This window comes from Mycobacterium genavense ATCC 51234 (assembly GCF_000526915.1).
In the GTDB taxonomy this organism is placed as follows: Bacteria; Actinomycetota; Actinomycetes; order Mycobacteriales; family Mycobacteriaceae; genus Mycobacterium; species Mycobacterium genavense.
The window spans coordinates 344,954-460,296 of the sequence record NZ_JAGZ01000002.1; the positions used below are offsets into that span (position 1 = coordinate 344,954).

94 protein-coding genes and 17 pseudogenes (2 of these 111 running past the window's edge) are annotated in these 115,343 nt (G+C 66.5%); 35 read left to right on the plus strand and 76 right to left on the minus strand.

Features of this window, described 5'->3' with window-relative positions:
- Together T428_RS0106260 and T428_RS0106265 are read left to right on the plus strand one after the other, a co-directional pair.
- Positions 1–668, plus strand: partial view of an ABC transporter permease gene (locus T428_RS0106260; protein WP_025735791.1) — the 3' portion only. The gene continues 127 nt to the left of window position 1, outside the view; the window shows 668 of its 795 coding nt (coding positions 128–795); its start codon lies beyond the left edge, outside the window; its stop codon occupies positions 666–668.
- The gene (locus T428_RS0106265; RefSeq protein ID WP_084298645.1) at positions 665–1,768 is read left to right on the plus strand and encodes a glycosyltransferase; all 1,104 of its coding nucleotides are present in this window, start codon (positions 665–667) and stop codon (positions 1,766–1,768) included. The genes T428_RS0106260 and T428_RS0106265 overlap by 4 nt, the downstream gene beginning before the upstream one ends.
- Positions 1,769–1,799: 31 nt before the next feature.
- Here T428_RS0106265 and T428_RS0106270 read toward each other — a convergent pair whose 3' ends face one another.
- Complete coding sequence (locus tag T428_RS0106270; protein ID WP_036467247.1) at positions 1,800–2,498, minus strand: class I SAM-dependent methyltransferase; 699 nt, start codon at positions 2,496–2,498, stop codon at positions 1,800–1,802.
- Positions 2,499–2,886: 388 nt separating this feature from the next.
- On the opposite strand from T428_RS0106270, the gene T428_RS0106275 reads away from it, so the two are divergent.
- The gene (locus tag T428_RS0106275) at positions 2,887–3,672 is read left to right on the plus strand and encodes a glycosyltransferase family 2 protein (protein ID WP_025735794.1); all 786 of its coding nucleotides are present in this window, start codon (positions 2,887–2,889) and stop codon (positions 3,670–3,672) included.
- 61 nt (positions 3,673–3,733) lie between these two features.
- On the opposite strand, the gene T428_RS0106280 is transcribed toward T428_RS0106275, so the two are convergent.
- From T428_RS0106280 to gmd, 4 genes are all read right to left on the minus strand, one after another.
- A complete protein-coding gene (locus tag T428_RS0106280) occupies positions 3,734–4,465 on the minus strand; it encodes an FkbM family methyltransferase (RefSeq protein ID WP_025735795.1) in 732 nt (243 codons plus the stop codon).
- 195 nt (positions 4,466–4,660) lie between these two features.
- On the minus strand, positions 4,661–5,317 hold the full coding sequence (locus T428_RS0106285; RefSeq protein WP_156942870.1) for a class I SAM-dependent methyltransferase: 657 nt from the start codon (positions 5,315–5,317) through the stop codon (positions 4,661–4,663).
- 89 nt (positions 5,318–5,406) lie between these two features.
- Positions 5,407–6,369: a GDP-L-fucose synthase family protein gene (locus T428_RS0106290; RefSeq protein WP_025735797.1), complete on the minus strand. Its 963-nt coding sequence runs from the start codon at positions 6,367–6,369 to the stop codon at positions 5,407–5,409.
- Positions 6,370–6,377: 8 nt separating this feature from the next.
- On the minus strand, positions 6,378–7,400 hold the full coding sequence (gmd, locus tag T428_RS0106295; RefSeq protein ID WP_025735798.1) for a GDP-mannose 4,6-dehydratase: 1,023 nt from the start codon (positions 7,398–7,400) through the stop codon (positions 6,378–6,380).
- 536 nt (positions 7,401–7,936) lie between these two features.
- On the opposite strand from gmd, the gene T428_RS31765 reads away from it, so the two are divergent.
- The 4 genes from T428_RS31765 (at position 7,937) to T428_RS0106310 (ending at position 12,659) form a co-directional block, all read left to right on the plus strand.
- The gene (locus T428_RS31765) at positions 7,937–8,845 is read left to right on the plus strand and encodes a class I SAM-dependent methyltransferase (protein WP_245604814.1); all 909 of its coding nucleotides are present in this window, start codon (positions 7,937–7,939) and stop codon (positions 8,843–8,845) included.
- Between the two features lie 182 nt (positions 8,846–9,027).
- Complete coding sequence (locus T428_RS26115) at positions 9,028–9,990, plus strand: methyltransferase type 11 (protein ID WP_211243896.1); 963 nt, start codon at positions 9,028–9,030, stop codon at positions 9,988–9,990.
- A 135-nt stretch (positions 9,991–10,125) separates the two neighbouring features.
- Complete coding sequence (locus tag T428_RS0106305; protein ID WP_025735800.1) at positions 10,126–11,382, plus strand: glycosyltransferase; 1,257 nt, start codon at positions 10,126–10,128, stop codon at positions 11,380–11,382.
- Positions 11,383–11,384: 2 nt separating this feature from the next.
- Positions 11,385–12,659 carry a glycosyltransferase gene (locus tag T428_RS0106310; protein ID WP_025735801.1) on the plus strand — a complete coding sequence of 425 codons (1,275 nt, stop codon included), beginning with the start codon at positions 11,385–11,387 and terminating at the stop codon, positions 12,657–12,659.
- 5 nt (positions 12,660–12,664) lie between these two features.
- Here the strand turns inward: T428_RS0106310 and T428_RS0106315 are convergent, their stop codons facing one another.
- From T428_RS0106315 to mutA, 12 genes and pseudogenes are all read right to left on the minus strand, one after another.
- Entirely contained in the window at positions 12,665–13,465 is an 801-nt protein-coding gene (locus T428_RS0106315) for a TylF/MycF/NovP-related O-methyltransferase (protein WP_025735802.1), read from the minus strand.
- A 171-nt stretch (positions 13,466–13,636) separates the two neighbouring features.
- Positions 13,637–14,443, minus strand: a pseudogene (locus tag T428_RS26120) (TylF/MycF/NovP-related O-methyltransferase).
- A gap of 246 nt (positions 14,444–14,689) precedes the next feature.
- A complete protein-coding gene (locus T428_RS0106325; protein WP_084298647.1) occupies positions 14,690–15,967 on the minus strand; it encodes a glycosyltransferase in 1,278 nt (425 codons plus the stop codon).
- Positions 15,968–16,296: 329 nt separating this feature from the next.
- Entirely contained in the window at positions 16,297–17,565 is a 1,269-nt protein-coding gene (locus T428_RS0106330) for a glycosyltransferase (RefSeq protein ID WP_025735804.1), read from the minus strand.
- A 30-nt stretch (positions 17,566–17,595) separates the two neighbouring features.
- Positions 17,596–18,402 (minus strand): TylF/MycF/NovP-related O-methyltransferase, encoded by an 807-nt coding sequence (locus T428_RS0106335; protein ID WP_036467250.1) that lies wholly within the window; start codon positions 18,400–18,402, stop codon positions 17,596–17,598.
- A gap of 203 nt (positions 18,403–18,605) precedes the next feature.
- Positions 18,606–19,706 (minus strand): class I SAM-dependent methyltransferase, encoded by a 1,101-nt coding sequence (locus tag T428_RS0106340; protein WP_025735806.1) that lies wholly within the window; start codon positions 19,704–19,706, stop codon positions 18,606–18,608.
- A gap of 150 nt (positions 19,707–19,856) precedes the next feature.
- Positions 19,857–20,978, minus strand: coding sequence for an NAD-dependent epimerase/dehydratase family protein (locus tag T428_RS0106345; RefSeq protein WP_025735807.1), 1,122 nt, complete (start codon positions 20,976–20,978; stop codon positions 19,857–19,859).
- 117 nt (positions 20,979–21,095) lie between these two features.
- Positions 21,096–22,072: pseudogene (locus tag T428_RS26125) on the minus strand (sulfotransferase family protein).
- A gap of 248 nt (positions 22,073–22,320) precedes the next feature.
- Positions 22,321–23,607, minus strand: a complete 1,287-nt coding sequence (gene lipL, locus T428_RS0106360) for an esterase/beta-lactamase LipL (protein ID WP_025735808.1) — start codon at positions 23,605–23,607, stop codon at positions 22,321–22,323.
- A 63-nt stretch (positions 23,608–23,670) separates the two neighbouring features.
- Positions 23,671–24,642 carry a methylmalonyl Co-A mutase-associated GTPase MeaB gene (gene meaB / locus T428_RS0106365; RefSeq protein ID WP_025735809.1) on the minus strand — a complete coding sequence of 324 codons (972 nt, stop codon included), beginning with the start codon at positions 24,640–24,642 and terminating at the stop codon, positions 23,671–23,673.
- An 85-nt stretch (positions 24,643–24,727) separates the two neighbouring features.
- A complete protein-coding gene (scpA, locus tag T428_RS0106370) occupies positions 24,728–26,992 on the minus strand; it encodes a methylmalonyl-CoA mutase (protein ID WP_025735810.1) in 2,265 nt (754 codons plus the stop codon).
- A gap of 4 nt (positions 26,993–26,996) precedes the next feature.
- A complete protein-coding gene (gene mutA / locus T428_RS0106375) occupies positions 26,997–28,868 on the minus strand; it encodes a methylmalonyl-CoA mutase small subunit (RefSeq protein WP_025735811.1) in 1,872 nt (623 codons plus the stop codon).
- Between the two features lie 191 nt (positions 28,869–29,059).
- Between mutA and T428_RS0106380 the strand changes: the two genes are divergently transcribed.
- Genes T428_RS0106380 through T428_RS0106390 form a run of 3 tightly spaced genes read left to right on the plus strand, consistent with a single transcriptional unit; the run spans position 29,060 to position 31,203 of the window.
- Positions 29,060–29,815 (plus strand): TVP38/TMEM64 family protein, encoded by a 756-nt coding sequence (locus tag T428_RS0106380; RefSeq protein WP_025735812.1) that lies wholly within the window; start codon positions 29,060–29,062, stop codon positions 29,813–29,815.
- Between the two features lie 49 nt (positions 29,816–29,864).
- Positions 29,865–30,863 carry a S1 family peptidase gene (locus T428_RS0106385; RefSeq protein WP_025735813.1) on the plus strand — a complete coding sequence of 333 codons (999 nt, stop codon included), beginning with the start codon at positions 29,865–29,867 and terminating at the stop codon, positions 30,861–30,863.
- Between the two features lie 10 nt (positions 30,864–30,873).
- Positions 30,874–31,203: a hypothetical protein gene (locus tag T428_RS0106390; RefSeq protein ID WP_025735814.1), complete on the plus strand. Its 330-nt coding sequence runs from the start codon at positions 30,874–30,876 to the stop codon at positions 31,201–31,203.
- A gap of 161 nt (positions 31,204–31,364) precedes the next feature.
- Here T428_RS0106390 and T428_RS0106395 read toward each other — a convergent pair whose 3' ends face one another.
- The gene (locus T428_RS0106395; RefSeq protein ID WP_025735815.1) at positions 31,365–32,501 is read right to left on the minus strand and encodes an SPFH domain-containing protein; all 1,137 of its coding nucleotides are present in this window, start codon (positions 32,499–32,501) and stop codon (positions 31,365–31,367) included.
- A 27-nt stretch (positions 32,502–32,528) separates the two neighbouring features.
- Complete coding sequence (locus T428_RS0106400) at positions 32,529–32,957, minus strand: NfeD family protein (protein WP_025735816.1); 429 nt, start codon at positions 32,955–32,957, stop codon at positions 32,529–32,531.
- 58 nt (positions 32,958–33,015) lie between these two features.
- Between T428_RS0106400 and T428_RS0106405 the strand changes: the two genes are divergently transcribed.
- Entirely contained in the window at positions 33,016–33,930 is a 915-nt protein-coding gene (locus T428_RS0106405) for a hypothetical protein (protein ID WP_025735817.1), read from the plus strand.
- Here the strand turns inward: T428_RS0106405 and T428_RS0106410 are convergent.
- From T428_RS0106410 to T428_RS26135, 10 genes and pseudogenes are all read right to left on the minus strand, one after another.
- A pseudogene (locus T428_RS0106410) lies at positions 33,860–34,949 on the minus strand (ferrochelatase). The gene T428_RS0106405 and the pseudogene T428_RS0106410 overlap by 71 nt on opposite strands.
- Before the next feature lie 7 nt (positions 34,950–34,956).
- Positions 34,957–35,766 carry an NADH-dependent enoyl-ACP reductase InhA gene (inhA, locus tag T428_RS0106415; RefSeq protein ID WP_025735819.1) on the minus strand — a complete coding sequence of 270 codons (810 nt, stop codon included), beginning with the start codon at positions 35,764–35,766 and terminating at the stop codon, positions 34,957–34,959.
- A 13-nt stretch (positions 35,767–35,779) separates the two neighbouring features.
- The gene (fabG1, locus tag T428_RS0106420; protein WP_036467253.1) at positions 35,780–36,538 is read right to left on the minus strand and encodes a 3-oxoacyl-ACP reductase FabG1; all 759 of its coding nucleotides are present in this window, start codon (positions 36,536–36,538) and stop codon (positions 35,780–35,782) included.
- Positions 36,539–36,677: 139 nt separating this feature from the next.
- Positions 36,678–37,537, minus strand: a pseudogene (locus tag T428_RS26130) (hypothetical protein).
- A 177-nt stretch (positions 37,538–37,714) separates the two neighbouring features.
- Positions 37,715–38,722, minus strand: a complete 1,008-nt coding sequence (locus T428_RS0106430) for a VWA domain-containing protein (protein WP_025735821.1) — start codon at positions 38,720–38,722, stop codon at positions 37,715–37,717.
- 34 nt (positions 38,723–38,756) lie between these two features.
- Positions 38,757–39,716 carry a DUF58 domain-containing protein gene (locus T428_RS0106435; RefSeq protein ID WP_025735822.1) on the minus strand — a complete coding sequence of 320 codons (960 nt, stop codon included), beginning with the start codon at positions 39,714–39,716 and terminating at the stop codon, positions 38,757–38,759.
- Entirely contained in the window at positions 39,713–40,855 is a 1,143-nt protein-coding gene (moxR1, locus tag T428_RS0106440; protein ID WP_025735823.1) for a chaperone MoxR1, read from the minus strand. Before moxR1 ends, T428_RS0106435 begins: the two co-directional genes overlap by 4 nt.
- A 121-nt stretch (positions 40,856–40,976) precedes the next feature.
- Positions 40,977–41,702 carry an NlpC/P60 family peptidoglycan endopeptidase RipB gene (gene ripB, locus T428_RS0106445; protein WP_025735824.1) on the minus strand — a complete coding sequence of 242 codons (726 nt, stop codon included), beginning with the start codon at positions 41,700–41,702 and terminating at the stop codon, positions 40,977–40,979.
- A gap of 9 nt (positions 41,703–41,711) precedes the next feature.
- A complete protein-coding gene (gene ripA / locus T428_RS0106450) occupies positions 41,712–43,142 on the minus strand; it encodes an NlpC/P60 family peptidoglycan endopeptidase RipA (RefSeq protein WP_025735825.1) in 1,431 nt (476 codons plus the stop codon).
- 268 nt (positions 43,143–43,410) lie between these two features.
- A pseudogene (locus tag T428_RS26135) lies at positions 43,411–43,908 on the minus strand (Rv1476 family membrane protein); the annotation flags it as partial.
- A gap of 249 nt (positions 43,909–44,157) precedes the next feature.
- Between T428_RS26135 and T428_RS0106460 the strand changes: the two are divergent.
- A complete protein-coding gene (locus T428_RS0106460) occupies positions 44,158–46,992 on the plus strand; it encodes an aconitate hydratase (RefSeq protein ID WP_156942872.1) in 2,835 nt (944 codons plus the stop codon).
- A 12-nt stretch (positions 46,993–47,004) separates the two neighbouring features.
- The gene (locus T428_RS0106465) at positions 47,005–47,601 is read left to right on the plus strand and encodes a TetR/AcrR family transcriptional regulator (protein ID WP_025735828.1); all 597 of its coding nucleotides are present in this window, start codon (positions 47,005–47,007) and stop codon (positions 47,599–47,601) included.
- On the opposite strand, the gene T428_RS0106470 is transcribed toward T428_RS0106465, so the two are convergent.
- The 4 genes and pseudogenes from T428_RS0106470 to trxA all read right to left on the minus strand — a co-directional run bounded on the left by T428_RS0106470 (position 47,598) and on the right by trxA (position 50,592).
- Entirely contained in the window at positions 47,598–47,789 is a 192-nt protein-coding gene (locus tag T428_RS0106470; RefSeq protein WP_025735829.1) for a helix-turn-helix domain-containing protein, read from the minus strand. The genes T428_RS0106465 and T428_RS0106470 overlap by 4 nt on opposite strands.
- A gap of 104 nt (positions 47,790–47,893) precedes the next feature.
- Entirely contained in the window at positions 47,894–49,522 is a 1,629-nt protein-coding gene (locus T428_RS0106475) for an ABC-F family ATP-binding cassette domain-containing protein (protein ID WP_025735830.1), read from the minus strand.
- Positions 49,523–49,530: 8 nt separating this feature from the next.
- Positions 49,531–50,229, minus strand: a pseudogene (locus T428_RS0106480) (enoyl-CoA hydratase); the annotation flags it as partial.
- A gap of 13 nt (positions 50,230–50,242) precedes the next feature.
- Positions 50,243–50,592 (minus strand): annotated as a pseudogene (gene trxA / locus T428_RS26140) (thioredoxin).
- Between the two features lie 225 nt (positions 50,593–50,817).
- Here trxA and T428_RS26145 point away from each other — a divergent pair.
- Positions 50,818–52,640, plus strand: a pseudogene (locus T428_RS26145) (acyl-CoA dehydrogenase).
- Here T428_RS26145 and T428_RS0106495 read toward each other — a convergent pair.
- The 8 genes and pseudogenes from T428_RS0106495 to T428_RS0106530 all read right to left on the minus strand — a co-directional run bounded on the left by T428_RS0106495 (position 52,588) and on the right by T428_RS0106530 (position 61,185).
- On the minus strand, positions 52,588–53,616 hold the full coding sequence (locus T428_RS0106495; protein ID WP_025735832.1) for a YihY/virulence factor BrkB family protein: 1,029 nt from the start codon (positions 53,614–53,616) through the stop codon (positions 52,588–52,590). The pseudogene T428_RS26145 and the gene T428_RS0106495 overlap by 53 nt on opposite strands.
- A gap of 91 nt (positions 53,617–53,707) precedes the next feature.
- Positions 53,708–54,055, minus strand: coding sequence for a metal-sulfur cluster assembly factor (locus T428_RS0106500; protein WP_025735833.1), 348 nt, complete (start codon positions 54,053–54,055; stop codon positions 53,708–53,710).
- Positions 54,036–54,498, minus strand: a pseudogene (gene sufU / locus T428_RS0106505) (Fe-S cluster assembly sulfur transfer protein SufU); the annotation flags it as partial. The gene T428_RS0106500 and the pseudogene sufU, both read right to left, overlap by 20 nt.
- Before the next feature lie 18 nt (positions 54,499–54,516).
- Entirely contained in the window at positions 54,517–55,770 is a 1,254-nt protein-coding gene (locus T428_RS0106510; protein ID WP_025735835.1) for a cysteine desulfurase, read from the minus strand.
- Positions 55,771–55,772: 2 nt separating this feature from the next.
- Positions 55,773–56,543 (minus strand): Fe-S cluster assembly ATPase SufC, encoded by a 771-nt coding sequence (gene sufC / locus T428_RS0106515; RefSeq protein ID WP_025735836.1) that lies wholly within the window; start codon positions 56,541–56,543, stop codon positions 55,773–55,775.
- A complete protein-coding gene (gene sufD / locus T428_RS0106520) occupies positions 56,543–57,727 on the minus strand; it encodes a Fe-S cluster assembly protein SufD (RefSeq protein ID WP_025735837.1) in 1,185 nt (394 codons plus the stop codon). The genes sufC and sufD overlap by 1 nt, the downstream gene beginning before the upstream one ends.
- On the minus strand, positions 57,727–60,315 hold the full coding sequence (gene sufB / locus T428_RS31770) for a Fe-S cluster assembly protein SufB (protein WP_156942873.1): 2,589 nt from the start codon (positions 60,313–60,315) through the stop codon (positions 57,727–57,729). Before sufB ends, sufD begins: the two co-directional genes overlap by 1 nt.
- Before the next feature lie 51 nt (positions 60,316–60,366).
- Complete coding sequence (locus tag T428_RS0106530) at positions 60,367–61,185, minus strand: helix-turn-helix transcriptional regulator (RefSeq protein WP_156942874.1); 819 nt, start codon at positions 61,183–61,185, stop codon at positions 60,367–60,369.
- A 42-nt stretch (positions 61,186–61,227) separates the two neighbouring features.
- Here T428_RS0106530 and mptB point away from each other — a divergent pair, with 42 nt between their 5' ends.
- From mptB to T428_RS0106560, 4 genes are all read left to right on the plus strand, one after another.
- On the plus strand, positions 61,228–62,925 hold the full coding sequence (gene mptB / locus T428_RS0106535) for a polyprenol phosphomannose-dependent alpha 1,6 mannosyltransferase MptB (protein WP_025735840.1): 1,698 nt from the start codon (positions 61,228–61,230) through the stop codon (positions 62,923–62,925).
- On the plus strand, positions 62,922–63,872 hold the full coding sequence (locus tag T428_RS26155) for an ABC transporter ATP-binding protein (protein ID WP_156942875.1): 951 nt from the start codon (positions 62,922–62,924) through the stop codon (positions 63,870–63,872). Before mptB ends, T428_RS26155 begins: the two co-directional genes overlap by 4 nt.
- Positions 63,869–64,654, plus strand: a complete 786-nt coding sequence (locus tag T428_RS0106555) for an ABC transporter permease (protein ID WP_025735843.1) — start codon at positions 63,869–63,871, stop codon at positions 64,652–64,654. Before T428_RS26155 ends, T428_RS0106555 begins: the two co-directional genes overlap by 4 nt.
- Before the next feature lie 95 nt (positions 64,655–64,749).
- Complete coding sequence (locus T428_RS0106560; RefSeq protein ID WP_425412000.1) at positions 64,750–65,721, plus strand: COX15/CtaA family protein; 972 nt, start codon at positions 64,750–64,752, stop codon at positions 65,719–65,721.
- Here the strand turns inward: T428_RS0106560 and T428_RS26160 are convergent.
- Positions 65,671–66,316: pseudogene (locus tag T428_RS26160) on the minus strand (hypothetical protein). The gene T428_RS0106560 and the pseudogene T428_RS26160 sit on opposite strands and share 51 nt — an antisense overlap.
- 19 nt (positions 66,317–66,335) lie before the next feature.
- On the opposite strand from T428_RS26160, the gene T428_RS0106575 reads away from it, so the two are divergent.
- Positions 66,336–67,310 carry a quinone oxidoreductase family protein gene (locus T428_RS0106575; RefSeq protein WP_025735847.1) on the plus strand — a complete coding sequence of 325 codons (975 nt, stop codon included), beginning with the start codon at positions 66,336–66,338 and terminating at the stop codon, positions 67,308–67,310.
- 21 nt (positions 67,311–67,331) lie between these two features.
- Here the strand turns inward: T428_RS0106575 and T428_RS26165 are convergent, their stop codons facing one another.
- A complete protein-coding gene (locus T428_RS26165; RefSeq protein WP_025735848.1) occupies positions 67,332–67,730 on the minus strand; it encodes a hypothetical protein in 399 nt (132 codons plus the stop codon).
- A 280-nt stretch (positions 67,731–68,010) separates the two neighbouring features.
- The gene (locus T428_RS0106585) at positions 68,011–68,937 is read right to left on the minus strand and encodes a heme o synthase (protein ID WP_036467259.1); all 927 of its coding nucleotides are present in this window, start codon (positions 68,935–68,937) and stop codon (positions 68,011–68,013) included.
- A 274-nt stretch (positions 68,938–69,211) separates the two neighbouring features.
- Here T428_RS0106585 and tkt point away from each other — a divergent pair, with 274 nt between their 5' ends.
- The 5 genes from tkt to pgl are packed head-to-tail and all read left to right on the plus strand — an operon-like array spanning position 69,212 to position 75,681.
- Positions 69,212–71,305 carry a transketolase gene (tkt, locus tag T428_RS0106590; RefSeq protein ID WP_025735850.1) on the plus strand — a complete coding sequence of 698 codons (2,094 nt, stop codon included), beginning with the start codon at positions 69,212–69,214 and terminating at the stop codon, positions 71,303–71,305.
- 15 nt (positions 71,306–71,320) lie between these two features.
- Positions 71,321–72,439, plus strand: coding sequence for a transaldolase (gene tal / locus T428_RS0106595; RefSeq protein ID WP_036467261.1), 1,119 nt, complete (start codon positions 71,321–71,323; stop codon positions 72,437–72,439).
- Complete coding sequence (zwf, locus tag T428_RS0106600) at positions 72,436–73,977, plus strand: glucose-6-phosphate dehydrogenase (protein WP_025735852.1); 1,542 nt, start codon at positions 72,436–72,438, stop codon at positions 73,975–73,977. Before tal ends, zwf begins: the two co-directional genes overlap by 4 nt.
- A 49-nt stretch (positions 73,978–74,026) precedes the next feature.
- Positions 74,027–74,938: a glucose-6-phosphate dehydrogenase assembly protein OpcA gene (gene opcA, locus T428_RS0106605; RefSeq protein ID WP_025735853.1), complete on the plus strand. Its 912-nt coding sequence runs from the start codon at positions 74,027–74,029 to the stop codon at positions 74,936–74,938.
- Positions 74,935–75,681 carry a 6-phosphogluconolactonase gene (pgl, locus tag T428_RS0106610; RefSeq protein ID WP_025735854.1) on the plus strand — a complete coding sequence of 249 codons (747 nt, stop codon included), beginning with the start codon at positions 74,935–74,937 and terminating at the stop codon, positions 75,679–75,681. The genes opcA and pgl overlap by 4 nt, the downstream gene beginning before the upstream one ends.
- Before the next feature lie 18 nt (positions 75,682–75,699).
- On the opposite strand, the gene T428_RS0106615 is transcribed toward pgl, so the two are convergent.
- Together T428_RS0106615 and T428_RS33160 are read right to left on the minus strand one after the other, a co-directional pair.
- Positions 75,700–76,413 (minus strand): hypothetical protein, encoded by a 714-nt coding sequence (locus T428_RS0106615; RefSeq protein ID WP_025735855.1) that lies wholly within the window; start codon positions 76,411–76,413, stop codon positions 75,700–75,702.
- Positions 76,371–76,517 carry a hypothetical protein gene (locus T428_RS33160; protein WP_169733621.1) on the minus strand — a complete coding sequence of 49 codons (147 nt, stop codon included), beginning with the start codon at positions 76,515–76,517 and terminating at the stop codon, positions 76,371–76,373. The genes T428_RS0106615 and T428_RS33160 overlap by 43 nt, the downstream gene beginning before the upstream one ends.
- Positions 76,518–76,583: 66 nt before the next feature.
- On the opposite strand from T428_RS33160, the gene T428_RS33165 reads away from it, so the two are divergent.
- On the plus strand, positions 76,584–76,751 hold the full coding sequence (locus T428_RS33165; protein WP_169733622.1) for a hypothetical protein: 168 nt from the start codon (positions 76,584–76,586) through the stop codon (positions 76,749–76,751).
- Between the two features lie 22 nt (positions 76,752–76,773).
- Here the strand turns inward: T428_RS33165 and T428_RS26170 are convergent, their stop codons facing one another.
- Both T428_RS26170 and T428_RS26175 read right to left on the minus strand, forming a co-directional pair.
- Positions 76,774–77,268, minus strand: a complete 495-nt coding sequence (locus T428_RS26170) for a hypothetical protein (protein WP_036467264.1) — start codon at positions 77,266–77,268, stop codon at positions 76,774–76,776.
- Between the two features lie 87 nt (positions 77,269–77,355).
- Positions 77,356–77,868, minus strand: a pseudogene (locus T428_RS26175) (PPE family protein); the annotation flags it as partial.
- On the opposite strand from T428_RS26175, the gene T428_RS0106630 reads away from it, so the two are divergent.
- Both T428_RS0106630 and T428_RS0106635 read left to right on the plus strand, forming a co-directional pair.
- A complete protein-coding gene (locus tag T428_RS0106630) occupies positions 77,867–78,070 on the plus strand; it encodes a hypothetical protein (protein WP_025735856.1) in 204 nt (67 codons plus the stop codon). The pseudogene T428_RS26175 and the gene T428_RS0106630 sit on opposite strands and share 2 nt — an antisense overlap.
- 218 nt (positions 78,071–78,288) lie before the next feature.
- Entirely contained in the window at positions 78,289–78,687 is a 399-nt protein-coding gene (locus T428_RS0106635; protein WP_025735857.1) for an ATPase, read from the plus strand.
- 33 nt (positions 78,688–78,720) lie between these two features.
- On the opposite strand, the gene T428_RS0106640 is transcribed toward T428_RS0106635, so the two are convergent.
- From T428_RS0106640 to T428_RS36280, 9 genes and pseudogenes are all read right to left on the minus strand, one after another.
- On the minus strand, positions 78,721–79,503 hold the full coding sequence (locus tag T428_RS0106640) for a bestrophin-like domain (RefSeq protein WP_025735858.1): 783 nt from the start codon (positions 79,501–79,503) through the stop codon (positions 78,721–78,723).
- A 126-nt stretch (positions 79,504–79,629) separates the two neighbouring features.
- A pseudogene (gene ppc / locus T428_RS26180) lies at positions 79,630–82,466 on the minus strand (phosphoenolpyruvate carboxylase).
- A gap of 47 nt (positions 82,467–82,513) precedes the next feature.
- A complete protein-coding gene (gene secG / locus T428_RS0106650) occupies positions 82,514–82,747 on the minus strand; it encodes a preprotein translocase subunit SecG (protein WP_025735859.1) in 234 nt (77 codons plus the stop codon).
- Positions 82,748–82,801: 54 nt separating this feature from the next.
- Positions 82,802–83,587: a triose-phosphate isomerase gene (gene tpiA / locus T428_RS0106655; RefSeq protein ID WP_025735860.1), complete on the minus strand. Its 786-nt coding sequence runs from the start codon at positions 83,585–83,587 to the stop codon at positions 82,802–82,804.
- A complete protein-coding gene (locus T428_RS0106660) occupies positions 83,584–84,837 on the minus strand; it encodes a phosphoglycerate kinase (protein WP_025735861.1) in 1,254 nt (417 codons plus the stop codon). The genes tpiA and T428_RS0106660 overlap by 4 nt, the downstream gene beginning before the upstream one ends.
- 3 nt (positions 84,838–84,840) lie before the next feature.
- The gene (gap, locus tag T428_RS0106665; RefSeq protein WP_025735862.1) at positions 84,841–85,860 is read right to left on the minus strand and encodes a type I glyceraldehyde-3-phosphate dehydrogenase; all 1,020 of its coding nucleotides are present in this window, start codon (positions 85,858–85,860) and stop codon (positions 84,841–84,843) included.
- 166 nt (positions 85,861–86,026) lie between these two features.
- Positions 86,027–86,305: a hypothetical protein gene (locus T428_RS34145; RefSeq protein WP_245604815.1), complete on the minus strand. Its 279-nt coding sequence runs from the start codon at positions 86,303–86,305 to the stop codon at positions 86,027–86,029.
- A 354-nt stretch (positions 86,306–86,659) separates the two neighbouring features.
- Complete coding sequence (locus T428_RS34150) at positions 86,660–86,971, minus strand: helix-turn-helix domain-containing protein (RefSeq protein WP_245604834.1); 312 nt, start codon at positions 86,969–86,971, stop codon at positions 86,660–86,662.
- A gap of 535 nt (positions 86,972–87,506) precedes the next feature.
- Positions 87,507–87,929 (minus strand): annotated as a pseudogene (locus T428_RS36280) (RsbRD N-terminal domain-containing protein); the annotation flags it as partial.
- A 240-nt stretch (positions 87,930–88,169) separates the two neighbouring features.
- Here T428_RS36280 and T428_RS26190 point away from each other — a divergent pair.
- The 3 genes and pseudogenes from T428_RS26190 to T428_RS0106690 all read left to right on the plus strand — a co-directional run bounded on the left by T428_RS26190 (position 88,170) and on the right by T428_RS0106690 (position 91,804).
- A pseudogene (locus T428_RS26190) lies at positions 88,170–88,924 on the plus strand (1-acyl-sn-glycerol-3-phosphate acyltransferase).
- Between the two features lie 3 nt (positions 88,925–88,927).
- Positions 88,928–90,554 (plus strand): annotated as a pseudogene (gene fadD12, locus T428_RS26195) (acyl-CoA ligase FadD12).
- Complete coding sequence (locus tag T428_RS0106690) at positions 90,554–91,804, plus strand: alpha/beta hydrolase (protein WP_036467268.1); 1,251 nt, start codon at positions 90,554–90,556, stop codon at positions 91,802–91,804. The pseudogene fadD12 and the gene T428_RS0106690 overlap by 1 nt, the downstream one beginning before the upstream one ends.
- On the opposite strand, the pseudogene T428_RS26200 reads toward T428_RS0106690, so the two are convergent.
- The 5 genes and pseudogenes from T428_RS26200 to uvrC all read right to left on the minus strand — a co-directional run bounded on the left by T428_RS26200 (position 91,801) and on the right by uvrC (position 98,759).
- Positions 91,801–93,083 (minus strand): annotated as a pseudogene (locus T428_RS26200) (WS/DGAT/MGAT family O-acyltransferase). The gene T428_RS0106690 and the pseudogene T428_RS26200 overlap by 4 nt on opposite strands.
- Before the next feature lie 732 nt (positions 93,084–93,815).
- A complete protein-coding gene (gene whiA / locus T428_RS0106710) occupies positions 93,816–94,793 on the minus strand; it encodes a DNA-binding protein WhiA (protein ID WP_025735868.1) in 978 nt (325 codons plus the stop codon).
- Entirely contained in the window at positions 94,790–95,866 is a 1,077-nt protein-coding gene (locus T428_RS0106715) for a YvcK family protein (RefSeq protein WP_025735869.1), read from the minus strand. Before T428_RS0106715 ends, whiA begins: the two co-directional genes overlap by 4 nt.
- On the minus strand, positions 95,863–96,798 hold the full coding sequence (gene rapZ, locus T428_RS0106720; RefSeq protein WP_025735870.1) for an RNase adapter RapZ: 936 nt from the start codon (positions 96,796–96,798) through the stop codon (positions 95,863–95,865). Before rapZ ends, T428_RS0106715 begins: the two co-directional genes overlap by 4 nt.
- A complete protein-coding gene (gene uvrC / locus T428_RS0106725; RefSeq protein WP_025735871.1) occupies positions 96,795–98,759 on the minus strand; it encodes an excinuclease ABC subunit UvrC in 1,965 nt (654 codons plus the stop codon). The genes rapZ and uvrC overlap by 4 nt, the downstream gene beginning before the upstream one ends.
- Positions 98,760–98,935: 176 nt before the next feature.
- On the opposite strand from uvrC, the gene T428_RS0106730 reads away from it, so the two are divergent.
- Positions 98,936–99,271, plus strand: coding sequence for a hemophore-related protein (locus T428_RS0106730; protein ID WP_025735872.1), 336 nt, complete (start codon positions 98,936–98,938; stop codon positions 99,269–99,271).
- 7 nt (positions 99,272–99,278) lie between these two features.
- Here the strand turns inward: T428_RS0106730 and T428_RS0106735 are convergent, their stop codons facing one another.
- From T428_RS0106735 to T428_RS0106765, 7 genes are all read right to left on the minus strand, one after another.
- Positions 99,279–99,956, minus strand: coding sequence for a sensor domain-containing protein (locus T428_RS0106735; RefSeq protein WP_036467271.1), 678 nt, complete (start codon positions 99,954–99,956; stop codon positions 99,279–99,281).
- 36 nt (positions 99,957–99,992) lie between these two features.
- Positions 99,993–100,463, minus strand: coding sequence for a PH domain-containing protein (locus tag T428_RS0106740; protein ID WP_025735874.1), 471 nt, complete (start codon positions 100,461–100,463; stop codon positions 99,993–99,995).
- On the minus strand, positions 100,460–100,939 hold the full coding sequence (gene ribH, locus T428_RS0106745) for a 6,7-dimethyl-8-ribityllumazine synthase (RefSeq protein ID WP_025735875.1): 480 nt from the start codon (positions 100,937–100,939) through the stop codon (positions 100,460–100,462). Before ribH ends, T428_RS0106740 begins: the two co-directional genes overlap by 4 nt.
- A gap of 49 nt (positions 100,940–100,988) precedes the next feature.
- Entirely contained in the window at positions 100,989–102,266 is a 1,278-nt protein-coding gene (locus T428_RS0106750; protein WP_025735876.1) for a bifunctional 3,4-dihydroxy-2-butanone-4-phosphate synthase/GTP cyclohydrolase II, read from the minus strand.
- 337 nt (positions 102,267–102,603) lie between these two features.
- Positions 102,604–102,966 (minus strand): hypothetical protein, encoded by a 363-nt coding sequence (locus tag T428_RS0106755; RefSeq protein WP_156942877.1) that lies wholly within the window; start codon positions 102,964–102,966, stop codon positions 102,604–102,606.
- Between the two features lie 281 nt (positions 102,967–103,247).
- Positions 103,248–103,412, minus strand: a complete 165-nt coding sequence (locus tag T428_RS34155; RefSeq protein WP_245604816.1) for a hypothetical protein — start codon at positions 103,410–103,412, stop codon at positions 103,248–103,250.
- Positions 103,413–103,513: 101 nt separating this feature from the next.
- A complete protein-coding gene (locus T428_RS0106765) occupies positions 103,514–104,122 on the minus strand; it encodes a riboflavin synthase (RefSeq protein ID WP_025735879.1) in 609 nt (202 codons plus the stop codon).
- A gap of 131 nt (positions 104,123–104,253) precedes the next feature.
- Here T428_RS0106765 and T428_RS0106770 point away from each other — a divergent pair, with 131 nt between their 5' ends.
- Both T428_RS0106770 and T428_RS0106775 read left to right on the plus strand, forming a co-directional pair.
- Positions 104,254–104,955, plus strand: a complete 702-nt coding sequence (locus tag T428_RS0106770; RefSeq protein ID WP_025735880.1) for an LppX_LprAFG lipoprotein — start codon at positions 104,254–104,256, stop codon at positions 104,953–104,955.
- A 5-nt stretch (positions 104,956–104,960) separates the two neighbouring features.
- Positions 104,961–106,508: an MFS transporter gene (locus T428_RS0106775; RefSeq protein WP_025735881.1), complete on the plus strand. Its 1,548-nt coding sequence runs from the start codon at positions 104,961–104,963 to the stop codon at positions 106,506–106,508.
- On the opposite strand, the gene ribD is transcribed toward T428_RS0106775, so the two are convergent.
- The 4 genes from ribD to fmt form a co-directional block, all read right to left on the minus strand.
- Positions 106,505–107,530, minus strand: a complete 1,026-nt coding sequence (gene ribD / locus T428_RS0106780) for a bifunctional diaminohydroxyphosphoribosylaminopyrimidine deaminase/5-amino-6-(5-phosphoribosylamino)uracil reductase RibD (protein WP_025735882.1) — start codon at positions 107,528–107,530, stop codon at positions 106,505–106,507. The genes T428_RS0106775 and ribD overlap by 4 nt on opposite strands.
- Positions 107,527–108,216, minus strand: a complete 690-nt coding sequence (gene rpe, locus T428_RS0106785; RefSeq protein ID WP_036467278.1) for a ribulose-phosphate 3-epimerase — start codon at positions 108,214–108,216, stop codon at positions 107,527–107,529. Before rpe ends, ribD begins: the two co-directional genes overlap by 4 nt.
- Positions 108,217–108,289: 73 nt before the next feature.
- Positions 108,290–109,672, minus strand: a complete 1,383-nt coding sequence (locus tag T428_RS0106790) for an RsmB/NOP family class I SAM-dependent RNA methyltransferase (protein ID WP_025735884.1) — start codon at positions 109,670–109,672, stop codon at positions 108,290–108,292.
- Positions 109,669–110,601: a methionyl-tRNA formyltransferase gene (gene fmt / locus T428_RS0106795; RefSeq protein WP_025735885.1), complete on the minus strand. Its 933-nt coding sequence runs from the start codon at positions 110,599–110,601 to the stop codon at positions 109,669–109,671. The genes T428_RS0106790 and fmt overlap by 4 nt, the downstream gene beginning before the upstream one ends.
- 152 nt (positions 110,602–110,753) lie before the next feature.
- Between fmt and T428_RS0106800 the strand changes: the two genes are divergently transcribed.
- Complete coding sequence (locus T428_RS0106800) at positions 110,754–111,572, plus strand: class I SAM-dependent methyltransferase (protein WP_025735886.1); 819 nt, start codon at positions 110,754–110,756, stop codon at positions 111,570–111,572.
- Positions 111,573–111,580: 8 nt separating this feature from the next.
- Here T428_RS0106800 and T428_RS0106805 read toward each other — a convergent pair whose 3' ends face one another.
- The 3 genes and pseudogenes from T428_RS0106805 to T428_RS26205 all read right to left on the minus strand — a co-directional run bounded on the left by T428_RS0106805 (position 111,581) and on the right by T428_RS26205 (position 115,186).
- Positions 111,581–112,063: a MarR family transcriptional regulator gene (locus T428_RS0106805; protein ID WP_025735887.1), complete on the minus strand. Its 483-nt coding sequence runs from the start codon at positions 112,061–112,063 to the stop codon at positions 111,581–111,583.
- A 298-nt stretch (positions 112,064–112,361) separates the two neighbouring features.
- Complete coding sequence (locus T428_RS0106810) at positions 112,362–114,317, minus strand: primosomal protein N' (protein WP_025735888.1); 1,956 nt, start codon at positions 114,315–114,317, stop codon at positions 112,362–112,364.
- A gap of 128 nt (positions 114,318–114,445) precedes the next feature.
- Positions 114,446–115,186 (minus strand): annotated as a pseudogene (locus tag T428_RS26205) (lysoplasmalogenase).
- Between T428_RS26205 and T428_RS0106825 the strand changes: the two are divergent.
- On the plus strand, positions 115,185–115,343 hold the beginning of the coding sequence (locus T428_RS0106825) for an alpha/beta hydrolase (RefSeq protein WP_025735890.1). The gene runs 801 nt beyond the window's last position; 159 of the gene's 960 nt are visible here — the first part of the coding sequence; the start codon lies at positions 115,185–115,187; the stop codon falls past the right edge of the window. The pseudogene T428_RS26205 and the gene T428_RS0106825 sit on opposite strands and share 2 nt — an antisense overlap.

The window sequence follows — 115,343 nt, forward strand, 5'->3', positions numbered from 1 at the left end:
GTCTGCTGCTCGCCTACTACGTGGTGCTGGACGAGCGGGTGCATAAAGTCACCGGTGTTGAGAGCGTTTACGGCTTGGTTCCGCTGTGCGCGGTGCTGTCCGCACTGTTCGGCGCTTTCAACACCGCGATCGGCATACAAATGGAGCGCGAGTCCGGGCTATTCACGCGTCTGTGGGTGCTGCCACTGCACCGGATCAGCACGCTCACGGGACGTATGGCCGCCGAGGCCGTGCGCGCGCTGGTCGGCACGGTTCTGATCACCGGCATCGGGGTGGCATTGGGGCTGCGCTTTACGCACGGGTGGGCGACGGCCCTGGCCTACATCCTGATCCCGTCGATTGTGGTCATCGGCTTCACGGCGCTGGTAATGGCGTTGGCGATCCGCACCAATGGCCGCAGCATCATGAGCTGGCTGGTCGCCGCGACGGTTTCGCTGGCATTTATCAATCCCGGCACAACTCCGATCGATCAGTTCCCGGGTTGGCTTCGGCTGTTTGCCCGCATGCAGCCGATGTCACCACCCATCGAGGTGATGTATGCGCTGGCTCACAATGGCCCCCTCTTGTGGCCTGCGGCGATGACTTTCTTCTGGACGGTCGCGCTGCTCGCGATGTTCACGCCCATGGCAATGCGCGGCTACCGGTCCGCCGCCGAATCCCCCGCATGAGGAGCGGCGGGGCGCCCGAATCACCCAAAGTGAGCATCGTGGCGACTACGCACAACCAGGAAGACTACGCACGGCAGGCCTTCGACAGCTTTCTAGCCCAGCGGACCGATTTCCCCGTCGAGATCATCGTCGCCGACGACGCGTCGACCGATGCCACACCGTCGATCATCCAGCAGTATGCCGACCGGCACCCGCAGCTGTTTCGCCCAATCTTCAGGCCGGAAAACCTTGGGCTCAACCGGAATATGACCGGCGCCCTCTCCGCCGCCCGCGGCGAATATGTCGCTCTGTGTGAGGCGGACGACTACTGGAGCGACCCGTTGAAACTGAGCAGGCAAGTCGCGTACCTCGACCGCCATCCGGAGGCGATGGTGTGTTTCCATCCCGTACGCGTGGTGTGGGAGGACGGTTTCGCGAAGAATTCAAAATTTCCGCCGGTTCATCTACGAGGCAATCTGAGCGTCGACGCCCTGCTCTTGATGAACTTTATTCAGACCAACTCCGTTGTCTATCGTCGCCTCGAACGCTATGACGACATACCGACAGACGTCATGCCGTTGGACTGGTACCTGCATGTGCGGCACGCGGCGCACGGCGATATCGGGATGCTGCCCGACGTCATGTCCGTCTACCGTCGTCACTCTCAGGGGATGTGGCACAACCAGGTTGTGGATCCTCCGAAGTTTTGGCTGACACTCGGCCCAGGGCATGTGGCGACCTTTGACGCGATGCTCGACCTGTTCCCCGATGATCCTCAGCGTGAGAAGCTCATCGCAGCCATGGCCGACTGGATCCTGCACCAGATCGCCAATGTCCCGGGCCGCGAGGGGAGGGAAGCGCTCGCGGAAGCAATCGCGGCCCACCCTCGAATGGCGGAGCTGGCAATGAAGCACCACTGGGCCCCGCGCTCGCAGCGGCTCAAGGAGTCATGGCGTAGGTTAACCATTCTTGCGCCGAGCCGTGGAGGGCTGGTGGACGTCTGGCCCTTTGTCCGCCGGCAGACCGAGGCAATGTCAAGTTCCGCGCAGCCGCTCGGCAATCTGGACGCGTCGAACACCCACAACGAACCGCATGGCCCGCTGGTCCACGGTGATTCTTAGGCCGCGCAGCGGCTCATCGCCCACCCGCTCACTACGGACGCGTGAAGATAAAGGCGTGGTTCTCGAAATTTGGAAGCCGACCGAACCGACCGCAATTCTTCTTGTGCAGCAATTTGAATCCTAGTTCGTCGACCTTCGCCTCGAGGTCGGCGTCGGTGATGCCCCACTGCCAAATGTGGTGTACATCGCGCCAGGGCCTATCGTGCTCCGGATGAATCTCGTTCAGTCGTCCGAAGAGATCCTTATAGTTCTCTTGACGCGGGTTATGCGGAATATTACGGAAGTATTCTTCCTCACCTAAATCGAGCAGTCGTATATTATTCCCCGGCCCTGTCCATTGCTGATTGTAAATGATTAAGGCGCGCACATTTTTCGCATACATTTCCAAGATCGCATCCCAATCGGGCGACACTTGGTGCAGCAGCACGTCAAACAGTAGGACGGCATCAACGGAGCCCACTTCATCAGCAATCTTTTGATCGCCGAAATTACCTTTGATCAGCCGAAGCTGGGGATACAACTTCGCCTTTTTGAGCACTTTCTGCGTCGGGTGCGTATCAACTAAAGCGGCGTTTATTATTTTATGCTTGTCGAGCGCGTGGAACGTGTACCCGCCTTCCACCCGCCAAACACCCCCAAGATCGGCGAACGAATCGATGTTCAGAGATGAGAATGCTTGATCTATAATCTCGATTTTATCTTGGAGAATTTTCCGGAAGACACCGAACATCGTTAGCTCTCTACCTCCTGCTAGCCTGATTAGCCGTGGGCCAAATCGCTTTGCGTATCGCTCTACCGCCATGCAATCCAAGGCCCAGGCGATCACCCTACATGCCGGTCAGCCCATCGTTTGATTTCGGGCCGGTCTAGAAACAGGCCTTTTTCGTCAGCAACTCGCAGATATCGCACAAACCAGGGTCTAAGGTGATCGCTACGGGATTGCTAGGTGCACCCTCCTACAACGCTGTCGTTGCGGACGTCGGGCCTACGATCGACGGGGTTCTTCGGGGGTTTAGCGGGCTTAGGGAGGCTGAAATCATGGTGTCCGATGCCGCCGAGACCATGAGCTGCGCGGTTGGACCGCATAGAGTGTCCATGAACACGCGAGGGGGAAACCGGTGATATCAGCACCGACAGTCTCGGTGATAACTATTACCTTCAAAGATCTCGACGGCCTGAAACGCACTGCCGACAGCGTGCGATTGCAGCGCTACGCGGGGTCCATCGAGCACATCGTGATCGACGGTGGATCCGGTGACGACGTTGTCGAATATCTTTCTGGGACCGAGCCAGGATTTACGTACTGGCATTCCGAGCCAGACGGCGGTCGGTACGACGCAATGAATCAGGGCATTGCGCATGCATCTGGGGATTTGTTGTGGTTCATGCACTCCAGCGATTGCTTTCCCGACCCCGGCGCTGTGGCCGCCGCCGTGGAGGCGATCTCGGGCCTAGGGCCGGTCCGTGACCTTTGGGGCTACGGCATGGATAACCTCGTCGGGCTCGGGCGCGTGCGCAGCCCCATACCCTTTAACCTCCGCAAGTTCCTCGCCGGTTGGCAGGTGGTCCCCCATCAAGCCTCGTTTTATGGAGCGTCGCTGGTAAGCGAATTGGCCGGATACGACCTAGATTTCGGGATCGCCGCTGATCAAGAGTTCATATTGCGGGCCGCGTTGCTGCGCGAGCCGATCACACTCCGGCGCGTGCTCTGCGATTTCGACACCAGCGGAGTTGGAACGAATCGGCCCCCGAGCGAGGTCTTCAACGACCTGCGTCGCATGTGGGATATGCACGGCCGCTACCCGATCGGTGGACGGCGAATGTCACGGGCCTACCTACGGGGTTGCGAATACTACTTCGACTTTTTGGCCTTCTTATACGGACGATTCCGTCGCACGGGCTAGCGGCTAGGCGCTTCGCAGCCCGGAGCATGGCGCAACCGCAGCATTGGGAACGCTGTACTTTTCAAGTGTCCTCACGAAAGAAGACGCCATCGGCCTGCAACATTCGACCGTTGCGCGGATCCGTAAACCCTGGCTGCAAACCCGTCAATGTGAAGCCCAACGAGTCCATAAGGTCGAGCGCCTCCCGGACTAACATGCCACCTTCATACAGCGGCAGGAAGGATAATTCGAGCTCCACGCCTACCACACGGTCGTTGATGGTCGATGCGCCGCCGGCGAGCACCTGCTTTTCAAAGCCTTGAACGTCGATCTTGAGGAAAGTGACATCGCCGGGTCGCAAAAATTCTGGTGTCAAAGAGTCGAGTCTGCGTATCGATGCCTTTTCGGTGCCGATGTAATTTGCTGGCGGAAATGCATCCTGATGGCTTTTCAACATCGGCAGCACAGAGCTACTCGCGCCGGCATTGCCTGCTACATTTATCACGATTTCGCCATCAACGTCACCGAGTGCATACTGTCGGCACTCCCAACGCGAATCCTTTGCCACACATCTCTCGAGAATTTGAAATGGGCCCGATAAGGGTTCGAACGAAATAATGCGACCTGCATATCCCGCTTTGCGAAGGTCAGTCGCATATTGACCAGAATTGGCGCCAACATCTAACACGGTGTTTACTCCCCGCGATTCGAGTTGCCTCACAAACTGGCGTTTCCAACCTCTCTCCAAGTACGGGAAGGACACCTCAACAGTGGCACTACGCGCGATCAAACCACCACGGCGGAACAAATCCATCGCGTCACATTAACATGCGGCAGTAGCTTGCGAGCTGCCCGGCTGTTCGGTGTCCCAGCGAAATGGAGCGACCGCGCGGGCGAACATCGCGTTGTGCTGACGTTTGGTACGCTACCGACAGGTTTTAAGGTCCCAGGTCGTCGCGGCCGGGTCCCACGGAGTGCTTACGTGCGGCGTTTTGCGGCGGGGCGGCTTCTACCCGTGGTCGTCAGGTACCTCGACAACGATCGAGTCTAGGCCAGTGCGAATAATGGCGCGCGGAAAGGCCGCTCGCGCGGCAGTGGTAATTGCGTCGAGCTGAGGAAACCCAGCGAGCCCGGAACCGAACAGCCGCAGATCGTCAATCACAATGGTAGCGCCGGCCGGAGTTACGTCGGCGAGTCGCCGTAGCGTCGGCTCTGCTGGTTCCATCTCCTCCCCCTGTGCCGTTCCGTCGCCGGAGAAGTGGCCGTCAAGAAACACTAGGGGCGGGGTCGCGCAGTCCGCCACGATCTTCGGTATCTCGACAAGCGAGTCGCCGCGGACGAGCTTTACGTTGGGGCAGTCCGCAAACCGTTGCCTGGCTGCGGCGTAAAGGCCTTTGTGAAGCTCAACTGAGATCACCTGATCTGCATGCTGCGCGAAGAACGCCGTGGTTGCACCCTTGTAAGTGCCAGCTTCGACGAAGATACGGTGCCCACGGGATTTCAGCGTGTTAAGTAGATGTCGTCGCTTCGCGATCGCGGGCGGGGAAACGAGGTGTTCGCCATGGAACCAACCATAGACGGCAGCTCGACGTGTCGGCTCCAGCGAATCCTTGCTGTGGAACGTGTTAAGCGCGATCCCGAACAGCCCGCGCAAGATCCTCGACATAACGGTGACCCTAACGGGCCACACGTGGTTGATCCAGCGGCCCTCTGGCGTCAATCTGATTGGGAAGCTCAAGGACCTGGACCCGTACGTCAGTCTCGTGCCGTGTCGGCATTTGCCCGATACCAGGCCACCGTGGCCTCGATGCCGTCCCGCAGCGAGATCTCAGACTGCCATCCAGATTCTCGCAACGCCGAAACATCCAGCAGTTTGCGGGGTGTGCCGTCCGGTTTGGTTGGGTCCCAGCGCGTTTCGCCGCAATACCCGACCGCCGCGGCAACCATGTCGGCAATCTCCCTGATGGTGTGGTCAATCCCGGTCCCGACATTCACGTGATTGGGACCGTCAAAGTGCTCCAGCAGATGGAGGCATGCGCTGGCCAAGTCGTCGACATGCAACAGTTCCCGCTGCGGCGTGCCGGTCCCCCAGTTTGTCACTGCCGGCGCACCACTGGCCTTGGCCTCCTCATACCGCCGGATGAGCGCCGGCAGCAAATGCGAGCCTGACGGGGAAAAGTTGTCACCGGGGCCGTAGAGATTGGTCGGCATCGCCGAAATCCAAGCCAGGCCGTATTGGCGCCGGACCGCCTGCACCTGCAGGATGCCGGCGATCTTCGCGATCGCATAGGCGTCGTTAGTGGGCTCCAGCGGACCCGTGAGCAGCGCGGTCTCCTCGATCGGCTGAGGCGCGAATTTGGGGTAAATGCACGAGCTGCCCAGGAACAGCAACCGCGGTACTCGCGCGGCCACCGCCGCGTCGAGCAGGTTGACCTGAATCTGCAGATTCTCCGACAGGAAATCGGCGGGATAGGTGTTGTTGGCCATGATCCCACCGACGCGTGCTGCGGCATCGACAATCACTTGCGGCCTGGCCCCTAGGATGAAGTCGAACGTCGCAGCGCGGTCGGTCAGGTCCAGTTGATCATGTGATCGCACAATAAGATTGGTGAAGCCCTCGGCCTCAAACATGCGCAACAGAGCGGATCCGACCAGGCCACGGTGCCCGGCTACATATACCGGCAACGCGCGGTCAAGGACGCCGACTGGCTTATCCATGCTTGTGTTCAGCTCCAGCCAGACAGGGCCGGCTTGTCGATCCACGGCCTGCCATCGCACTCCAATGCCGCAATGTCGGCATCCACCATGATCCTCGCCAGTTCGGCGGTATGAACCGAAGCCTTCCAACCCAACGACTTGGCCGCCTTCGTCGCATCGCCTATCAGCGAATCCACCTCGGTCGGCCGCAGATAGCGGTCGTCGAATTTCACGTGCTTCTGCCAGTCAAGTCCGGCATGGTCGAAAGCCGTCTGGGCGAAGTCGCGCACCGAGTAGCCGCGCCCCGTCGACAGGACGAAGTCTTGGGGTTCGTCGGCCTGCAGCATCCGCCACATTCCTTCGACATATTCCGGCGCATAGCCCCAGTCCCGGACGGCATCGAGGTTTCCCAGGTAAACCTCGGACTGTACGCCGGCCTTGATCCGGGCCACGGCCCGCGTGATCTTTCTGGTCACGAATGTCTCACCGCGCCTTGGTGATTCGTGGTTGAACAAGATCCCGTTCACCGCGAATAGTCCGTACGCTTCTCGATAATTGCGAGTAACCCAGTAGGAGTAAACTTTCGCCGCACCGTAGGGCGACCGCGGGTAGAACAACGTCTGCTCATTCTGGGGCGGCGGCGAAGCCCCGAACATTTCCGACGAGGACGCCTGATAGAAGCGGCATTCAACCCGAGACAGGCGGACGGCTTCGAGGAGTCGTATTGATCCCATGCCGGTGGTGTCGCCGGTGTGCACAGGTTCGTCGAAGCTCACCCGCACATGGGACTGCGCGGCAAGATTATACACCTCGTCGGGATCGATGGTGCTCAGCAGGGTCACCAATCGCGTCCCGTCAGTAAGGTCACCATAGTGTAGGAACAGCCGAGCGTCCGGCTGGTGTGGATCCACGTAAAGGTGATCGATCCGCGATGTGTTGAAGGTCGAGGCCCGACGAATGAGCCCGTGAACCTCATACCCCTTGCTCAAGAGCAGTTCGGCGAGATACGACCCATCCTGACCAGTGATTCCGGTTATCAACGCTCGTTTCACTTAGGTTCCTCGTCCATGCATTCTGGCCCCCACACGTCGGGGATTACGTCGCGGCAAGGTACTCCTAGATCGCTTTCGCGTCGGGATCGCTGTCACCCCATGTTAGTTGCCAAAGCGATGCCGTCCCGAACTGGACTCCTTCCAGAACAGGGCAAACGTGGGACGACCACCGCTGAGGCGCGGATCCCTCGCTCTCCCTAGGCCACGTATCAACGCTGCACCCGACTTTCCGAACTCACTCGTATCCCCTGAAGTTGGCACTTCGGTGTTGCTGGAAGGGTAGGCTCTCCATTGGAAATTCGGACGGAGGCTGAAATGCCGGAGGGGGCGGTTGTGACCGATCGCGAAGTCCGGTTTAATTGCTTCGCCTCGGTCCTGGACCATGACAGCTGCAAGCTGAACTGGCTGATACAAGCCGAACGGCTAATGCCCGTTACTCTGCTCAGCACAGAATGTTCAACGCCTCCATGTTTCACTCAGGTCGGAAACTTTCGTCAACAACAGGTCCACGCGGTGCAGCCTACGAACCTTAAAGGATGACAGTTTTGGATATGTCTCACTCCGTCCAGAAGTATTGGCAGCAGCGGAATACAGTTGTAGGAGCGTTTTGGGACATCGACTTTCTCTTGTTCGATCGAATTTTGCGGACGCAACTCGAACGTGGCGTTCGTGGAGATCTGCTTGAAATCGGAGCACTATACGGCAAGAGCGCGATCGTGTTGGGTTGCAACGCCAGGCCCGAAGAAAAAGTAATTGTTTGCGACATTTTCAATGACACCGAGGGAGGCGCCGAGAACGCCGCGGAAAATGCGCAATCTTACGCGGGGCTCAACCGCAGCAAATTCGAGGAGAACTACCTGCGATGGGTCGATCAGCCGCCCGTCGTGATTCAGGAACTATCCCAGCAACTTGTCCAGAGGGTCGAGCCTCGGTCGCTGCGTTTTGCTCATATCGACGGAAGCCATTTATATAACGTCGTCCGCTCGGATATCGCCAACAGCCAGACTTTTGTGAATGACGACGGCGTGGTCGTGATGGATGATTTTCGTGCGCTCCACACACCGGGCGTGGCGGCCGCCGTGTGGGAGGCTGTAGCCAATGACGGTTTAATACCTATATGCATTTCGGAACAGAAATTTTATGGCACTTGGAATAGGGAAACAGCGCGAGAAACGCGTGAGAATTTGGTTCAGTGGGCCGCCGCGCAAGGCGATGCCATAAATTGTGGTATCCAAGAGGTAGCCGGCACCGAGGTGCTTCTCATACAGAATCCCGCCCCATGGAAGAAATATCAGATAGTCATTGATATTCCCACTCCGTGGGCAAAATTAAGATTCGTCATCGTGATCCCAGCGCTGTGGAAAAAACATCCTGCAGCGGTCAGGTTACGACAAATCTTAAATCAAGCTTGGATGCACCATTATCTGGGAACTCGGCCGATTTAAACGATTGAAGCCGTCGTGCGCTCGTCGACGACTTAAACGTCGGCGCGCAGCAGGTTTGTGCGAACCGCATTGAAGAAACCTGCGCCGACGTTCATACAGGTGCCCCCTGGATCAATCAGCCACAACCGAATTAAACTCCTGCGAGTGGTGCAAGAATAGGAATTGTGACTACGACACCTCCTGTGATCTTCATCATCTTCGACCAACCGGAGCGCAGTAAGCAGGTCTTCGAGGCTATAAGGGCCGCGAGGCCGAGGACGCTTCTCGTGATCGCGGACGGGCCACGCAGAGACAGGCCTGGAGAGGCTGAGAAGTGCGCGGCAACACGTAAGATTATCGACAAAGTGGACTGGAATTGCGACGTCCACAAGAATTTCTCTGATGCCAATATAGGCCCGCGCCTGCGCATCTCCTCGGGCATAACCTGGGCCTTCGAACTCGTCGATAAGGCCATAATACTCGAGCATGACTGCGTACCGTCCCGCTCATTCTTTCCCTATTGCGCCGAGTTGCTTGATCGCTACGAACACGACGAGCGCATTATGATGATTAATGGCCAGAACCGCCTCTTTGGGCGCACAGCAACCGAGGACAGTTACTACTTCTCACGATATCCGCATATATGGGGCTGGGCTACCTGGCGGCGCGCCTGGGATAAGTATGATCTTGAGATGAAACAATGGCCAGCGATCAGGGATAAAAAGCTTTTTGACCAATACTTTCCGAGGACGATTGACCGTTATTATTGGGAATGCATATTCCAATACACTTACGAAGGCAAGATTGGCACATGGGACTACCAGTGGTTCTTGGGCATCTGGGCAAGCTCAGGCCTGTGCGTCACTCCCGCTCGTAACTTGGTATCCAATATCGGCATCCATCCCGATGCGCTGCACACGAAGGCAAGCATTTATGCTTGCCTGGACGCCGAGGAGCTGGAATTACCCCTGACACATCCGACCGCCCTCGTGGTGAGCTCTGATAAAGACGAGCTCGAGGCGAGACTCGGGGTACCCCAGACTAAAGGCCGTCAGGCCGTACTTTACGCCGTGAGCAAATACGCTGCCGTGATGAAGATGGTAGTCAGGAGGGCGACCGGGCGTGGCCCATGGCCTCATCCGGGATTGTTAATCCGCAACGCGTAATGTTGCAGCCCGCCTGGACCGAACGGGCAGTCACCACGCGGTCGGTCGCAACAGCGAAACCGGGCCGCGCACCGAGACGGCTGGGATAATTGCTGCTGACTTCGCCTAGCACCCGACGTCGGAAAGGCAGGATCCGTGAAATTTGCCCTGGCGAGCTACGGAACCCGGGGCGACATCGAGCCAAGCACCGCCGTCGGCCGTGAACTGCAACGCCGAGGGCACGACGTCCGGCTGGCCGTGCCGCCCAACCTGGTGGGCCTCGTCGAGTCTGCCGGACTGGAAGCCGTCGCGTACGGACCCGATCAACAAGACGGCTTCTGGGACGTGGATTTCCTCGGCAAGTTCTGGAAGGTCAACGAGGTGATCGAGTCCTGGCGCAAAACCCAGGAACTCTTGAAGGTTTCGCTGGCCGAGATGAGTGCGACGCTGGTTGAGCTGGCAGACGGAGCCGATCTGCTGTTCACCGGCCCCGGATTCCCTCAGGTCCCAGCCAACGTCGCCGAGTACTACGGGATTCCACTGGCCACGATGCACTACTTCCCGATGCTGCCCAACGGCCAGGTCTCCCCGGGTCTGCCGGCGCCGCTGGTGCGCACGGCGATGAAGCTGCTGGACTGGCCGCAGCGTTTCGTCACGAAAAATGCCGAGGACGCCCAACGTCGTGATCTGGGTTTGCCGAAGGCCACTGGACCGGCGCCTCGACGAATTACCGCACGCGGGTCACTGGAAATCCAGGCCTACGACAAGGCCTGTTTCCCGGAGCTGGCAGGCGAATGGTCCAAATGGGGCAACCAACGGCCGTTCGTCGGCACCTTGACGATCGAGCAGTCCACCGATGCCGACGCGGAGGTCGCCTCGTGGATCGCGGCCGGCACTCCCCCGATTTTCTTCGGCTTTGGCAGCACCACGATCAAGTCGCCCGCCGAGACGGTCGAGATGATCGCCGCAGCGTGCGCGCAGCTGGGAGAGCGGGCATTAATGTGCACCGGAAGGAGCGACTTCAGCAACGTCCCGCAGTTCGACCACGTCAATGTGGTGGGCCCGGTGAATTACGCGACGGTCTTCCCCGCCTGTCGCGCCGTCGTACACCACAGCGGCGCCGGCACCACCGCCGCCGGATTGCGCGCCGGGGTCCCCACGCTCAGCCTGTGGAGCCTGGGTGATCAGCGGATCTGGGCCGGCCAGGTCAAACGACTGAAAGTTGGTACTGCCCGGCCTTTTTCGGCGACCACCCAAGAAACCCTGGTCTGCGACCTGCGCGAGATTCTTGCGCCGGATTGCGTCGCACGCGCCCGTGAGATCGCCACCCGGATGACGACACCCGCCGAAAGTGCCACGAAGACAGCCGATTTGCTGGAAAATTTTGCCCGAGTACCGGTAGCGAAAAAGTAGCCATGAAATTCGTCCTGGCAAGCTATGGAACGCGCGGCGATATCGAGCCGTCGGCCGCCGTCGGGCGCGAACTGCACCGCCGGGGCCACGAAGTCGCCCTGGCGGTGCCTCCCGGGCTGCTAGACTTCACCGAGGCGGTGGGGCTTAAGGCCGTGTCTTACGGTCCACCGATCGAGCAATTCCTGGACGAAGACTTCCTGCGCAACATGTGGACGGATTTTTTCCGCAGCGCCTGGACGATCACCGGTCCGATCAAGGTGGTGCGCAAGGTGTGGGAACCCATCATCGTGCACTGGGACCAGGTTAACGCGACGTTGATGTCGATGGCGGACGGCGCAGACCTGCTATCCACCGGCATCAATTTCGAACAGGCCGCGGCCAACGTTGCGGAATATTACGACATCCCGTTGGTCACCTTGCACCACTTTCCCATGCGGGCCAACGGAGAGCTGGTGCCGACCGTGCCGGCGCCACTGGTTCGTTCGTCGATGACCGCGATCGAGTGGTTGTTTTGGCGCACGACGAAAAAGGTCGAGGACACCCAGCGCCGCGAACTCGGCCTGCCGAAAGCCAGATGCCGCTCGCAGCGACGGATCGCCCAGCGCGGATCGCTGGAAATCCAGGGCTACGACGAGGTGTGCTTTCCCGGCTTAGCTGCCGAGTGGGCGAAATGGGACGGTCGCAGACCATTTGTCGGTGCGCTGACAATGGAGTTGACCACCGATGCCGACGACGAAGTCACCACGTGGATCGCGGCCGGCACTCCCCCGATCTGCTTCAGTTCGGGCAGCATCCCGGTCGAATCTCCGACCGAGTTGGTCGACATGATTGGCACCACCTGTGCCGAGTTGGGCGAGCGTGCATTGGTCTGCTTCGGCGGGACCGACTTCGCCGACGTACCGCATCCGGACCACGTCAGGCTGGTGAGTCCGGTGAACTACGCGACGGTTTTCCCCGCCTGCCGCGCGGTGGTGCACCATGGTGGCTCGGGCACCACCGCGGCGAGTATGCGTGCGGGGATTCCCACCCTGATCCTGTGGAGTTCGGCCGATCAGCCCTATTGGGGAGCGCAGGTGAACCGCCTGAAAGTCGGTGCGGCCCGGCGCTTTTCAACAGTCACACAGGAGACGCTGCTGGAGGATCTGCGCGAAATTCTCGCGCCGCAATACGCGACTCGAGCCCGCGAACTTGCGACCCAAATGACCAAACCCGCCCAAAGTATCGGGCGCGCTGCCGATCTCCTAGAAGACGCCGTCCGCAGGAATGCGCCTGGCTGAGCGAGTCATTTTGCCGGCTTGATCAGCAGACCCTGCCCGGTGGGCAGTGCGCACACCGGCACGCCCAATTCGGCCCCCAGGGTGTCCATGGCCACGCGCTGCTCCTCGCGTCCGCGATTCGCGTAGTCGTCCAGGAGCACGAAGGCGCCCGGCGTAAGCCGCGGCCAAAAGTAGCGCAGCGCAGCGACTTCGGGTGGCGCACAGTTCATGTCGAGATGCAGGTAGGCCACCGACTGGGCGTCGACTTGATCGAGTGTTTCCGGGACAGCACCAACGATGATTCGGTGATTTTTCCACTCCGCGAAATTCGCCCGGACACCCTCGACTCCGCTGACATACATCCCATTGCGCAACTTGAGCTGGCTGCGCTCAACCTCTCCCCCTTCGCGTTCCGAGTCGGTTACGAAACGGGGATCGATTCCTGCGAAGGTGTCGAGTAGATAGAAAGTCTTGCCTAGCCGATCCCAGTCGAGGTGCTCCATGATGGCGCTGCTCAGAAACCCATAGCTAACACCGCATTCGACAAAATCGCCATCCAGCCTGCTCGCGTTCTCTGCCGCCCACAGCCCAACGTGCACTCGCCACTGCCACTGGTACCAGTCTTGGTTGGGGAGGGCACGAGCGCCGCGTTTGTAGGCACGTTGGAACGCGGGGTCGTCCAGGAACGCATCGTTGTGAAAGCTGATCAACCCGTCGCTTGCGTAGACGTCCGGCAGCAGTTTGCGTGCGAGCCAGTACTCGGCGCGCACCCACCACATCAGCAGGTTTGTCTTAGCATCTAGACCGGTTGCCACGGCGGCAACCATAGCATTAGCAAGCCCCGCGCCTCCGGCGATCGCATGGGTTTGCCGCCGATTTGTTTGACCTATTGCGCAGCATTCGGCGCAGCAAACACGTTCGTAGACACAGGTTTACCGCGACAGGGATTCTCGCCGCCCGGTGCTTCGGGAGCCTGGTTTACGCCTGCGGCTGTGCGGTCAAGGCTTGCGCCACAGCACGCCGGTGCCGTCGATTTCCACGATTTCTGCGGATATCCCATGTTGCTGCCGGTAGTCGGTCACAGCCTGCTCACACGCTTTCAGGGCGTAGTAGTCGTCAATGATGCAAAACCCGCCGGATGACAACCACGGGTAGAGCGCATCGAGGGCCTGGATCGTCGATTCGTAGAGATCACCGTCAAGCCGCAACACGGCGATGCGCTCGATCGGAGCGTCCTGCAACGTGTCTTTGAACCACCCCGGCAAAAACCGGACCTGCTCATTGAGCAAACCGTAGCGCTCGAAATTCGCCCTGACCTCTGCCTCGGGAATCCCTAAGACGTTCGCATGCCGGTGTAGCCTAATCCCCTTGTCCGCCTTGTAATTCGCGGTATCCGGCGGAGGCACACCCGCAAACGAATCAGCCAGCCAATCCTGCCGTGTCTAGTCCCCATAAACCGCTAAAACGGCGCGCATCAATATCGAAGCGCCGCCTCGCCACACGCCACACTCGACCAGATCACCGGGAATGCTGTCGGCCAGCACCGTCTCCACACACTGCTGCAGGCTGGTCAGCCGTTGCATACCGATCATCGTCAACGCATCGGCCGGCCAGTCCAGGCCCCGATCCCGCGCATATTGACTGAATGGGCGCTTGCGCACCAGCATGAAATTCCGGGCATTGAACAGCGGTCGTCCCAGCCGATACCACCCGACCGGCACCAACTCGTCCTGACCGTATCGAGTGAGGTCACGACGGAGCAGGTCGAGGTATGCAGACCGCGCGTCGGTATCAGTCACGGTCAAAACGGCCTTCTCCTCGCATTTCCACTACTTCCAGTCATGGAGCCTAGACGCCCCCCGGCGCCACCAACGCCTTGCACTGCTTTCGTCAACTCCCCCCGCTCGAGCCATCTCGATCCCGCATAACAACCCAGGGTTCATATGCCGTCCATGCCGGCCCCCAAAGCATGTTAGCTGAGTACCAGGCGCATAACTTCCGATTCGCGGTGCTGAAGTGCGACATCCACCCGATTCACCCGGACCCGCCCTTCACGCAAAACGTCCGTTGTGAGCAAACCTTTCCAGCAGGTCAGCAGAGCGGGTGACACTGTCGGCCGCCGGCGTCATTCGAGCGGCGATTGCCCGCGCTTTGGCGGTGCACTCGGGGGTAAGGATCTGCCGCAGATCTTCGATCAGCGTTTCCTTGGTGGTGGCCGAAAACTTGCGGGCCGCACCGACTTTCAATCGTTTGAGGTGAGCGCCCCAGAACGGCTGATCGCCCGCCGTCCAGAGAATCAAAGTGGGGATACCGGCGCGCAGCCCGGCGGCCGTGGTCCCCGAACCGCCGTGGTGGACCACCGCACGGCAGCTGGGGAAGACCTTCGCGTAGTTCACCGCACCAACAACCCGGACGTGATCGAAATGCGGCACCTCGCTGAAGTCCGCCCAGCCGGCGCAAATCAACGCCCGCTCGCTCAACTGCTCGCACGCCGCGGCGATCATCTCGACAGTGTCGGCCGGGGTTTCGCTGACCGGCATGCTGCCAAAGCCAAAGACAATTGGCGGTGTTCCGGCGTTCGCCCACGCCGCGACGTCGTCGTCGATATCCGTCGTCAATCCCATCGTCAGCGCGCCGACAAACGGCCGACGTTCGCCCCATTTCGCCCATTCGGCTGCCAGGCCGGGAAAGCACACCTCGTCGTAGGCCTGCAGTTCCAAAGACCCCCGTTTGGCGATCCGCTGCGGAGAGGCACAGGTCGTCTTAGGTAAGCCGAGCTTGCGACGCTGGGCGTCCTCGGCCTTCTTGTTCATCCGCCAAACCATCCAGTCGTATGCCGCCATACCGGTGCGCACTAGTGGCGCTGGCAGGTTCGGAATGAGCTGCCCATTGGGCCGCATCGGGATGTAATGCAGCACGGCCAGGGGGATGTCGTAGTACTCGGCGACGTTCGTCGCGAGGTCCTGGTACAGCTGGCCGGTGAAGAGCACGTCGGCTCCCGCGGTCAGCGCCGTCAAAGTCTCGCTCATATCCGTCCAGGACCGCAGTACAGGCTCCCAGGCCTCCTGGACCAGCTTGATCGGCCCCTTGATGGTCCAGAATGTGCGGCGAAACCTCGACCAGAAGTTGCGCAGGAATTCGTCGTCCCAGAACGCCTGCATCTCCGGCCCATAGGCGACGGCATCGAGCCCGGCCGTCTCGGCCAGGCCGATCAAGTTGGGTGGGACTGCCATACGGACTTCGTGGCCCCTCCGCCGCAGTTCGCGCCCCGCAGCAAGAGAGGGCTCGACATCCCCCCGGGTTCCATAACATGCCAGAGCAAATTTCATCGCGAGGCTAGACCTATCACTTCGCGGCGGCCTGAGCAAGCCGGAGCTTGCGCGTTTACCCCCGGTTCACAACGTTCTTTCGTGGTGCGGATCTGCCCGAAATTCGCCGACGCCACGCGTACATCGTAGCCGCACTCGCCTGCCGTCAGAGGACTAATGAGATGACCAAAGGCGGTCTGCGGATTTGATATTCGATCAGAACTCCGCGTCGGTGATGGGTATGCGCCCCAGCCGCACATACGAAATCGAGCGTTGCGGTCGGGCCAGGATTCATCCCGGCGCCATAAGGGGCAATGCCGCAGGAATTGACGTCCAACCGTGTTTGCCAATTAAACCGAATGCTTCGCGCGAGCGAAGTTTTCTACCAAATTGGCGGCTTTGCTGACGCTGTCGGCGGGCTTGGTCAGTCGGGTCGCCAGGGCCCGAGCTCTCGTGGCGTATTCCGGTGCCAGGATCAGGCGCAGGTCCGCGATCAGCGTCTTGCGGGTCGTGCTCGAAAAGCGCCGGGTGGTCCCGACTTTCAGCTTTTTGAGCTGCGCTCCCCAAATCGTCTGGTTGGGGTCCATCGAAAGGATCAACGTGGGTACGCCCGCACGCATGCTCGCGGCCGTGGTTCCGGACCCGCCGTGGTGCACGACCGCGCGGCACGCGGGAAAGACCTTTGCGTAACTCACCGCGCCGACCACCTTGATGTGGTCGAAGTGCGGGACGCCGCTGAAGTCGCTCCACCCGGCGCATACCAGTCCGCGCTCACCCAATTCCGCGCAGGCCGCACTGATCATCTCGATCATCTCGGCCGGGGATTCGACGGGCATGCTGCCAAAGCCGAAGCAGATAGGCGGGGTGCCCGCGGCGATCCACGATGCGACCTCGTCGTCGACCTCGGTGGTCAGCTCCATCGTCAACGTGCCGACGAACGGACGCTGCCCGTCCCATCTCGCCCATTCGGCCGCCAGCCCAGGAAAGCACGCCTCGTCGTAGCCCTGGATTTCCAGCGATCCGCGCCGCCTGATCCGTCCCGGGGACGGGCCAGCCGCCTTCGGCAAGCCAAGTTCGCGGCGCTGCGCATCCTCGACCTTCTTGTTCAGTCGCCAGCAGAACCAGTCGAACACCCTCATCGCGTAGCGGGCCAGCGGCGGCGGCAGGAACGAAACGACCTGGCCGTTGGGCCGCATCGGGACGTGGTGCAGCGTGACCAGCGGAAGGTCGTAATACTCGGCGACGTTGGCGGCGGGTTCCTGATAACTCAGGCCGGCGAACAACAGGTCGGCACCCTCGGCCAGCGACACCAGCGTCGTGTTCATCTGAGTCCAACACTGGTCGCTGAGCTCCCACATCTCACGCCACAGCCTTCTCAGCTGGCGGACCCTCCAAAATCTGCTGAAGAACGTCGTCCAGAGATTGCGGTACACGTCCAGCCAAGTCCGGGTGTCCAACCCGTAGGAAACGGCGGGGAGACCGGCCGCCTCGACGAAATCCATCATGTCGGGCGCGACGGCCATCTGCACGTCGTGGCCCCGGCGCTGCAGTTCGCGTGCCACGACCAGGGACGGCTCGACATCGCCGCGAGTTCCGTAATTTGCCAGCACGAATTTCATTGCGAACTCAGGCCTCAGGTCGGGCGCCCGCTATGGCTTCCGCCATAACACGCCGGTGCCGTCGATTTCTTCGATCTTGACGGTTATTCCATGCGTCTCGCGGTAGTCGGCCACCGCCTGCTCACATGGTTTCAGCGCGTGATAGTCGTCGATAATGCAAAAGCCCCCGGACGACAAGCGCGGGTAAAGGGCATCAAGGGCCTGAATCGTCGACTCGTACAGATCGCCGTCCAGCCTCAGCACCGCAATCTGCTTAACCGGCGCATCGGCCAGCGTGTCTTTGAACCAGCCGGGTATAAAGCGGACCTGCTCGTCGAGCAAACCGTAGCGCTCAAAATTAGCCCTGACTTCCGCCTCCGGAACCCCCAGAATTTTCGCGTGACGGTGCAGCTTTACCCCTTTGTCTGCCTTGTAATTCGCGGTATCGGGGGGCGGCACACCGGCGAACGAATCGGCCAGCCAGACCGTGCGGGTCCGATCCCCGTACGCCGAAAGCACCGCACGCATCAGAATCGAGGCGCCACCGCGCCACACGCCGCATTCGACCAGATCGCCAGGAACCCCGTCGGCCAGCACCGTCTCGACGCAATGCTGCAGGCTGGTCAGCCGTTGCATACCGATCATCGTCAGCGCATCCGTCGGCCAATCCAGACCCAAGTCCCGGGCATGCTGGTTGAACGGATATTTACGCACCAGCATAAAATTGCGGCTACTGAGAACGGGCCGCCCCAGGCGATACCACCCGACGGGCACCAGCTGATCCTGGCCGTATCTGGTGAGGTCGCGACGGAGCAGGTCGAGATACGCCGATCGCGAGTCGCATTCAGTCGCGGTCAAATCTGCCCCTTACTTGCCATACCTTTAACTCCCACGTGTCGGCCGGTTGTTCAGCCTAGACGCCGACCAGCGCCGCGAGCGGGTTTCGCGGATTTCCCCCATGTCACCAGCGTGCCGGCCTCACCGTGCCGCATGACCGCAAGAATCTACGCCTTCCCCGGATCCCCCAGCGTGTGGCAGTCTACCGCCATTCGCCCACCGAGCTAGCGCATACGCTCGAGCTTACCCAGCCCGGTGATTTCGAGGCTGACCGACTTCCGCGATCCGGCGGCACCGAGCAGGAAAAGCATGTCGCTTATGGGAGCGCCCAACCAAAATCGCCAGAACGGCTTTTTCAAGAACTTCACGGCGAAGCTACCCTCCCCGATCAGCCAGTACACCGGGATCGCGATCATGCGGTAGAAGATGCGTTTCCAACGGGCAGAAACCATCTCGAGATTCATTTCCATCATCTCGAGACCCCAGGCCCGGTATTGCCATTCCAGTTCGTAGCGTGACTGGAACTCGAAGAAAGCTCGCATTTCGCCATTGGTGACGAGGTACTCGTCGAAAACGAGAATCGATCCCGGAACGAAGTGTTTCTTGCACGTTTCCAGGGCGTGCAGGCAACTCTCATAGGTATCCAAATCCATGTGGAAAAGCCGAATCGGCGCATTGGGCCGCTCGGCCAGAAATGGGGCCAGCGTGTCGTACGTGCTTCCCTTAATGAACTGGACTTTACGACCAAGGGCGTCGGGTAGGCCGTCGTGGAAACTGACACCGGTATCTTGCATAAACCGTTGTGCGAACGGATCTGTCAGTGAAAACGTTCCTCGCTTGACGACATGGTCCTCGAGTTTCCAGTCCTCAACCAGACCCTCGAAGCTGTCGAAACCGTAAACCATCCGGCCACTCGCGTCGGATATCAGCCGTGTCGACCATCCGATCCAGACGCCGAGGTCGAGGATCAGTTCGTCGGAGTCTCCCAAAGACAGCCCGGCCAAACTCGACGCTTCGGACAGCAGTGTGTGATTGCGAATTCGGCGCCGCCGCAAATCTGACATCGTCTGGCGGATGAACTCGCCGTAGGCGCCGTCATAAATCCTGGTGTCCCGCGCATACAAATTGGGAATGTAACGATCGCGACTCGGAGCAATGATGCGAGCCCCCGCCAGCAACAGCAGGATCGCGCCGATCGGGATAAGGAGAACGGGTACGAAGAAACAGGCCGCAGCGACAACGAGCGCAATGCCGACCAGGATCGCTTTCCAGAGGCGATGAACGGCCGCGCGCTCCACTGCCCGCCTGTCGACCACCACGCCCAACCGATTCACCTCCCAGTCCTAGCTAGCCTAAGGCGAAGCACTCCAAGTTGGTGAATGAACCACACGATTGCTCGTAAGTCATCACGAGCCCCACCAGCAACCCGACTTCACCACGTCCCGCCCGCCGGGCCGCCTGCTCCTCGAACGCCGCTACTGCCGCCCGGCGTGTTCGGCTATCGAGTGGTTTGGCTCACGCGCGTGATCGGTTGCGGCGGAAGAGGATTCACGCTGCTGCGCGATCCACTCGAGCAGTTTTTGCAAACCGTCGGCAAGTGTCCATTTCGGGCGCCAGGCCAACGCTTCTGTCGCGGGTTCGATGTCGCAGCTGGCCGCACGTACATCGCCGTCGCGGAATTTCGATACGACGACCGGTTCGGGAGCCCCGCAAACCGCGCTGATCGTCTGCGCCAGCTCGTGAATCGTGGTCGGGGTGCCCGAACCGATGTCCAGGCAGCGATGCTCGACCGCCGGTTGCTGCACCGACGCGAACAACGCGTCGACCACGTCGTCGATATACACGAAATCCCGCATGATCTGACCGTCTTCGTAGACCTCCAGCGAATGCAGCTCACGCGCCAGCCGAGCGAAGAGAGCCACTATTCCGGTGTAGGAATTGGTCAACGACTGGCCCGGCCCGTAGACGTTCTGCAGGCGCAACACGCTGACATTCGTGTCGTGCGCGGCCGTCCAGGCTGCCAGCGTGTGCTCCTGGGCGAGCTTGGTCGCCGCGTACACGTTGGTGGGCCGAGGCTCGGTTCGGTCCGCGCGGCTCGGCAGTGGCACCGCGGGTTCACCCGTGGGGCTTTGCGGGTCCCAGATGCCCGCCACCAGCTGCGCGTGGCTGCGCGGCCGCGGGTAGAAGACCTGTGCGCCGCTGCGCCAGGCGCCCTCGCCGTAGACGGCCCTTGACGACGCCAGCACCAGCTGCTCGGGCACAAGTCCCGAGCGGCTCAAGGCATCGAGAAGCTGCGTGGTCCCGACCACGTTGACCGAGCCGTGCCGCGTCGCATCGGACAGCGACTGTGCCGTGCCCGTCTCCGCGGCCAAATGCACGATCTGCGACGGGCGGAACAACCAAAGCACCGCATCCCAGTCCGGTGCGTGGGTGACGTCGCCGGTGAATAGCCGCACGGATGCCGGCAAGTCGATCAGCTGACCCACGGAGTGCACTTGGGGATGCAGGACATCCATCACGGCGACGTCATAACCGGCCCTGACCAGGCGGCGCGCCAACGCAGACCCGATGAATCCAGCTCCCCCAGTGATCAGCACGGATTGTGACAAGAGCCGGAATCTCCGTTCGTCAATAGGTCTGACCGATCATATCGATGACCACCCGCATTCGGGTGATAGCTCGGCTGTCGCCCGGTTCGTTTGGGTCGGCGGGCGTCAGGCCCAGGTCCCGCGGCACCCGTGTGCCATCGCGACGAGTTCCATCATCGGCATCGCGATCGATGGCCGCAGGAACCGGTACAGGGCTCTCCTGGAGAGCGCCTGGAAATCCTCGAAGGCCGAGCGCAACTGGGGTTCGCTCGCGCCGTACGACTCGTAAATCCGATCGAGGGTGGCCTCGTCCAGTGGCTCGTCGCGCGCGGCCGCACCGAGCGTGTTGTGGACGGTGGAAATCCAGTCCTCACCGCCGGGCCCGTCCACACATCCGGAGTGTCGCTGACGCCGGAGATCGTGGGTGAGGAACTCCTCGATTGCGTCGTCTTCTTGCGTGTTCAGTTCGATGTCGAGAGTCGTCGCTATCCGCTTTACTTCCCGACGCCAGTCGTCGAAAAGTCGGCGTAGTCAACAAACACGCGCGGTATGCCGCGCGTGTATCGCTCTGCCAACAGGCTGTACTTCACCCACAGCGCACCCGAGAGCTCCCGCAAGACTTGCCAGGTCGCGGCGACGGAGAAGATGACCTCCATCGGGTGGCGTAGGGCGATCACCGCCGCAACGTCGAACCCGGCCCGTCGCGCCGCTTCGAACCACAGGTATGACAACGTCGTGATTCGGGGTTCCTTGATCACCAGCACGGGGGCGTCGGGCATCTTCTTGAGATAGGCCTCGATTGATCGGATGCAGGCGGCCTTCGCCCTGGTGTCGAGGGTGTCGTCGTCCATTACGCGCAGCGATGGGTCGAACCAGGCGGTCCGGTGGCGATGCAGGATGGTCTCGTTGATGGCGATGGCCTTGCGCGGTTCCCAATAGCCGCGCGGATTGCCCGGATCGGCGCCCAACATCCCGGCCGGCAGGGCACCGCCGGAGAGGGAGCGCACGCGGGTAATTGCCGACGTTCCGGATCGTTGCGGCCCCAATACGAACAGGACGACCCTGCGATTCGCGCCTTTGGCCCGGCCAACCGTCCCCGTCACGGATACCGCTCCATGCAAGGGCCCCCAGCGTGTGCGTCGATGCGCTGCATCGACTTTTAATCATTACCCAAGGTAATTTAGGCCCCGGCAGGGAAATTGGCACGGAAACGTCGGTTGCGTATTGGCATTTGCGCACCGGCAAGCCTTTCACTCGGCCCTCTACCTCGCGGTTCGTGGGCCGGTAACCGGTCGTTCACCAACGAGGTTGGCTGGTCTTACCCACCGGATTTCGCTCGAGAGCGACCGGATCAGCCGGCGACGGCACCCGGCTCGCGATATGGCGACTCGGATTCGGCGACCGGGCGGAAACCGCGCTTGCGGGCCTTGGCGACGCCCACCCGAAGCAGATTGCCCAGCGTGGCCACGCCGGAGTGATCGAGCACCAGAAACGGCGACAACAACCGGTTGTGCACGAACGCGAAGGCGAGCCCCGACGCGGGGTCGGCCCAGCCGAACGACCCGCCCATCCCGACGTGTCCGAACCCCGGCATCACATTGCCGAACGGCACGCTGTGATATCCGAGGTGGAATGACAAGGGCACCATGATGTTTCGGTCCCGCTTCAGGCTGCGTCGCCCGGTCAGCCCGGCGACGATCTGCGGCGACAGGAATCGGGTGCCGTCGATTTCACCACCGTTGGCGATCGCGCCGTACATCCGCGCCAACCCGCGGGCGGTCGCCACCCCGTTGGCCGCCGGCATCTCGGCGTCCAGCAGCGGAATGTCGCCCTGCACCGCCGCCATGACGCCTTGGAAGTACAGCGACCGGAAACCACCGGACAGCTCCATGGCGATCTTGCGGGCCGCGTAGCTGATAACCGGATTGCCGATGATGTTCTGCGGCATGATGATTTCCGCGACCCGGGTCGGGGCGTCGGCCGGCGGGCGGCCCAGGTGCATGCCATCGGTGCCCAGCGGCTCGGCCAGTTCTTCGCGAATCAGCGTGCGCATCCCCTTGCCGGTCACGGCCCGGGCCAGCCCGGACATCAGCCAGCCGAAGGTCAGTGCGTGATAGGCCGGTTTACCCAGCAAGCGATCGGGCGACGCGGCGGCCAGCCGCTCTTCCATGACCAGGTGATCCAGCAAATCTTCCTGGGTGACGCCGCGCAGGCCGGACAAGCCGCCGCGGTGCCGCATCACCTCGCGAACGGTGAGCGCGGATTTGCCGTTGGCGCCGAACTCCCACCAGTACTCGGCCACCGGGGCTTCGTAGTCGATCAGCCCCCGATCGGCGAGCCGGTGGATGACGGTCGCCGCCATGCCCTTGGTCGCCGAGAACACCATCGGCGCCCGGTCGGCCGTCCAGGGCACCCGGCCCGCTCGGTCCGACCAGCCCGTCCACACGTCGACAACAGGTTGGCCATCGAGGTAAACCGCCAGCGCGCCACCGCCGAAGCGGCGGCCGGGGAACATGCTCGAAAAACCGCGTACAACGCAAGAGAAGTTTGGGTCCACCGCACCGAACACACGATGACCTGCGTCAGGGACATCGCGGGAGGGGTTCGTGCGGCGATCGATCCCGTTGTCTACCGTCACAATTTTGAATTTACTTCGGATCCGCCTGTCGGATGCCCAAACCCCGATTAATTTACCGTCCCGTTAGCGCGACGCGGCGTCCAGTATTTGCTGGGCCGCCATCGCGGGCGTCAGCTCGCCGGCTTTGACCTGGCGCTCCAGCTCGGCGCGCATCTTCCGCACCGCCGGGTTGGTCAGCACCCGGTCCAGGACCGTGTCGCGGACCATCTGCCAGGTCCAGTCGACCTGCTGCGCGCGTCGTCGCGCGTCGAACTCGCCGGCCTCGGTGAGCATTCGACGGTGGCGTTCGATCGTCTCCCACATCTCGGTCAGTCCGCTGCCCTCGATCGCGCTCATCGTGAGAACTGGTGGGCGCCAAAGGGTTTCGCGCGGATAGATCAGCCTGATCGCCGACGAGAGCTCCCGGGCGGCCTTGCGCGCCTCGGGCAGGTGCTCACCGTCGGCCTTGTTGACCACCACGATGTCGGCCAGCTCCAGCACGCCCTTCTTGATGCCCTGCAGCTGGTCGCCGATGCGGGCCAGGGTCAGCAGCACGAAGGTGTCGACCATGTTGGCCACGGCCACCTCGGACTGGCCGACGCCGACGGTTTCGATCAGGATCACGTCGAAACCGGCCGCCTCCAGCAGCACGACCGTCTCCCGGGTGGCCTTTGCTACACCGCCCAAGGTCCCCGACGTCGGCGAGGGCCGGATGTAGGCGTCCGGATGCGTCGCCAACCGCGACATGCGGGTTTTGTCGCCCAGGATCGAGCCGCCGGTGCGCGTCGAGGAGGGGTCGACCGCCAGCACCGCTACCTTGTGGCCGCGGTCGATCAGATGCATGCCCAGCGACTCGATTGTGGTGGACTTGCCGACCCCGGGCACCCCGGTGATGCCCACCCGGTGGGCGTTGCCGGAGTCGGGCAGCAAATCCAGCAGCAACTGCTGGGCCCGCTCGCGGTGGTCGGCGCGGGTGGACTCCAGCATCGTGATAGCCCGCGGCAGGGCCGCACGGTCGCCGCCGCGAATGGCGTCGGCGAGGTCGTCCGTGCTCATAGGGCTCCTCGCGGGGCCGCGAGAGTGCAGCTACCGACGCATTGTGCGAGTAGCGGCGTCGCTAGTTGCACTTTCGCGACGGCCTTCACGTCCTGAGGTCGTAGCCCAGCCGCTCGGCGAGCTTGTGCAGCAAGCCGATTGCGGCGTCGGCGATCACCGTCCCGGGCGGGAAGATGGCGGCGGCCCCCGCGGCGTAGAGCTCGTCGAAATCGCCGGGCGGAATGACGCCGCCGACCACGATCATGATGTCGGGCCGGCCCACCTCGGCCAGCGCGTCGCGCAGCACCGGCACCAGGGTCAGGTGCCCGGCGGCCAGCGAGGACACCCCGACCACATGCACGTCGTTGTCGGCGGCCTGGCGCGCCACCTCCTCGGGGGTGGAGAACAGCGAACCCACGTCGACGTCGAACCCGATGTCGGCGAAGGCCGTCGCGATGACCTTCTGCCCGCGGTCGTGGCCGTCCTGGCCCATCTTGGCCACCAGAATCCGGGGCCGGCGGCCGTCGGCCTCGGCGAACTTCTCGACGAGTTCGGTGGCGTCAGAGAAGGACGTCATGTTTCCGCCTCCCGATGCTTCGTCGCGGTAGACGCCGGAGATGGTCCGGATCTCCGCCTGGTGCCGGCCGTACACCTTCTCCAGCGCGTCCGAGATCTCCCCGACGGTGGCCTTGGCCCGCGCCGCGTTGATGGCCAGGGCCAGCAGATTGTTGCCCAACCCGTCCTCCCCGGCGCGGCCGTGCGCGGCGGCCGCCCGGGACAACTCGGCCAGGGCGGCCTCGACGGCCTGCGAATCCCGGTTCGCCCGTAGGTCTTTCAGCTTGGCCAGCTGCTCAGCGCGCACCCGGCTGTTGTCGACCTTGAGGACCTCGACCTCCTGGTCCTCTTCGACCTGATACTTGTTGATCCCGACCACCGGCTGGATCCCGGAGTCGATGCGGGCCTGGGTGCGCGCGGCGGCCTCCTCGATGCGCAGCTTGGGGATGCCGTCGTCGATGGCCTGGGCCATGCCGCCGTGCTCGGCCACCTCGGCGATGTGGGCACGCGCGCGCTGAGCGAGCTGATGCGTGAGCCACTCCACGTAATACGAACCGCCCCACGGGTCGATGGGCCGGGTGGTACCCGACTCCAGCTGCAGCACCAGCTGGGTGTTGCGCGCGATCCGGGCCGAGAAATCGGTGGGCAGCGCCAGCGCCTCGTCGAGCGCGTTGGTGTGCAGCGACTGGGTGTGCCCCTGGGTCGCGGCCATCGCCTCGATGCAGGTGCGGGCGACGTTGTTGAACGCGTCCTGCGCGGTCAGCGACCAGCCCGAGGTCTGCGAATGTGTGCGCAGCGACAGCGATTTCGCGCTCTTCGGGTTGAACTGGCTGACCAGTTCGCTCCACAACAGCCGCCCGGCCCGCAGCTTGGCGACCTCCATGAAGAAGTTCATCCCGATGCCCCAGAAGAACGACAGCCGCGGCGCAAACTTGTCGATGTCCAGGTCGGCGTCCAGCCCGGCCTTGATGTAGTCGACGCCGTCGGCCAGGGTGTAGGCGAGCTCCAAATCCGCTGTGGCGCCGGCTTCTTGGATGTGATAGCCGGAGATCGAGATCGAGTTGAACTTCGGCATCTTGGCGCTGGTGTAGCCGAAGATGTCGGAGATGATCCACATCGACGGCTTGGGCGGGTAGATGTAGGTGTTGCGCACCATGAACTCTTTGAGGATGTCGTTCTGGATGGTGCCGGCCAGCTTCTCCGGCGGCACCCCCTGCTCCTCGGCGGCCACCACGTACAACGCCAGAATCGGCAGCACGGCGCCGTTCATCGTCATCGACACCGACACCGACGACAGATCGATGCCGTCGAACAGCTGGCGCATGTCAAGGATGGAATCGATTGCCACACCTGCCATTCCGACGTCACCCTGCACGCGGGGATGGTCGGAGTCGTAGCCGCGATGGGTGGCCAGGTCGAACGCCACCGACAGGCCCTTCTGCCCGGCGGCCAGGTTGCGGCGGTAGAACGCGTTGGATTCCGCGGCAGTGGAGAAGCCGGCGTATTGCCGGATCGTCCACGGCTGGTTGACGTACATCGTCGGGTACGGGCCCCGCACGAACGGCGGTTCGCCGGGGAAGCTGTGCAGCGGGTAGCCGTCGGCCTCGACGGCGGCGCGGTCGGCGGCGATGTACACCGGTTTGACGGCAATGTCTTCCGGGGTGTGCCACACCAGGTCCTCGGGCGTGTACCAGTGCGCCGCGGCCGCCGCGGCGACGTGCTCGGCCACGGCGGCTGCGGTGGGACGGCGTACCTCCCGATCGCCGTGCAGGGGGATGTCGGCGAAGTTGCCGATCACCGGAGTAGACGTCGTCATCGTGTCAGGCCCCCAACCGAGTGAGCAGGTCCGAAAGGGCTTCGATCGCATTGATTTTGGCTGTCAGGTATTCGTCGGGCCGGTGCTGCGGATCGGTGTCGGCGACCGCCTTCTCCGGTCCGGCCAGGTACACCCGCGACACTCCGGCGTTACGCGCGGCGTCGACGACCGCGGCCGCCTCGGTCGCGTAGCGCTTGTCGGTGCCGCAGATCACCACCGCCGCAGGCGAGCCCGCGTCGGACACCGCAGCGGCGACCCCGTCGGCGTCGAGCGTTCCCGGGTTGACCGCCTCGATGCCGCCCGACGCCAGCAGGTTCGCCGCGAACGTGGTGCGGATGTTGTGCTCGGCCAGCGGGCCCAGCGGCAGCAGCAGTACCTTGGGGCGCGAGCCGGTGCGGGCCAGGAAGTCATCCGAGCGGTCGCGCAGCGCCTCGAATCCCGCGGCGTAGCGCCGCAAATCTCCGACATCGGGCCGGCCGATCGAATCGCTGTGCGACAGTGCGGGTTCGGAAAGGTTCGGAAATTCGTTGACGCCGGTGATCGCCGTGCGCCGATGTGCGATGTCGTCGGCGCGCCGCGCGGCGATGGCGGCGATCTCCTCGGCGATGTGGTCGCGCGCCTCGACGAATCCGCCGCGACCCTCGACGGCCTGGAAGTGCTCCCAGGCGCCCTCGGCGATCCGCTGGGTGAGGTCCTCGACGAACCACGATCCGCCGGCGGGGTCCAGCACCCGGCCGACGTGCGACTCCTCCAGCAACAGCAGCTGGGTGTTGCGCGCGATGCGCCGCGCGAAGCTTCGTGCGGTGCCGGGAAAATCGCCCGGGATCGCGATGTCGAACGGGTAGACCAGCATGGTGTCGACGCCGCCGACACCGGCGCCGAATGCGGCCAGCGTGCAGCGCAGCATGTTCACCCAGGGGTCGCGCTGGGTCATCATCGGCAGCGACGTCTCCGCGTGCACGGTCGCCCCGCCCGCGTCGGGCTCCCCCACGACGTCGGCGACCCGCGCCCAAAGTTGCCGCACGGCACGCATTTTGGCGATCGTCATGAACTGGTCGTCGTCGGCGGCCAGCCGGAAACTGATCTGGCGCAGCGCATTAGCAACCGAGATCCCCGACTCGGTGAGCACGCGCAGGTAGGCGACCGCGGCCGCGATATTGGCGGCCAGCTCCCAGGTCGCGTTGGCGCCCAGGTTGTGGAACGCGGGCCCGTTGACGGTGATCGCCCGGACGCCGTATTCGCCGCTCACCCGTGACGCGACCGTCACGACGTCGTCGATCGACGGCGCGGGACGTCCGCTCAGCGCCGCCGTCAGCGGGTCGGCGCCCAGGTCGATCGACAACGTCGCGCGCTGGTCGGATTCGACCTCGGCCACCAGGGACAGCATCGCGTCGGCCGCGGCCGCGTAGTCGGCTCCGGCGTCGAGGATGACCGGCGCCATGCTCAGGTAGACACCCGCCAGCAGCCCGTCGAGCTCCCGCGGTGCGACGCCGTCCTGCCCGACGCGCAGCAGCAGCGCGTTGACGCCGTCGCCGAGCGCACCGAGCACGGCCGCGTTGGTTTCGGCGGCGGTGGCTCCGGCGCTTGGAAACGCCTCGACCACCTTCCAGCCGGACTTGACGTCCCGCAACGGGTCCGCGCCCCGCAGGTACGGCCACACCCCGGGCAGCGACGGCTCAGGCAGCTCGTCGAACGCGGTGTAGAGCGGGCGGACCGCGAACCCGTCGTAGGTCGGGGTGTCCAGCAACTGCTCGGGTTGCTCGCCCAACTCGGCGGGTTCCTTGCGGGTGCTCTTGGCAAGCACACCGGCAACCGCGGTGCGCCAGCGCTCGCGGACCTGTTCCAGGTCGGCGAGCTCGGGTACATCAATGGACACCGACTGCTCCTGTTGTCGCAGCTATTGGCAACGTTGCGTGCAGTTGCGGAGAACACGCAACTCGCTAATCAGGCTAAATGATCGCCCCCGCCGCCAAGAAACCGCGCGGTGCGCCGATCGGGCCGCGGCAACCGCGAAACACCACGCCTGCGATACAGGCAATTCATTTCTGGCCCGTAACGTTGAGTGGCGTGACGAGTCCCGCCACCGCCAAAACCGCCGGCACGCTGCGCAGTCTCTCGCGCGCGCTGGGGACCAGCGTGCGCCAGCTGTCCCGGCCGCGCGCGCTGGCGGCAGTGGTCGTAATCACAGTCTTGGTCGCCGTGGCGCTGTGGGTTCCGCTGCCGAGCGCGCTGCAGCTACGCGATTGGGCGCAGTCGCTGGGCCCGTGGTTCCCGTTGGCATTTCTGGCCGCGCACGTCGTCGTCACCGTGGTACCGGTCCCCCGCACGGCGTTCACCCTGGCCGCGGGCCTGCTGTTCGGACCGGCGCTGGGCGTGCTGATCGCGGTGATCGCCAGCACGGCCAGCGCGGTGCTGGCGCTGCTGTTGGTCCGCGCCGCGGGATGGCGGCTGAACCGACTGGTTCGCTACCGCGCGATCCACCGGGCCGACGAACGCCTGCGCGAGCGGGGCTGGGTGTCGGTCCTGTCGCTGCGGCTGATTCCCGTGCTGCCGTTCTCCGTCGTGAACTATGCGGCCGCGGCGTCGGCGGTCGGCATCCTGCCGTACACGCTGGCCACGCTGGCCGGCCTGCTGCCCGGTACCGCCGCGGTCGTCTTTCTCGGCGACGCGCTGGCCGGTCACCCCAGCCCCTTGCTGTTCCTGGTGTCGCTGGTCACCGGCGCGTTGGGCCTCACCGGGCTGTTGCTGGAAATCCGGCACTACCGCCGCCACCACCGGCGGCAGCCCGACGAGCCCGCTTCCGAGCCGGCCATTTTGGGCTAACCGCGCCGTTTTGTTGAGCGCGCCGCCCGTTGCCTGAAAGATCTATGGAATGGAGCGGGTCTATGCGCAGCAGTTGGCGAGCTTCAGCTTGCCGCCGTCGCGGGCCGGGCTCCTCATGCTCTTGCTGGGCGCCCTGGCATCGGTGGCGATCGCGGTCCTGTCGTTTCTGCTCGACCGGATCAAGCTGTATCGCGTTCCGCACGGCGGCGTCCTCGCCTCACCGGCGATTCGCTACCCGCCGGCACCACCGGATCGCACCCGCGTCTCGTGGCTGACGATCGGCGCCGCGTTGGCCGCGGTGGTGTGTATGACGGCCATCTGGCTGGCGCCCAAGAATGTCGAGCACCCTGCGGAGACCGTGCAGCCCGACCTGACGCCGATCGCGTTGCCGGCGGCCACCGCCGTCGGCCCGGGAGCGGGCATCTACGTCGAATACGCCGACAGCTCCGGCGGAATGGGTTGTATGGCTGGATTTTTGGTGCGCACCAGCAGCGGCCAGACCGGCGTACTCACCGCCGGTCACTGCAATCGGCCGCGCAAACCGACCACGGTGGTGATGAACCTCGGCGGAATTCTGCCGTACGCAAAGCTGGGCACATTCGTGCAGACCGTCAACGAGGGCGTCCACGACGAGCAGCACGACATCGGCCTGATCGTGCTCGACGGCGACCACGTCCCGCAGAGCCCGGCCGTCGCGGCCCGATTACCGATCACGGGGGTCACCACGGCGCTGTCGCTCGGGCAGCAGCTGTGCAAGTTCGGCATGAGCAGCGGTGAGGCCGAATGCGGGGAGATCCTCGACGTCACCGACAGCAAGGTTTCGTTCGCGGCGGGCGGCCAATGCGGGGATTCCGGCGGCCCGGTGTACCTCATACAAAGCGACGGCGCCGCCACCGCCGTCGGCATCGACATCCGCGGCAGCAATCCCGCCAACCCCAACGCGGGATACCTTGCCCCGGCTAAGTTCTCGGTTGCCGAGCTGGTACAGCCGTGGCTGGACAACTGGCATCTGACCGCCATGACCGCACAACCATCCGGACCGCCGTGACGGGAGCGACATGACCTCCGAGAAAACCGACACCGGCGCACCCGGTCGGCGATTTTCCACCGCGGCACTGGTCGCTGCCGGACTGGCCGGCCTGATCGTCGGCGCGATCGCCGCCTTCGCGGTCACCGGTCTGGTGTTCACGATCCGCGTCCAGCTGCCCCCGCCGCCGTATCCACCGCCGTTCTCGTCCCAGACGCCGGGGTATTCCACGCCGCCCGCCCCTCCGACGACGAGTTTCGCACCGACCACCGCACCCGCACCCAGCGTCGTGCCCGTGCCCCCGCTGCCGCCGGGCCCGCACGCGCAGCCGTCGTCGGCTCCGCTCGAACCGCAGCCGTGAAAGAATAAGTGGCACAAGCACATTCACTTTCGGCCGCCGCCGGGTGGGTGTTGCGGTGCCTGCCGCTGGTCCGCGCGCCTGGACTAGGTGTGGTCCGGCCCCTTCACCGTCATCGCGGCGACCAGGGCCAAGAACAGCTCAAAACACTCACTGAGGCACTCCTATTGGGTCAATTCCGGCGGCTGGCCGTCGATCGGCTGGCGGGCGATCGCCTCGGCCTTGGCGACCGCCTGGGCGATCTTGGGATCGGTCTCGGTGGAGAACCAGTCGGCCACCTCGGCGTCGTCGTCGGCGTCGGCGTGCTTGGCCACGTCCTCGACCGGCGACGGCTGGAAGCGGAACACCCCATCCTCGCCCGGCGTGCCCAGCAGTTTGGTGAAACCCTGTAGCGCCGCACTGAAGTCGCTGGGCACCACCCACACCTTGTTGGCGTCCCCGCGCGCCATCTCCGGCAGCGTCTGCAGGTACTGGTAGGCCAGCATCTCCGGGGTGGGCCGGCCGGCCTTGATCGCGGCGAACGTCTTCTCGATGGCCTTGGCCTGGCCCTGGGCCTGCAGGTAGGCCGCGGCGCGCTCGCCTTGCGCGCGCAGCATCCGGGATTGCCGGTCGGCCTCGGCGGCCAGGATCGCGGCCTGCTTGGCGCCCTCGGCGGCCAGGATCTGCGCTTGCTTGGCCCCTTCGGCCTGCTTGATCGCCGCCTCCCGCGTGCCCTCGGCGGTCAGGATCATCGCCCGCTTTTCCCGGTCGGCCTTCATCTGCTTTTCCATCGAGGCCTGGATCGACGGCGGCGGGTCGATGCTGCGCAGCTCCACGCGGGCGACCCGCAGACCCCAGCGGCCGGTCGCCTCGTCGAGCACGCCGCGCAACTGGGCGTTGATCTGGTCGCGGGAGATCAGGGTCTGCTCTAGCGTCATGCCGCCGACGACGTTGCGCAGCGTGGTCGTAGTGAGCTGCTCGACGCCGACGATGTAGTTGCTGATCTCGTAGACGGCCGCCTGGGGCACCGTGACCTGAAAATAGACGACGGTGTCGATGTTGAGCGTCAGGTTGTCCTCGGTGATCACCGGCTGCGGCGGGAACGACACCACCCGCTCACGCAGGTCGACCCGCGCCCGGACACGATCGATGAACGGCACGAGCAGGGTCAGCTGCCCACTGACCGTGCGGCTGTACCGGCCCAGCCGCTCGATCACCGCGGCCTCGGCTTGCGGGATCAACGCGACGGACTTGGCCACCACGATGATCGCAAAGATCCCCAGGACGGCCAGCAACACCAAACCTGCAACCGCACCTCCCACCGGAGTTTCTTTCTCTCGCAGCGTGTTCTAGTGCTTGAAGACCACCGCCGTCGCGCCGTCGATGTGCACGACGGTGACCGATTCGCCGGGCTCGTAGACGTCGCCGTCGTTGAACGGGCGCGCCGTCCACACCTGGCCGTCGAGTTTCACCTGGCCCTCGTCGCGGGCCACCCGGTCGAGCACCAGGGCGCTCTTGCCCTCCAGCGCCTTGACGCCGGTCGGCAGCGACTTCGGCGTCAGCCGCTGCCGCAGCGCCGGCCGGACCAGCAGCACGAGCAGCACCGAAACCACCAGGAACACCGCGCCGTCGGCCAGGATCGGCCAATTCGTGAACCACGCGGTGGCCGAGGCGGCGAGCGCACCGCCGCCCAGCATCAGCAGGAACATATCGCCCGTCAGCGCCTCGGCACCGGCAAGGGCCAGCGCGAAGATCAGCCAGCTCAGCGCGATCGCCATGCCGTCAGAATACGCGCGATCCGCCTTTGCCCGGACCGAACAACTACACTGCGAGACCATGTGGTGTCCAAGTGTTTCGCTGTCCGTGTGGGCCAACGCCTGGCTCGCGGGCAAGGCCGCGCCCGACGATGTGTTGGACGCGTTATCTCTTTGGGCGCCAAAACAATCCGTCACGGCGTATGATGCCGTCGCCGCCGGTCACACCGGACTGCCGTGGCCCGACGTCCACGACGCCGGGAGCGTCTCGCTGTTGCAGACGCTGCGCACCGCGGTTGGCCGGGCGGCGCTGCCGGGGGGCGCCGGTCCGTTGCAGGGGACGATCAACGTCGTGTTGCCCGTTCCCGGCGACGTGCGCGGCCTGGCCCCCGGGACCCAGTTCGAACGCGACGCCCTGGCCGCCGGTGAGGCGGTGATCATCATCCACCCCGACGATCCCACCGCGGCGGTCGGTCTGGTGCCCGAGTTCTCCTATGACGATCTTGACGAGGCCGACGACGCTCCGCCGGAGCTGTGCGCACTGTGCTGGACGGTGTACTCGCTGCCCGGAGCGCCGGTGTTCGACCATCACGAGCTCGGCGATGCCGAGTATTCGCTACACTCGGCCGTGCGGTCGGCCGCCGATGCGCTCGGCTCCATCGGGCTGGGATCGGCAAGCGACATCGACGATCCGCGGGGCCTCGTCCAGCAGTTGCTGGAATCCACACGGCAACACCGAATTCCGGACCACGCGCCGTCGCGTGCGTTGCGGGTGCTGGAGAACGCCGCACACGTCGACGCCATCATCGCGGTGAGCGCCGGGCTCAGCCGGGCCGACTCCACCGCGCCGATTTCCGCGGGCCTGGAACCCCTCGGCACGCAATCCGCGTCGGAGGCCCGGATCGCCGGCGACGCGCTGCGGCCACTCAACGCGGTGGTGCGCTCGGCGCGGATGGCCGCGGTGAGCGCGATCCTGCACTCGGCCTGGACCGACTAACCGTCCGCGCGCGCAACGCAATGCGGCGGGCAGCAAGCCGCGCCGTTGACGCTGGCCAGACAGCCCGGCACCGGATCGGGGCCCGTCACCCGCTCGGGCGGGCGGCCGTCGCGCAACTCGTCGATCAGGTCCGCGGCCAGCTGGGCGAACCGCGGATGCGCGTTGGGCGTCGACGCCCGCACCAGCGCCACGCCGGCCGCTTCGGCCTGGGCCGCCAACTCGGTATCGAGGTCCCACACCACCTCGATGTGGTCGGATACAAAACCGACCGGACAGATGATGACCGACTTGGCGGTCAGCGTCCTGAGATGGTCGGCGACGTCAGGTCCCAGCCACGGCACCCGCGGCGGCCCCGACCGAGACTGCCAGGCCAGGTCGTATTCGGGGTACCCGGCGGCCGCCGCGACAAGGCTTGCGGCGTAAGCGACTTGGCGGCTGTAAAGCCTCGGGCCGACGCGCTCGTCGGCGGCCACCGGGATCGAATGCGCGGTGAACACCAAACGCGCGTCGGCCTCTTGCTCGAACGCGCCCGAGGCCGCTTTGATGCTGTCGGCGAAGATCTGCACGAAGCGCGGGTGGTCGAAATACGGCCGCAGCTTGACCAACTCGGGCGCATCCGGCCCCGCGGCCACGCGCGCGCGGGCGATATCTTCGCTGTATTGCGTGCAGCTGGAATACCCGCTCCACGCTGACGTGGTGAACACCGCGGCGCGACGAACACCGTTGTCGCGCATGGCTTTTACCGTGTCTTCGACGTAGGGTTTCCAGTTGCGGTTGCCGAAATACACCGGGAGATCCAGGCCGCGATTGCGCAGCTCAGTTTCCAGCTGCGCGATCAGCGCCCGGTTGATGCCGTTGATCGGCGAGACGCCGCCGAAATGCAGGTAGTGCTCGGCGACGTCGTCGAGGCGTTCCGGTGGCACATTGCGGCCCCGGGTGACGTTCTCCAGGAAGGGCCGAACCTGCTCGGGCCCCTCTGGCCCGCCGAAGGACAGCAGCAGGACGGCATCGAAATCCATTGCCGGGCTACAACAATTGGGTGCTGGCGCCGCCGTCGGCGTAGATGACGGTGCCGGTGGTGGCCGGCAGCCAGTCCGACAGCAGCGCACACACCGTCTTGGCGACCGGCGTCGGGTCCTTCATGTTCCAGCCGATCGGGGCGCGCTGGTCCCAACCCTCCTCGAGCAGCTGCATCTGGGCACCGGCCTCCTCGCCGAGCGCGCCACCGACGATCGCACTCATCGCGAGCGTCCGGATCGGCCCGGCAGCAACGAGATTCGAGCGCACCCCGACCTTACCGGCCTCGCGGGCCACGAACCGATTGACCGATTCCAACGCGCTCTTGGCGACCGTCATCCAGTTGTACGCCGGCATCGCCCGGGTGGGGTCGAAGTCCATCCCCACGATCGAACCGCCCGAATTCATGATCGGCAGAACCGCTTTGGCCAGCGAGGCATACGAGTACGCCGAGATGTGAATGCCCTTCGACACGTCCTCGTAGGGCGCGTCGAAGAACGGGTTGATGCCCATGCCGGTCTGCGGCATGAATCCGATGGAGTGCACCGCGCCGTCGAGCTTGTTGCCCTCGCCGATCTCGGCGGTGATCCGGTCGGCCAGGGTGTCCAGGTGCTTCTCGTTCTGCACGTCCAGTTCGATCAGGGGGGCCTTCTCCGGCAGCCGGTCGGCGATGCGCTGGATCAGTCGCAACCGGTCGAACCCGGTCAGCACCAGTTGCGCGCCTGCCTCCTGCGCCACCTTGGCGATGCGAAACGCGATCGACGAGTCGGTGATGATCCCCGTGACGAGGATCCGCTTGCCTTCGAGCAGTCCTGACATTTCCGTCCTTCTCTCAGTGGCCCATGCCCATGCCGCCGTCAACCGGAATCACGGCACCGGCGATGTAGCTCGCGTCTTCGGATGCCAGAAAACTGACCGCCCCGGCGACCTCTTCCGCGGTGCCGACTCGCTTGGCGGGGATGAAGTCCAGGGCGCCCTCTTGGATCCGCTCGTCGAGCGAACGGGTCATCTCGGTGTCGATGTAGCCCGGAGCCACCACATTCGCGGTGACGCCGGCCTTGGCCAACTCCCGGGAGATCGAGCGGGCCATGCCGATAAGACCGGCCTTGGCCGCCGCGTAGTTCGACTGGTTGCCGATACCCCAGCTGCCGGAGACCGAACCGATGAAGATGATTCGGCCAAATCGCTTGCGCTGCATGCTGCGTGACGCGCGCTGGGCCACCCGGAACGCCCCGGTGAGGTTGGCATTGATGACCTCCTCGAACCGTTCCTCGGTCATCCGGATGAGGAACGCATCCTTGGATATGCCGGCGTTGGACACCAGCACCTCGACCGGACCCTGGTGCTCCTCGACTTCCTTGAAGGCGCGGTCGACGCCCGCGTTGTCGGTGACGTCGCACACGACGCCGAACAGCCCCTCGGGCGCTCCCGATCCGCGGTGGGTGATGGCGACCTTGTGCCCGTCGGCGGCCAGCCGCCGCGCGATTGCCAGACCGATCCCCCGGTTTCCGCCTGTCACCAGGACCGAACGGGATACGAATGGGGGTTTTCCGCCGGCGGTAGTGGCCTCGGTGGCGTTCTCAGTGGCCATGTCAGTCACCTGGCCAACTTATCGTCTCGATGTGGCAGGGCTGAAATCTGCCCCGTCATGTTTGGCCGCGAGCGTTCCCGCCGCTTTGGCCGCGAACGTAAGCAGGTTGCGAAAAACCGTGCCGAATTTCGCAGCGTGCTTACGCTCGGGGTCGCGGGACCTCGCGGCTGGTACGGGCCTCCACGACCCGGCGGACGATGTCGTCCGGGTGGTCCTCCGCAACGACCCGGACTACCAGCCATCCGTAGCGCCGCTCCACCATTTCTATCCGGCGAATATCCTTCACGTATTGCCGCCGATTCGACCGGTGCTGGTCGCCGTCGTATTCGACGGCGACCTTGATGTCCTCCCACCCCATGTCCAAATAGGCCTCCACCCAACCCCATTCGTTGCGAACCGCGATCTGCGTCTGCACCGGCGGAAATCCTGCCTTGGCCAACAGCAGCCGCAACCACGTCTCCTTCGGCGATTGCGAACCGCCATCGACAAGGGCGAGTGCGGCCCGGGCGGACTTGAGGCCGCGGCGGCCCCGGTAGCGATCGAGCAGAACGTCGACGTCGGGCATCTTCAGCTCAGTCGCCTGCGCGAGCGCGTCGATCGCAGCAACCGCGGCTCCCAGCGGGAGTCGACGTGCCAGGTCAAGCGCGGTCCGAGCCGGAGTGGTGACCCGCATACCGCCGATGACACCGATTTCGTCTTCTTCGATCCGCTCCTCCCAGACCTGCACTCCAGCGATTGCGAAGCGGTTCACGTCGATGATCGCGGCCGGCGACGCGGGATCGATCCACTTGGCGCCGTGCAGGGCTGACGCGGAGTAACCGGCGAGGATGCCACGTCGGCGCGATCGCAACCAGCAGGCCTTCGCCCGCAGCACCGGTGTCAGCTCGACGTCCCGAAGCACATAGACATCCTTGTGCAGGGCGACATAGCGACTGCGCAGCTCGTAGGGCGTCAGGGCCCCGCGGCCAGCGCCTCGCTGCCCAAGAATGGCTCGGTCATGACCGGAAGTGTGCGCAATCACACCGACAATGCTCGCGAGCGTAAACACACCGCGAAAAATGAGCGCCGGATTTCGCAGGGTGCTTACGCTCGCGGGCAAGAGGGTGCTTACGGTCGCGGGCAAGAGGGGCCAAGCGCGGGCAAGAGGGGGCCGAGAGGGGCCAAACGGGCAAGAAGCTAGGTGGGGAGGCGGCGGTTGATCAGCAGGGCGGCCAGGGCAGCGAGTGCGAGCACCAGGGCGCCCAGTCGCAGCCAGCCCACGCTCGCGTCGCCCTTGATCGTCTCGTAGCCGATCTGCTGTTGTAGCGACGAGTAGACGGCCTTGAGCTCCTGCAGGGTCGCGGCGTTGTAGGACGTCCCGCCGGACAGCTGAGCGACCTTCTTCAGGGTTTCGTCATCCACCGGCACCGGCTGGCGCTGGTCGTTGATCTCGACGAAGCCGTACGGCGTGCCGAACGAGATCGTCGAGATCGGCACCCCCTGGTCCTTGGCGGTGCGCGCGGCGGTGAACGCGCCCTTGGGGTTGTCCGGGTTGGTCGGCATCGTCTCCTTGCCGTCGGAGAACAACACGATGCGCGCGGGGGGCGGCTTGGCGCCGCCGCCGATGACCGCCCCGACGGTCGCGATGGCCTGCAGCGCGGTGAAGATGCCCTCCCCGGTAGCCGTGCGGTCGGCGAACTGCAGCTTGTCCAGCGCGACCTTGGTCGCTTCGCGGTTGGTCGTCGGCGACACCAGCACCGTCGCGGTCCCCGCGTAGGCGATCAGCCCCAGGTTGATGCCGGGGGTGAGCTCGTCGGCGAACTGCTTGGCCGCCTCTTGCGCGGCGGCCATCCGGTTGGGTTCGACGTCGGTGGCCCGCATCGACTGCGACACGTCGATCACCAGCATCACCACCGCGCGGTTGCGCGGAATCCGGACGTCGTTGGTCGGCCCGGCCATCGCGACGGTCAACAACACCAGCGAGGCCACCAGCAGGATCGCGGGCACATGCCGCCATTTCGCGGGCCGCTTCGGGGCCACGCTTTCCAGCAGCTCCATGTTGGCGAAGCGCAGCATCCGCCGCTGGCGGGCCAGCTGCATCAGCACATAGAGCACGGCCAACCCGACGACGACAAGCAGGAAGAGGAACCACCACGCGTGAGCGAACCCGGACAGCGACATCGCGCCGAGCAAGGGCATCGTCATAGCAGACCCGTCACCGCCGTGGAAGAAGCGCGAGTCACTGGCGCCCCGCCATGGCCCCGCGCCGGCGGGACTCCACGAAGCGGACGATGTCGGCGATCCAGTCGCGGTCGGTGCGCAGCGTCAAAACCGGTGCGTCGCAACCGCGAATCGTTCGGGCCACGTCGGCACGGTGCGCCGCCGCCGCCTTGGCGAAGTCGTCGCGCAGTTGCGCGTCGACGGTGAATTCGCGGGTCACACCGGTTTCGGCGTCCTGCAGCACGACGTCGCCGACGTCGGGCAGTTCGATGTCGCGCGGGTCGAGCACCTCGATGGCCAGCACCTCGTGCCGGGCGGCGATCGCGCGCAGCGGGCGCATCCAGTTGATCGGGCCCAGGAAGTCGCTGATGATCACGGCCATGCCCCGACGGCGTTCCGGCCGGCGCAGCGCGTCGATGGCCACGGCCGGGTCGCCGCGCACCCCCGTCGGCGCCTTGGGCATGGTCGCGATCGTGCGCAACAGCGTCTGCTCGTGTTGACGCCCGGACCGGGCCGGCACCCGCACCGTCGTCGCCCCGTTGGTGATCAGCGCACCCAGCCGGTTGCCGCCACCGCTGTTGAGAAACGTGATCGCCGCGGCGGCGGCCACCGCCAGGTCACGCTTCTCGCAGACCGTGGTCCCGAAGTCGAGGCTGGCCGACATGTCGACCACCATCCAGGTTTCCAGCTCGCGGTCGGCGATCATCTGCCGGACGTGCGGGTGGGTGGTGCGCGCGGTGACCGCCCAGTCCATCCGCCGGACGTCGTCGCCGGGCTGGTATTCGCGCGACTCCCCGGGCTCCGAACCCGGCCCGGGGATCAGGCCGAGGTGGTCACCGTGCAGCACACCGTCGAGCTTGCGCCGGACCGTCAGCTCGAGCGTGCGCAGCGCCGCCGACAATTTCGGGTCGTCGATCTGCCCGCGCTGGAATGACGGCGGATGCAACGCCGACTTGGCGGCGGGTTTCGGATCGGTCACCGATTGCTAGCCGCGCCCGCAGCCTGCATCACCGGCGGAACCGAATGCCCTTGTTGCGGAACGGCATTCACTTGCGGAAGAGAAACAGTCTGCAGGACCCTGTTGACCACCATCTCGGGCGAGATCTCGTCGGCCAGCGCGTCGTAGGTCAGCACCAGCCGGTGGCGCAGCACGTCGGGGATGACCTCGACGACGTCCTGCGGGATCACGTAGTCGCGACCGCGCACCAACGCCAGCGAACGGGCCGCGGCGATGATGCCCAGCGAGGCACGCGGCGAGGCGCCGAACGAGATCCAGGTCTTGACGTCGTTCATGCCGAGCTGTTCGGGATGACGAGTCGCGGTGACGATGCGCACCACGTAGTCGACCAGCGCGTGGTGGACGAAGTTGTTGGCGGCGATCTCCTGCAGCCGCAGCAGGTCGCCGGTGTCCAGGATCTGCTTAGGCTGCGGCGGCTTGACGCCCATCCGGTAGATGATCTCGCGCTCTTCCTCGGGCGAGGGGTAGCCGACGTTGATCTTGAACAGGAAGCGGTCGCGCTGCGCCTCGGGCAGCTGGTAGACGCCCTCATGCTCGATCGGGTTCTGCGTGGCCATCACCAGGAACGGGTTGGGCAGCGGGAACCGCTTACCACCGATGGACACCTGACGCTCGGCCATGACCTCCAGCAGCGCCGACTGCACCTTGGCGGGCGCCCGGTTGATCTCGTCGGCGAGCAGGAAGTTGACCACGACCGGGCCGAGCTCGGTGTCGAACTCTTCCTTGCCCTGCCGGTAGATGCGGGTACCGATGATGTCGGTGGGCACCAGGTCGGGCGTGAACTGGATACGCGCGAACGTGCCGCCGACGACCTTCGCGAACGTTTCGACGGCCAGCGTCTTGGCGACGCCCGGAACACCTTCGAGCAGCACGTGCCCCTTGGACAGCAGACCGACCAACATGCGCTCGACCAGCTGGTCCTGACCCACGATGATCCGCTTGACCTCGAAGATGGCCCGTTCCAGGGTGTGTACTTCGGCAGCCAATCCGTCCGGAGTATTGGAGCCGCCCGACGGCGCCGCATGGGCTCCGGCACCAGACGGCCCGCCCGGACCCGAGTAACCGCTGGCGCCCGGGGGCGGCCCACCTGCTGCTGTCATCTACTACAACCTCTTCTGTTCATCACGACGAATGTCGTGGGGCAGCGGCGCGCCCTCGTCCAACTATTCCAGGCCCCTGGGATTCCGTCGACGCCACGCTTCGCTGACGAGCTAATCAGGGTCAGTACTCGATGATCCTAGTCAGGTACGGCGTCATACCGGGCTTGCGCACGGGGCTCACCGTCACTTTGCCCGCGCTACCGGAGGCCTCCAGCATCTGACCGTTGCCCAGATACATGGTGACGTGCTGCCCGCCGCCGGGCCCGTAGAAGATCAGGTCGCCGCGTCGGGCCTCGCTGGGCGGGATGTGGCGCCCGGCGTTGTACTGGTCACCGGAGAACCGCGGGATCAGCACCCCCACCCCGGCGAACCCGTACCGCATCAGGCCCGAGCAGTCGAACCCGGTGATGTTGGCGCCGTCACCGACACCCTTGCTCGGGCCCTGCAGCGAGCCGCCGCCCCACGAATACGGCACACCCATCTGGGACCCCATCCGCTTGATCACGTACTCGATGGCCTGACGACCGTAGACCCGCGGGATCTTGCCACCCGGGTTGGTCGGCGTGGCGGCCGCGGGCGCGGGGTCACCGAGGATGTTGATCCCGAGCCCGCCGAGGAATTGCCGGCCCAGGTCCATCGTGGTCTGGGTGGCCTGCGCGGTGGCTTGCAGCGACGCGTTGGCGACCGCGAGCGGATCGCCCGGGGCGCCGGCACTGATCTGGGCGGGCAGCGTGGGATCCCACGCGCCGGGGTCGGCGTCGGCCGGGGCGGCGACAGACAACATCAGTCCGGTCACCAGTGTGGTGATCCAGGCCAAGTTGGTCAGGCGAAAACGCTTGTGCCGCATGGCTCCTCGTCAGTATTCGATGTAGCGGACCACGTAGGGCGTCATGCCGCTGGTGCGCACCGGCGCCACTCGCACCTTCAGGCCGACGTCGGGGGCCTCCAGCATCTGGCCCTGACCGAGGTAGATCGTCACGTGCTGGCTGCCGCCCGGGCCGTAGAAGATGACGTCGCCGCGACGCATCTGGGAGGACGGGATCTTGCGGCCCAAGTTGTACTGCGCGCCCGAATAGTGCGGCAGCTTGATGCCCACCCCGGCGAACGAGTACAGGACCAGACCCGAGCAGTCGAAGCCGGTGGTCCCGGCACCCGAGTCGATACCTTTACTCGGGCCGGCCGCGTTGCCACCACCCCAGGAGTAGGGCACGCCGATCTGCGACATGCCGCGCCGGATCACGTATTCCGACGCCTGCCGCCCGTAGACGCGCGGGATGCGTCCACCCACCCCGTTGGGCGTGGCGTTGGTGATGCCGGTGTCGTCAGGCTTGAGAATGCCGATCGACTGCAGGAAGCCCTTGCCCATCTGCGCGGTGACCTGTGTCGAGGTCGCCGAGATGCCCAGCACCTGGTTGATCACCGCGATGGGGTCGCCCGGCACGTTGGCGCTGGGCACCATCGGCAGCGTGGGATCCCAACCGTCCCAACGCCTTCCGCCGGACGGGGTCGCCCCCCCCGGGGCTCCCGGGTCCCAGCGGTCACCCGAGGCCGGCGCGCCGCCGCCGGTCGACCAGTGCGCGGACGCGAGTTGGGCCTGCTGAAGTTTGGCCTGCGCCTCGTCACGCTCGGCGGCCAGGCGGGCGATCTGCGCACGCTGTTCTTCGAATTTCTGCTTCGAGCTGGTCAGCGCCGCGACCGCGGCATCCTGGCTGGATTTCGCGTCGGCGGCGGCTTTGTCGGCCTTCTGCTTGGCCAGCCGCGCGGCCGACTCCTTGTTCACCTGCTCGGTGCGGGCGCGCTGCAGGTTGTCCATCACCGTCTGGGCGCTGGCCGCCAGGGTCCTCGAGGCGCTCTCGGCGGCGATGATGTCCTCGGGGCTGCGCGCGGTCAGATAACTGCCCGAGGGGCCGTTCATATAGGTGGCCGCCGCGAAGGTGTTGAAACGACGTTGTGCCGCAGCGATTGCCGCGTTGGCATCGTTGACCGATTGCCGGCTGACTTCGAGGTCATGCTCGGCCGCGGTCACGTTGTCCCGGGCGGTCTCCACATCGACGAGGGCCTTGTTGACGGCCTCTTGCTCGCCCTGGATCTCGGCGCTCAGGTCTTCCAGGCGCTGGTTGGCCTTGGCGACGTTGGCGATCAACGCGCCGAGGCTGTCGGCGTTCGGATCGGCCTGCGCCAGGCCCGGTGTGGTGACGAGAACGACCACACTCAGGACCGACGGAAGGACCGGGCGGACCAGCCTGGCGAATGGTCGCACGGCAAAGCCCCGGCGTGTGAGTCTCATTCGACTTAGCTCCCCTTGGGCTCAACGCGGACGGCGGCGCCAGCCCCTTGTTTCACTAAAGGCGCCAAAGACAACACGAGCATCATTTGCACCGTACGTCACAGTGGTCGACGAAGATATGCCCGTCACAAATCGCAACCCACTACGTGCGTTTACTGTGACCGAACGGTTATCTGCGCGGTTTGCCGCGCCGCACCCGCGATTCGCCCCGGCCGAGCCGGACGCGCTTGTTAGCCGCCCTCAGCGGGCTTTCCCGGGGTGAGCTCCCCGCATCCGCCGAGGTTGCTGACCGCCGCGCACGCAACTGCAGGAACCGCGCGCCGACGGCCGCGGCGAGAACGCCGATCAGCAAGAAAATGGTCAGCCCGGTCCAGGGAAATTCGGGCGTCTGGAGTTCGTGCAGAAAGTGCTGCGCCGAGACCACCGGATTGCCCGTCTTGGCGATGTCCTCGCCGGCCTCCAGGGTGACGCGCGGGAACTGGGCGCTGTAGGTGCCGACAAAGTTCGGGCTGAGCGTCAAGACCGTCGCGTCGGGATAGTCGGCGCCGATCACCGTGGAGATGTCGCGCAGCGGTGTGTCGTTGGGCGGGTTGTGGTCGAGCAGCACGATTTTCAAATCGATGCCGGCGGCATGCGCTTGATCGACGACGACGAGCAGGGCCGGCTTGAGGTTCGGTGGCGCGCTGACGCCGGAGGCGGCGACCTGCGCCTTGACCGCCGCCATGTCGACGTCTTCCGGGATGTAGGCCGGCAGGATCGGGTGCATGAAGAAGGTGTTCTGCGGCAACTCGTCGAACGAACCCTGCCCGGTCACTGTGTGCCTCCTCCCACTAAACAGCCCAAGTGCTACAGGCACCGTACGCGAACAGTAGGGAAAAGGGGTTTCAACCCGGCCCAGACCCGACAACACTGAAATTGACGTGCCACCGCATTGCAGGACAAGCGTACTGTTAAGGTTGGCATGCACCGCCGGCACAGCCCCGCCGACGGAAGAACTTAATCCCAGGGAGTTGATGTGACCAGCAAAGATTCGGTGAATTCGTTCGGAGCCCGCGACACCCTGAAGGTCGGCAACCAGAGCTATGAGATCTATCGCCTCGACGCCGTGCCCAACACCGAGAAGCTGCCCTACAGCCTGAAGGTTCTGGCCGAGAACCTACTGCGCAAGGAGGACGGCGCCAACATCACCAAGGACCACATCGAGGCGATCGCGAACTGGGATCCCAAGGCGGAGCCCAGCATTGAGATCCAATACACCCCCGCCCGCGTGGTCATGCAGGACTTCACCGGCGTGCCGTGCATCGTCGACCTGGCCACCATGCGGGAGGCGATCGGCGAGCTGGGCGGCAAACCGGAGAAGGTCAACCCGCTGGCGCCGGCGGACCTGGTGATCGACCACTCGGTGATCGCGGACCTGTTCGGCACCGCCGACGCCTTCGAACGCAACGTCGAGATCGAATATCAGCGCAACGGTGAGCGTTACCAGTTCCTGCGTTGGGGGCAGGGCGCCTTCGACGACTTCAAGGTCGTCCCGCCGGGCACCGGCATCGTGCACCAGGTCAACATCGAGTACCTGGCCAGCGTCGTGATGTCACGCGCAGACGACGAGGGAAAAGTCACCGCCTACCCCGACACCTGCGTGGGCACCGACTCGCACACCACGATGGTCAACGGCCTCGGCGTGCTCGGCTGGGGCGTGGGTGGGATCGAGGCCGAGGCCGCGATGCTCGGCCAGCCGGTGTCGATGCTGATCCCGCGTGTCGTCGGTTTCAAGCTGACCGGCGAGATTCAGCCGGGCGTCACCGCCACCGATGTGGTGCTGACCGTCACCGAGATGTTGCGTAAGCACGGTGTGGTCGACAAGTTCGTCGAGTTCTACGGCAAGGGTGTGTCCGAGGTACCGTTGGCCAACCGCGCCACGCTGGGCAACATGAGTCCCGAATTCGGTTCCACCGCAGCCATTTTCCCGGTCGATGAGGAGACCATCTCCTACCTGAGGTTCACCGGCCGCACCGACGAGCAACTGGCACTGGTCGAGGCCTACGCCAAGGAGCAGGGCATGTGGCACGACCCGGCCCACGAGCCGGCGTTCTCCGAGTACCTCGAGCTCGACCTGTCCACGGTGGTGCCGTCGATCGCCGGACCGAAGCGTCCGCAGGACCGAATCGCCTTGTCGGCAGCCAAATCCACTTTCCGCGAACATATTCTGAGCTACGTCGACGACGACGAGGACGGCAAGCAGGGCTACTCGAAACTGGACGAGTCGGTCGAGGAGACGTTCCCGGCCAGCGATCCCGGCGCGGCGTCCAACGGGCACGCGGACGACGTGCCCACCGTGCAGTCGGCGGCCGCGCACGCCAAGGGTCGCCCGAGCAACCCGGTCACGGTCCGCTCCGACGAGCGTGGTGAATTCGTGCTCGACCACGGCGCGGTGGTGATCGCCGCGGTCACCTCGTGCACCAACACCTCCAACCCGGAAGTGATGCTGGGCGCCGCGCTGTTGGCCCGCAACGCCGTCGAGAAGGGCCTGTCCTCCAAGCCGTGGGTGAAGACCACGATGGCGCCGGGTTCCCAAGTGGTCAACGACTACTACCACAAGGCCGGCCTGTGGCCGTACCTGGAAAAGCTCGGCTTCTATCTGGTCGGCTATGGCTGCACCACGTGCATCGGCAACTCGGGCCCGCTGCCGGAAGAGATTTCGAAAGCCGTTAACGACAACGATCTTTCGGTGACGGCGGTGTTGTCGGGCAACCGAAACTTCGAGGGCCGCATCAACCCGGACGTGAAGATGAACTACCTGGCTTCACCGCCGCTGGTGGTGGCCTACGCGCTGGCCGGCACCACGGACTTCGACTTCGAGTCACAGCCGCTCGGTCAAGACAACGACGGCAACGATGTGTTCCTCAAGGACATTTGGCCGTCGCAGAAAGACGTCTCCGACACCATCGCCTCGGCCATCAATCGGGAGATGTTCACCAAGAACTACGGCGACGTGTTCAAGGGTGACAAGCGGTGGCGCAACCTGCCCACCCCGAGCGGCAATACGTTTGAGTGGGCGCAGGATTCGACGTATGTGCGCAAGCCCCCGTACTTCGAGGGCATGCCGGCCGAGCCCGAGCCGGTCGCCGACATCACCGGTGCGCGGGTGCTGGCGCTGCTGGGCGATTCGGTGACCACCGACCACATCTCCCCCGCCGGTGCCATCAAGCCGGGCACCCCGGCCGCGCAGTACCTCGACGAGCACGGCGTGGATCTCAAGGACTACAACTCCTTCGGGTCGCGGCGCGGCAATCACGAGGTGATGATCCGCGGCACGTTCGCCAACATCCGGCTGCGCAACTTGCTGCTCGACGACGTGTCGGGCGGCTACACCCGCGACTTCACCCAGGACGGCGGTCCGCAGGCGTCCATTTACGACGCGGCGCAAAACTATGCGGCACAGGATATTCCGCTGGTGGTGCTGGGCGGCAAGGAGTACGGGTCGGGATCGTCGCGCGACTGGGCCGCCAAGGGAACCCGGCTGCTGGGCGTGCGGGCGGTGATCGCCGAGTCGTTCGAGCGCATCCACCGCTCCAACCTGATCGGGATGGGTGTGATCCCGCTGCAGTTCCCCGAGGGCAAGACGGCCCAAGAGTTGGGGCTGGACGGCACCGAGGTGTTCGACATCACCGGCATCGACGCGCTCAACGACGGCAAGACGCCAAAGACGGTGCACGTCAAGGCCGGCAAGGACTCCGGTGACGTCGAATTCGACGCGGTGGTGCGCATCGACACCCCAGGCGAGGCCGACTACTACCGCAACGGGGGCATCCTGCAGTACGTGCTGCGCAACATCCTCAAGTCCGGCTAGCCGAAGCCGCAGGTGCCCAAAGTCAGCGAGGACCATCTGGCGGCGCGCCGCCGCCAGATCCTCGACGGTGCTCGTCGTTGCTTCGCCGAGCACGGCTATGACCGAGCCACGGTGCGGCGGCTGGAACAGTCGATCGGGATGTCGCGGGGTGCGATCTTTCACCACTTCCGCAACAAGGACGCGCTATTTTTCGCGCTCGCGCACGAGGACGCCGAGCGGATGGCCGACGTCGCGTCACACGAGGGGCTGATCCGAGTGATGCGCGACATGCTTGCCGCGCCGGAGCAGTTCGACTGGCTGGCCACCCGGCTGGAGATCGCGCGCAAGCTGCGCAACGACCCCGCGTTCAGCCGCGGATGGTCCGAGCGTTCCGCGGAACTGGCCGCGGCCACCCACGCTCGGCTGCAACGGCAGAAGGAAGCCCACCGGGTGCGCGACGACGTACCCGGTAACGTGTTGCAGTGCTATCTGGAACTGGTCCTGGACGGATTGGTGGCCCGGCTAGCCTCCGGCGAGGATCCGCAACGGCTGGCCGCCGTCCTCGACCTGGTCGAAAACTCGGTGCGCCGCAACGATTCTGGGCCCGGGGCTAGCTCCGCGGAAGTCTAGCGCTGCCGAGCCGTGTGGTTGGGCCCGCCCCGGCTGCGCATCGTGGTACCCGACTCGCGCAGCATGCTGTGAATCGACCCGTACGACCTGCCGGTATTGGCAACGAGCGTCCGGATGCTCGCTCCGCCCTCGTAGGCGTTGCGCAGCTCGTGCAACAACTCGGTGCGCATCTCTTTGGACTTTGACACTGACCCCTCCACGCTTGAAGCGCAAACCCAAGCACCAAGAGTAAGAAGCAGTCGTCATACGCGTGTCGATTTCGCCGAATTCGCGTGCGATGAGTTATAGTGCTCTAGGCGAGCTCGATCAGATCCCGATACTCCTCGGACCAATAGTCCTCGGTGCCGTCGGGCAACAGGACCACGCGCTGCGGGTCCAGGGCTTCGGCTGCCCCCGGATCGTGGGTCACCAACACCACCGCGCCCTGATAACTGCGCAGCGCGTCGAGCACCTGCTCTCGCGACGCGGGATCGAGGTTGTTGGTCGGTTCGTCGAGCAGCAACACGTTGGCCGTGGATGCTACCAGGCCGGCCAGCGCCAGCCGCGTCTTCTCGCCACCGGACAGGGTGCCCGCCGGCTGGTCAAGCTGCGGGCCGCTGAACATGAACGCTCCGAGCAGCCCGCGCAGGTCTTGCTCCCCCGACTCGGGTGCGGCGTGCCGGATGTTCTCCCACACCGTCGCGTCGTTGTCGATCGTGTCGTGCTCCTGCGCGAAATAGCCCAGCCGCAAACCGTGTCCGGGCTCCAGCCCGCCGGTGTCGGGCGTCTCGACGCCGGCCAGCAGGCGCAGCAGCGTCGTCTTGCCCGCGCCGTTGAGCCCCAGCACCACCACCCGCGAACCCCGGTCGATCGCCAGGTCGACCCCCGTGAACACCTCGAGCGATCCGTAGGACTTGCTCAGCCCCTTGGCCACCAGCGGGGTGCGCCCGCACGCGGCCGGGGTGGGGAACTTGATCCGGGCCACCTTGTCGGCCACGCGTTCCTCGTCGAGGGAGGCCATCATCCGATCGGCACGACGCAACATGTTTTGGGCCGCAACGGCTTTGGTGGCCTTCGCGCCCAGCTTGGCCGCCTGCGAACGCAGTGCGGCGGCCTTGCGCTCGGCATTCGCGCGTTCCCGGCGTCGGCGCTGTTCGTCCGTGGCCCGGGCGTCCAGATACTTCTGCCAGGTCATGTTGTAGACGTCGACCTCGCCGCGCACCGCGTCGAGGAACCAGACCCGGTTGACGACGTCGGCGAGCAATTCGACGTTGTGGCTGATGACCACCAGGCCGCCGGTGTGCGACCGCAAGAAATCCCGTAGCCAGCCAAGCGAATCCGCGTCGAGGTGGTTGGTCGGTTCGTCGAGCAGCAGCGTGATCGACGAACCCGCGCCGGTATCGGAGGCGGCGAACAGGATGCGCGCCAGCTCCACCCGGCGGCGCTGACCACCGGACAGGGTGCGCAGCTGCTGCGTCATGACCCGTTCCGGCAGGCCGAGACTCGCGCAGATGCGGCCGGCTTCGCTCTCGGCGCCGTAGCCGCCCAGCGCGACGAACCGTTCCTCGAGTTGGCCGTAGCGCCGGATGGCACGGTCGCGCGCTTCGTCGTCGGCGACCTCGGCCATCAACGCCTGCTGCTTTTCCAAATCGGTGAGCAGGACGTCCAATCCGCGGGCCGACAGCACCCGGTCGCGGGCCAACACGTCGAGGTCGCCCTCCTTGGGATCCTGTGGCAGGTAACCGATTTCGCCGGTGCGGGTGACCGATCCGGCGTACGGTTCGCTCTCCCCGGCCAGGATGCGCAGGGTGGTGGTCTTGCCCGCTCCATTGCGCCCGACCAGCCCGATGCGGTCGCCGGGCTGAATCCGAAGGTCGGGACCGTCGGGTGAGAGCAAGATGCGCGCACCAGCGCGGACCTCGAGGTCCGTGGCCGTGATCACGATCGCTCTCCTTGTCGCACGCTATTTGTTCGTCGGTGAACACCGGGGGCCGCCGCTCGGCGCGCGGCGATCGCGTAGCACGTGTCCAGCAGCTGGTCGTCGGGCACCTGGCAGGACACCAGCCCGATGCGCTCGGCCTCCTCGGCGCTGACGTCGCGACCGGTGAGCATGATCTCGAACGCTCGCGACGCCCCGATCGCCCGGGGCAGCAGGTAGGACAGGCCCAGCTCGCTGGCCGTCAACCCGTTGTTGATGCCGGCGGCCCGGAAATATGCGATGGTGGAGGCCACCCGGATGTCGGCGGCCAGGGCCAGGCACAACCCCCCGCCGATGGCCGCGCCGTTCACCGCGGCGATGACCGGCTGGTGCATGCGCCGCAGCGCCAGGATCACGTCGTCGAGCACCTCCATGGAGCGCAGCGCGTACGTCGGGCGGGTCAGCCCGTCGACATTCGGCACCGTGCCCGTCGACTTGTGATCGGCACCCGAGGAGAACCCCCGACCCGCCCCGGTCAGCACGACCACCCGCACGGAGTTGTCGTAGGTGACCTCTTCCAGGGCCGCTTTCAGCGGCACCATGACGTCGAACGCCATGGAATTCATCCGCTCGGGCCTGTTGAGGGTGAGCAGGGCCACACCGAGGCGCGGGTGTTCGACAAGTACCAAACTCACCCGAGCACGGTATCGCGACCGAGGCCGGTGACCTATTCGGCGGCGCGGGTCAGGCTTGGTCACCCTGAGCGGCCTCGACGTCGAAGTCCCTGATTTGCTGCACCAGATCCTCCAGGGCCGCCGGCGGCAACGCGCCGGGCTGGTTGAACAGCAGCTTGCCCTTCTTGAACGCCATCAGCGTCGGGATGGAGCGGATCTGGCGGCGGCGGCCAGCTGCTATTCGGCCTCGGTGTCCACCTTGGCGTGCACGATGTCCGGGTGTTTCTCCGACGACGCCTGGAACGTCGGCCCGAACTGGCGGCATGGCCCGCACCAGGACGCCCAGAAATCGACCAGCACGATGTCGTTGTTCTCGATGGTCGCGTTGAACTGCTCCGCAGTGAGATCCTGTGTTGTCACATTTGGCCTAACGCCCGGTCCTGCTCGGATGTTCCCGCGCGAATGTCGACCATTGGCGCACCCCCATACTGCTCCGGTCAGCGGCGATTGGCCAGCGCAACGGCTTCCCAATGAGCAGTTGGGCTTTCGGTTGCGGCCACAACCGCCGGTGCGCCGAGGTTACGGTTGCGGAGGTTTCGGCGCTCGGACAGACTTAGGGCCGATGGGACCAATCGAGGAGATGTTTTGGGCCACTACATCGCTAACGTCCGTGATCTCGAGTTCAACATCTTCGAAGTTCTCGAGGTAGACGCGGTTCTGGGTGCCGGGCAATACAGCGAGCTGGACGCCGACACGGTGCGGACCATCCTGTCCGAAGCCGCGCGCCTGGCCGAGGGCCCGGTCGCCGAGACCTTCGCGTTCGCCGACCGCAACCCCCCGGTGTTCGATCCCGACACGCACACGATCAGCGTGGCCCCGGAATTGGCCAAGACCGTGCAGGCGATCAAGGACGCCGAGTGGTGGCGGCTGGGCCTGGCCGAGGAGATCGGTGGCATGCCCGCGCCGCCGCCGCTGGCCTGGGCCGTCAACGAAATGATCTTCTGTGCCAATCCATCCGCGAGCTTCTACTGCCTGGGCCCCTTTATGGCGCAAGCGCTTTACGCCGAGGGCAACGAGGAGCAAAAGCGTTGGGCGGCAGAGGGCGTCGAACGCGGCTGGGCGGCCACGATGGTGCTCACCGAACCCGATGCGGGTTCCGACGTCGGCGCGGGCCGCAGCAAGGCCATCGAGCAACCCGACGGCACCTGGCACATCGAGGGGGTCAAGCGGTTCATCTCCGGAGGTGACGTGGGTGCGACAACGTGTTTCATCTGGTGCTGTCTCGCCCGGAGGGTGCCGGACCCGGCACCAAGGGGCTGAGCCTGTTCTACGTGCCCAACTACCTTTTCGACCCCGACACGTTCGAACTCGGCGCCCGCAACGGCGTTTTCGTCACGGGGCTGGAACACAAGATGGGCATCAAGTCCTCCCCCACATGCGAACTGACCTTCGGCGCCACCGATGTGCCCGCGGTGGGGTATCTGGTCGGCGGCGTGCACAACGGAATCGCGCAGATGTTCACCGTGATCGAGCACGCGCGGATGACGATCAGCGTCAAGGCCGCCGGCACGCTTTCCACCGGTTACCTCAACGCGCTGGCCTACGCCAAGGAGTGGGTGCAGGGCGCCGATCTGACCCAGATGACCGACAAGACCGCGCCGCGGGTCACGATCATGCACCACCCCGACGTGCGCCGCAGTCTGATGACCCAGAAGGCCTACGCCGAAGGGTTGCGTGCGCTGTACATGTACGCCGCTGCGCATCAGGATGACGCTCTCGCACAACAAGTTTCGGGTGCCGACCACGAGATGGCACACCGGGTCGACGATCTGCTGCTGCCGATCGTCAAGGGGGTCAGTTCCGAGCGGGCATACGAGATCCTGACCGAGTCGTTGCAGACGTTGCGCGGCTCGGGCTTCCTGCAGGACTACCCGCTGGAGCAGTACATCCGGGATTCCAAGATCGACTCGCTCTACGAGGGCACCACCGCGATCCAGGCGCTGGACTTCTTCTTCCGCAAGATCGTCCGCGACCACGGCGCGGCCCTGCAGTTCGTGACCGCTCAGATCAGCCAGACCATCGACGACTGCGACGAGGCGCTGAAATCCCAAGCACAGGCGGTGCAATCCGCGCTCGACGAGGTCACGGCGATGACGGGCGCGTTGACCGGCTACCTGATGTCCGCGACGCAGCATCCCACGGAGATCTGCAAGGTAGGACTGGCTTCGGTGCGCTATCTGCTCGCGGTCGGCGACCTGCTGATCGGCTGGCGGTTGCTGGTGGGCGCGGGCGTCGCACACGCCGCACTGGCCGGCGACCCCGGCGATCGGGACAAGGCATTCTACCAGGGCAAGATCGCGACGTCGGCGTTCTTCGCCACGAACATGCTGCCGAAACTTTCTTCACTGCGCCGCGTCATCGAATCCATCGACGACGACGTGATGCGGCTTCCCGAAGAGGCGTTCTGAGCGCTATGGCGTCACCGGCCTGTTGACGTCGTTGAAACCGGACGATCACCCGCTCGAGCCGTTTGACGCGTTCGGCTTTGGCCCGCTTCGCGTAGGTCCGGCGATCGGCCGGGGTGAGTTCGGCGTCGTCGCTGAACGCGCCGAGCAAGGCCCGCGGGTACAGCTGCTCGACCAGGACAACGTTCAGCTCCGCGCACAGCACCAGCGTCGTCGACACCAGATACAGGAAGGCAAGCAGACCCAGCACCAAAGCGAAAATGCTGTTGGTGGCGCTGGCCGTCTTGACGGTGTGCTGTATATAGCCGGCGCCGAACCACTGCAGTATCTGCCAAATGAACGCTGCCGCAACGGCTCCCGGTAACACCTGCCGGTAGGTGAGTTCTTTTGCGGTGGTCATCCGGAAGGCCACCAGACAGATCAGCGCGTTGATCGCCACGGCGGTCAGCGTGACGCCGATCTTTCCGAAGACGCCCAATTCCGCGGTCGTCTGCGCGATCCCAGACAGCACGGTGGCCGCGATCACCGCCGAGCCGAGCACGAAGAGTAAACCGAAACTGCGCACGCGGGCCCGAATCGGGTTGGGACGCTTGTTCTTCGGCACCGCCCACACCGAGTCCATCGCGTTCTGCACGGCTTGGCCGACGCCCAGTCCACCGTAGAGCGCACCCAGAGTTCCGACGACGACGGCGACCGTCCCCCCGCTCAGCCCCTCGGGCTGGTGCAGCTGACTGCCGATCACCGGGAACTGGCTCAGCGCGCTGTGTAGCACCTGCTCTTGCAGATCGGGGCGGCCGGCGAGCAACACCCCCAGCCCCGTGGTCAACAGCAACAGCATCGGGAACAGCGACACGAAGCCGTAGTAGGTGATCAGTGCGGCCAGGTAGCCGCCTTGGTCATCGAGGTATTTGTAGATGACGGCGACGGTCACACTCGCGCCGCGGTTGCGTTGCTGCAAATCGTCCAGCCAGCCGACCATCGCCGATTACTCATCCCCTCGAAACCGACCCAATCGAAAGATGGGCGAGGCATACCCCGATTCGGCGGCGGCCAACCGCCCGAATCGGCGCTTAGACCGTGAAGCCGAGGGCGCGCAGCTGTTCGCGGCCCTCCTCGGTGATCTTGTCCGGTCCCCACGGCGGGTTCCAGACCCAGTTGATCCGCAGGTCGTGGACCAGACCACTGCCCACCAGCGCGCTGCGCGACTGGTCTTCGATCACATCGGTCAGCGGGCAGGCCGCCGACGTCAGTGTCATGTCGATGGTCGCGACCTTTCCCCCGTCGCCGTCTTCGACGTCGAGGCCATAGACCAGCCCCAGGTCGACCACGTTGATCCCCAGCTCGGGGTCGACGACGTCGCGCATCGCCTCCTCCAGGTCGGCGATGAATTCCTGGTCGGGTGCGGTGGTTTCGCTCATCGTTGGTCCTCCTCGAAAGCATGGCTGGCCTGGGCCAGTGCGTCTTTGCACGCCATCCACCCCAGCAGAGCACATTTCACCCGGGCCGGGTACTTGGCAACCCCGGCGAAGGCGATGCCGTCGCCCAGGACTTCCTCGTCGCCCTCGACCGTTCCGCGCGAGGACACCATTTCGGTGAACGCGGTGATGGTCATCAGTGCCTCCCCCACGCTCTGGCCGATCACCTGCTGGGTGAGCACCGAGGTGGCCGCCTGGCTGATCGAACAGCCTTGTCCGTCATAGGAAACGTCGGCGACGGTCTGGCCGTCGTCGGACAACGTCACCCGCAGCGTGACCTCGTCGCCGCAGACGGGGTTGACGTGATACACCTGCGCGCCGAACGGCTCGCGCAGACCGCGGTGTTGCGGGTGCTTGTAGTGATCGAGGATCACGTCCTGATACATCTGCTCCAGGCGCACGGCTCACACTCCGCCGAAGAATTCTTTGGCCCGGCGCACCCCGGCCACCAGCCGGTCGACCTCGTTGACGGTGTTGTAGACCGCGAACGACGCCCGCGCCGTGGCGGCCACCCCGAACCGGCGGTGCAGCGGCAACGCGCAATGGTGGCCGACCCGCACCGCGACCCCCTCGTCGTCGAGCACCTGACCGACGTCGTGGGCATGCACGCCGTCGACGACGAAGGCGACCGGGGAGCCACGGTTTTCCATCGACGTCGGACCGATGATGCGCACGGCGTCGATGCCGGACAGGCCCTCGAGCGCCGCGGCGACCAGCTCGTGCTCGTGGGCCTGCACGGCGTCCATCCCGATGGCGCCGAGGTAGCGTGCGGCCGCGGCCAAGCCGACGACCTGAGAGGTCATCGGGGTACCGGCCTCGAATCGCTGCGGCGGCGCGGCGTAGGTGGTGGCCTCCATCGTGACCGTCTCGATCATCGAACCACCGGTGAGGAACGGAGGCAACGCCTCGAGCAACTCGCGACGGCCGTAAAGCACCCCGATTCCGTTAGGGCCCAACATCTTATGGCCGGAAAACGCGCCGAAGTCTACGTCGAGGGCGTGGAAGTCGACCCGCTCGTGCGGCACCGACTGGCAGGCATCCAGCACGGTCAGCGCACCGACGGCCTTGGCCCGGGCGACCAGCTCGGCCACCGGCGCCATCGCACCAGTGACGTTCGAATGATGGCTGAAGGCAACGACTTTGACCCGCTCGTCGAGTTGCAGCGAGTCCAGGTCGATGCGTCCGTCGTCGGTCAGGCCGTACCAGCGCAGCGTCGCCCGGTTGCGCCGGGTCAGTTCCTGCCACGGCACCAGGTTGGCATGGTGTTCGAGCTCGGTGACGACGATGACGTCGCCCTCACCGACGGCGCCGTCGAATCGCTTGTCGCCCAGCACATACGACACCAGGTTGAGCGATTCGGTGGCGTTCTTGGTGAACACCAGCTCCTGCGGGTCGGCTCCGACGAACGCCGCGATGTCGGCGCGGCCCTGCTCGTAGGCGTCGGTGGCCTCCTCCATCAGCTGGTGCGCCCCGCGGTGCACGGCGCCGTTGGAAGTCAGCAAAAATTCGCGTTCGGCATCCAGCACCTGCAGCGGGCGTTGCGACGTCGCACCGGAATCCAGGTACGCCAACTGGTTTCCGCTGCGCAGGATGCGCTTGAGGATCGGGAAATCGGCACGGATCGCCGCGAGATCCAGTGGAGTCACGGAGGCCGTCATCGTTATGCCCCTGCGGCAGCCGAGGTGAAGCACTCGTAGCCGTGCTCTTCGAGTTCGTCGGCCAGTTCGGGGCCGGCGGATTCCACGATGCGCCCGCCGACGAACACGTGCACGAACTGCGGCCGGATGTAGCGCAGGATCCGAGTGTAGTGCGTGATCAGCAGCACGCCCCCGTGCTCGGCTTCGGCATAGCGGTTCACACCCTCGCTGACCACGCGCAGCGCGTCGACGTCCAGCCCGGAGTCGGTCTCGTCGAGGATCGCGATCTTGGGCTTGAGCAGCGACAGCTGCAGGATCTCGTGGCGCTTCTTCTCACCGCCGGAAAAGCCTTCGTTCACACTGCGTTCGGAGAACGCCGGATCGATGCCAAGGTCGTCCATCGCGCCCTTGACTTCCTTGACCCAGTGCCGCAGCTTCGGCGCCTCGCCGCGCACGGCGGTGGCGGCGGTGCGCAGAAAGTTCGACATCGACACGCCCGGCACCTCGATCGGGTACTGCATGGCCAAAAACAGCCCGGCCCGCGCCCGCTCGTCGACGCTCATCGCCAGCACGTCCTGGCCGTCCAGCGTGATCGAGCCGGACGTCACCTCGTATTTGGGATGCCCGGCGATCGCGTAGGACAGCGTGGACTTGCCGGACCCGTTGGGACCCATCAGCGCGTGCGTTTCGCCCGAGGACACCGTCAGGTCGACACCCTTGAGGATTCCGATCGCGTCGGCTTCGTTGGTGCGCGCGACGCTGACGTGCAGATCCTTGATTTCGAGCGTGGTCATCAGTTCTTGATTCCTTCGGTCAACTCAAGTTCGTGTTCGATGGCCTCGGTCAGCCGATCACGTACTGCGGCGACGGTGATCTTCTGGATGATCTCGCCGAAGAAGCCGCGGACGATCAGCCGGCGGGCCTGGTCTTCCGGAATGCCGCGAACCTGTAGATAGAACACTTGCTCGTCGTCGAATCTTCCGGTGGCACTTGCGTGTCCGGCGCCGACGATCTCGCCCGTCTCGATCTCGAGGTTGGGCACCGAATCGGCGCGGGCGCCGTCGGTGAGCAACAGGTTGCGGTTGGTCTCGAAGGTGTCGGTGCCGGTGGCCTCCGCGCGGATCAGCACGTCGCCCACCCAGACGGTGTGCGCATCGGGTCGGTTAGAGTCCGGATCGGCTTGCAGCGCACCCTTGTACAGGACGTCCGAGCGGCAGTTGGGAAACGCGTGGTCGACCAGCAACCGGGATTCGAAATGCTGGCCGTCGTCGGCGAAGTAGGTGCCGAGCAGCTGCGCGTCGCCACCCGGGGCGGTGAAACGCACCGTCGTCGACGTGCGCACCAGCTCGCCGCCGAGCGTCACGTTGACGTGGCCTAGCACCGAATCCTTGCCCAGCCGTGCGTGATGCGCGCTGACGTGCACCATGTCGTCGGCCCAGTCGGCGATCCAGATCACCCCGAGCGCCGCCGCATCGCCGACGATGATCTCGACGTTGTCGGCGTAGGTGCCGCTGCCGCGCAGGTCGACCACGACAATGGCCCGGGCGAGTTCTTCGACGCGGATCTGCAGGTGCCCGTAGGCGACCGCGCCCGCGCCGGGTCCGGTGACGGTGATCTCGATCGGCTCGGCCACGTCGGTGTCGCACGCCACCGTCACCACCGTCGCGGAGTTGAACGACGAGAATGCTTGGGCTGCAACGCGATCGGCGGGAACCCCGCCCTGGCCCAGTCGCTCGTCGCCGCGGCGCACCGTCTCGACCGTCACACCGGGCTGGTCACCGACGGTGATCTCGGCCTTACCGGTCGCCGCCGCGGACCCGTCGTGCAGGCCCCGCAACCGGCGCAGCGGGGTGAACCGCCAGATCTCGTCGCGGCCGCTGGGCACCTCGAAGGCGTCCACGTCGAACGACGCGAACAGCTCGCCCTTGTTGGCAGCAGTGAGGGCCGAACCCTCAACCGCCTCGGTCACATTCGTCACTAACCGACCGCGCCTTCCATCTGCAGCTCGATCAGCCGGTTGAGCTCCAGCGCATACTCCATCGGGAGTTCCTTGGCGATCGGCTCGACGAAGCCGCGCACCACCATGGCCATCGCCTCGTCCTCGGTCATGCCGCGGCTCATCAGGTAGAACAGCTGGTCCTCGCTGACCTTGGACGCGGTGGCCTCGTGGCCCATCGTGACGTCGTCCTCGCGGATGTCGACGTACGGGTAGGTGTCGCTGCGGCTGACCGTATCGACAAGCAGCGCATCGCATTTCACGCTGGAACGCGATCCATGGGCGCCCTTGTTAACCTGCACCAGGCCACGGTAGGACGCGCGGCCACCGCCGCGGGCCACCGACTTGGAGACGATGTTGCTCGACGTGTTGGGCGCCAGGTGCAGCATCTTGGCACCGGTGTCCTGGTGCTGGCCCTCGCCGGCGAACGCCACCGAGAGCACCTCGCCCTTGGCGTATTCGCCGGTCATCCACACGGCCGGGTACTTCATCGTGACCTTCGAGCCGATGTTGCCGTCGACCCACTCCATGGTGGCGCCGGCTTCGGCGCGGGCCCGCTTGGTGACCAGGTTGTAGACGTTGCTCGACCAGTTCTGGATGGTCGTGTAACGGCAACGGCCACCGGGCTTCACGATGATCTCGACCACCGCGGAGTGCAGCGAGTCACTCTTGTAGATCGGCGCCGTACAACCCTCGACGTAGTGCACGTAGGCGCCCTCGTCGACGATGATCAGTGTCCGCTCGAACTGGCCCATGTTCTCGGTGTTGATCCGGAAGTAGGCCTGCAGCGGGATGTCGACGTGCACACCCGGCGGCACGTAGATGAACGAACCACCAGACCACACAGCGGTATTCAGCGCGGAGAACTTGTTGTCGCCGGCCGGGATCACGCTGCCGAAGTACTGCTTGAAGATCTCCGGGTGCTCCCGCAGCCCGCTGTCGGTGTCGAGGAAGATGACGCCCTGGCTCTCCAGGTCCTCACGGATCTGGTGGTAGACAACCTCGGAGTTGTGCACCACCAGGCCTTCGGCGACGAAGTTGTGCGGGCCGTCGACCTCTATGTCGTAAACCGGCTCGACCAAATACGGTTCGACGGACTTGACCCGCTCAAAGCCGAGCCAGTCGTTACAGTGCGCCCGGATGGTGGTTCCATGCGCTCCGTGGGAAGAGTGCATGTAGCGGCGACAGCCAAAGCGCGCGGTCCGCTTGGGGTTACGGCATCCCAGGCGCTCGAAATCACCGGAAATGCCTAGCCGCCAAGCGATTTGCATGCGCTCCGGAGCGTGCCGACAGGGCTGGGTGAACGACCACGGCCCACCCGCGCGCAAACCCGACAGTTCGGCCAATTCACGGGCCTGACCCAACAACGATTCGTTGGCGCACGTCAAAAGCACCGAACCGCTGTCGGCAGGTCCCACATAGCCGTCGGCGTCGACCCATCCACCGAGAAAAGCCAGCCGCTGATCGATTGGCAATCCGTAGACCCAGTCCGGCACATGCTTGGTCAGTGACACCCCACCAAAGCCCACTTGCGCTATCCACTCGGTCAGCGCCTTGGAGTTCACTACCACGCGGTACTCATCGGCGTCGATGCAGCGCAAGCCGAACAGGTCCTTGACCACCCGGGTCAACTCGGCCCGGACCTCGACATCCGTTGCGGGGATGGCGAACTGCACACGATACGTCTTTGCCGACAGATGCAGGTTCCCGTCGCCGATGTACAGGCCGAGCAGACACATCAGGTCGGTTGAACTGACCGTGGGGGAAGTCAATCCGGCAACACCCGGAAGTTGAGCGGCCACGCCCGCGTCCGGAATTGCCCTGGGAACCGCGATGAAGTCGCCCGGGTTGAGCTCGCCCACCGTGACCCACCGCCGGACGTACCGGGCGCGCTGCCGGCCCGTCTTGCGCTCGTCGCGCAGCACTAGCATCGGGTGGTTGTCGGTGGCGCGGATGCTGCGACGGGTCGTTTTGACAGCGTAGGTCAGCCGCGTGTCCGTCTGCGCCGACGCCTTGACCGGTGCCACGATGAATCGCTCGGCGTCCTCGTCGTACGCGAAGACCCGATCACCTGATTCGATCTCCTTGATCGGGACCTGCCCACGATTGGCCGTCCACACCAAGGTTTCCCCCGCCAAGCACTCGTACTGCGCGGCGACACCGGCGACCAGGCGCTGCTTCTCCGCCTCGGGGATGCCCAGCCGGTCGTAGGTCTTGCGGATGTCCTCGGGCAGGTCCTCCCACGAGGCCGCCTGCTTCTCGGTGGAGCGCACGAAGTACTTGATGTTGTCGAAGTCGATGCCCTCGAGGTTGGAGCCCCACGTCGGCATCGGCTTGCGGTCGAAGATGCGCAGCGCCTTCAGCCGGGCCTCCAGCATCCACTCCGGCTCGTTCTTCTTCGCCGAGATGTCGCGGACGACCGCCTCAGAAAGACCCCGTCTGGCCGAGGCACCCGCGACGTCGGAGTCCGACCAGCCATAGCCGTATTTGCCCAGGGATTCGATCGCCTGCTCCTGGGTCAACGGCGCAGCGGGCACAGAACCCTTAGTGGCCTCTGGCGTGAGTGTCATTCGGACGCTCCTTTGGTGTCGGTGCTGGCGCAGGCTGGGCGCCGCTTGATGCTAGGTCTTGCTTGCTGTCTTGCTCGCAACCGGTGCGAGCGGCACATGGGTGGTACAGGCGCAATCCCCGTTGACGATCGTCGCCAGCCGCTGCACGTGGGTACCGAGCACTTCGGCCATCGCCTCGCGCTCAGCCTCGCACAACTCCGGGAATTCCTCGGCGACGTGCGATACCGGGCAGTGGTGCTGGCAGATCTGCACGCCGTGCAGCGGCGGACCCACCCGGGTCGTGGTCGCGACGTAGCCGGCCTTGGTCAGCGCGCCGGCCACCCGCTCGGCGGCGGCCTCGACGTCGGCGTCGGCGGCACTGTCGGCGGGCTGCACGTCGGCCAGGATCGTGTCGATGCGGCGGCGCGCGAACGTCTGCAACGCCCCCTGTCCGCCGATCTCCCACAGCTGGCGCATTGCCGCGACCGCCAGGTCGTCGTAGGCGTGGTCGAGCTTGGCCCGCCCGGCCGCCGTCAACCGGAACCGCTTGGCGGGACGCCCACGTCCGGCCTGCTGCCATGCCGCGGCGGCCGCCGATTCCGCGTCACCCGCTTCGACCAGCGCGTCCAGGTGACGGCGCACCCCGGCGGCGGCCAGACCCAGCCGGTGACAGATCTCGCTGACGGTGATCGACCCGGATTCCAGCAGCAGCCGCACGATGGCGCGGCGGGTGTGACCATCCGGCAGCACGGCAGGAGCCACCGCGCCGGTCGCGGGCACGGCGACGGCTTCGTCAGTGGTCCGGATTTTCACAACACCAGTGTGACGCAATTCCGGAAATCGGTCTACCAAGGCTGCCCTCAGTGGCGTGTCGGGCCGGTAACCCGGCAAGCATCGGGCCGCGGCTTCCCACCATGTCGCTACGCTGCACTGATGGCAGAGCGCCACCACTCGCTGAGCTCGTCGATCGCCGCGCTGCACGGCGACGAGAAGCCCGTGGGCTCACCGCTCAATGAGACCGAACTCACCGCGCTGCGGCGCACCCGCCTGTTCGGCGCCACCGGAACGGTCCTGATGGGCATCGGCGCGCTGGGCGCCGGGGCCCGCCCCGTCGTCCAGGACCCCACCTTCGGGGTGCGGCTGCTGAACCTGCCGTCCCGGATCCAGACGGTGTCGCTGACCATGACCACGGTCGGGGCGGTCATGATGGCGCTGGCCTGGTTGATGCTGGGCCGGTTCGCGCTGGGCAACCGGCAGATGTCGCGCGGCGAGCTGGATCGCACCCTGGTGCTGTGGATGCTGCCGCTGTTGATCGCGCCGCCGATGTACAGCAAGGACGTCTACTCCTACCTGGCGCAGAGCCAGATCTCGCTGGAGGGGCTCGACCCCTATAAGGTCGGTCCGGCGTCCGGCCTGGGTCTCGGCCACGTCTTCACCCTGTCGGTGCCCAGCGTGTGGCGGGAGACGCCGGCGCCCTACGGCCCGTTGTTCCTGTGGATCGGGCGCGGCATCTCGGCCCTGACCGGTGAGAACATCGTCGCCGCGGTGCTCTGCCACCGCCTGGTGGTGCTGGCCGGGGTGGCGATGATCGTGTGGGCGGTGCCGCGGCTGGCCCGCCGCTGCGGCGTCGCCGAGGTCAGCGCGCTGTGGCTGGGCGTGGCCAACCCGCTGCTGCTGATGCATCTGGTCGCGGGCATCCACAACGAGGCGCTGATGCTCGGGTTGATGCTGATCGGGGCCGAATGCGCGTTGCGCGGCATCGATTCAGCCCGGCTTTGGCCCACCTCGTGGCGCCGACGCGGCCCGGACTGGGAGCCGCTCGGCATGCTGCTGGCCGGATCCATCCTGATCACGCTGTCCTCGCAGGTGAAGCTGCCGTCGTTGCTGGCGCTGGGCTTCGTGACGATGGCGTTGGCCTACCGCTGCGGCGGCAACCTGCGGGCGTTGCTGCTGGCCGGCGGCGGGATCGGGTCGCTGTCGCTGGCGGTCATGGCCTTGGTGGGTTGGGACAGCGGGCTCGGATTCGGCTGGATGTTCACCCTCGGCACCGCCAACGTCGTGCGCAGCTGGATGTCGCCGCCGACGCTGCTGGCCCTGGCCACCGGGCAGGTGGGCATCCGGCTGGGCCTGGGCGATCACACCACCGCCGTGCTGGCCCTGACCCGTTTCATCGGCGTGCTGATCATCATGGTGCTGGTCAGCTGGTTGCTGTACGCGGTGTTCCGCGGCCGGCTGCACCCGATCGGCGGCCTGGGCGTCGCGCTGGGCATTTGCGTGATGCTGTTTCCCGTCGTACAGCCCTGGTATCTGCTGTGGGCGATCATCCCGCTGGCCTGCTGGGCCACCCGCACCGGTTTCCGCGAGACCGTCATCGTGATCACGCTCGTCGTCGGCATCTTCGGGCCGACGGCCAACGGCGACCGGTTCGCGCTGTTCCAGATCCTGGACGCAACCCTGGCCAGCGCCGCCGTGATGGCCGTGCTGATCGCGCTGACCTACACCCGGCTGCCCTGGCGACCGCTGCCGTCGAACGACGGGGCGCCCGGCGTCGAGACGCCCACGCCGGTCCCGGCACCGCGAGCCACCCCTCGAACAAAAGCGGCACCCGACGCCTACGCTGACTCGACGTGAGTTCGGGCCAGCATGTCCCCCCAGCCCCCGAAACAGTGGTGCGGCTGCGCGGGGTGAGTAAGCAGTACGGCTCGACGACAGCAGTGTCCAACCTCGATCTGGAAGTGCGCGCCGCCGAGGTGCTGGCGCTGTTGGGCCCCAACGGCGCCGGCAAGACGACGACGGTCGAGATGTGCGAGGGCTTCGTGCGCCCGGACACGGGCACGATCGAGGTGCTGGGGCTGGACCCGGTCGCCGACAACGCCCGGCTGCGCGCGCGCATCGGGGTGATGCTGCAGGGCGGTGGCGGCTACCCGGCGGCCCCGGCCGGCGAAATGCTCGATCTGGTGGCCTCGTACGCCGCCGACCCGCTGGACCCGCAGTGGCTGCTGGCCACCCTGGGCCTCACCGATGCCGCCCGCACCACCTACCGGCGGCTCTCCGGCGGGCAGCAACAACGGCTGGCGCTGGCCTGCGCGCTGGTCGGGCGACCCGAACTGGTTTTCCTCGACGAGCCCACCGCCGGCATGGACGCGCACGCCCGGCTGCTGGTGTGGGAGCTGATCGACGCGCTGCGCCGCGACGGCGTGACGGTGGTGCTCACCACGCATCAGCTCAAGGAAGCCGAGGAGCTCGCCGATCGGATCGTGATCATCGACCGCGGGGCGACGGTGGCGGAGGGCACCCCGACCGAGCTTATGCGCTCCGGCGCGAAGGACCAACTGCGGTTCACCGCGCCGCCGCGACTTGACTTGTCGCTCTTGGCCTCTGCGCTACCCGAGGACTACAAGACCACCGAGGTCACACCGGGCGAATATTTGGTCGAGGGCCCGGTCGACCCCCAGGTGCTGGCGACCGTGACGGCATGGTGTGCCCAAATCGACGTGCTGGCAACCGATATGCGCGTAGAGCAACGCAGCCTCGAAGACGTGTTCCTCGAACTCACCGGCCGGAAGCTGCGATCGTGACCGACACCAACACCCCGGCGTTTCCGCCGGGAACCTTCACCCCCGACCCACGTCCCAGCGCGGTGCCCAAGATGCTTGCCGCCCAGTTCGGGCTCGAGCTGAAACTGTTGCTGCGCAACGGCGAACAACTACTGCTGACCATGTTCATCCCGATCACGCTGCTGGTCGGGATGACGCTGCTGCCGTTCGGCTCGTTCGGGCACAACCGCGCCACGACGTTCGTGCCGGCCATCATGGCGCTGGCGCTGATCTCGACGGCATTCACTGGGCAGGCGATCGCCATCGCGTTCGACCGCAGGTATGGGGCGTTGAAACGGCTTGGGGCCACGCCACTTCCGGTGTGGGGCATCATCGCCGGCAAATCGCTGGCGGTGATCACCGTCGTGTTCTTACAGGCAATCATTCTGGGCGCCATCGGTTTTGCGCTGGGGTGGCGGCCGGCCCCGCTGGCTCTCGCGCTGGGCGCGGCGGTAATCGCGTTGGGCACCGCGGGGTTTGCCGCGCTCGGGCTGCTGCTGGGCGGCACGCTGCGGGCCGAGATCGTGCTGGCGGTGGCCAACCTGATATGGTTCGTCTTCGCCGGGCTAGGCGCGCTGACCCTCGAGACGAACATGATCCCGACGGCCGTCAAGTGGGCGGCCCGGCTCACCCCGTCCGGCGCGCTGACCGAGGCGCTGTCGCAGGCGATGACGCTGTCGGTCGACTGGTTCGGCGTCGTCGTCCTGGTGGCGTGGGGCGCGGTGGCCGCGCTGGGCGCGCTGCGCTGGTTCCGCTTCACCTGACGTTGCCCCCGCCGACCGCGACACTGAAACGACACATGTCGCCGTGGTTTCAGTTTCGGCGCACAGTAGACCTGTACTACAGGTCGTAGTTGTCGTTGGCCTACGATCGGGCGGTGGCACGACGACTGCTGATACGACTGGTGGACCTGCTCCCCGACCCCAGCCTGCGCGTCCAGCGGATCATCGCCGCCGCCGTGATCTTGTCCCAGGGCGGTATCGCGGTTACCGGCTCGATCGTGCGGGTCACCGCGTCGGGGCTGGGCTGTCCCACCTGGCCGCAGTGTTTCCCGGGCAGTTTCGTGCCCGTCGCCGTCGCCGAGGTGCCGCGGGTGCATCAGGCCGTCGAGTTCGGCAACCGGATGTTCAGCCTGGCGGTGGTGGTAACCGCGGCACTGACCGTGCTGGCGGTCTACTGGGCCCGCCGGCGCGCCGAGGTGCGGGCCTACGCGTGGCTGATGCCGGTGTCGACGGTGGTCCAGGCGGTGATCGGCGGCATCACGGTGCGCACCGGGCTGCTGTGGTGGACGGTGGCCATTCACCTGCTGGTGTCGATGACGATGGTGTGGCTGTCCGTGCTGCTCTACGTCAAGGTCGGCGAACCCGACGACGGCGTGGTGCACGAGCGCGTGGCCAAGCCGCTGCGCCTGCTCACCGCGCTGACCGGAATGAATTTGGCGGTGGTGCTGGTCACCGGCACGCTGGTGACCGCCGCCGGCCCGCACGCCGGGGACCGCAGCCCCAGCCGCACGGTGCCGCGGCTGAAGGTCGAGATCACCACGCTGGTGCACCTGCACTCGACGCTGCTGGTCTCCTACTTCACGCTGTTGGTCGGGCTGGGCTTCGGGTTGCTGGCGGTCGGCGCGACGCGGGCCATCATGCTGCGGCTGGGCGTGCTGCTGGTACTGGTGTGCGCGCAAGCCGCCGTCGGCACCACGCAGTACTTCACCGGCGTCCCCGCCGTTTTGGTCGCCCTCCACGTGGCGGGTGCCGCCGCGTGCACGGCCGCGACGGCGGCGCTATGGGCGTCGATGCGAGAACGGGCCGAGCCCGAGCCGCTCGCAGGCTGACTCCACGCCGAGTGCGAACGCGCGCTGGGCCAGCTCGCGCGCGCCGGGGTCCAGCTGCCGCCAGCCCAGCGACGGCGCCACCACGTCCAGCCCGGCCACCCGGCCGCCGCTGAGCTCGACGCGCGCGTACAACAGCTCGCCGGTGCCGATTCCGACGTGTTCGGCCACCGCGGCAATCGCGGCATAACCGAGGTTCCACGATTCGAACTCCGGCTCGACCGGCCAAGCGTGGGACCGCTGCCCGCCGAGAAAGATCAACACCGACCGTGCGGTCGCGCCGGGCAGCGTTGGCACACCGGCCTTCTCGATGTCGTCGAGGTACCCCTCATCGAGATTCCATTCGATCACCGGCGGCGGACAGCAGGTTCTTGACGCGGCGGGTCCAGGCCAGGAACTCGTCGCGCCGCCCGGCGTCCGCGACATCGCGCAGGATCACCAGGTCGGCGCCGACGGTGTCCGAGTCGTCCCACTGCAGCCAGCGCGCGTGCAGCCCGCGTGTTCGTAGCGCGGATATCAGGCCCGCGTCGTCGGGATGGCGGGGACGTCCGGCCAGCACGATGCGGGGGTGGAAGACGTCCGGGCGGGCAAGCTTCATGCCCGGGCATGATATCCACATGCACGCAATCGAAATCAGTGAAACTGGCGGCCCCGAGGTCCTGCGCTACGTCGTGACATCCCAACCCGCGCCGGGACTCGGCGAGCTACTGATCCGGGCCGAGGCCATCGGCGTCAACTTCATTGATACGTATTTCCGATCCGGGCAATACCCGAGCGAGTTGCCGCTCGTGCTCGGGTCCGAGGTGTGCGGCACCGTCGCGGCCACCGGCGAGGGTATCACGGAGTTCCGGGTCGGTGACCGGGTGGTGTCCGCGGCAGCGTCCGGCGCCTACGCTGAATTTGCCACTGCACCAGCATATTTGACCGCCCACGTGCCCGACGGTGTCAGCTCCGAGGTGGCGGCCGCGGCGCTATTGAAAGGCCTGACCGCTCACTATTTGCTGAAGTCGGTGTATCCCGTACAGGCCGGCGACGTGGTGCTGGTGCACGCCGGCGCCGGCGGCGTCGGGCTGATACTGACCCAATGGGCGCACCTGCTCGGTGTCCGGGTCATCACCACCGTCTCCACACCCGAGAAGGCGGCGCTGTCCAGGAAGGCCGGCGCCGACGAGGTGCTCTCCTACCCCGACGACCCGGCCCGGTTCGGCCAGCAGATCCGTGACCTCACCGGGGGTCTCGGGGTGGCGGCGGTGTACGACGGCGTCGGCGCCACCACGTTCGACGCCAGCCTGGCCAGCCTGGCCGTGCGCGGCACCCTGGCGTTGTTCGGCGCCGCCAGCGGACCCGTGCCGCCGGTGGATCCGCAGCGGCTCAACGCCGCCGGCTCGGTGTTCCTCACCCGTCCCACGCTGGCCCACTTCATGCGCACCGGCCAGGAGTTCAGCTGGCGGGCCGACGAATTGTTCGAGGCGGTCGCCGGCGGGGCGATCAACATCGAGGTTTCAGGCCGCTATCCGCTGGCCGAAGCGACACGCGCCCATCAAGACCTACAGGGGCGCAAGACCGCCGGCCCGATCGTGTTGCTGCCCTAGACCACGACGCTTTGACGCCCGTCAGGCCTTGGGGCAGAAGATGCCCAGAATCTGCTGGCAGTTGTCCTTGTTGATCAGGCCCGGCGGCGGCGGTGGGGGCGGCGGCGGATTCTCGCCGTCCCAAATGTTTTGGGCCACATTGCCTTGCCCGAAGTAGACGTAGTAATAGGTGTGGCACATGTTGTTGTCCCACACCACCGGGTTGGTGACGTGGTTGCCGGTCGGCGGCAATGGTTGCCCCGGGCACCAGTGGCACGGCCCCGCCGGATGGTCGTTGGGGCAGCCGGGCCAGGCATCCAACGGCATCGGGACGGGCTGGGCCCCGGCGATGGCCGCGGTCAGGCCGAAATCGGACAATGCCAGACCGCCCGACAGCAGCGCCGCGGCGATCATTTTCCTGACGATGTGGTGGGGTGCCATGACGTCACGTCCCTTTCTGCATGCTTTGCTGCTGAGGCTCAGTATTGAGCTGCGTCCTTTGCGCTGCATAGGTTTTGGCTATGTGAATCAGCCCGGCCATTGCATCCCCGGCAGCCGGCTACCGATCCCAAGAAACCGGTCACATCCGCCACACGGGCCTCGCGGCGGTTAGGACGGGCGGTTTCAGATTGCGATATCGCTTGCGCTATCACGTTTGGGAAGCGCAGTGGTGCCCACTTCGGCGGTGCCGAAGGGACGGATGTGATTCAGGCCGACGGGATCAGAACAGCGTCGGCAGGGCGATCACCGAGTCGATCGCCAGGGCGCAGAACACCACCGCGAGATAGTTGTTCGATTGCAGGAACAGCCGCAGCGGCTTGACCGGTTCGCCGGCGCGGACCCCGGCGTACAGCTGGTGTGCCATCGCCAGGAACCAGACCCCGGCCACCACGGCGACGGCCGTGTACAGCCAGCCGGTGGCCAGCGCCAGCACCATGGTCGCCAGCACGGTCAGCCAGGTGTAGATCAGGATCTGCTTGGTGACCTGACGTTCGGTCGCCACGGCGGGCAGCATCGGCACGCCGGCCGTCTTGTAGTCGTCCTTGTACCGCATCGCCAGCGCCCAGGTGTGCGGCGGCGTCCAGAAGAAGATGATAGCGAACATCGCCAGCGCCGGCCAGCCGATGGTGCCGGTGACGGCCGACCAGCCGATCATCACCGGCATGCAGCCCGCCGCGCCGCCCCAGACGACGTTCTGGGAGGTGCGGCGCTTGAGCAGCAGCGTGTAGACGAACACGTAGAACGCGATGGTGGCGATCGCGAGCAGCCCCGACAGCAGGTTGGTCGTCCACCACAGCCACACGAACGAGCCCACGGTGAGCAGCAACCCGAGGACCAGGGCATTCCGCGTGGGCACCGCGGCCCGGGCCAACGGCCGGCGCGCGGTCCGCTTCATCAGCTTGTCGATGTCGGCGTCGGCCACGCAGTTTAGCGTGTTCGCCCCGCCGGCGGCCAGCATCCCACCGATCAGCGTGTCGAGGATCAGCACCGGGTCGACGTGCCCGCGGTGCGCTAGCAACATCGCGGGGATCGCGGTGACCAGCAGCAGCTCGATGACGCGTGGTTTCGTCAGCGCCAGGTAGGCCAGCACCGTGCCTCGTATTCGGCTCGGCACTCGGGTTGGCAACAGGCGCCCGCGAACGCTCACGCAATAACTCCTCGGGTCGCAGCGGGGCGCAGGATCTACTACGCACGATGGTAGACCGCGTTGGCACCGCGTTCCGCCTCCAGGGTCTATTCACACAGAATTTCCCGACGGCGGCGCTGCTCGCAAGCTCGGCGACGCTTGGCCGTCATGTCCGCGGAGGCCCGCAGGAATACCCCCGATCCCGCACTGCAAACGCTGCCACTCGCGCACTAGGGTGAGGATAAGGTGAGGATAAATCGCGCAACACGCCCGGCCACCCCAAGGACTGACGTCTGTGACCACACTCGAAGAAGACATCTCCGCACTCACGCAAGCGCGTCACCCGGACAACTGGACCGACCTCGACTCGGCCGCCGTCGACACCGTGCGGGTGCTGGCCGCCGACGCGGTGCAAAAGGTCGGCAATGGCCACCCGGGGACCGCGATGAGTCTCGCCCCGCTGGCCTACACCCTGTTCCAGCGGACCATGACCCACGACCCGAGCGATCCGCACTGGTTGGGTCGCGACCGGTTCATCTTGTCGGCCGGGCACAGCAGCCTCACCCTGTACCTGCAGCTCTACCTGGGCGGGTTCGGCCTGGAGTTGTCCGACATCGAGTCGCTGCGGACCTGGGGCTCCAAGACCCCCGGCCACCCGGAGTTTCGGCACACCAAGGGCGTTGAGATCACCACCGGCCCGCTGGGCCAGGGCCTGGCGTCCTCGGTCGGCATGGCGATGGCGGCACGCTACGAGCGCGGCCTGTTCGATCCGGACGCGGCCCCCGGCGAGAGCCCGTTCGACCACCACATCTATGTAATCGCCTCCGACGGGGACATCGAGGAGGGCGTGACCTCCGAGGCGTCCTCGCTCGCCGCCGTTCAGCAGCTGGGCAGCCTGATCGTGTTCTACGACCGCAACCAGATCTCGATCGAGGACGACACCGACATCGCGCTGTGCGAGGACACCGCCGCGCGCTACCGCGCCTACGGCTGGCACGTGCAAGAGGTGGAGGGCGGCGAGAACGTCGTCGGCATCGAGGAGGCCATCGCCAACGCCAAGGCCGTCACCGACAAGCCGTCGTTCATCTCGCTGCGCACCATCATCGGCTTCCCGGCGCCCAAATTGATGAACACCGGCAAGGCACACGGCGCGGCGCTCGGCGACGAAGAGGTCGCGGCCGTCAAGAAGATCCTCGGCTTCGACCCCGACAAGACCTTCGAGGTGCGCGACGACGTCATCGCCCACACCCGCAAGCTGGTAGACCGGGGCAAGGAAGCCCACGAGAAGTGGCAAGCCGAGTTCGACGCGTGGGCCCAGCGCGAACCCGAGCGCAAGGCGCTGCTGGACCGGCTGACCGCGGAAAAGCTGCCCGAGGGCTGGGACGCCGACATCCCGTACTGGGAGCCCGGGTCCAAAGCGCTGGCCACCCGGGCGGCGTCGGGCAAGGTACTTTCCGCGCTGGGACCCAAACTGCCCGAGCTGTGGGGCGGCTCGGCAGACCTGGCGGGCAGCAACAACACCACCATGGATGGCGTAAAATCCTTTGGGCCGCCGTCAATTTCGACGAAGGACTACACCGCCGACTGGTATGGCCGCACGCTGCACTTCGGGATTCGCGAGCACGCGATGGGGGCCATCCTGTCCGGCATCGTGCTGCACGGGCCGACTCGCGCGTACGGCGGCACCTTCCTGCAGTTCTCGGATTACATGCGCCCGGCGGTGCGGCTGGCGTCGCTGATGGACATCGACACCATTTACGTGTGGACGCACGATTCCATCGGTTTGGGCGAGGACGGCCCGACCCACCAGCCCATCGAGCACCTCGCCGCGCTGCGGGCCATCCCGAAGCTGTCGGTGGTACGTCCGGCCGACGCCAACGAAACGGCCTACGCCTGGCGCACGGTTTTGGCGCGCGGCAACGGCAGCGGTCCGGTCGGTCTGATCCTGACCCGTCAGGGTGTGCCGGTGCTCGAGGGCACCACTGCCGAGGGCGTCGCGCGCGGCGGCTACGTGCTGGGTGACGAGGGCGAAGACGAACCCGACGTCGTCCTGATCGCCACCGGCTCCGAGGTTCAGCTCGCGGTGGGTGCCGCGAAGCTGTTGGCGGACAAGGACATTATCGCACGCGTCGTGTCGATGCCGTGTGTGGAATGGTTCGAGTCCCAGCCGGCCGAGTACCGCGACAGCGTGCTACCGCCGTCGGTCTCGGCGCGGGTCGCGGTCGAGGCGGGCGTCGCCCAACCGTGGCACAAGCTCGTCGGCGACACCGGGAAGATCGTCTCGATCGAGCACTACGGCGAATCCGCCGACGCCGAGACATTGTTCCGCGAGTTCGGCTTCACCGCGGAGGCCGTCGCTGCCGCCGCGGAAGAAGTAGTCGACAACTGAGAAAGGCTGATTCCGATGACCCAGAACGCCAACCTGGCCGCGCTGAGCGCCGCCGGGGTATCCGTGTGGCTCGATGACCTGTCGCGTCAGCGGCTGCAGTCGGGCAACCTGAAGGAGCTGATCGACACCGAGAGCGTCGTCGGGGTGACCACCAACCCGTCGATCTTCCAGAAGGCGTTCGCCGAGGGCGACTCCTACGATAGCCAGATCGCCGAGCTGGCCGAGCGCGGCGCCGACGTGGACGCCACCATCCGCACCGTCACCACCGACGACGTGCGCACCGCCTGCGATGTGCTTGCACCGCAGTGGGAGTCCTCCGACGGCGTCGACGGCCGGGTGTCCATCGAGGTCGACCCGCGGCTGGCCGGCGACACCGACAAGACCGTCGCGCAGGCCGTCGAGCTGTGGAAGATCGTCGACCGGCCCAACCTGTTCATCAAGATCCCGGCCACCGAGGCCGGCCTGCCGGCCATCAGTGCCGTTCTGGCGGAAGGGATTTCGGTCAACGTCACGCTGATCTTCTCCGTCGAGCGGCACCGCGCGGTGATGGACGCCTACCTGGCCGGGCTGGAGAAGGCCCGCGAGGCGGGGCACGACCTGTCCAAGATCCATTCGGTGGCATCGTTTTTCGTTTCCCGGGTAGACACCGAGATCGACAAGCGACTGGAGAAGATCGGTTCGCCCGAAGCGCTGGACCTGCGCGGTCAGGCCGGCGTCGCCAACGCCCGGCTGGCGTACGCGGCATACCAGGAGGTCTTCGAGGGCGGTGCGCGTTACGAGGCGCTGAAAGCCGACGGAGCCCGGGTGCAGCGTCCGCTGTGGGCGTCGACCGGTGTCAAGAACCCGGACTACTCCGACACCCTGTACGTCACCGAGCTGGTCGCGCCCAACACGGTGAACACCATGCCGGAGAAGACGATTGACGCGGTCGCCGACCACGGCGTGATCACCGGTGACACGATCAGCGGCACGGCACAGGAGGCCCAGGGCGTGTTCGACAAGCTGTCGGCGGTCGGCATCGACGTGACCGACGTGTTTCTGGTGCTGGAGAACGAGGGCGTGGAGAAGTTCGTCGAATCGTGGACCGAGTTGCTCGACGAGACACAGAAGCAGCTGAATTCCACCACCAAATGACCCCGGGCGCTGCCGGCGCGCAATGGCGCAACCCCTTGCGGGACAACGACGACAAGCGGCTACCCAGGATCGCCGGCCCGTGCGCCATGGTGTTGTTCGGCGTCACCGGCGACCTGGCGCACAAGAAAGTGGTGCCCGCGGTCTACGACCTGGCCAACCGCGGGCTGCTGCCACCGACCTTCTCGCTGATCGGCTTCGGCCGCCGCGACTGGGATCACGACGCCTTCGCCCAGGTGATCCACGACGACGTCAAGCAGTACTGCCGCACCCCGTTCCGCCAGGCCATCTGGGAGCGGCTGGCCGAGGGACTGCGGTTCGTGTCGGGCGCGTTCGACGACGACGCCGCGTTCACCCGGCTGGCCGAGACGTTGGACAAGCTCGACGCCGAGCGTGGTATCGGCGGCAATCACGTGTTCTATCTGGCGATCCCACCGAAGTCGTTCCCGGTGGTGTGCGAACAACTGCACTCCTCCGGCCTGGCCCGTCCGCAAGCGGATCGGTGGAGCCGGGTTGTCATCGAGAAGCCGTTCGGCCACGACCTGAAGAGCGCGTGCGATCTCAACCACGTGGTGAACTCGGTCTTCCCGGAGGAGTCGGTGTTCCGCATCGACCACTACCTGGGCAAGGAGACGGTTCAGAACATCCTGGCGCTGCGCTTCGCCAATCAATTCTGGGACCCGATCTGGAACGCGCACTACGTCGACCACGTGCAGATCACGATGGCCGAGGACATCGGGCTGGGCGGACGGGCCGGGTACTACGACGGCATCGGCGCGGCCCGCGACGTCATCCAGAACCACCTGATGCAGCTGTTGGCGCTGACGGCGATGGAAGAGCCGGTCAGCTTCAACGCGAAAGCGCTGCAGGCCGAGAAGATCAAGGTGCTCTCGGCCACCCAGCTCGCCCAGCCGATCGACGAGACCACCAGCCGCGGCCAATACGTGGCCGGCTGGCAGGGCGGCGAGCAGGTGGTGGGATTGCTTGACGAGGAAGGGTTTTCGAAGGAATCCAGCACCGAAACCTTCGCGGCGATCACGCTCGAGGTGGACACCCGCCGCTGGGCCGGGGTGCCGTTCTACCTGCGCACCGGAAAACGCTTGGGCCGCAGGGTGACTGAGATCGCGTTGGTCTTCAAACGTGCCCCGCATCTGCCGTTCGACGCCACCATGACCGACGAACTCGGCGCCAACGCGTTGGTCATCCGGGTACAGCCCGACGAGGGCATCACGCTGCGGTTCGGCTCCAAGGTCCCGGGCGCGATGGAGGTCCGCGACGTCAACATGGACTTCTCCTACGGCTCGGCGTTCGCCGAAGACTCCCCCGAGGCGTATGAACGGCTGATCCTGGATGTGCTGCTGGGTGAGCCGTCACTGTTCCCGGTGAACGAGGAGGTCGAATTGGCTTGGCAGATACTCGATCCCGTCCTCGATCGTTGGGCAGCGGACGGAAAGCCCGACCCCTATGAGGCGGGCACCTGGGGCCCCGCCTCGGCGAACGAGATGTTGCGCCGCACCGACCGGGAATGGCGCCGGCCATGATCCGCGCCGGCGACGATGCAGAGCGTCGCGATGCTGAGGAGCGGCGCCAATGATCGTCGATTTGCTCGACACCACCACCACCGCGGTCAACAAGAAGCTCGACAGGCTGCGCGAAGAGGCCGGCGTGGTGATGATGGGCCGGGTCGGGACACTGATCATCAAGTCGGACAACGACACTCTGCTGGAAGAGGCCATCGAGGCAGCCAACACCGCCAGCCACGAACACCCGAGCCGGGTGCTGGTCGTGGCGGCCGGTGATACCGACGGCCGCGACGCGCGCCTGGATGCTCAGGTTCGCGTCGGTGGTGACGCCGGCGCCGGGGAGGTCGTGGTGCTGCGCCTGTCCGGCCCGCTGTCCGGTCACTACGCGAGCGTCGTCATCCCGTTCCTGCTTCCCGACATCCCGGTCGTGGTGTGGTGGCCCGGCGTCGCTCCCGCGGTTCCCGCGCAGGACCCGTTGGGCAAGTTGGCGATTCGCCGCATCACCGACGCGACCAACGCCGAGGACCCGCTGTCGGCGATCAAAAGCAGGTTGCCCGGATACACCGCCGGGGACACCGATCTGGCCTGGGCGCGGATCACGTACTGGCGGGCGTTGCTCACCTCGGCGGTCGACCAGAAACCGCACGAGGAAATCGAATCCGCGCTGGTTTCGGGGCTGCGCACCGAACCCTCGCTCGACGTGCTGGCCGGGTGGTTGGCCAGCCGGATCGACGGGCCGGTGCGCCGGGAGGTCGGCGAACTCAAGGTCGAACTGGTGCGCCGGACCGAGACCATCACCTTGAGCCGTCCGCAAGAGGGAACGACGGCCACCCTGAGCCGGACCGGCCGACCGGACGCTCTGGTTCCATTGGCGCGCAGGGAAACCCGTGAATGCCTGGCCGAAGACATGCGACGCCTGGACCCCGACGAGGTCTACTACAGCGCGCTCGAAGGAATCCCTAAGGTGCAATACGCGTGAGCACAACCGTTGAAGTCTTCCCGGACAGCGACAACCTGGTCGAAGCCGCAGGCCGCCGGCTGGTCGAGACCATGCGTACCGCCGTTGCGGCGCGCGGACGCGCCCTGATCGTGCTGACCGGCGGCGGCAACGGCATCGGGCTGCTGAAGTATCTGCGCGCCGAGGCCGGCCAGGTCGACTGGTCGAAGGTTCACCTGTTCTGGGGCGACGAGCGCTACGTTCCGTTGGCCGACGGTGAGCGCAACGAGAAGCAGGCCCGCGACGCCCTGGTCGACCACATCGACATCCCGTCGAGCAACGTGCACCCGATGCCCGCCAGCGACGGCGAATTCGGCAGCGATCTCGTCGCCGCCGCGCTGGCCTACGAACAACTGCTGGCGGCCAACGCCGAACCGGGCGAGCAGGTACCGAATTTCGACGTTTACCTGCTGGGCATGGGCCCCGAGGGACACATCAATTCGCTGTTCCCCGACACCGCGGCGGTGCGTGAGACCACCCGCATGGTGGTATCCGTCGACGACTCCCCCAAACCGCCGCCGCAACGAATCACCTTGACATTGCCCGCTATTCAGCGTTCTCGCGAGGTGTGGCTGCTGGTGTCCGGAGCGGGCAAGGCCGACGCGGTGGCCGCGGCCCGAGACGGTGCCCCGCCGGTCGAGATACCTGCCGCCGGGGCCGTCGGCATCGAGACCACGCTGTGGTTGCTGGACCGGGAAGCCGCGAGCAGGCTTCCCGTACAGTAAGCACGGCTTACGCCCGGGCTATGACGTGTTGTGCCACGCCGGGTCCGTGGCCTGCGAGATGACGACTTGCCCGATGGTGCCGCCGGTCCCGTACGAGCCACCGGAGTAGACAGAGACGACTTCGCCCGTCCCGACGCTGAGGACGCCCCCGGTTTCGATGGGCACGCTGCCCCCGGCGTAAACGGTGAGGTTGCTGCCGGTGTTGCTGTTCAGGATGCCGGTGGAGTCGACCTCGAGGGTGGCGCCGGGTTCGACGTAGATGGTGCCACCCGAGTTGACGGTCACCGTACCGGAATCGATGAGCGTGTTGTTCACGTCGAGGAAACCGTTTTCGGTGAGGGTGCCGCCGTGACCGACCGTCAGGGTTCCCCAGTCGGTGATGGTGCCGGAATCGGTCACGGAACCATTGGATTCGATCGTGAGCGTGCTGCTGTCGTAAAGCGTTATGCTACCGCCACTTTGGTCGGTGAGGCTGCCACCGGACTCGATGATGGTGGACCCATTGTCCAAGTCGTAGAAGTTGATGGTGGACCCATTGTCCAAGTCGTAGAAGTTGCCGCCGGACTGGATGTCGATGGTGCCGTAGTCCGCGATGGTGCCGTAGCAGTTGAACGTGCCGCTGTCCTGGACGGTGATGGCGACGTAGTTGGTGAAGGTGGCACCGTCCTCAGTGGTCAGTAGGCGCCGGGCTAGATGTCGACGGTACCGGTGGGGTTGATCGTCATGGTACACGCGTCGGTGATGTTGCCTCCGTAGGCCTCGACCGTGATGTGACCGGAGTCGATCAGGGTGCCCTCGGGTCTGATGGCCAGATAGCCGCCGGAGTCGACGTTCAAGGTGCCGCTGTTGGTGAGGGTGCCACCGTCGAGGGACAGATAGCCCCGCTGGGGCTGATCTCGAGCGTGCCGTTGGCGTCGACGGTCAGGCTGCCGCCGGACTGGATGAGGGTGCCCGTGTCGGTGAGGGTGGCGCCGGGTTCGACGGTGATGCTGCCGCCCGAGTCGAGGGTGACCGTGCCGCCGGAGTCGATGGAACCGAAGGCGCTGTTGTCGATGGTGAAAGCGCCGTAATCGGTGATGAGATCGGAATTGCTCAGGGTGTCGGTGACTTCGACTTCGAGGGTGCCACCAGAGTTGATAACGATGGCACCGGAATTGGTGAGGGTGCCGGTGTTGGTGAGCGTGCCGTTGACGGTGAGGGTGCCGGTGTTGGTGAGCGGCCGGCGTCGAGCGGGCTGGTGGCGGCGTCGACGGTCAGGGTGCCGGCGTTGGCCAGGGTGCCGCTGGAGTCGACCGTGAGTGTGCCGCCGGAGGCGACTTCGAGGCTGCCGCCTGAGTCGATCGTGAGGGTGGCATTGGCGGCGACTTCGATGGAGCCGCCGTTCTGGATGACGACGGCCTGGTTGGCCCCGATGGTGTAGCTGGTGGTGATCGTCATCGGGGTGCTGATGTAGGTGGTCGTGATGGGGCCGTTGGTGGTGGTCGCGAGCCCGCTTGTGGTGCCGCTCAGCGTGGTGTTCGTGGCGCTGGTGGTCCCGGTGCCGGTGGTGCTGCCGGTGGAGGTCGGCTCGGAGGTGTCGTCCGGCACGAGCTGTAGCGGGCCCCCGGAGCGCCGGCTGGCGACGTTGCCGATGGACTGAGCCGTCGTTCGGGCCTGGTCGAGCTACCCGTCCTGGTTGGTGGTCTGCGGCGGTTCGTCGAACGACGTGAGGGTGGTCGCCGCCTCCGCGGCGCTGGCATAGCCGTACATGGCGATGGCGTCCTGGGTCCACATCTCCATGTATTCGGCTTCGGTGACCGCGATCGCGGGAGTGTTCTGCCCGAGAATATTGGTGGCGATCAACGTCATTAACCGGGCGCGGTTGGCCGCGACAACCGGCGGGGGCACGGTCAACGCGTAGGCCGCGGCCGCCCCGTAGTCCTGGGCGGCGGTGTGCCCGGCCGCGGCGGCACTGGCCTGCAACCATTTCACGTAGGGGGTCACCGCGCCCGTCATCAGCTCGGAGGACGGGCCGGTCCGCGCCTGTCCCGTCAGCTGCGCGACCGTCGAGGCGTAGTTGGCGGCAGTGGATTCCAGCTCGGCGGCCAGCGCCTCCCAGCTGGCGGCGTTCGCGAGCATCGGCGCCGACCCGGGCCCGGCATATATCAGTCCGCTGTTGACTTCCGGCGGCAGCAACCCAAAGTCCATGGCCGTTTATCTTTCTTTTTCCGATCCGGATTTGACGGGATATCCGGGCGATACCGAATGGTGGTTAACGATCGTGACTCCCTATTCGGTCGCGACTGCCAGCACGAAATCAACTCAAGATAATGCCGTAGGCGACGTCTTTCAACTCGAAATTCGCCCGAAGCGGCCGGTCGAGGTGTCGTTCGCATTCGGTCGCCATTGATCGTGCTGGGGAAGCGCTTTTCGACGCTCCACGCTCAGACTAGGACCCCGCCCGCTCCGCCTTCCGGTCGGTGTAGCCGGCCACATACTCGCCCAACCGTTGGGTGACCTCGCACCGGCAGTCGCGGGTCAGATCTCCACGTCAACCACCGTCACAGTGATGTCTTTGCACACCTATTTCGATACGCAGAGGTTTTCGGCGGTTCCGTCGCGGTCATAATTACCGTCATGGCCGACAGAACGGCGCGCGGCGGGCCCGAGCGAAACCGGATCAAGACGCTCACCCAGGCGGCGTTGAACGCCGACAAGACCGTCAAGCAGGTCGAGGACGTCCTCGACGGCCTCGGCAAAACCATGAACGAGCTGAGCAGCTCCCTGACCCGGCTGAACGGCACCGTCGAGCGCCTCGACGGCGGCCTGGACCACCTGGAAGGAACCATGGAAAGCCTCGACGAGCTCGCCAAGCGCCTGATCGCGCTCGTCGAGCCGATGGAGGCGATCGTCAAGCGCATCGATTACATCGTCGGCATCGGTGAGACGGTGATGTCGCCGCTAGCGGTGACCGAGCACGCGGTGCGCGGTGTGGTGGACCCGCTGCGCAAACGGCCGACGCGGTAGCCCGCGACCGGCAGGGGACCCAGCCCCGGTCGGCTACGTCGCGTGGTCGACGGCGTCGAAAACCTCCAGCGCGTGCTGAAACGGCTCGGCGGTGATTCTGCGATCGGTTTCGTATGGATGGTCGAGGGTGAAGACGATGCACAGCAGCAGGCCGAGCAGCACCGCGATGGTGCTGGTCACCACCGTATGACCGACGGTGCTCTGCATGCTCAGAAATGCCGTGAGCCCGACCAACACAATCCCGCCGAATATCAGGCCCGCCCACAGCAGCGGGGGTATCCGCGGCTCGGTGTCGATGATGCGCTGGGTACGGTCGGACGCCAACACGCTCAACTCGCTGAGAAACTCCGCGTTGATCGGGCTCGACGCGGTGCCGGACGGTTGGGTGCCGACGATGCGGTACATGGTGGTGATCGCGGATCGCGCGGTGTCGCTGGGAACGTCACCGCTTCGGGTAGTCGATTCGCTCGACGCCACCGCGCTCGCGTAACTGCGCATCAGCTGTCGAAGCTGGGACCGCTCCGGTTCCGGCATGGCGACGGTCTGGCGGTACATCGTCGTCAGCGCGGACGCCTCGTTGGCGGCCACCACCTTTGCCGAGGAGAACTGTTGCCACGCGATGACGACGGTGAATCCGAGCAGCACGCCGTAAACGAGACCGACAATCGCGACGAACGGCGACATCGTCGAATTATGGTCTTTACCAACCTGTTTCATCGTCCGACTGGCAAATGCTATCCAGCCCACCGCCACCAAAATCGCGCCCCCGACGCCACAGACCAGCAGCAGCCAAAGTGGTATTCCGGGTCCGTCCAACGATCTCCTTGCCAGCTGTCGCTCCGATGCGAATGGACCGCGGGTTGGTCGGCGCACTTCGGCGCGATTCGGCCCGGCGCCAGCGTATTCGGGACCGGCGCGACACAGCGCTCGGTTCAGCTGCTGTTAACCGCTATTTCGCAACGCGCTTGCCAGCCCGTTCATCGTCAGCAGGATGCCGCGCTGCACCAGTTCGTCGTCGTCTCCCGAGCGGTACCGGCGCAGCAGCTCCACCTGCAGGTGATTCAGCGGCTCCAGGTAGGGAAAGCGGTTGAACACCGAACGGGCCAGCGCCGCATTGTCGGCCAGCAGGTCGTCCTGGCCGGTGATCAGCCTGTGCATGGCGATCGTTCGCTGGTGCTCGTCGGCGATCTTGTCGAACACCCTGCGCCGCAACGACTCGTCGGCCACCAATTCCGCATACCGTGCCGCCAGCCCCAGGTCGCTTTTGGCCAGCACCTGCGCCATGTTCGACAGCACGCTGCGAAAAAACGGCCACCGCTGATACAGGTCGTGCAGGACTTCGACTCGCTCGCTTTCGCTTTCGGGCCCGGCGGCGATCCACTGCGCGAACGCCGACCCGGTGCCGTACCAACCGGGCAGCATGACCCGCGACTGGCTCCAGGCCAACACCCACGGGATGGCGCGCAGGTCCGCGATCGACTCGGTGGGCTTGCGCGAGGCCGGACGGCTGCCAATGTTCAGCGAACCGATCTCGCTGACCGGCGTGGACGCCTTGAAATACTCGACGAAACCCGTTGTCTCGTGCACCAATTCGGAGTAGGCGTCCCGGGCCAGCGTCGAGATCTCGTCGAGCACCGCGTAGGCCGGCTCGGCCGCGCCGCCGAAGCCCTCCACGTCCAGCAGCGTCGACTCCAGCGTCGCCGCCACCAGGCTTTCCAGATTTCGGCGCGCCAACAGCGGTTCGGCGTACTTGGCCGCGATCACCTCACCCTGCTCGGTCAGCCGCAGCGAACCGTTCATCGCCCCGGGCGGCTGCGCGAGGATCGCCTGATAGCTGGGGCCGCCGCCGCGGCCGACCGTGCCGCCGCGACCATGGAAGAGCCGCAATCGGATTCCGGACTTGCGGGCCACCTCGGCCAGCGCCAGCTCGGCCCGGTAGACGGCCCAGTTCGCGGTCAGATAGCCGCCGTCCTTGTTCGAGTCGGAGTAGCCGAGCATCACCTCTTGGCTGTCGCCCCTGGTGGCCACCACCGTGCGATAGATCGGGAGCTCGAGCATCGCGTGCAGGATCCGGGCCCCGTTGTGCAGGTCGTCGATCGTCTCGAACAGCGGGGAAATGCCCACCGGGCAATAGGGTTCGGACCCGGAGACGTCCAGCAGTCCCGTTTCTTTGAGCAGTCCCGTTTCTTTGAGCAGCAGCGCGGCCTCCAGCACGTCGGAGACGGACTGGCACATCGACACGACGTAGTTGGGCACCGCCGCCGGGCCGTACCGCTTGACGGCGAACGCGGCGGCCTCGACCACCCTCAATTCCTTGTGGGCCAGTTCCGACAGCCGCGCGCGGTCGGACAGCAGTGGCCGCCGCGTGCTCAATTCGCCGGCCAACAGCTCGACCCGCTGCTCTGCGGGCAGCGAACGATAGTCCGCATGCACGCCGGCCCAGGCCAGCAGCTCGCCGACCACTTCCTCGTGCACGTCGGAGTTTTGCCGCATATCCAGCCCGCTCAGGTGAAACCCGAAGACGTGCACGCCTTCTCGCAACAGCGCCAGCCGGTCCTCGGCCAGTAGCGCGCTGCCGTGGGTGCGCAGCGAAGCGTCGTGGATATCCAGGTCGGCCCGCAGGTCGTCCGGTGTGGCGTACGGCGCCAACCCCAGGTCGAGCAGGTGCTGTGGCTCGTCGTCCAGGATCTCGGCGGCCGTGGCGCTGAGCCGGCCCCGTATCACCCGCACGGCGCGCCGGTACGGCTCGTCGGCCCGAGCCTGTTCGGGACAGCTCTGCTCCAGCGCGGTCAATTCCGTTGTGACACTCACCAATCGGGCCGACATCGAGAGCTCCTGCTCGAGATCGGTCAGCTCGGACAGGTAATGCGCCAGCGCGGTGAACGCGGCGCTGCCGGTGGCCCACCGCACCACCTCGGCGGTCACGTTCGGGTTGCCGTCGCGGTCGCCCCCGATCCACGAGCCCGGCTGCAGGATGGGTGCCGACAGCAGCTCGGCGACCGGCCAGCGGGCGCGTAGCGCGTCGCGCACCTCGGCGTTGACCTGCGGGATCACCTCGAACAGCGCGGCCTGGTAATACCGCAGGCCGACGTCGATTTCGTCGGTGATCTGCAGCCGGTGCAGCCGGATCAGTGCGGTCTGCCACAGCGTGAGCACCTGGCGGCGCAGCTTGCGGTCGATGCTGCGGCCGTCACTGGTCTCCAGGTGGCCCTCGGCGTGCAGGCGCATCAACTCGGTGATCCGGTGCTGCGCGACGAAAACGGTGCGCCGACGGGTCTCGGTGGGGTGGGCGATGATGACCGGAGCAACCAGCGCACCTCACAGCGCTTCGGCCACGGTGGCCGAATCCAGTTCGGCGGAGTCGAGTTTCACGTAGGTGGCGGCCAGGTTGCTGTCCTGCGGGGGTTCGCCCGCGTCGACGTGAACGTGACGTCGGCGCTCGCGATGGATGTCTTCGGTAACGTTGGCCAGCAGCGCGAAGTGGCTGAACGCCCGGATGATCGGGATCGCCAGGTGAATGTCGATGCCGTCGAACATGTGGGAGATCTCGACCCGGTCGATCTCGGAGCGACGCACCCGGAACGATTCCACCCGCGCCCGTTCGACCAGTCGAATACCTCGTCGCCTTGCTGCTCGCGCACGGTTTCGCCGAGGATGGCGCCCAGCATCCTGATGTCGGCGCGCATCGGCTCGGTCGCCTCCCGGCCGACGCGGGTGCGCCGCACGGCACCGATCGGCGCCAGCGCAGGCTCGGAAACAGGCTCGGAAACCTCAACCATGCGATCCAGTATCGGGGCGAATCGGCCCGCCCGCCGACGGGAATGCGTCAGCGGTACTTGATCTGCAGCGCCATGCCGATGATGCACACCAGCCAGATGCCGACCACGAACATCGTCAGCCGGTCCAGGTTCTTCTCCACCACCGTGGACCCGGACAGGCTGGACTGCACACCACCGCCGAACAGCGTGGACAGGCCGCCACCCTTGGCCCGGTGCAGCAGCACCAGCAGCACCACCAGGATGCTGGTGACCACCAGGGTGATCTGTAGGGCCAAAACCATGACGGACAGCTTACCGGTTGCCGTTGGGCCGGCCGTAACCGACGCTCGGAGTGCTCAGGGCAGCGGACCGCCGGCGGCGATGGCGGCGAGCGTCGCGAATTGCTCGCCGTCCAGCGACGCTCCCCCGACCAGCCCGCCGTCGGCGTCGTCCTGCGCGACGAGCTCGCCGACGTTCTTCGCGTTCACCGAGCCGCCGTAGAGCACCCGCACGGTCTCGGCGACCTGGGGGGACGCCAGCTCGCCCAGCTGCGCGCGGATCGCCGCACAGACCTCCTGGGCGTCCTCGGCGCTGGCCACCCGGCCGGTGCCGATCGCCCACACGGGCTCGTAGGCGATGACGACCTGGCCGATCTGCTCGGCCGACAGCCCGGCCAGCGACTCGCGCACCTGCGCCTCACAGTGGCTGACGTGTTTGCCGGCCTCGCGGATGTCGAGGTGCTCGCCGACGCACACGATCGGGGTCAGGCCGTTCTTGAGTGCGGCCGCGGCCTTGGCGGCCACCAGCGCGTCGTCCTCGTTGTGGTAGGTGCGCCGTTCGGAGTGCCCGACGATGACGAAAGTGCAGCCCAGCTTGGCCAGGAAGGTGCCGCTGATGTCGCCGGTGTAGGCGCCCGACTCGTGCGGGGACAAATCCTGGGCGCCGTAGGTCAACCGCAGTTTGTCGCCGTCGACCAGCGTCTGCACGCTGCGCAGGTTGGTGAACGGCGGCAGCACCGTGACGTCGACCTTGTCAAAGTACTTGTCCGGCAACGCGAATGCGATCTTCTGCACCAGCGCGATGGCCTCGAAGTGGTTGAGGTTCATCTTCCAGTTGCCGGCGATCAGCGGCTTACGGCTCACGGCTGCTCCCCTTCGCTCGGCTGCGGGCGACTCAACACCTCGATGCCCGGTAGTTGCTTGCCCTCCAGGTATTCCAGCGATGCGCCGCCGCCGGTGGAGATGTGCGAGAAGTCGCCCTCGGAGATGCCGAGCGCGCGCACGGCCGCCGCGGAGTCGCCACCGCCCACCACGCTGACGGCTCCCTTACCGGTCGCCGCGACGATCGCCTCGGCGACACCGCGGGTGCCGGCGGCGAACGCCGGGAATTCGAAGACGCCCATCGGGCCGTTCCAGAACACTGTCTGGGCGTTGGACAGCAGCGCCGCGAAGCGTTTCACCGACCCGGGCCCGATGTCCAGACCCATCTGGTCATCCGGGATGGCGTCGGCCGCGACCGTTTGCGGTGTCGCATCGGCGGCGAATTTGTCGCCGACCACGATGTCCATCGGCAGACGCAACACGTCGACGTAGGTGTCCAGCAGCCGGCGGCAGGTCGCGACCATGTCCTCTTCGAGCAGTGATTTGCCCACCGAAAAGCCTTCTGCGGCAAGGAAGGTGAAGCACATTCCGCCGCCGATCACGATGCTGTCGGCCTTGGTGGCCAGCGACTCGATGACGCCGAGCTTGTCGGACACCTTCGACCCGCCGAGTACCACCGCGTAGGGGCGGGTGGTCGAGCTGGTCAACTGCTCGAGCACCCGGATCTCGTCGGCCACCAGCTTCCCGGCGTAGTGCGGCAGCAGCGTGGCGACGTCGTAGACCGAGGCCTGCTTGCGATGCACCACGCCGAAGCCGTCGGAGACGAAAGCGCCTCCCGGCCATACCAATTCGGCAAGTTTCTTGGCCAACGCCAGCCGCTCGGCGTCGTCCTTACTGGTCTCGCGCGCGTCGAAGCGGATGTTCTCCAGCAACAGGATGTCGCCGTCGGTCAGGCCCTCGGCACGCGCCAAGGCGTCGGTACCGACGATATCGGCCGCCAGCTGCACGTGCCGGCCCAGCTGCTCGCCGAGTGCGGCCGCGACCGGTGCCAGCGACACCTTCGGGTCGGGCCCGTCCTTGGGGCGGCCCAGGTGCGCGGTCACCACCACCTTGGCGCCGGCGTCCAGCAGCGCCTTGAGCGTCGGCACCGACGCGGTGATCCGACCCGGGTCGGTGATCTCGCCGGCTCCCCCCGCGTCGTAGTTGAGCGGGACGTTGAGATCGGAACGCACCAGCACGGCACGGCCCGAAACGCCCTCGGACAGAAGGTCTTCGAGGTTTGGGACGGCCACGGTCTACAGTGACTTGCCGACCAGTGCGACCAGGTCGACGAGCCGGTTGGAGTAGCCCCACTCGTTGTCGTACCAGGAGACCACTTTGGCCTGGTTGTCGATGACCTTGGTCAGGCCGGAGTCGAAGATCGAGCTGTGTGGGTCGGTGACGATGTCGCTGGACACGATCGGTTCGTCGTAGTACTTCAGGATGCCCTTCATCGGGCCCTCGGCGGCGGCCTTCATCGCGGCGTTGATCTCCTCGGCGCTGGCCGCGGTGCGCAGCTCGACGGTCAGGTCGGTCACCGAGCCGGTGGGAACCGGCACCCGCAGCGCATACCCGTCGAGTTTGCCCTTGAGCTCGGGCAGCACCAGGCCGATGGCCTTGGCCGCGCCGGTGGAGGTCGGCACGATGTTCAGCCCGGCCGCGCGGGCCCGGCGCAGGTCCTTGTGCGGGCCGTCTTGCAGGTTCTGGTCCTGGGTGTAGGCGTGGATGGTGGTCATCAGGCCCTTGACGATGCCGTACTCGTCGTGCAGCACCTTGGCGATCGGGCCCAGGCAGTTGGTGGTGCACGAGGCGTTGGAGATGATGTTCTGGCTGCCGTCGTAGCGGTCGTCGTTGACCCCCAGCACGATGGTGATGTCCTCGTCGCTGGCCGGTGCGGAGATGATCACCTTCTTGGCCCCGGCCTGCAGGTGGCCCTGCGCCTTGGCTCGGGCGGTGAACAGGCCGGTGGATTCGACGACGACGTCGACACCCAGATCCCCCCAGGGCAGTGCGGCCGGGCCCTCGCGCACCGCCAGCGCCTTGATCTTGGCCGGGCCCACCACGATGGTGTCCTCGCCTTCGAGGCTGACATCGTGGGGCAGCCTGCCCAGGATGGAGTCGAATTTCAGCAAGTGCGCCAGCGTGTGGTTGTCGGTGATGTCGTTGACCGCCACCACCTCGATGTCCGCGCCGCCCTGCTCCTGCTGGGCCAACAACGCACGATAGAAATTACGTCCGATCCGACCGAAGCCGTTAATGCCTACCCGAACACTCACTTGTGTCTCCCTCGGTAAGTCTGGTGTCGAACCCCTGGGCGTCAGCCTAGATCAGTAGTGGACACGGTTGCTGGGTCGGTAACAGTCCAAGACCCCAGCGACCCAAACACCGAGCTAGACGGCGTGGCCGGGTCACGCGATGCGATAGGCGGTGGGAGGTGCGGCCCTAGCGGACCAGCAGCCGCGGCCCCCGCCGAACCTCGGCTGTGGGCTGAACCACAAATCGGCGCTGCAGCTTTTCGATCAGCTCGTCGAGCGCCTTGCGCTCCTGTTCCTCCGCGCGGGCCGTGCGCCGGAAGACGCACGCGCTTTCGCCGTCGCCGCTGGCTTCGGCGACGGCAATCGCCTTGTAGTAGCCGTCGATCCGTTGGTCGATCAGCCGGCGGTTCGCAGTGAGCAGCCGCAGGAAGTAGTCGGCCTGGCGCTGATCCGCGGTGTCGGCCACAACCGCGGAACGATCCAGAGCGGCGGCGGGCCGGCTTGCGGTCGCGGCCGATTGTCGGACAAACCCCGGACCGGGACGGACTGCGGCGCCGCGAGGGTGAAGCCCGCGCCGGTCACGAGCACCAGATGTGTGCGCGGCGACCGAGCGCGCAGCACGCTCGTCAGGCAAACCAGCGAAGTCCATCATTTCTCTCTCAACTGGCAGTTCACTGTTTAGCGCGGTAACCATAACCCCCCGAATCCGAGAAGCGCCATATGCTTCGGCGACTAACCGTATGTCGCTTTTGCTAGCAGGGCATAATCGCCAGGTCAGCCGCTCGGAGGCCCTGACTACTTGGGTCAGAGACGGTGGCCGCTAAGGACATTCGTGGGCCATGTGCAACACCGCCGGGGCCATCCACCGGCAGGCCTCCAGCGCGATCTGCAATCGCAACGTCGCGTCGGGGTCGCCGAAACGCTGCCCGCACATCTGCCCGGCCCGCGCCACTGCTTCCTGAATGATGTTGGGCGGCAACCGCATTGCGTCGGCTGTCGCTACGTGATCGCGATTGCGGGATAAGTACTCGCGCAACGTCTCGCGCAGCCACCCGGTGCGCTCGTCGTCGTGTCCGAGGTCGCCGAGCGTATCGGCGACGAAGGAGCACAACTCGTCCAAGTCGCCCGCCATCAACGCAATTGGCGCGACCTCGCTGTAGAAGACCACCCGGGTAGCGCCGCGGCCACCGCCGGCAAAAGCGACCGTCTTCACCCGCTCCGCCTGCTTCAGCAACGCCCGGAATCCGCCTTGCCCGTCTTCCACCCGACCGATCGCCAGACCGCCCGGTACGCCCGCGGCCTGGAAAGCCGCGCGCACCCCGCGACCGGTCGATCTCCCGTTTGCCGGACTCGTCGAGCGCAAACCACAACCGCGCCTCGCGGTCACCCGTTGGCACCATCAGCGTGCCGTTGACCACGTCCACGGCGGTTCCCACCGCGCGGCGCACCCGCTCGAACGACGCCACCACGTCCCGGGCCGGTACCGTCTCGTGCACCCACAGCGCCGCGGCGACGTGCACCCCGTCCAGCGGATAGGTCAGTACGTTGTCGGCCACCGCGGTGGCGACCGGAATGTTGTCCCCCGCCTCGCCGGCCGGCCGCGGCCGTCGGCCGCCGTCGCCCGCGCATTCGTCGCGCTCCAGCTCGTAGGAGACGGTCAGCTGGTCGGCGACGGCGTCGACGAAGAGCGCCGAGCGGGACACCAGGTCGACGATCGTCGGCACCTGCCGGGCCGGGTCCACCAGCGCCACGAACCGTATCGCCGCCTCCAGGAACCGCGAGTGCACGATGCGGTGGGCCCGCACCAACACCGACAGCGGAACGTCGCGCCGCGCGGCCGCGCGCACGTAGGCCACCGACGCCGCCGGTGCCTCCAGCCACTCGGCCGTCGCGCCCTGGGCCAGGAATTCGATGCCGGCGACCACGCTGTCGGTGAGGCTGGCCCACCACAGGTCCACCATTGCGGCGTCGTAATCGAGGTCGCGATTCTCGGCCTTGATCTCCTCGAATACCTCGGCGATGCAGTCCTCCCGAATGCGGTCCATCTCCCGCGCGATCACCGACATCGGGTCCGCAATGACGTCGACCATGCCGGCCACCTTCCATCCGGTTCTGCCCCACCCCTCACTGTGCGCGCCCGCGAGCCGGAAGGTGGGCGTGTTTGCCTGTTGGCCATCCAAATGAGAGCCCTGGCTACCATCGAGGGACTCAACGCGGGACCGTCGAGCGACGCCAAGGGGGCATCGGTGAGCGAAGTGGGCGATGGCGACGGCCGAGGTGGGGACGACCCCGAGATCGGCCAATTCGACCCGGTGCTGACCCAGCGGCTGATGGGCGTGCTGCGCCCGATCGTGAAGAGGTACTTCCGGTCGGAGGTGCACGGGCTGGACACCTTCCCGCCCGGCGGGGCGCTGGTGGTCGGCAACCACTCGGGCGGCATGTTCCCGATGGACGTCCCGATCTTCAGCGTCGACTTCTACGAGAAGTTCGGCTACCAGCGGCCCATGTACACGCTGAGCCACGACATCTTGTTCATGGGCTTCTTGTTCATGGGCTTCACCGGTGGCCTGTTTCGGCGCACCGGCTACATCCGGGCCAACGCAGCAACGCCGCCAAGGCGTTGAGGTCCGGCGGCGTGGTCGTCGTCTTTCCCGGCGGTGACTACGACGCCTACCGGCCGACCGTCGCGGAGAACGTCATCGACTTCAACGGCCGCAAGGGCTACGTCAGCACCGCGATCGAAGCGGGTGTGCCGATCGTTCCCGCGGTGTCCATCGGCGGCCAGGAGACTCAGCTGTACCTGACCCGCGGCACCTGGCTGGCCGAGCGGCTGGGCATCAAGCGCCCGCTGCGCAGCGTCATTCTGCCGGTCACGTTCGGCTTCCCGTTCGGGTTCAGCGCGGTCGTCCCGCCGAATGTGCCGCTGCCCACCAAGATCGTCACGCGGGTGCTCGAACCCATCGACATCGCCGCGCGGTTCGGCGCGGACCCCGACATCGACGAGGTCGACGCGCACGTGCGCGCGGTGATGCAGGAAGCGCTCAACGACCTCGCCGCCAAACGCCGCTTCCCGATTCTGGGCTGAGCCATGCCATCTCCCCTACAGCAGGCTCGCGGCGTCTTGGGCGTCCTGGCGACGCTGCGCCGGGCCCGGATGATCGCGCCGATGCGGCCCGACCGCTACCTCAGGATGGCCGCGGCGATGCGTCGCGAAGGCATGGGCATGACGGTCGGTTTCGCCGGCGCCGCGCAGCGCTGCCCGGATCGCCCCGCCCTGATCGACGAACTCGGCGTGCTGACCTGGCGGCAGCTCGACGAGCGGATCAACGCGCTGGCGGCCGCGCTGCAGCGGTTGCCGTCGGGACAGCCGAAGGTGATCGGAATCATGTGCCGCAATCACCGCGGCTTCGTCGAGGCGGTGGTGGCGGCCAGCCGGATCGGCTTCGACGTGGTACTGCTGAACACGTCGTTCGCCGGGCCGGCGATGGCCGAGGTGGTCAACCGCGAGGGCGTGGACGCCGCCATCTACGACGAGGAGTTCACCGAGACGGTGGACCGCGCGCTGGCCGACAAGCCGGACGCCACCCGCATCGTAGCCTGGACCGAGGGACCGCACGAGCTGACCGTGGAGCAGCTGATCACCTCGCATGCCGGAGGACGGCCGCAGCGCACCGGCGGCAAGGGCAAGATGATCCTGCTGACCTCCGGGACGACCGGAAGCCCCAAGGGCGCCAAGCAGTCCGGCGGTGGCACCGGCATCGGGACGCTCAAGGCGATTCTGGATCGCACGCCGTGGCGGGCGGAGGAGACGATCGTGATCGTGGCGCCGATGTTGCACGCCTGGGGCTTCTCAGCTGATCTTCGCCGCCTCGATGGCCTGCACGATCGTCACCCGGCGCAAGTTCGACCCGAAAGCGACGCTCGAGCTCGTCGACCGGCACCGGGCGACCGGGCTGGCGGTGGTGCCGGTGATGTTCGACCGCATCATGGACCTGCCCGACGAAGTACGAAACCGCTACAGCGGCAAGTCATTACGGTTCGCCGCGGCGTCGGGTTCGCGGATGCGGCCCGACGTCGTCACCGCGTTCATGGATCAGTTCGGCGACGTGATCTACAACAACTACGACGCGACCGAGGCGGGCATGATCGCCACGGCCACGCCGGCGGACCTGCGCGCCGCCCCCGACACCACGGGCAAGCCGGCCGGCGGCACCGAGATCCGGATCCTGGACCCGGAATTCAACGAGATGCCCACCGGCGAGGTCGGCACCATCTCCGTCCGCAACGACACCCAGTTCGACGGGTACACCTCCGGCACGACCAAAGATTTCCACGCCGGGTTCATGTCCTCGGGCGACGTCGGCTATCTCGACGAGGCCGGCCGCTTGTTCGTCGTCGGCCGCGACGACGAGATGATCGTCTCCGGCGGCGAGAACGTCTACCCGATCGAGGTGGAGAAGACGCTGGCCGCGCACCCGGACGTCGCCGAGGCCGCGGTGATCGGCGTGGACGACGAACAGTACGGCCAGCGACTGGCGGCGTTCGTGGTGCTGACGCCCGGCGCCACCGCCACGCCCGACTCGCTCAAGAAACACGTCCGCGACAACCTCGCCAATTACAAAGTGCCGCGCGAGATCTCAGTTCTCGACGAGCTGCCTCGCAGCAGCACCGGCAAGATCCTGCGCGCCGAGTTGCAAGCACGGGTGAACGGCTGATGCGCCGGCGCAGGCCGTTGTTACGCGCGGCAATCGAATTGGCCAACGCCGCCAACGGATTACGGCCGCTGGCCCGCAAAGGCTACAGCACCGTGCTGGTGTTCTGGTTCGGCTGGCCGCCCTCGGAAGTGCCCGGCCTGTACTTCGCCGGCTCGCTGGCCGACGTCCTGCGTCGCGGCCGCCGCGGCGACTTCGCCGGGCGCCGGGGCAAGGCGGCGCTAGCCCTGACGGCGGCGTCGTGGGCGATCCTGGCGGTGATCCGCCGTCGCAACGTCACCACCCCGGGCCCGGTGCTGGAGGCGGGTCTGCGCGAACAGCTGGGACCCGACTATCGCGAGGCGGTGGCCGCACTGCCGCAGACCGACCCGGAGCGCCGCGGACGGCTCAGCCTGCCGCTGGGAATCACCGTGGCCCGACGGCACTATGTGGAGAAGACCAATGTCGTGTCCTACGGGCCGCACCGCGCCAACCGGGCCGACATCTGGCGGCGCCGCGATCTGCCGCGCGACGGCAAGGCGCCGGTGCTGGTGCAAATCCCCGGCGGCGCCTGGGTGATCGGGATGCGTCGCCCACAGGCCTACCCCCTGATGAGCCATCTGGCCGCACGCGGCTGGGTGTGCGTGTCGGTCGGCTACCGGGTGTCCCCGAAGCACACCTGGCCCGACCACATCGTCGACGTCAAACGGGCACTGGCCTGGGTGAAGGACAACATCGCCGGCTACGGCGGGGACCCGAATTTCGTTGCCATCACCGGCGGTTCGGCCGGCGGGCACCTTTGTTCGCTGGCCGCGCTGACGCCCAACGACCCGCAATTCCAGCCGGGTTTCGAAGACGCCGACACCTCGGTGGTCGCCGCCGTTCCGATGTACGGGCGCTACGACTGGTTCTCCACCAGCGGCGAAGGCCGCCGCGAGTTCGTCGAGTTGCTCGAAAAGTTCGTCGTGAAGCAAAAATTCACCTCTCATCGCGACGTCTACCTCGACGCGTCGCCGATCCGGCAGCTGCGCGCCGACGCGCCACCGTTTTTCGTCCTGCACGGCCACGACGACTCGCTGATACCGGTCGGCGAGGCGCGGGAGTTCGTCGAGGAACTGCGCGCGGTGTCGAAATCCCCGGTCGCCTATGCCGAATTGCCTTATGCGCAGCACGCTTTCGACATATTCGGCTCCCCGCGGGCGCACAAATCGGCCGAGGCGGTGGCGCGGTTCCTGTCCTGGGTGTACGCGACGACCTACCTGCGCCGCGACTAGCCCGGCTCGATGGCCTTCTCGAGCTCGGTCAGCGCCGGCTCGATGGCGTCGGCCATGTCGTCGATGTCGTTGGCCACCTCCGGTGTCGTCACGAAACTGAAGTCCAGGTAGTCCGTGTAGGAGAAGCAGGTGATGTTCAGCGCGATGTCCATCACCGGAGGGCCCAGCGGCACCAGCGATTCCAGCTTCGCGCCGGCCATGTACAACGGCATCGGCGGACCGGGAACATTCGACACGACCAGGTTGAGCGGGGCCAGGTTTCGCGACAACCCGGTGGCGGTGTAGGCGGTGGATGGCCCGCAGCCGCTCGGCCGGATCCTCGATGTCGGTGGCAAGCGATGCCGTCATCGAGCTGATCTTGTTGCCGACGTCGTCCTTGTCGGCGTCGGTGCGGGTGGAGACCGGGATCTGCGCGATCAGCGGTTTGGCCGGCAGCTCGCCGCGCTTCTGCAGATATTCGCGGGCGGCACCGGCCACCAGCGCCAGCACGACGTCGTTGAGCTTGACACCGTAGGCGTCCTTGACGGCCTTGGCGCGGGCCAGCTCGACACGGGCTCCGGTGACCCGGCGGTGCGGCGAAACCGGTGCGTTGAACCGGGTTTTGGGCGCCTCGAAGAACCGTGGCGGCCTACTGGCCAGACCCAGCGCGGCGGCCTGTTGGCGCACCGTCTGCTCCACCAGGCGGGCGATCCGGAACGGCGTCTTGACGCCGATGTTGATCAGCGCGCCCACCGCGCGTCGCTCGATCCCCGGGATCTCGATGCCGACCAGCGAACCGACCGTTTCCCGTTGCGGCGGACGAGGTTCCGGCGTGACGTCGAGCAGGATTTCACCCAGCCCGGCCCCGGAGACGCCGTCGACGATCGCGTGGTGCATCTTGGTCAACGTCGCGATCCGGCCGCCTTCGACACCCTCGATCACCCATAACTCCCAGAGCGGGCGCGCGGTCCAGCTTGTAGGACATCAGTCGGCCGACCAGCTCCTCCAGCTCGCGCCGACCATCGGGAGCGGGAACGCCGATGCGGCGGACGTGGAAGTCGATGTCGAGCTCGGAGTCCTCGACGAACCACAGCCGATCCAGCCCCAGCGGCGCGCCGGTGACCCGCCAGCGCAACTGCGGCAACTCGGGCAGCCGCTCGATCAGCAGTTCCCGAAGTCGCTGAAAGCTGTACTCCGGCGCATCGCTGGGATCGCAGATCGCCAGCGCACCGACATGCATATGCCAGCCCGCGGTTTCTGCAGACCAAAACGCCGCATCAACGCTCGAAAGCCGCTTCATGCGTTGACCGTAGTCCTCGCCGGCTCCCAGCGCGACCATATGGTGCGACAAGTGGCCGTCCCATCCGGCTATGGTCATCGCATGCAGGCTTTGTCCCGAGTCGGGGTGCCGGCGACCGCCGCCCTGCTGCTGAGTGCTTGCCACAGCATTTCCGCTTCGGGTTATGACCAACCGCGAGGCTACGACCCGGCGACGTTGCAGTTGGTGTTCTCCATGCAATCGGGCCAGTGCCTCAACAGGTTCACCTACGACTCCAAGCTGGCGCCAGCTCACCCGGAAATCGTCGGTTGTGACAGCCCGGACGCCCGGATCCGCAACGACGGATTCCACGCCAACGCCCCGGGTTGTATGCGGCTCGACTACGAATCCCTCACCCGGGATGGCCGAGCGTACTACTGTCTCAAGTATCTCGTGCGGGTCGGGTATTGCTATCCGGCCGTGGCCGATTCCGAGCCGGGGGTGCTGCTGTATGCGCCGTCAGCCTGCGATGAATCGCTGCCGGCGCCGCGGGTGGCCGGACTGCTACATGGTGGCGAAACACCGTCGGGCAGAATGGATTTCGGCAAGGTCGTGGTCACCGATGTCAAGAGCCCGGCGTCCGGACAACATTGCGACTCGGCCGCGATCACGCTGCAGCCGCCGGAAGAGGTGGAGGGTCCCGGGATACCCCCCCCCCCCCCCCCCGGCAATCAGTCAGCTCGTGTGCGTGGCACCGAGATAACTGTCGCGAGGCTACGCATCCTCCAGCAGATCCGGCGTCACGGCCGACTCGGTGTCGGGGATGCCTTCGACCTTCGCCTTACGATCGGCCATCGACAGCAAGCGCCGAATACGGCCTGCCACAGCATCTTTCGTCATCGGGGGGTCGGCAAGCCGGCCCAGCTCCTCCAACGAGGCCTGCCGGTGCTCGACGCGCAGCTTGCCGGCCGAGGCCAGATGGTCGGGGACGATGTCGCCGAGGATCTCCAGCGCCCGCTCCACCCGCGCCGCCGCGGCCACCGCGGCCCGCGCCGAGCGGCGCAGGTTGGCGTCGTCGAAGTTGGCCAGCCGGTTGGCCGTCGCGCGCACCTCACGGCGCATCCGCCGTTCCTCCCAGACCAGCCGGGTGTCCTGGGCACCCATCCGGGTCAGCAACGCGCCGATCGCGTCGCCGTCGCGCACCACCACCCGGTCGGCGCCGCGCACCTCGCGGGCCTTGGCGCTGACCCCGAGCCGACGGGCCGCGCCCACCAGCGCCAGCGCCGCTTCCGGGCCGGGGCAGCTGACCTCCAGCGCCGACGAACGGCCCGGCTCGGTCAGCGACCCGTGCGCCAGGAAGGCGCCCCGCCACGCGGCCTCGGCGTCCCCGATGCTGCCGCCGACGACCTGGGCGGGCAGACCGCGCACCGGACGCCCGCGCATGTCGAGCAGCCCGGTCTGGCGGGCCAGCGCCTCGCCGTCGTTGGCCACCCGCAGCACATACCGGGTGCTCTTGCGAATCCCGCTGGCCGACAACACATGCACGACCGCGTTGTAGCCGTAGAGGTCGAAGATGTCCTTGCGCAGCCGGCGGGCGATGTTGCCCAGGTCCACCTCGGCCTCGACGACCACGCGGCCGCCCACGATGTGCAGCCCGCCGGCGAACCGCAGCAGGGAGGTGACCTCGGCTCGACGCGCGCTGACCGATTTCACTACCAACCGGCTCAGCTCGTCCTTGACTTCGGTCGTCATCGCCACGCGTCGTCACCCCTTGGTCCGCTGCCAGCTGGTCCGTTCACGCCCGTCGTTGAGCTTTCACCGTCGACCCGAATCTCTGCGGTGGCCTTGGCCGAAGGCGCTGCCGGACCCGTGCGGCCCGTTCGGACCCCGTCCAGGGCCGCCGCCAGCTTGCCCGGATCATGTAAAGGTGTACCAGGTCGGGACACGTCCGCGAACTGGACCTCGGCCTTCAGCAGGGTCGCGGTGCGGCGCAGCTGCTCGCGTTCGCGTTCGCTGGGCACCCGATCCGCGTCGATGATGATGTCGTTGACGGTGAATCCGGGCGCGTGCTGGGCCAATACGTGCAGATGACGCTCCACCGAGAACCCGGCGGTCTCCCCCGGCTCGGCCACCAGGTTCAGCACCAGGGCGCGGCGGGCCGTGGTGGCGCGCAGCGCCGCGACCAACTCCGGGACCAGCACGTGCGGGATCACGCTGGTGAACCAGGATCCGGGCCCCAACACCACCAGGTCGGCGGCCATGATCGCGTCGACGGCCTGCCGGGTCGCCGGCGGATCCGGGGGCAGCAGCCGCACCCGGCGCACCTTGCCCGGCGTGGTCGCGATGGCGACCTGACCGCGAATCAGCCGGAACATCCGCGGGTCGGCCTCCAGGCCGGACACGTCGGCCTCGATCTGCAGCGCGATCGGGCACATCGGCAACACCCGGCCCTTGACGCCGAGGATGCGGCCCAACTCGTCGAGCGCGGCGACCGGGTCGGCCAGCACCTCGGACAGCCCGGCCAGCAGCAGGTTGCCGATCGGGTGTCCGGCCAGCGCCCCGCTGCCGCCGAATCGATGCTGCAGGATGGTCGCCCACAGTCTCCCGTATGGACTGTCAGATGCCAACGCCGCCAACGCCATTCGCAGATCGCCGGGCGGCACCACGTCGAGTTCGCTGCGCAGCCGGCCCGACGAGCCGCCGTCGTCGGCCACGGTCACCACGGCGGTGACGTAGGGCGTCAGCCGGCGCGCCGCGGACAGCGTCGCATACAAGCCGTGTCCACCGCCCAGCGCGACGATGCCCTCGCTTTGTGGCGGATTCATTCGCGGCCCAGATCCCGGTGCAGCACTCGCACCGACAGTTGCCCTCCGGTGTCCGAGGCCCGCAACAACCGCATCAACGCCTCCGCGATCGCGACGCTGCGGTGTTTGCCGCCGGTGCAGCCGATCGCGACCGTCATGTAGCGCTTGCCCTCCCGGCGGTAGCCGTCGACAACCAGAGTTAGCAGTCGATGGTAAGCGTCGAGGAACTCCCCCGCCCCCGGTTGCCCCAACACGTAGTCGCGCACGGCGGGGTGCTGGCCGGTGTGCGGCCGCAGTTCGTCGACCCAGTGCGGGTTGGGCAGGAAGCGCACATCCATGACCATGTCGGCGTCCATCGGCAGCCCGTACTTGAAGCCGAACGATTCGACGGTGACGCTCGTCGAGGTGCTGGCGTCGCCGCCGAACGCGCGCTCGATGCTTTCCCGCAAACCCCGCACCGACAGCGTGGAGGTGTCGATGATCAGATCCGCCGTCGCGCGCACCGGGGCCAGCATCCGGCGTTCGGCGGCGATGCCCTCGGCCAGCGTCTGCTGGCCCTGCAGCGGGTGGCTGCGGCGATTCTGTTCGTAGCGGCGCACCAGCATGTCGTCGGAGGCTTCCATGAACACCACGCGCGGGTTGATGTTGCGGGTGGCCAGTTCGTTGCGGACCTCGTCGAGGTCGCCGGTGAAGCCGCGCGAGCGCACGTCCATCACGACGGCCAGCTGGGTGATCCGCGATCCGGCCGCCAGCCCGAAATCCACCATCCGGGTGATCAGCTGGGGTGGCAGGTTGTCGGCGACATACCAGCCCAGGTCCTCGAGCACCTTGGCGGCGGTACCCCGCCCGGCGCCCGACAATCCGGTGACCAGAACGACGTCGATTCCGGCGGCGTCGCCCGGGTGGCCGTCGCCGGCGTGCGCGGACCGCTGCTCGCTGTCATGGCTGGTCATGCCGAGGCTCCGGGTTCTTCGGGCGGCTCCGGTCGCAGCGCCTCGAGGACGGCCGTGGCCGTCGCCACACCGATGCCCGGCACAGCGGTGATCTGGTCGACGGTGGCCTCCTTGAGGCGGGCTATCGATCCGAAGTGAGTGACCAGCGCCTTGCGGCGGTGCTCTCCCAATCCTGGCACCGAATCCAGCGCTGAGGCGGTCATTCGCTTGGATCGCTTGCTGCGATGGTAAGTGATCGCGAACCGGTGCGCCTCGTCACGGACCCGCTGCAGCATGTAAAGTCCCTCGCTGTTGCGCGGCATGATGATGGGATCCGGCTCCGACGGCACCCACACCTCTTCGAGCCGTTTGGCCAGCCCGATCATCGCGACATCGGTGATGCCGAGCTCCTCGAGGACGGCGTTGGCCGCGTTGACTTGCGGCGCGCCGCCGTCGACGACGAACAGATTGGGCGGATAGGCGAACCGGCGTGATTTGCCTTCCGGGGAAAGCATATTCGGGTCGCTCTGGTCGGACAGATGGCGCAAGAAGCGGCGCCGGGTCACCTCGGCGATGGACGCGACGTCGTCGGAGCGGCCCTGCCCGGCGGCTTCCCGGATGCCGAAGTGCCGGTAGTCCGACTTGCGGGGCAGGCCGTCTTCGAATACCACCAGCGAACCCACCACGTCGGTGCCCTGCACGTGGCTGACGTCGATGCACTCGATGCGCAGCGGCGCATCCGCCAGACCCAGCGCGTCCTGAATGTTCTGCAGCGCCGCAGATCTGGCGTTGAAGTCCCCGGCCCGCTTCAGCTTGTGTTGCTGCAGCGCTTCTTTGGCGTTGCGCGCTACGGTTTCGGCCAGCGCCCGCTTGTCGCCGCGGCGCGGCACCCGCAGCACGACCCGGGATCCGCGCAGCCCGGTCAGCCAGCGGGCCAACTCGTCGGCATTGGACGGCAGGCACGGCACCAGCACCTCGCGCGGAACCGGATTGGCGGCTTCGTCTGTGATCTCCTTCAAGGCGCCACCCAGCACCGCCTGATCGCCGTAGAACTGCGTCAGGAACTGCTCAACCAACTGCTCTTCGCCGGAATCGCCTGGGTCGGCGGACTTTTCGACGATCCACCCGCGCTGGCCGCGGACCCTGCCGCCGCGGACGTGAAACACCTGCACGGCCGCCTCGAGCTCGTCGTCGGCGAACGCCACCACGTCGGCGTCGGTGCCGTCGCCGAGCACCACGGCCTGCTTCTCCATCGCCCGCTTGAGCGCACCGAGGTCGTCGCGCAGCCGGGCGGCCCGCTCGAAATCGAGTTGGTCGGACGCGGCGTGCATCTGCTGTTCCAGCTCGCGGGCAAACCGGTCGGTCTTGCCGGACAGGAAGTCGCAGAAGTCGGTGACGATTTGGCGGTGCCGCTCAGCACTGACCCGGCCGATGCACGGCGCCGAGCATTTGTCGATGTAGCCGAGCAGGCACGGGCGGTCAATCTGCTTGTGCCGCTTGAACACTCCGGCCGTGCAGGTGCGGGCGGGAAACACCCGGGTGAGCAGATCCAGCGTCTCGCGGATCGCCCACGCGTGTGAGTACGGGCCGAAATAGCGCACTCCCTTGCGCCGCGGCCCGCGATAGACCATCAGCCGGGGAAATTCCTCGTTGAGCGTCACGGCCAGCACCGGGTACGACTTGTCGTCGCGGTAACGAACGTTGAAACGTGGATCGAATTCCTTGATCCAGTTGTATTCCAGCTGCAGCGCCTCGACTTCGGTGTTGACCACCGTCCACTCGACCTTGGCCGCGGCGGTCACCATCTGCCGGGTGCGCGGGTGCAGATTCACGACGTCGGCGAAGTATGACGTCAGCCGGCTGCGCAGGCTCTTGGCCTTGCCGACGTAGATCACTCGCCCGTGCGTGTCCCGGAATCGGTACACGCCCGGCTCGACCGGAATGGATCCGGGAGCCGGACGATACGTTGCGGGATCTGGCATGTATACAGGCTAGTAGCCACCAAAGACGCCGCCGCGGATCGGGACGCGCGGTGGGCAATCGACCGCTTTCGCCCGGCGCAAAACCTGGCGGACGGTTTGGCGGGTGCTCGTTCGGGCTAAGCACCCAGTTAGCTGTGACGCTACAGTGGGTGGCAACAGCTGAAGGGAGCTTACAAATGAGCAGACGACCGTTGGCCGGACTGGCCGTGGGGGGCTGTCTGGCATTGTCGGTGAGCGCCGGGGCGGGGATTGCATCAGCTACACCCGATATCGGTCCGATGGTGAACACGACCTGCACCTATGACCAGGCGATGCGGGCCGTGCACGCGGAGAACCCGATGGCCGCGCAGTACCTGGACCAGTCGCCGCCGAACCAGCAATTCCTGCAGCAGTTCATGGCTTCGACGCCGGACCAGCGGGTGAACCTGCTGAAGGCGATTCAGAACAACCCGGGAGCCGACCAGGCGTTCCCGATCTTCCGGCAGATGATGATCAGCTGCAAAAACTACTGAGCAAACCTCAGGTAGGCCGGCTGTCCAGCTGCGCGTGCCGTTTCGCCGCCCAGTCGGCCATCGGGAATCCGGGTTTGTCGTCGCAGGCCGAGAGCATCAGTACGATGCGCGGGACCACGACCAGCCCATAGTCGCACGTCCAGTCCCGGCGGGTCATCGTCCACACCAGGACACCGGTGGACGGTATGCCGAAGGAACCCAGCCGCATCGGCCGGAAATCCCCTTGGGAGGTATAGCCGATGGCGTCGCCGTGGCACTTCGACACGGCGCCAAAGCCCTTCCACACCACGTCGTGAGGGTTCAGCTTCTTGTCGTAGACATCGGCCGATTCCGCGTACAGCGCCGGGCCGCTGAACGTGTAGCCGGATTCGGCGTGGTCCGACGAGCGCGCCGCCGGCAGCGGTGCACCCTTGAACAGCAGTGCCGCCGAGCATTCCGGTGGCTGCACGCCGGTGAAGTAGGTGGTGCCCACCGGCACCGCCGTGGCCGCACCGAACGGCATGGTGTCGCCGTCTTGCAGCAGCAAGTCGCGCGCCGGGATCCGGCCGGGCGACGCCGACGTCGGAGCGCCGGACGCGGACCGCTCGGGAGCCCGCAGCGCGCGGCCGCCGACCGACGTGGTGCACGCGCACACCGTCGACGCGATCAAAAACAACGCGACGGCCCCCCTCAATTGACGTGCCATCGGGCGATCCTACGACAATGTCGTCGGTCCCGTAGTTCAGAGCGCGCGCAGGTCGGGCCGATAGCGGGCCAGCAGCGACCGCACGGAATCCATGGCAGCGACGGCCCGCTCCTTGTCGACGGACTGGATCGCCATCACCGGGATGTACTCGTCATCGGGCAGGTCGATATGAGCCCACCGGCTGCCGGCCGGAAACGACACGTCGACCAGCTCCGACCATGGAACTAGCCGGTCGCCCAACAGGTTTCGCACCGACAGTCCGGCGGGCCCGACGCGCAGCCGGGGCCGGGCGAACAAAAGTATGACGCCGGCGATGACCAGACCCAGAACCGCCATCGCCACCTGGTCGGCGGTCTGGAAGACCACGCCGCTGGCGCTCATCTTGAGTAGCAAGCCGACCGCGATGTGCGCCGCAGCGACCACAAATGCTGCGCCGTAAGCGAATAGCGGTGTCCAATGCGGACGCAATTCGACATCCCATGGCTCGCGGGACGACGGTCGGGTCACGACCGAGCGCGCAAGTCACGCAAGGTCAGCGCGGCGGTCAACGCGGCCCCGGCCGCCTGCGCCCCCTTGTCCTCGGCGGACGTCGGAAGCCCGGCCCGGTCCAGCGCCTGCTCCTCGGTGTTGGTGGTCAGCACCCCGTTGCCCACCGGCGTCGCAGCGTCCAGGGAAACCCGAGTCAGACCCTGGGTTACCGCGTCACAAACATACTCGAAATGCGGTGTGGCACCCCGGATTACGACGCCGAGGGCGACGACCGCGTCGTGGTTGCGGGCCAGCTCCTGGGCCACCACCGGAATCTCGATCGCGCCGTGCACCCGGACCACCGTCGGGCTGTCGACGCCCGACTCCGCGGCCACCTTCTGGGCGCCGGCCAGCAACGCGTCACAAATGGTGCGGTGCCAACTGCTCACCACGATGCCGAGGCGCAACCCCGACGCGTCGAGTCCCGTCGCCTCCGGGACGCCGACTCCACTCATTTGCGCCGCTCCTGCGCATCACTTCGTCCTGCATGGTCGCCGGCGCGACTCACAGAGCACCACCGAATTCGCCGGGCAGATGGACGGATTCGTGGAAGTCGTCCAGGCCAACCAAATCGTGTCCCATCTTGTCCCGTTTGGTCATCAGGTAGCGGATGTTCTCGGCATTGGCTCGCCCCGGCAGCGAGACGCGCTCGATGATGTGCAGCCCGTACCCGTCCAGCCCGACCCGTTTGGCCGGGTTGTTGGTCAGCAGCCGCATCGAGCGCACTCCGAGGTCGACCAGGATCTGCGCCCCGATTCCGTAATCCCTTGCATCGGCCGGCAATCCGAGCTTGAGGTTGGCGTCCACGGTGTCTGCACCGGCGTCTTGCAGCTGATAGGCCTGCAGCTTGTGCATCAGGCCGATACCGCGGCCCTCGTGGCCGCGCATGTAGAGCACCACGCCGCGGCCCTCCCGCGCGACCATCGCCATCGCCGCGTCGAGCTGGGGTCCGCAATCGCATCGGCGTGAGCCGAATACGTCACCGGTCAGGCACTCGGAGTGCACCCGCACCAACACGTCGTCGCCCTCGCCGCTCGGCCCGGCGATGTCACCGCGAACCAGCGCGACGTGTTCGACTTCCTCGTAGATGCTCGCATAGCCGATGGCGCGGAACTCGCCGTGCCGGGTCGGGATGCGCGCCTCGGCGATGCGCTCGATGTGCTTTTCGTGCTTGCGCCGCCATTCGATGATGTCGGCGATGGTGATCAGCGCCAGATCGTGTTCGTCGGCGAAGACGCGCAGCTCGTCGGTCTGGGCCATCGAGCCCTCGTCCTTCTGGCTGACGATCTCGCAGATCGCCCCCGCGGGTTGCAGGCCCGCCATCCGGGCCAGGTCGACGGCGGCCTCGGTGTGGCCCGGCCGGCGCAGCACGCCGCCGTCCTTGGCGCGCAACGGAACCACATGGCCGGGTCGGGTGAAATCCTCGGCGACGCTGGTGGGGTTGGCCAGCAGCCGCATGGTGGTGGCGCGGTCGGAGGCCGAAATCCCGGTGCCGACACCGTTTTTAGCATCGACGGTGACCGTGTAGGCCGTCCCGTGCTTGTCTTGGTTGACCGCGTACATCGGCAGCAGGCCCAGCTTGTCGCAGATCGCACCGTCCAGCGGGACGCATAGGTAACCCGAGGTGTAGCGCACCATGAACGCCACCATCTCCGGCGTCGCCTTCTCGGCGGCGAAGATCAGGTCGCCCTCGTTTTCGCGTTCCTCGTCGTCGATGACGACCACGGCCTTGCCGGCGGCAATGTCGGCAACCGCCCTTTCGACGGAGTCCAACCTCGTCATCTGTGCTGCCTTGCTGTCGTGCCGGGCAACCCGCGAAGCCCGCGCATTGCATCAAGTATGAACCACGCGGGGCCCAGGGTTATTGCGCGTCTTTTGAGCACCGGTTCGATGGTGAGGTCAACGTTGGGGCCGGCTGCCGAAAACATGACCCGCCGTGCCCGCCTGCGGCGGGGTTCCCCCTCGTCAGGCACCCGCTCTGACCAGCGGCGACCGCCTGCCGGTCCGCCTGAAAAGACCAGGCTCGCTGTGATGATTCTTACGGGACTCGTTCAGCTCATGACGATCGATAGCGCCGAACCTGGAAGCGGCACTGCACCCGTGGCCTGTGCCGGAACTGCTACACGCCGCGCCGCATCGGCATCTGGATCACGACGCCGCCGCCGCAGTCGACCGCGTAGTGGGCCAGCCACCGGCCGACCGAACCACCAGCCTCGATGAAATGCGTCCACTTGCTGACCGCGGCAGTGGCCGCCGGGTAGCTGGAAAACCGCCCGAGCGACACGTCGCGCCCGTCGTCGCCGACCAACTCGTAACTGGTGTAGTCGCGCACCCGGTGCTCGACGATCGTCAGCGTGGTGTCGTTGACTTCCCGGCTCCACACCGCCCGCGATTGCGCTTCGGCCTTGCGGCCGGCGAGCGTCGCCACCGCTTCAAAGGCGAGGTCTTCGTAGACGGCCTCGGCCAACCTCTCGACGGACATTTCTGCAGCTCCTTCGCTAGTACAGGCGGCCGGCCTATGCGATGAGTATGGACCTGCAAACGGCTGCGCGGGGATTTAGAACAGGCGTGTCGCCATGGTGTAGTGGGATCGTGACTATTGTTACCAAAATGAAATCTTTCGCCCGGGGCAATATCGCCGCCGGGGATCGCCCGAAGAGGCGCATCAGGCCGACGGATCACCGCACCCGCACCTGCTCGTCGGCAACTATCCACACTCCCGCCGAGGCGCTGGATTCGCTTGCGGTAGAGCGGGTTTCGCTTCTATCGCCAGCCGGCGGGCAGGTCGATGACGTGATTGGGGCAGAAGTCCTGGGTCGCCAGCGAGATCACGTTTCGGGCCTGGCCGGCCGTCATCTTGGCGCGCAACACCATGAAGGCGTATTCGGCGGGCAGATAACCCAAATCGTGGCCGGCGGGATCATCCATCAGCTGACACGCCTCTTGTTCCTGGTTCGCGTCGGCACGAGCGGCACCCGCCCCGCATAGCGACGCCGCGCAGACCAAGGTGACGATTGCAGCCGCGGCCCTCATTGATTTCTTGCGGTCATCAGCCGCTCGACGTACTTGGCGATCACGTCGACTTCGAGGTTCACCTGGGTGCCGACCGGCGCGCTGCCCAGGGTGGTCAGCTCCCGGGTGGTCGGGATCAGCGAGACCTCGAACCAGTCCCGCGGCTGCGCGCCGAGGCCCGAGACCGTCAACGAGATCCCGTCGACGGTGATCGACCCCTTCTCGACGACATAGCGGGCGACGGCGGCGGGCATCTCGATGCGCACCACTTCCCAGTGCTCCGACGGTGTGCGGGCCACCACCTGCCCGGTGCCGTCGACGTGCCCCTGCACGATGTGCCCGCCGAGCCGGCCGTTGACCGCGGCGGCGCGCTCCAGGTTGACCCGCTTGCCGACCTGCAACCCACCCAGGTTGGACCGGTCCACGGTCTCGGCCATCACGTCGGCGGTGAATTGGCCGTCGGCGAGCAGCTCGACGACCGTCAGGCACACCCCGTTGACGGCGATCGAATCCCCGTGCCCGGCGTCGGCGGTGACGACGGGGCCGCGGATGGTCAGTCGGGCGGCGTCGGCGAGCATGTCGCGGCCGGTGACCTCGCCGAGTTCCTCGACTATTCCGGTGAACATTCCATCAGGCTAATTCGCCGGCGCTTTGCCTGGTGAGCGGCCACGACCGACACGCGAAACGCCCTCGTCGCAGGGCCGGACAGGCCCCGCGTTCCGGAGTCCGGTCATCGCGCTCCTCTACGATGCACGGTATGCAGACACGCCGACTCACGGCCGTCCTCGCTTCCCTGACCCTCGCCACCGCCCTGATCGCGGGCTGCTCGTCGGGTTCGAAGTACAGCGGCGGCCCGTTGCCCGACGCCACCACGCTGGTCAAGCAGTCCGCCGACGTCACCAAGACCGTCAAGAGCGTGCACCTGGTGCTGTCGACGCAGGGCAAGATTCCCGGGCTGCCGATCAAGAAGCTGACCGGCGACCTGACCACCGTCCCCAGCACCGCCGCGTCGGGCAACGCGCAGCTGTCGATGGCGGGCTCCGACATCGACGCCAACTTCGTGGTCTACGACTCGGTGCTCTACGCGACGCTGACCCCGAACAAGTGGAGCGACTTCGGCAAGGCCTCCGACGTCTACGACGTCTCGGTGCTGCTGAGCCCGGACGCCGGCCTGGGCAACGTGCTGGCGAACTTCACCGACGCCAAGGCCGAGAGCCGCGAAACGATCAACGGCCAGAGCACCATCAAGATCAGCGGGAAGGTCGCCCCGGACGCGGTGAACAAGATCATCCCGAGCCTGGCCGCCTCGCAGCCCGTCCCGGCCACCGTGTGGATTCAGGAGAGCGGCGACCACCAGCTGGTGCAGGCCAACCTGGAGAAGAGCCAGGGCAACTCCGTCAGGGTGACGCTGTCGGACTGGGGTAAGCCGGTCACCGTCACCAAGCCCCCGGTGAGCTGATGAGCATGCGAGCAGGACGCGGAATCGCGATCGGCGCGGGCAGCCTCGCCGTACTGCTGGGCGCGTTGGACGCCTACGTCGTCGTGACGATCATGCGCGACATCATGAGCGACGTTCACATCCCGGTTAACCAGCTGCAGCGCATCACCTGGATCATCACGCTGTACCTGCTGGGCTACATCGCGGCGATGCCGCTGCTGGGCCGGGCCTCCGATCGCTTCGGCCGCAAGCTGGTGCTGCAGATCAGCCTGGCGTTGTTCATCGTCGGCTCGGTGATCACCGCGCTGGCCGGCCATTGGGGCGACTTCCACCTGCTGGTCGCCGGCCGTACCGTCCAGGGCATCGCCAGCGGCGCGCTGCTGCCGGTCACGCTGGCCCTGGGCGCCGATCTGTGGGCGCAGCGCAACCGCGCCAGCGTGCTGGGCGGCATCGGTGCCGCCCAGGAGCTCGGCAGCGTGCTAGGCCCGCTGTACGGGATCTTCATCGTCTGGTTGTTCCACGACTGGCGCTACGTGTTCTGGATCAACGTGCCGATGACCCTGATCGCGATGGTGATGATCCAGTTCAGCCTGCCGGCGCACCAACGCGCCGAGGAGCCGGAACGGGTCGACGTGGTCGGCGGCGTGGTGCTGGCCGTCGCGCTGGGCCTGGCGGTCATCGGGCTGTACAACCCGGCGCCCGACGGCAAGACGATCCTGCCCAGCTACGGGCTGCCGCTGGTGATCGGCGCCGTGGTGGTCGGGGTGGTGTTCATCCTCTGGGAGCGCTTCTCCCGCACCCGGCTCATCGAACCCACCGGGGTGCACTTCCGGCCGTTCTTGGCCGCGCTCGGCGCCTCCGTGGCCGCCGGTGCCGCGCTGATGGTGACCCTGGTCAACGTCGAACTGTTCGGCCAGGGCGTGCTGCAGATGTCCCAGGCGCAGGCCGCCGGTCTGCTGCTGTGGTTTCTGATCGCGCTGCCGATCGGGGCGGTGGTGGGCGGTTTCATCGCGACCCGGATCGGCGACCGGGCGACGACGTTCGTCGGGCTGCTGATCGCGGCCTACGGGTACTGGCTGATCCACTACTGGCGGATGGACGTGATGACCCAGCATCACGACCTGTTCGGAGTCAGCCTGCCGCTGGTCCACACCGACCTGCTGGTCGCCGGACTGGGCCTGGGCCTGGTGATCGGCCCGCTGACCTCGGCCGCGCTGCGGGTGGTGCCGTCGGCCCAGCACGGCATCGCCTCCGCGGCGGTGGTGGTCGCCCGGATGACGGGCATGCTGATCGGCGTCGCGGCGCTGAGCGCCTGGGGGCTGTACCGCTTCAACCAGATCATCGCGGGGCTGTCGGCGCAGATCCCGCCCGACGCGACGCTGCTGGAACGCATCGCGGCCCAGGCCACCCTGTACCTGAAGGCGTTCGCCCTGATGTACGGCGACATCTTCGCGGCCACCGTCGTCATCTGCGTGGTGGGAGCGCTGCTGGGTCTGCTGCTCGGCAGCCGCAAGGAGCACGCCGAGGAGCCGGCAGTCGCCGAGCAGGAACCCGTCGCGTTGGGCGAACGCTAGCCGCGCTGTGGCACCAGGCTGAGCAGCAGATCCGGGCCGACCCGGTCGGCGCCGTCGAAGCGCCACCGCGACGCCCGGGTGATGGTCGGCACGCCGATGTCGCCGACCGCGGTGACCGGTCCACCCAGCAGGATCGGTGCGACGTAGGTCAGGATCCGGTCGATCGCCTCTTCTCGCAGGAACGCACTCGCCAGGGTGGGACCGCCCTCCAGCAACACGTCGGTGCGGTCCGAGAGCGCCTTGAGCACCTCCAACGGTTCACGGGTGCGAATCACCATGGTGCGCGAATCGTCGTTGAGAACCTTTGCCTCGGAATGTATTTCGCGCATCCCGACCACGACGCGCAACGGTTGCTTCTCGGCGAGCGAGCCGTCGGGCAGCCGGGCGGTCAGCGCCGGATCGTCGGCCAGCACGGTGCCGGTCCCGACGACGATCGCGTCGGCGGCGGCGCGGCGGCGGTGCAGGTCCAACCGCGCGGCCTCGCTGGAGATCCACCGGCTGGTGCCGTCGGCGGCGGCGCTGCGACCGTCGAGGCTGCTGGCGTATTTCCATGTCACATGCGGCATTCCGGTCCGCTGCTTGTGCAGCCACTCGCGCAGCGGTCCGCCGGCGACCTCCTCGGCCAGCACGCCGGCCGTCACCTGCACGCCCGCTTCCGAGAGCCGGGCCGTGCCGCCCGCCGCGACCTCGTTCGGATCGGTGACGGCGTAAACGACCGTCCGCACGCCGGCGTCGATCAGGGCGTTCACGCACGGCGGCGTCTTGCCGTAGTGGTTGCACGGCTCCAGCGTGACCACCGCGGTTCCCCCGGCCGCCAGGGCGCCGGCCCGGCGCAGTGCCAACACCTCGGCGTGGTCGCCGCCGGCCGGCTCGGTGCCCCCGACGCCGACCACCGTGCCGCCGGCATCCAGGATCACCGCCCCGACCGGCGGATTCGGGTAGGTGCCGCCCTTGACCAGATTCGACTGCTCGATCGCCAAACGCATTGCGGCGTCGAGGTTCTCAACGGGTGCGGCGCTCACTGCCGTAGATGCGGGGACGCGGCGCCGGCCTGACGTCGCAGCGCCTCGATCGCGGCCTTCGGGTCGGCCGCGCCGTAGACCGCCGAACCGGCGACGAAGCAGTCGACTCCGGCCTCGGCGGCCTCCTCGATCGTGTCGGCATTGATGCCGCCGTCGATCTCGACCAGGATCGTCAACTCCCCCGCGTCGACCATCTTGCGCACGATGCGGACCTTGCTCAGCACCTCCGGGATGAAGCTCTGACCGCCGAAGCCCGGTTCGACCGACATGATCAGCAGGGTGTCGAACTGCGGCAGGATTTCCAGATACGGCTCCAGCGGAGTTCCCGGCTTGACGCTGATCCCCGCCTTGGCGCCCGCGGCCCAAATGTCGCGGGCCACCCCGGTCGGGTTCTCGGTCGCCTCGGCGTGGAACGTGACGTTGTAGGCGCCGGCCTCGGCGTACGGCGGGGCCCACCGGTCCGGGTTGTCGATCATCAGGTGGCAGTCCATCGGGATGCTCGTGGCGGCCAGCAGGCTCTCCACCACCGGCAGCCCGATCGTCAGGTTGGGCACGAAGTGGCCGTCCATCACGTCGACGTGCAGCCAGTCGGCGCCAGTCACGGCCGCCGCCTCGTCGGCGAGCCGGGCGAAATCGGCGGCCAGGATCGACGGGGCTATCAGGGGTCCACCGGTGCTGCCAGCCATGTGCGCCACATTACTGAGGGTCATCCAGGCGACGCAGCGCGGCGGCGCACAGGCCGGTCGTGTCGCCGAGGGGCTACCCCGCCACGCGGCGCAACGCCGCGGCGAACATCGCATCGGTGCCGTGCCGGTGCGGCCACAGCTGCACATGGGGTCCCTCGCCGAGCTCGGCGGGCGCGAACAGCGGCCGAGTATCCAAGGCCTGCACCGGATGACGGCGCAGCGCGTCGGCCACCACCCCCACCGTCTCGGCCAGATGCGGCGAGCAGGTCGAGTAGAGCACCACGCCGCCGGGGCGGGTCAGCGCGATCGCGGCGGCCAGCAGTTCGCGCTGCAGCTTGGTCAGCGCGGGCACGTCGGACGGCTGCCGGCGCCACCGCGCCTCGGGGCGGCGCCGCAAGGCGCCCAGCCCGGTGCAGGGCACGTCGACGAGCACCCGGTCGAAGCCCGGCTCGAAGCCGGTCGCGCGCCCGTCGACCCGCACCACGTCGACGTCGAGCCCGCGGGTGTTCTCGACGACCAGGTCCGCGCGGCCCGGCGCCGGCTCGACCGCGGTGACCCGGGCGCCGTGCTCGACGGCCAGGGCGGCCAGCAGCGCGGTCTTGCCGCCCGGACCGGCGCACAGGTCGAGCCAGCGGCCGGTGTCGTCGTCGACGGACGCCAGCGTCAGCGCGCGGGCCACCAACTGGCTGCCCTCGTCCTGCACGATCGCCCGGGCCTCGCGCACCGGCGCCAGCTGTCCCGGATCGCCGCCGGGCAGATACACCGCGTACGGCGAGTAGCGGCCGGGCGTGCCGCCGACGGCCTCGGCCAGCGCCGCCGCGCTCAGCACGCCCGGGCGCGCGGCCAGGTGTACCTGGGGTCGCTCGTCGTCGCTGGTCAGCACGGCGTCGAGCTCGCCGGCGTCCGGGCCCAGCGCGTCGGCGAAGGCCTGCGCGATCCAACGCGGGTGGGCGTGCACGAACGCGGCGTGCCCGATCGGATCGCGCGCCGGATCGGGCGCCAGTTCGGCGACCCAGGAGCTCTCGTCGCGCCCGGAGATGGTCCGCAGCACGCCGTTGACGAAACCTGCTCGCGCCGAATCGAATTCGACCCCGGCCTGTTCGACGGTGGTCGACACCGCGGCGTGCGCGCCGACCCGGGTGCGCAGCAATTGATAGGTGCCCATCCGCAGCAGATCGAGCAGCACCGGGTTGATCGCCTCCGGCGGGCGCCCGGCAGCCGCGCCGATGACCGCGTCGAGCAGGCCACGAGTGCGGCAGGTGCCGTAGGTGAGCTCGGTGGCGAACGCCGCGTCGCGCCCGGTGATGCCCCGGTCGCGTAGCAGCGCCGGCAGGGCCAGGTTGGCGTACGCGTCGCGCTCGCCGACCGCGCGGAGCACCTCGAAGGCGGCGGCGCGGGCGGGATCCAGTGGCTTGCGCCGTTTGGGCGGCCGGCGCTGTTTCGGGGCCGGGCTCATGAGGCCCGTGCGGCGGCGTCCAGCCGGGCGCCGCGCGCCCAGTCGACGGCGTTCATGAGTTTCTTGCCGGGGGGCTGAATCTGGCCCAGCCGCACCGGTTCCGAGCCGGTGCCGATCCGCACGTTCTTGCGGTCCACCTGAATTGCGCCGGGCGGCAACGACTCTGGAGTGTCCGTGTCGATCTGTACCGGTCCCAGTTTGATCCGCAGGTCGTCGATCATCGTCCAGGCCCCGGGGTTGGGGGTGACCGCGCGGATCCGGCGCTCGATCACCGCGGCCGGCAGGTCCCAGCGCACCCGGGCCTCCTCGACGGTGATCTTGGGAGCGATGCTGACGGCGTCGGCCGGTTGCGGTCGCGGTGTCAGGGTCCCGTCGGCAATGCCGTCCAGCGTGGCCGACAACAGCGCCGCACCCGAAATGGCAAGTCGTTCAAGCAGATCGCCTGCGGTATCGGTCGGCCGGATCGTCTCGGTCACCACGCCGTAGACGGGTCCGGAGTCCAGGCTGGGCTCGATCCGAAACGTCGTCGCCCCCGTGATGGTGTCCCCCGCGACGATGGCGGCCTGCACCGGCGCCGCGCCGCGCCAGGCCGGCAGCAGCGAGAAGTGCAGGTTGATCCAGCCGCGCGGGGGCACCGCGAGCAGGGCGTCGCGCAGCAGCGCACCGTAGGCCACCACCGGGCAGCAGTCCGGGGCGAACTCGGCCAGTTCGGCGACGAACTCCGGTGAGTTCGGCCGCGACGGCCGCAACACCGGGATGCCGCGGTCGAGTGCCTCGCGGGCCACCGGGAACGGTTCCGGCTTGCCGCGGCGCCCGGACGCGGCATCGGGCCGGGTCAGCACCGCCACGACGTCGTGGCCGGGCGCCTCGATCAGACGGCGCAGCGCAGGCAGCGCGGGTTCGGGGGTGCCGGCGAAGACGAGACGCACCGGCACAGTCTATGAAGCACCGGATCCGGCCCGGCCGCGCGAGCCGCCGGGCGGGCAGACAATTGCCTATGTATACTATTGCTACTGCATATAGTTGTGCCGGAGACAACGAGGTCGGGTGCGCAGCTCTAACCCACTCCCCAGGAGGACTGATGACTCTCGACGTGACCATGCCCGACGATCTTGCCGCGACCCACCGCGCCATGTGGGCCCTCGGCGATTACGCGCTGATGGCCGAGGAAGTAATGGCACCGCTGGGCCCGATCCTGGTGTCCGCCACCGGCATTGGGCCCGGTGTCCGAGTGCTCGATGTCGCCGCGGGCTCGGGCAATATCTCGCTTCCCGCGGCCGGCACGGGTGCCGCCGTGGTGTCCACCGACCTCACACCGGAACTGTTGCAACGGTCTCGGGCACGGGCCGCCGCACAGGGGCTGACGCTGGAGTACCGGGAGGCCAACGCCCATGCGCTGCCGTTCGCCGACAACGAGTTCGACGTGGTGATGTCGGCGATCGGCGTGCAGTTCGCGCCGAACCACCGGCTGGCGGCCGGCGAGCTGGTGCGCGTCTGCCGGCCGGGCGGGACGATCGGCCTGATCAGCTGGACCCCGGAAGGTTTCTTCGGTCGCATGCTGGCCGCCATCCGGCCCTACCGGCCGAGCCTCTCACCGGCCGTGCCACCGGCGGCGCTGTGGGGACGCGAACGCTACCTCGCGGGACTGCTGGGCGAGCCGATCGGTCGGGTCACCGTGGTGCGGGGCCTGTTGGAAGTCAACCGATTCGACTGTGCCACAGCGGTTCACGAGTACTTCAAGAACCACTACGGCCCGACCATCGAGGCCTACGCGAACATCGGCCACGACCGGGTGCTGGCCGCCGAACTCGACGCGCAACTCGTCGAACTCGCCGCGCAGTACCTGACCGACGGCACCATGCGGTGGGAATACCTACTGTTCACCGGGGAAAAGCGCTGACGGGCCGCTCAGAGCTCGATGTCCAGGATGGCGTCGGGCTCTCCGCCGGCCGCGGTGAAGGCGGTCAGCGCCCGCACCAGGCCGTGTCGCTCGGCCACCGGCATCTTTTCCACGATGGCGGCGATTTCCGCCCGCCGGTAGGCGGTGACGCGGCGCACCACCTCCCGGCCACGCTTGGTCAAGGCGGCGATCAGCTCGCGCCGGGACGTCGGGTGCGGTAGCCGATCGATCAGCCCCGCGGCGACGAGCCGGTCGACCATGCGTCCGGTGGCCGACGGTTGCACGCCCAGCAGGCTGGCCAGCGTGGCCAGGTTGACCGGTCCCCGGTTGGACAGGATCACCAGGGTGCGGAACTGCGCGATGGTGATGTTCTCGTCGACCTGACCGATCGACCGGGCCGACAGGCTGACCAGCAACCGCGACGCGGTCAGCAACGCGTCGGTGATGGCATCGAGCGACTCGCTGGCTTCCATCATGTTGTCCGTGGACATCCCGGCTTCCTTTCCAGAGCCCGTTCCGGGCCGCCGCGGGCTAAAGCGATCGCAGTGCACGGCCTACGAATGTCATAGAAAGGCACTATTGCTCATGCATACTATCGCTGTGCTCATGCATACTATCGCTGCGGTAGGCAATCTGCACAGCCGAACGGGAAATTGCTGCCCGGCCGGTGGCCGGCCGCTGTGCGGCACGTCCGGACGCGCCGATTGGGAGCATCACAACAGTTCAGCGGCATGATAGTAGCCCGGGTCACCGGTCGCGCGCGACGAGAGTGCGCCCGGTGGTCCCGATCTAACCGATTTGCGGGGGGTCGATCTGCACCCGGGCAGGTTCGTGGGTTTGCCGGGCGCTGAGCACTCCGACACCGCGGCGCAGGCTCGCCGCCAACGCCAGGCCCTGGTCACGCCGGACCCGCACCAGCATCCGGATCACCGACACGCCCGGCGGGGTGCCCGGCGGGCGACGCACGCCCGGCGGCAGGTCGACCGGGCCGAGCTGCTCGGCACCGTCGGGCAGTGCCACCTCGTCGAGCAATGCCGTCACCGCTTCGGTGCTGCCGTCGATGGCGGCCATGTGCACACTCGGCGGCAACTCGACCTCGGCGCGCGCCGTCAGCTCGGCATCCGCATGGCCCACCGGATCCCAGCGGATCAGCGATTGCACGGTGGGAATGGACGATTCGGCGATCACCGTCACCACGCCACCGTGGCCGCGGGGCCGCACCAGCGCCGCGGCGCTCATCCAGCGCCACAGCGCGTCCTCGGCGGCGCGTAGATCCTGGCGGCCCAACAGCGCCCAGGTGTCCAGCAGCAGCGCCGCGCCGTAGCCGCCCACCGCGCGGGGTTCGGCGCCCGGCGTGGCCACCACCAGGGCCGGGTACGCGGCGACCTCGGCCACGATCGCATCGCCCGCCGAGGTGATGACCTTCGTGCCGGTAAAGGCGCGGCCCAGCTCCTCGGCGGTGCGCCGGGCCCCGACCACCACCGCGCGTACCGCATCCGACCCACACCGCGCACACCGCAACGCCGGCTCGGCCCGTCCGCACCACCCGCACACCGCCCCGGGGCCCCGCTCCCGCGACGACTCGGTCAGTGAGAGGGGCCCCGTGCAATGCCGGCACCGGACGATCGCGCGGCAGCGGCCGCAGGCCAGCGACGGCACGTAACCGCGGCGCGGCACCTGCACCAGCACCGGCGCCCCCGCCTCGAGCGAGGAGCGGGCGGCGCGCAGTGCGATGGACGGAATCCGCGCCGAGCGCGCCGCCGGGTCGCGTTCGTATGCGTAGCCGGTGTCGTCGAGAGCGACCACCCGGGGCGTGCGGGCCCGCACCACCGGCCGCGCCGCGACGATGTCGTGCGCCCAGCCGCTGCGCACCAGGGCGTGCGCCTCGGTGGTGCGGGCGTAGCCGCCGATCAGCGCGGCGCACCGGGCCTGATGCGCGCGCAGCATCGCCACCTCACGGGCGTGCGGGTAGGGCACCCGCGGCTCGGCCAGGCTGTCGTCGGCGTCGGACCAGACCAGGACCAGCCCCAGGTCGGTCAGCGGCGCGAAAACCGCGCTGCGCGTGCCGATCACCAGCCGCGCCTGGCCCCGCAGCGCCGCCAGCCAGCGCCGGTAGCGCGCGGCCGGTCCCAGGCCCGCCGACAATGCGACCACGCTGCCCTCGTCGATCCGGGCGGTCGCGGCCGCCCACAGCGCGTCCAGGTCCCGCTGGTCGGGCACGATCGCCAGCGCCGAGCGCCCGGCGCACAGGGTCTGCGCGGCGGCCTCGGCGAACCGCTCCTCCCACCGCTCCCCCGGCAGCGCCTGCCAGACGGCACGGGCGGCCCGCGCCTCGGCCAGCGCGGTCAGGAATTGGTCGCCGCGGCCGTACCCCTGCCAGCCGGCCGGGTCGACGGGCGCCACCTGCGGCGGCGGCCCGACCGCGGTGGGTTCCCGCTCCGCCCTGGCGTGCCGGGCCGGGATGGCCAGCCGCAACACGTCCGCTCGGGTTCCGGCATAACGCGCCGCGACGGCATCGACGAGCCGGCGGATTTCCGGGGTCAGCACCGGTTCGGCGGACACCACGCGGTCCAGCCAGCCCAGCTTGCCGACGTGGTCGGTGTCGTTGCGCCGCTCCAGCACGAACCCGTCGACCAGGCGGCCGTGGAACCGGACCCGCACCCGCACGCCGGGCTGCGCGTCGTCGGATTGCTCGGCCGACACCAGATAGTCGAACTCGCGGTCCAGATGCGGTACCGACAACATCAGTAGCACCCGGGCGATCGGTTCGACCTCGAGTGGTGTGCCCGCGCCGCTCACCGCGAATCACCAAAGGTGTTGCCAGTCAACATGATTACCGTCCGTGGCCACAGCGTAGCGGTGACCACCGACAGTCAGCCTTCGGCAGGCTCGCGGTCATTGCCGGCGGCCTCGTCTCGACCGAAGAAGAACCCCGCCGTGATCAGGATCAGCGCCGCGGAGTAGAGCCACCAGATCGGCACCGCCAGCGCCTCGTTGCCCAGGATGAAGCGACCGATCGCGATCATCGCGTCCAACGCCATGAAGCACACCGCCCCCACCGGCACCCAGATCGTCGGCAGCCGCGCGGCGATCGCCGTGCACGCCATCGCGGTCAGCACGACGACGTACACCGTCACCGGGATCGTCAGGTTCTGCGCACTCAGGTGCGGCCAGAACCACACCAGCAGGGCGATCGCCGCCCCGCACAGGGCCGCCATCAGCGCGATGCGAACTCGCGACAGCGACTCCCTGACCACCAACGGCGCCAGCGCGCCCATGATGCACAGGTGCGCTCACAGAAATGCCGCCAGCCCCAAGACCAACGACATGGTCCACCACGGGATCGCCAGCAGCCAATCGCCGGTGGCCGACAGCAGCATCGCGGGCATCAGCTAGCGCCGCTCGCTGACGATCGGATGCGCGCACGCGGCGACGGTCAGCAGCAACGCCATCGACGCCTTGAACGGCGGCTGCAGCAGCCAGTGTCCGGTGAGCTCGGTGCCCGGCCGGGATTGCACCGCGACCACGGTCAAGAACACGCCGTAGCCGATGCCCGCCCAGCAGGCCGCCACCCAGCAGCCGGCCAGCACGCGGGGTGCGTACGGTACCTCCATGCCCAGCTTCGACAAAGCCGACGAGAAACCTCCTATCGACCCCATCTTGCTGAAGGTACTCGACGCGGTTCCGTTCCGGCTATCCACCGACGACGGCATCGATGCTGCGCGCCAGCGGTTCCGCGATCTGCCGCGCCGGCCGGTGCACCCCCAGCTG

What these genes read in the sequence shown, in the direction of transcription:
- T428_RS0106405 (WP_025735817.1), top strand. Translation starts at nt 33,016, where the DNA reads ATGTGGTGTCCAAGTGTTTCGCTGTCCGTGTGGGCCAACGCCTGGCTC.
- T428_RS34150 (WP_245604834.1), bottom strand. Translation starts at nt 86,971, where the DNA reads ATGGCGGGCGACTTGGACGAGTTGTGCTCCTTCGTCGCCGATACGCTC.
- rpe (WP_036467278.1), bottom strand. Translation starts at nt 108,216, where the DNA reads ATGGCTGGCAGCACCGGTGGACCCCTGATAGCCCCGTCGATCCTGGCC.
- T428_RS0106575 (WP_025735847.1), top strand. Translation starts at nt 66,336, where the DNA reads ATGCACGCAATCGAAATCAGTGAAACTGGCGGCCCCGAGGTCCTGCGC.
- sufC (WP_025735836.1), bottom strand. Translation starts at nt 56,543, where the DNA reads ATGACCACGCTCGAAATCAAGGATCTGCACGTCAGCGTCGCGCGCACC.
- ripB (WP_025735824.1), bottom strand. Translation starts at nt 41,702, where the DNA reads ATGCGGCACAAGCGTTTTCGCCTGACCAACTTGGCCTGGATCACCACA.
- T428_RS0106495 (WP_025735832.1), bottom strand. Translation starts at nt 53,616, where the DNA reads ATGGTCGGCTGGCTGGACGATTTGCAGCAACGCAACCGCGGCGCGAGT.
- T428_RS0106430 (WP_025735821.1), bottom strand. Translation starts at nt 38,722, where the DNA reads ATGACGATGCCCTTGCTCGGCGCGATGTCGCTGTCCGGGTTCGCTCAC.
- zwf (WP_025735852.1), top strand. Translation starts at nt 72,436, where the DNA reads ATGACCCCGGGCGCTGCCGGCGCGCAATGGCGCAACCCCTTGCGGGAC.
- T428_RS0106500 (WP_025735833.1), bottom strand. Translation starts at nt 54,055, where the DNA reads ATGAGCGAAACCACCGCACCCGACCAGGAATTCATCGCCGACCTGGAG.
- ribH (WP_025735875.1), bottom strand. Translation starts at nt 100,939, where the DNA reads ATGAGTGGAGTCGGCGTCCCGGAGGCGACGGGACTCGACGCGTCGGGG.
- T428_RS0106310 (WP_025735801.1), top strand. Translation starts at nt 11,385, where the DNA reads ATGAAATTCGTCCTGGCAAGCTATGGAACGCGCGGCGATATCGAGCCG.
- T428_RS0106690 (WP_036467268.1), top strand. Translation starts at nt 90,554, where the DNA reads ATGCGCCGGCGCAGGCCGTTGTTACGCGCGGCAATCGAATTGGCCAAC.
- T428_RS0106775 (WP_025735881.1), top strand. Translation starts at nt 104,961, where the DNA reads ATGCGAGCAGGACGCGGAATCGCGATCGGCGCGGGCAGCCTCGCCGTA.
- tal (WP_036467261.1), top strand. Translation starts at nt 71,321, where the DNA reads ATGACCCAGAACGCCAACCTGGCCGCGCTGAGCGCCGCCGGGGTATCC.
- T428_RS0106285 (WP_156942870.1), bottom strand. Translation starts at nt 5,317, where the DNA reads ATGTCGAGGATCTTGCGCGGGCTGTTCGGGATCGCGCTTAACACGTTC.
- meaB (WP_025735809.1), bottom strand. Translation starts at nt 24,642, where the DNA reads ATGAGCACGGACGACCTCGCCGACGCCATTCGCGGCGGCGACCGTGCG.
- secG (WP_025735859.1), bottom strand. Translation starts at nt 82,747, where the DNA reads ATGGTTTTGGCCCTACAGATCACCCTGGTGGTCACCAGCATCCTGGTG.
- T428_RS0106765 (WP_025735879.1), bottom strand. Translation starts at nt 104,122, where the DNA reads ATGTTCACCGGAATAGTCGAGGAACTCGGCGAGGTCACCGGCCGCGAC.
- T428_RS0106510 (WP_025735835.1), bottom strand. Translation starts at nt 55,770, where the DNA reads ATGACGGCCTCCGTGACTCCACTGGATCTCGCGGCGATCCGTGCCGAT.
- T428_RS0106390 (WP_025735814.1), top strand. Translation starts at nt 30,874, where the DNA reads ATGACCTCCGAGAAAACCGACACCGGCGCACCCGGTCGGCGATTTTCC.
- T428_RS0106755 (WP_156942877.1), bottom strand. Translation starts at nt 102,966, where the DNA reads ATGTCCGTCGAGAGGTTGGCCGAGGCCGTCTACGAAGACCTCGCCTTT.
- mptB (WP_025735840.1), top strand. Translation starts at nt 61,228, where the DNA reads ATGGCAGAGCGCCACCACTCGCTGAGCTCGTCGATCGCCGCGCTGCAC.
- T428_RS0106715 (WP_025735869.1), bottom strand. Translation starts at nt 95,866, where the DNA reads ATGAATCCGCCACAAAGCGAGGGCATCGTCGCGCTGGGCGGTGGACAC.
- T428_RS0106730 (WP_025735872.1), top strand. Translation starts at nt 98,936, where the DNA reads ATGAGCAGACGACCGTTGGCCGGACTGGCCGTGGGGGGCTGTCTGGCA.
- rapZ (WP_025735870.1), bottom strand. Translation starts at nt 96,798, where the DNA reads ATGACCAGCCATGACAGCGAGCAGCGGTCCGCGCACGCCGGCGACGGC.
- T428_RS0106265 (WP_084298645.1), top strand. Translation starts at nt 665, where the DNA reads ATGAGGAGCGGCGGGGCGCCCGAATCACCCAAAGTGAGCATCGTGGCG.
- T428_RS0106770 (WP_025735880.1), top strand. Translation starts at nt 104,254, where the DNA reads ATGCAGACACGCCGACTCACGGCCGTCCTCGCTTCCCTGACCCTCGCC.
- T428_RS0106315 (WP_025735802.1), bottom strand. Translation starts at nt 13,465, where the DNA reads ATGGTTGCCGCCGTGGCAACCGGTCTAGATGCTAAGACAAACCTGCTG.
- T428_RS26165 (WP_025735848.1), bottom strand. Translation starts at nt 67,730, where the DNA reads ATGGCACCCCACCACATCGTCAGGAAAATGATCGCCGCGGCGCTGCTG.
- T428_RS0106325 (WP_084298647.1), bottom strand. Translation starts at nt 15,967, where the DNA reads ATGAAATTTGCTCTGGCATGTTATGGAACCCGGGGGGATGTCGAGCCC.
- whiA (WP_025735868.1), bottom strand. Translation starts at nt 94,793, where the DNA reads ATGACGACCGAAGTCAAGGACGAGCTGAGCCGGTTGGTAGTGAAATCG.
- T428_RS34155 (WP_245604816.1), bottom strand. Translation starts at nt 103,412, where the DNA reads ATGGATGATCCCGCCGGCCACGATTTGGGTTATCTGCCCGCCGAATAC.
- T428_RS0106400 (WP_025735816.1), bottom strand. Translation starts at nt 32,957, where the DNA reads ATGGCGATCGCGCTGAGCTGGCTGATCTTCGCGCTGGCCCTTGCCGGT.
- moxR1 (WP_025735823.1), bottom strand. Translation starts at nt 40,855, where the DNA reads ATGACAGCAGCAGGTGGGCCGCCCCCGGGCGCCAGCGGTTACTCGGGT.
- scpA (WP_025735810.1), bottom strand. Translation starts at nt 26,992, where the DNA reads ATGACGACGTCTACTCCGGTGATCGGCAACTTCGCCGACATCCCCCTG.
- T428_RS0106385 (WP_025735813.1), top strand. Translation starts at nt 29,865, where the DNA reads ATGGAGCGGGTCTATGCGCAGCAGTTGGCGAGCTTCAGCTTGCCGCCG.
- T428_RS0106290 (WP_025735797.1), bottom strand. Translation starts at nt 6,369, where the DNA reads ATGGATAAGCCAGTCGGCGTCCTTGACCGCGCGTTGCCGGTATATGTA.
- T428_RS0106790 (WP_025735884.1), bottom strand. Translation starts at nt 109,672, where the DNA reads ATGAGCCCGGCCCCGAAACAGCGCCGGCCGCCCAAACGGCGCAAGCCA.
- T428_RS0106800 (WP_025735886.1), top strand. Translation starts at nt 110,754, where the DNA reads ATGACTCTCGACGTGACCATGCCCGACGATCTTGCCGCGACCCACCGC.
- opcA (WP_025735853.1), top strand. Translation starts at nt 74,027, where the DNA reads ATGATCGTCGATTTGCTCGACACCACCACCACCGCGGTCAACAAGAAG.
- uvrC (WP_025735871.1), bottom strand. Translation starts at nt 98,759, where the DNA reads ATGCCAGATCCCGCAACGTATCGTCCGGCTCCCGGATCCATTCCGGTC.
- T428_RS0106750 (WP_025735876.1), bottom strand. Translation starts at nt 102,266, where the DNA reads ATGACGAGGTTGGACTCCGTCGAAAGGGCGGTTGCCGACATTGCCGCC.
- T428_RS0106630 (WP_025735856.1), top strand. Translation starts at nt 77,867, where the DNA reads ATGGCCGTTTATCTTTCTTTTTCCGATCCGGATTTGACGGGATATCCG.
- inhA (WP_025735819.1), bottom strand. Translation starts at nt 35,766, where the DNA reads ATGTCAGGACTGCTCGAAGGCAAGCGGATCCTCGTCACGGGGATCATC.
- T428_RS31765 (WP_245604814.1), top strand. Translation starts at nt 7,937, where the DNA reads ATGACAGTTTTGGATATGTCTCACTCCGTCCAGAAGTATTGGCAGCAG.
- T428_RS0106805 (WP_025735887.1), bottom strand. Translation starts at nt 112,063, where the DNA reads ATGTCCACGGACAACATGATGGAAGCCAGCGAGTCGCTCGATGCCATC.
- T428_RS0106270 (WP_036467247.1), bottom strand. Translation starts at nt 2,498, where the DNA reads ATGTTCGGTGTCTTCCGGAAAATTCTCCAAGATAAAATCGAGATTATA.
- fabG1 (WP_036467253.1), bottom strand. Translation starts at nt 36,538, where the DNA reads ATGGCCACTGAGAACGCCACCGAGGCCACTACCGCCGGCGGAAAACCC.
- ripA (WP_025735825.1), bottom strand. Translation starts at nt 43,142, where the DNA reads ATGAGACTCACACGCCGGGGCTTTGCCGTGCGACCATTCGCCAGGCTG.
- T428_RS0106330 (WP_025735804.1), bottom strand. Translation starts at nt 17,565, where the DNA reads ATGAAATTCGTGCTGGCAAATTACGGAACTCGCGGCGATGTCGAGCCG.
- T428_RS0106280 (WP_025735795.1), bottom strand. Translation starts at nt 4,465, where the DNA reads ATGGATTTGTTCCGCCGTGGTGGTTTGATCGCGCGTAGTGCCACTGTT.
- T428_RS0106735 (WP_036467271.1), bottom strand. Translation starts at nt 99,956, where the DNA reads ATGGCACGTCAATTGAGGGGGGCCGTCGCGTTGTTTTTGATCGCGTCG.
- T428_RS0106810 (WP_025735888.1), bottom strand. Translation starts at nt 114,317, where the DNA reads ATGTTGTCGGTACCGCATCTGGACCGCGAGTTCGACTATCTGGTGTCG.
- sufB (WP_156942873.1), bottom strand. Translation starts at nt 60,315, where the DNA reads ATGACACTCACGCCAGAGGCCACTAAGGGTTCTGTGCCCGCTGCGCCG.